Consider the following 115,343-nt stretch of genomic DNA (forward strand, 5'->3'; position numbering starts at 1 on the left):
ACTCTCCACATCAGGGATGGAAAATTGGAACTTTCCCTTGTTGATCCCCATTTCTTGAAGCTGCTTTTCAATTTCATATTGTGTTTGAGGGCTTGCCCCTTTTATGCTTATACCCCAGACCATGTTGGATAAAAGCAGGATCAATACGAAAAATGTAATCCCGCCCAGCAGGAAACCACTGTTTTTCAATGCTCTTTTCCACAGAAAAGGAGACCCTTGTCCTCTTAGAAAAGTGACACGGCAGCCAAACTTCCTGACTGCTCGCCTGAAATTATGTAGATCATTGAGGGATAGGTAAAAGGTGAAGGTCTGTTCGCCCATTCTCTTCACTTGCCAAACCGCTATTTTGGACCGTGTCATTTCGTTGATAAATCTTTCAATGCCTTGCCCTTCAACCTTAACAAGCACTTTGCCTGTAAAAAATGTAATCCACTGGTTCTTCAAGTCAAACCCTCCTGTTCCGTTACTGTTCGAGATAAACGACTTCCACAATTTTCCCTTCCAACAGAATTTCCTCTGGGAGAATCATCTTTATAACAAAAGACTGGCCTTTTATCAGGAGCTGTCCTTGTTTAAGGAGCAGGCGTACTTCATCATCTGTGAAGGTCAAAAGCCCTCTGTGGTTCTCAATATAAATATGAATCTGTCCAATCATGGTGATGCGGGGAAGGTCCATCATGACATCTTCCGGAAGGTCCATTGTTTTGGTCATCCAATGGCGCGCCTTTTGAAACCATTTTTTCGCCATACAAAAAGAACCCCCTTTCATCTCATATTTATGAGATAAAAGGGGGTTTCATCACTGTTATTTTATTTTCAGCCCCGCCAGTTTCGTTTTTTGGCCCTTGGAGGCCCCAGTACTTCTGATAAAACGATCCCTTTAACAAGATCATCGCTTCCCAGGTTCCTGAGATTTACTCTGGCAGCCTTCTTTCCCAGAGAAGATTTACGTGTTTTTACTTTCACACTTTCGGCACGCTGATTATAGACTTGCTCTTGAGACTTCAAGTCTGAAATGCGTTTCCTGGCCTCTTCCTGCTTCTCGAGGAACTTGTTCTTTCCTTGTGTTTGAATCGTTTCGACTCCTTTGTCAAGGGCGTTCTCGAGATCATTCGCGGCTTCTTCCCATACGGGGCCGGTATCAGATTCAGGACGCTGAGGCCGGGGAGACCACGGATCCTGGTCGGAAGGGTCCCGTTTCATCCTGTTGAAAAGCATACTGACGAGCCCGGCTATAACAAGAAATATCAGATTTTCCATAAAAAGATCCCCTTTCTCAGAAGAGAAGATCTATTCATCTTGGCCCTCTTCATTCTTATCACCTGTCAATTTGCCGATAGAGCCTCTCATCTCTGTATCGGCATCGATATTCTTATAATTCATATAATCCATGACACCAATGTTTCCAGATCTAAGAGCTTCTGCCATTGCAAGAGGTACTTCCGCTTCTGCTTCTACTACCTTCGCTCTCATTTCCTGGACTTTCGCAATCATTTCCTGCTCATTCGCTACGGCCATGGCTCTGCGCTCTTCCGCTTTGGCCTGTGCAATATTCTTATCAGCTTCAGCCTGCTCGGTCTGCAGCTCGGCACCGATGTTTTTCCCGATATCCACGTCCGCAATATCGATCGATAGAATTTCAAAGGCAGTTCCAGCATCAAGACCCTTGGTAAGGACCGTTTGAGAGATCATGTCAGGGTTCTCAAGGACTTTTTTATGATTAGTTGAAGAACCAATTGTTGAGACAATTCCTTCCCCTACACGGGCAACAATCGTATCTTCACCAGCACCACCGACAAGGCGGTCGATATTGGCTCTTACGGTAATACGTGCTTTTGCCTTCACTTCAATTCCATCCATAGCCACACCGGCAATGAAAGGAGTCTCGATCACTTTAGGATTTACACTCATTTGGACCGCTTCAAGCACGTCACGGCCGGCAAGGTCGATTGCAGCAGCTCTCTCGAATGTCAACTCAATATTCGCACGGTGAGCAGCAATCAAAGCATTCACAACACGGTCTACATTACCGCCTGCAAGATAATGGCTCTCCAGCTGGTTTATGGTTACCGTAAGCCCGGCTTTATGCGCTTTGATCAGAGGGTTGATAATACGGCTTGGAATAACCCTTCTTAATCTCATCCCCACCAATGTAAAGATGCTAATTCTGACTCCGGCAGCAATTGCTGAAATCCACAGCATCACCGGCACGAATGTAAACAGGACACCCAGTATTATGAGTCCGGCTACGACGGCTACTAAAATTAATATTGTACTTGGATCTAGAACCATTCCTTTTCCTCCTTCGAATTAAACCACTTATGTTTCAATTATTCGATTTCTCTTACTACCGTTCTCGAGCCTTCTACTTTAACGACTCTTACCGGCTTGTTCTGACCGATGAATCCGCCTTCTGAAACAGCGTCGATTCTTTCATCTTCAATTACAATTGTTCCGGAAGGGCGCAGAGCTGTCTTCGTTACCCCTGTTGCCCCGATCAGTTCCAGGCGGTTGACATTAGAGACATATCCACCCTCCGTGCTGGTGGAATCCTTCAAGATTATCTTATTGAACAGCTTCATCTTTTTACCAAACACCTTTACAAACACCACCATTGCTATGATTGCGACAGCCATTGCTATCAAAAGGGATGTACCCATAGCGACAACATCGCCTCCTGCCATCAGAATACTTCCTATAATGGCACCTAAACCCAGTATCCCGGCAATGCCTCCGGGAAGAAAAAATTCAGCGACTATCAAACCGACACCAATGACAAACAGAATCAGTGTTTCATATCCTGCCAGTCCGGCAACCAAGTGTCCATAGAAGAACAGCAGCAGTGACGCAAGACCTATGGAGCCTGCCACACCAAAGCCCGGAGAATAAAGCTCTATTACCAGCCCAAGACTAGCCAGGGAAAGAAGAATAGGAACCACAACCGGATTGGTTATGAACCTGGCGAGTTTCTCAGCAAACGTTTCTTCAACGCTAATAACTTCTGCGTCTTCAAGGCCTATTTCCTTCAGCAGCTCATCCATGTTACTCACAGTGCCCTCAGAGTACTCAATGGACTCTGCTGTTCTCGCATCAAGAGTAAGCAGTTCACCTTTTGCTGCACCAACTTCAGGAAGGTCGACATCTTTGTCAGCCATGGCGAGAGCATATTGCGGATTCCTGCCGCTGGTTTCAGCGGCACTTCTCATGGCTGCAAGCCAATAGCTTTGAGCTTTCTCATCAGCAGAATTACCGGCTTGGTCAATGACGGCAGCTGCCCCCATTGTTCCATTGGGCACCATGTAAATTTCATCAGCATGAAGGGCAATGAATGCTCCTGCTGACAAGGCTCGATTATCGACGAAAGCGACCGTCTCTATTTCTGTACTATCAAGAAGCTTTGCGATATTTCCTGCCGCATCGACCAATCCTCCAGGTGTATCAATCTGGAAAACAATCGTATCGGCACCCGCCTCCCGGGCATCAGCTATTCCCCTGCTCAAGAATGCGTGCAAACCTTTTTCCACTTCTTTTTCAATCGGGATGACAAAAACAATTTCACCTTCCCCTTGAGCTTTAGTATTAAAAGGCATCGATCCTATCAAGGAAACAGCGAGAAGCAGCATCAAACCGCCTATATAAATCTGTCTTAATAATTTCAAGATTTCACCCCTTTCGGCCTATCAAGAAAAAATTATAATTACTTATCCTATATTATGTACGATTGAGATAAAAAAAGGTTTCATTTTTTGTGAAAAAAATCAGCCAGCCGTTATTAAGTGACTCTTCCTCATTCCTCATCTATATACTTACGTATTTCAAGCAGGATATACCACCCTTTAAAAAGGGGATACACAGGTTCGCAAATTCAAAAAGATTTCTGCTACTGCTACTTAGTGCAAAGCATATGAGAGTAATTACAAATTTTCCATACCCCTGTCCCAAAGTCTAATTCCAAAAAAAATGAGAAGCGGAAGACCGCTTCTCATTTTCATGTTTACGATAAATGATTTTGAACAAGTTTATTGACGAGAGCTCCATCAGCTTTCCCTTTAACTTTAGGCATGATAGCCCCCATCACCTTACCCATATCTGCCTTGGACGTTGCATTCGTTTCATCGATGGCTTGCTTGATGATGGACGATACTTCATCTTCAGACAGCTGTTCAGGCATATATATTTCGACGTAAGTCAGTTCCGATTGAATTTTCTCAACGAGATCCTCACGGCCTGCGTTTTGAAATTCCTGGAGGGAGTCTTTGCGTTGCTTGACTTCTCGAGAAAGGACAGTCAACTCTTCATCTTGAGAAAGCTCCTGTTTTCCATGCTTAATAGCCTCATTTTGCAATGCTGCTTTCAACATACGGATAACAGAAAGTTTTTCTTTCTCTTTATTCCTCATAGCTTGTTTCATATCATTATTTAAACGATCGAGAAGACTCATATCTACACCCTCTCTTAGAACTTACGTTTTCTGGCTGCTTCAGATTTCTTCTTACGCTTTACGCTTGGCTTTTCATAGAATTCGCGCTTTCTGTACTCTTGCAAAGTTCCTGTTTTAGAAACTGTACGTTTGAAGCGACGAAGAGCATCTTCAAGCGATTCGTTTTTACGAACAACTGTTTTTGACATCTCTCTTTCCCTCCCTCCGAAACACTGCACTTACATGTAAAGTAAAGACCTTGGCAACGGCAAAGCCGCTGCGGACATCCGACAAACCTGGCTGCCCTTCACTTTTCTGCTGTTAAGTGCAGACTTTTACAGAAAGTAATCTTTCTGTATGGATATTTAAATCCATTCACTTTGCAATTATAATATAAGCCCTTCAGAAGGTCAACAATTTCTGACGAATTGCTTGTATAAATAGACATGTATGCTCTTTATTCCTAATACAGTTAAGAAAGGGGGGACAGGTCATGCTTAGTTTACTTATCTTTTTTCTATTAATTGGAAGCTTTTTGCTTGGTATGTTTTGGCTGAAAAGCGGATTATATAATCTGGCAGGAGAGAGAATGACTAAATTGATTTCAAAGTGGACTGATGCACCTTGGAAGGGATTCCTCATAGGCATTGCGGTTACTGGAGTACTGCAGAGCAGTTCTGCCGTCATGGTTTTGACAATAGGCTTTGTTTCAGCGGGTATTTTGAGTTTCAGGCAGTCCATTGGGATCATCCTGGGTACAAACATAGGAACTACTTTGACACTGGAGATTATTTCATTGGATATCGGCTTTTTGAGTCTCCCTCTGCTTGGATGTTCACTGCTCCTTCTAATCCTTCCCTATCCAAGTACCCGGGCACTTGCTCTTACATTCCTTGGACTTTCGCTAATTTTTGTGAGCATGAATGGATTTGAAGAACTGGCAAGGCCATTATCGAGCCAGGCTTTTATTCACTCACTTATGGAGCGCTCTAATGCGTCAGCACTTTTTTCTGTTTTGCTGGGGACGATTTTAACAGGATTGGTGCAATCGAGCACAGTCATTACAGGCATCGCCATGAGTTTTGTTGATGCGGACATAATAACGATTTTTGCCGGCATTTCCATCATGCTCGGTGCAAATATTGGTACTTGTGTAACTTCCTATATAGCTGGAATCGGGAGCGGAAAAGCGACGAAGCTGACTGTTTATGCACACATATGGCTTAACGTTGCCGGAGTGATGATATTCTTTCCGTTTATTGAGGAGCTGGGTGAAATGGTGAAATGGGCCTCAGCTAATCCTGAATTACAGCTTGCTCATGCAAGCCTTGCCTTCAATGTCATATGTTCCGTTCTTGTCCTTCCTTTCTCAGGTCATTTTGCAAGTCTTATTGAAAAGTTTCATGCTAACGAATTAAGGTGAGTATTGTAGATGAATGCTTGTTATTGTCAAAGTTTCGGCTAATCGTATACAGGAGAGCAGAGGCTTTCTTTCTTATCATGAGCTGCAAGGATATCAGACTAAACTCTTAAGCCTGAGCAGCAAAAAAATACTGCCCGGTAAAGGCGGCCGCTGATTCCGTTCAAGTAGCCAGCTCCACTTGGTTGTGTGCCTGATGGAAGGGGCTTTATAGCGAAAGAAGCGTGTCCTTTCATTAATTGGGTACGCGGCGGTTTAAATAAGGGAACTTTTTCCCTTAATCGCTAATACAAGCTCACTTCGGGGTGAATAGAGGAACTTTTTACCCTTATATGATAAAAGAGCACATTTTTTTATTGTTTTAAGATAAATAAGAGAACTATATTCCCTTATTTTTGCTTTGGTCAGTGTATTTTAGTAAATAAGGGAACTTTTTTCCTCTATTTACTATCTAAAATACTGAACAACATTTGTAAGTGCTATCGGTCAGCGGATTGAATCAGTGTCTTTTCAAACAGCTAAATGAACAAGGACCCTCCCAGCTTCGACAGGCAAACGTTCCTAAAATCATTAAAAATTCTAAAGCTGATGTAGTATAGAGAGCAGCACATACATGGCTTTCAAAGAAAAAAGTCAACTTTTCTTCCTATTTAAGGAAGGATAGTTGACTTTATCTTTGGTAATAACCAAGCAGATTACAAAATTCAATAGATTTTAAGTGCCGTCCGGTTAAGCGGATGGCCTTTTCATCTTAGTAGTCAGAATCACTAGTTAATCCTTGGACAATCTGAACTCCGGAGCTGGCGCCGATTCTGGTAGCTCCCGCTTCAATCATGTTTTTCGCGTCTTCAACACTTCTTACACCGCCGGATGCTTTCACACCGATATCCGGTCCGACCGTTTTTCTCATTAACTTGATATCTTCTATTGTCGCTCCGCCAGTTGAGAACCCTGTGGATGTCTTAACAAAGTCAGTCCCTGCCTCAACCGCAAGCCTGCATGCTCTTTCTTTCTCTTCATCAGTCAGAAGGCTTGTTTCGATGATGACTTTAGTCAGAGCCTTTCCTTTAGCTGCTGCTGTCACTGCCTGGATATCTTGTTTTACCAATTCGTCGTTGCCGTCTTTAAGCGCGCTGATATTGATAACCATATCCACTTCCGTTGCGCCTTTTTCAATTGCATCCTTCGTTTCAAATGCCTTTGTTTCAGATGTAGTCGCCCCCAATGGAAAACCGATTACTGTACATACCTTTACATCCGTCCCTTGTAACAATTGGGCTGCATATTTTACCCAGCCTGGATTTACACATACAGAAGCAAAATGATATTCTCTTGCTTCTTCACAGATTTTTGTTACCTGGTCTTTCGTTGAGTCCGCTTTCAATAATGTATGATCGATCATTTTTGCAATATTTTTTTCCATGAATAACACTCCTCCAACAGGTTGTCCGTACCTCTTTATTCTAACAAAGGTTCGGTGAATATACGAACTTTTTAAGTAAATAATTCATCTAAGGCTGCTTATATTGTGTCCAAAAAAACAAAAGCGCAAGCGCTTAGATCGGGCCCGACAGGCAAATGTTCCAAAGAGAAAAAAAGGCGGTCTTTCCTTAACGGGTTCTGTTTTGAAGTACAAACTTCTAATTGGCTAAAGAAAAGGTTGAGTGATTCGTACCCGGAAACAATGTCTGTTGATTTCCACTCCAGGTGCGTGACTCCGCGGGGCGTGCGGTGAGCCTCCTCGGCTTCATAAAAAGCGGAAGCGGCCGTTCAGCGACGTAAAGATTTTAGGGCTCTCGCATGAGATAAAGGAATCACGAAGAGCGACAGCGATTCGATGATGACTTATCGCAAGGAGAGAGACCGAAATCTGCTAGTCGCTGGCCGCTGAGGCTAGATTCGCCTGTGGGGTCTCACCTGTCATTAAAAGTGGAAGCGCCTTGAACAGCCCCGACAGGCAAATGTTCTCAAGAGAAAAAAAGGCGCTTTTTCCTTTTATTCTCTTGAGGTTATTTGACCCCGAGGGGCTAGGCGCTGCAACTAGACGCACGCTAGCCCCGCAGGAGTTCACGCACCTTCCGTTCCAATCAAATTATTGTTAGATTTTTTTATAATTAACTACTCTCCTATTTATTAGTATTGGGATTTAGAGTGTATAGGAAATTGCGCCTCAAATTTTGTAGAACAAAAAGTTCTGTCATTTGCTATTTAGGGTACATTTTGTATTACCAATTGAACAGAGTTACTAGCAAGATTACCCTTAAATCAACAAAAAGGAGTGCCAAAATCAATGCGGTTTAACATTCCTTTTAATATGCAATTGTTAATTTTGTACTCGAAAACAGAACCCGTAGTTTTCCCTTTTATTCTCTGAGGGTTATTTGACCCCGAGGAGCTAGGCGATGAAGCTGGATGTATCAAAAGCGGAAGCGCCTCGATCAGCTCCGACAGGCAAATGTTCCTCAGAGAAAAAAAGGCGGTTTTCCCTTTTATTCTCTGAGGGTTATTTGACCCCGAGGAGCTAGGCGATGAAGCTGGATGTATCAAAAGCGGAAGCGCCTCGATCAGCTCCGACAGGCAAATGTTCCTCAGAGAAAAAAAGGCGGTTTTCCCTTTTATTCTCTGAGGGTTATTTGACCCCGAGGAGCTAGGCGCTGAAGCTGGATGTGGGTAACATAGTTAAGCGCTTTACACTGAGCCAATTTTTTTCTAAGCAGAAAAAAAGATCAGGAGTGTGCCTGATCTTTTTTAAACGTTCTCTTCTTTTAAGTTGAAGATTATTAAAAGTGTTTGATTTCTTTCCTATGCAGAAGCACATTCCGCAAAGCAGAGCACAATCCTGCAGAGGAATCTCATTAAGCCAGCCGGTAAACTCTTGCTTCATAAGGTTTTAATGCCACTTTTGATATACCGCTGTGCTGTTCTACGGAATAGTTATTTAACATCAATCCTTCTGATCCGACAGTCAAATCTTCCAGAGGAGCTTCAGCGTTCTCAGTAGAGAGATTGGTCAGTACAAGAACTTTTTCATTTTCTAATGTCCTTGTATAGGCATAAATCTGCTCGTGGTTTGGAAGAAGCAAGTCATAGATGCCATAAGTGAAAATATCGTTGTCTTTCTTTACGGCAATCATTTTTTTATAGAAAGAAAGGATAGAGTCTTCGTCTTTTAACTGAGCCTCTACATTGATGCTCTTATAGTTAGGATTCACTTTCATCCAAGGGTTTCCTTTTGAGAAACCTCCGTTTACTTCCTCTGTCCATTGCATCGGTGTACGGCTGTTATCTCTTGAAGACGCCCAGATAATTTCCATAATTTCTTCATGAGAAACACCTTCTTCAAGTTTCAGCTTGTAAAGGTTTTTAACGGCTACATCATCATAGTCATCTATTGAAGGAAACTGGACATTTGTCATGCCGATTTCTTGTCCTTGATAGATAAAAGGTGTTCCCTGCATTAAGAAATACATGGCTGCCATGGCTGTGGCACTTTCTTTCCAGAACTCTTCATCATTGCCCCAAGTGGAGACAACTCGCGGTTTATCATGGTTTTCAATGAATAAAGCGTTCCACCCATCACCTTCCAAACCTTTTTGCCAGCGGGTCAGCACTTTCTTCAATTCAACGATATCAAGATCTGGATTTGTTTCTGCATCCCATAAGCCAAGGTGCTCGAATTGGAATATCATATCCATTTTTCCGTTTTCCTCACCTACCCAAAGTTCAGCTTCATCGGCTGTAACTCCATTTGCCTCCCCGACAGACATAACATCGTAATTGGCGTAGGTTTTATCCTTGAATTCCTGAAGGAACTTATGGATACCCTTTTGATTCATATGCATATCGAATGAAGATACATATTTCTTATTATCAGGATTCGGCATATCCGGCATGCCCTCACGTTTTTTAATATGGCTGATGGCATCAATCCTGAATCCATCGATCCCTTTATCAAGCCACCAGTTTACCGTATCATAGAGAGCTTCGCGAACGTCTTCATTCTCCCAGTTCAGATCAGGCTGCTTAGTAGAGAATACATGCAGGAAATACTGATCTGTTTTCTCGTCATACTCCCATGCAGAACCGCCGAAGATGCTTTCCCAGTTGTTCGGCTCTTTGTCCTTTTTCCCATCACGCCAAATATACCAGTCACGTTTTTCGTTTTCCTTAGAGGAGCGGGATTCAATGAACCATTGATGCTCATCACTTGTATGATTAAGGACCAAATCGATGATCAACTTCATTCCTCTTGCATGTACTTCCTTTAAAAGAAGGTCAAAGTCTTCCATTGAGCCGAAGTCTTCCATGATATCCTGGTAATCAGAGATATCGTAGCCATTATCATCGTTTGGTGACTTATACATAGGGCAGATCCAAATGACATCAACACCCAGATCCTTAACATAATCAAGTCTTTGAATCATTCCCTGCAAGTCACCGATTCCATCTCCATTCGAATCCTGAAAGCTGCGGGGATATATTTGATAGCCAACGGCTTCTTTCCACCAAATTTTTTTCATGTAAAACACCTCATACGAAAAGATTTTTTTAATTTATTATTTAACGCGCAACCGTTTGCACTAATGTGCAAAAAAATATGAAGAATGTTTGCGCTTTCTTATACCTACTTAGTGTACAGCTAAATGGAAAACTAATCAATATGGTTTTTTACAAAATTTAAAACGATTCAAAGATACTTACAGGTTTTACTTGTAATGTTCCAAACGGGAATTTGCAGAAGCCATTTCAAACACACTGTGAATTCAAGTGTGTTTGAAATGGCTTCACATCAAAAGAAAAACCGGCTCAACTATATGAACCGGTTTGTTTTATCAGCTTACTGCTGTTGTCTTTTCTTCTTCCAGGACTCTGACGAACTGTCCTTCATTATACGGATAGCCGGCCTTTGTGATTTTTACTTTCACAAGTTTGCCAACCATTTCCTCGGATGCAGGAAAGACTACTTTGAGGTAATTATCTGTGTAACCAACATAAAGCCCGCTTGCTGGATCTTCTTTATAAACTTCTTCAGGTATAACTTCAAGAACTTCTTCTTCAAAGCGGGATGCATATTCTTTAGCCAGCTGGTTTGACAGTTGTATTAAACGATGGACCCGTTCATTCTTGATGTCTTCATCTATTTGATCTGTCATCCTTGCAGCAGGTGTTCCTGTACGCTTGGAATAGGGGAAAACATGCAATTCAGAGAACTTATGCTCCTTAATGAAATTGTATGTTTCCATAAATTCTTCTTCCGTTTCACCTGGGAATCCTACGATTACATCAGAAGTCACAGCAAGGCCTGGCAGAGCCTTTTTCAGCTTCTCGATTCTTTCAGCAAAGAATTCCATCGTGTATTTCCTTCTCATTCGTTTCAGCACGGTATTTGAACCTGACTGCAGAGGAATATGAAGATGTCTTACAACCATGTTGGAGTTGTCGATGACTTCGATGACTTCATCTGTCAATTGGCTGGCTTCAATGGACGAAATTCTGATACGCTTCAACCCCGTTACCTTTTCTTCAAGATCGCGAAGAAGCATTGCCAGGTTGTAGTCTTTCATATCCTCACCGTATCCTCCTGTATGGATACCGGTCAGGACGATCTCTTTATAGCCTGCATCAACAAGCTGCTGAGCCTGACGTATAACTTCTTCCGGATCACGGGAGCGCATTAACCCTCTTGCCCATGGGATAATGCAGAATGTACAAAAGTTATTACACCCTTCCTGAATCTTCAGGGAGGCACGAGTTCGATCAGTGAAAGCGGGAACTTGAAGTTCTTCATACACGCGATTTTTCATAATGTTCCCTACACCGTTGATCGGCTGTCTTTCATCTTTGAACTGCTCAATGTACTCCAGCATTTTTCTGCGGTCCTGAGTTCCAACCACAATGTCTACTCCGGGAATCGCCATGATTTCCGCTGGGGACGTCTGTGCATAACACCCTGTAACACAAATGACGGCATCAGGATTTTTCCTGATGGCACGGCGGATAACCTGACGGCTTTTCTTATCGCCCGTATTAGTAACGGTACATGTGTTAATCACATATACATCCGATGTGTTTTCATATTCCAGGCGCTCGTAGCCCTGTTCTTTAAATAATTGCCAAATAGCCTCTGTTTCATAGTGATTCACTTTACAACCGAGGGTATGAAAAGCTACTGTTGGCATATTTTTCACCTCATTAATTCAGATTGATAAGACGCGGCAGACAGCAAGTAAAAGGGAGCCGTTTCTGCACGCATGATTCTTGGGCCCAACCCGCAGGAAAGGAATCCATTCTGTTTAAGTGTATCGACTTCCTTTTCAGTCAAACCGCCTTCGGGACCGAAAACAGCCAATATACGGTCACCGGGCCTGGCTGCTTTGAGGACGCCTGCCAAATTACTTTGCTCACCTGTCTTGGCATCCTCTTCAAAAGCCACGATTTTATATTCATAGTCATAAGCCAAGGCTATCAGCTTCTTTAATGAAACAGGGGAATGCACCATTGGGACATAGCGGCGATGGGACTGTTCTGCTGCTTCCTTGGCGATTTTTTCCCAGCGTTCCACTTTCTTCTTCGCTTTCTTCTCATCCCATTTTACAATTGAGCGATCTGCGGTAAAAGGGACAAATTCCACTGCTCCAAGCTCAGTCCCTTTTTGGATGATCAACTCCAACTTATCCCCTTTTGGCAGTCCGCTCGCGATAGTGATCTTCACCGGCATTTCTTTTTCGTCTGATTCCCATTGTACTATCCCTGCTTCGAGCCAGTCATTGGAAATCGTTTCTATTTTTACTTTTGCCGATTCACCGTTGAGAAAGACAATGTAAAACAAACTGTCTTCAGACATTCTCATCACTCGTACAATATGATGAAAGTTCTCTCCATCTATGATAATGGGACTTCCTTCTTTAAACTGCTGGTCTATAAAATACCTTTGCATAGGTGTTCACCCTTTATAAGACGTTTATTGGGGTTTCTTGGCGATGATGGCAACCCAGTCTTCCATCAGCATGACTTCTTCTACTTGGAATCCAGCTTCCAGGACTGCAGATTTAACGAGTTCCTTTTTCTGTCCGATGATTCCAGAAGTGATGAAATATCCGCCAGGCTTCAGTAGTCTTGCAGCCTCATCCGTAAACTTAAGTATGACCTCTGCCAGGATGTTTGCCACGATGACATCTGCTCCTGGAGAAACACCATCAAGCAGGTTATTCTGACTTACTGTGACTCTATCGTGAACTTTATTTAGCTTTGTATTAATCCGGGCAGAATTGACAGCCACTTCATCAAGATCAAAGGCTTCGACTTTTTCAGCCTGAAGCATAGCTGAAGCTATACTCAATACTCCTGAGCCAGTGCCGACATCAATAACATGATTACCAGGTTTCACTGTCCTCTCGAGAGCCTGTATGCACATGACGGTTGTGGGATGGGTTCCTGTACCGAAAGCCATGCCAGGGTCAAGCTCGATGATAAGCTCATCGCTATGGACAGGTTCATATTCCTCCCACGTAGGGACAATCGTGAATTGAGCAGAGATTTTGACCGGATTATAGTATTTCTTCCAAGCCGTGGCCCACTCTTCCTCGTTCACTTCCGATATTTCAACTTGGTTTCTTCCAATATCGATATTATACTTCACTAGATTATCGACGGCTTGCTTAATTTCATCCACTGTTTCTCCCAAAAAGCTGTTTACAGGTAGATAGGCCTTCACAATGACCCCCTCTTCAGGAAAGTCATCAGGGTTGAGTTGGTAGATTTCTCCGAAAATGTCTTCACGCTCTTTCTCTAATTCAAATGGATCTTCAATCACCACTCCGCTGGCTCCTGCTTCATGAAGAATATTTGAAATCGGTTCGATCGCTTCATTTGTTGTGTGTATGCTGATTTCTGACCATTTCATTGAATCTACCAACTCCGTTCCTGTTTATTCGCCCTTAAAGGCCCGTTTTACTTTATCAAAAAAGCTTTCATGCTGTTCATCCGGGACCTGACCAGTGATATCCGCAAATTCACGAAGCAGTTCTTTCTGCTTATCTGTCAGTTTGGTCGGTGTTACCACTTTCACACGAATGTGCTGGTCTCCGGTACCATATCCTCTTACATTTGGAACACCTTTGCCGCGAAGCCTGAATTTTGTACCTGTCTGGGTGCCGGCAGGAACTTTCAGTTTCACCTTGCCATGCAGAGTCGGTACTTCAATCTCATCGCCCAATGCTGATTGGACAAAAGTAATTGGCATTTCACAATAGATGTCATCTCCGTCGCGTTCAAAGAATTCATGAGATCTTACATGGAAAACCACATACAAGTCTCCAGGAGGGCCTCCATTTACTCCCGGCTCGCCTTGTCCGGAAACTCTAAGCTGCTGGCCTTCATCAATACCTGCAGGAATTTTCACATGAATCTTGCGGCGTTTCTGAACTTTTCCATTTCCTCCGCAAGTATTACATTTCTCTTTAATGAACTTACCGGTTCCATGACAGTGGTGGCATACCCGGCGGTTCACGATACGGCCAAACGGAGTGTTTTGCTCCACATTCAACTGACCGGTTCCTTGACAGTGTTTACAAGTTTCCGGCTTGGTACCCGGTTTTGCTCCGGAACCATCGCAGGTATCACACTCTTCTTCTTTCGGTATTTCAATATCCGTCTCTTTCCCAAATACTGCTTCTTCAAAAGTGACGCTCATTGTATATTGCAGGTCAGCTCCAGCTCTTGGGGCATTAGGGTCACGTCTGCGTCCCCCGCCGCCGCCGAAGAAGGTATTGAAAATATCTTCGAACCCTCCGAAGCCGCCGCCGAAGTCACCCCCGCCGCCAAAGCCCTGGTTAGGGTCTGTATGGCCAAAACGATCATATTGTGCGCGTTTTTGTTCGTCGCTCAATACTTCATAGGCTTCACTGATTTCTTTAAACTTTTCATTTGCATCCGCTTCTTTATTAATATCAGGATGATATTTTTTTGAGAGTTTGCGGTATGCTTTTTTGATTTCATCTTTTGAGGCGCCGTTTTCCACGCCGAGAACTTCATAATAGTCCCGTTTACTCATCAATACAACACTCCCGATTCCTTATGCATAAAGGTTATTTTAACATTAAAAGGGGGCCCCTCACAATATTAATTAAAAAATTGAGGGGATGACCCTAATGTTGATTATAATTTTCCATTCCGTTGTAACAATGATCTGGTGATTTCCGTTACGGGTGCGTGACTCCGCGGGGCGGGCGGTGAGCCCCCTCCACTTCAATCAACCATGATTCCAAAGAACACAGAAAAGCATCATGAAAAAAAGCCTTTTAAAAATGTTATTGCTAAATTTCATCACTTATCATTCTAAAGCAGTTATGTTTAGTCATCATCGTTGCTTAAGAAGTTGTAGTTTATATCGCTCTCCCAAACCATTTTTAATGTGTGTCAACTGAAAGTTTAAAAGCAACTCTGTTTAAACTAAACTGCCGTACCAAAGAAAAAGCCAAAGTCAAGATAGACCTGACTTTGACTTTCCCTGGCCATTTATATGAAGTTGAAAATTACTTGTCGTCTTTTACTTCTTCATATTCAGCATCGACAACATCGTCGTCTCCGCCTGCCTGGCCTTCAGCTCCCTGAGCCTGCTCCTGTGCTTTAGCAGCTTCTTCATAGAGCTTCATAGAAAGGCCTTGAAGGATCTCCTGAAGAGCATCTTTCTTCGTACGGATTTCTTCCAGGTCATTCTTTTCAATAGCTTCTTTTAGCTCATCTCTAGCTTCTTCAGCTTTCTTGACTTCAGCTTCTTCTACTTTATCGCCAAGATCTTTGATTGTTTTATCCGTTGTAAAGATCAGCTGGTCTGCTTCATTGCGAAGTTCAACTTCTTCTTTACGCTGTTTATCTGCATCAGCATTTTCTTCTGCTTCTTTAACCATGCGCTCGATTTCGTCTTCAGATAAGCCAGTTGAAGATTTGATTGTGATGTTTTGCTCTTTTCCTGTACCCAGGTCCTTCGCAGAAACATTTACAATTCCGTTTTTATCGATATCAAACTTAACTTCAATTTGCGGTACGCCGCGTGGTGCAGGCGGGATATCGGACAATTGGAAGCGTCCAAGAGTCTTGTTATCCGCTGCCATCGGTCTTTCACCTTGAAGGATATGGATATCAACAGCATTCTGGTTATCTGCGGCAGTAGAGAATACCTGTGATTTCGATGTAGGGATCGTCGTATTACGCTCAATCAGCTTAGTGGATACTCCGCCCATTGTTTCGATACCAAGTGATAATGGAGTTACATCCAGAAGGACAACATCTTTTACATCCCCTGTTAATACTCCGCCTTGGATTGCTGCTCCCATAGCTACTACTTCATCAGGATTAACGCCTTTATGTGGGTCTTTTCCTAATTCTTTCTTGATTGCATCTTGAACAGCAGGGATACGTGTAGATCCGCCGACAAGGATAACTTTGTCGATTTCACTTGCAGAAAGGCCTGCGTCTTTCACTGCTTGACGAGTAGGTCCCATAGTGCGTTCTACAAGGTCAGCTGAAAGCTCGTCGAATTTAGCGCGAGTCATGTTCACTTCCAAGTGAAGAGGTCCGTTTTCACCAGCCGTGATGAACGGAAGTGAAATTTGAGTGGAAGTTACACCAGAAAGATCTTTTTTCGCTTTTTCAGCAGCATCTTTAAGGCGTTGAAGCGCCATTTTATCCTTAGACAAATCAATACCGTTTTCTTTCTTGAATTGCTCTACAAGATAGTCGATGATCACTTGGTCAAAGTCATCTCCGCCAAGTCTGTTGTCACCGGCAGTTGAACGTACTTCGAACACTCCGTCGCCAAGCTCAAGAATGGATACGTCGAATGTTCCGCCGCCAAGATCGTAAACAAGGATCGTCTGATCTTCTTCCATTTTATCAAGACCGTAAGAAAGCGCAGCCGCTGTTGGTTCATTAATGATACGCTCAACTTCAAGTCCTGCAATTTTACCTGCGTCTTTAGTAGCTTGACGCTCTGCATCGTTGAAGTAAGCCGGTACAGTAATGACCGCTTTTTCCACTTTTTCGCCAAGATAATCTTCTGCGTACCCTTTTAAGTGCTGAAGAATCATTGCAGAGATTTCCTGAGGTGTATATTCTTTGTCTTCAATCTTTTCCTTGTAATCTGTTCCCATGTGGCGCTTGATGGAGATGACTGTATTCGGGTTAGTGATTGCCTGGCGTTTTGCCACTTCACCAACCTGCATTTCTCCATTTTTGAACGCTACAACGGAAGGAGTTGTACGGTTGCCTTCCGGATTAGGAATTACTTTTGGTTCTCCGCCTTCAAGGACAGACACACATGAGTTTGTTGTCCCTAAGTCAATACCGATAATTTTGCTCATTGAGAAAAACCTCCTTATAAACTGTATGTAAGATTATTGATTCACTTTTACCATTGAAGGTCGAATAATGCGGTCCTTCAGTTTGTAACCTTTTTGGAACTCTTCAGTCACAATGTTTGAACCGAAGTTTTCGTCTTCTCCCTGCATAACAGCTTGATGCAGATGAGGATCGAATTCCTGCCCGACTGTTTCAATCGGCTCGACACCTTCTTTTTTCAGTGCTTCCACTAAGCTACGATAAACCATTTCCATCCCTTGAAGCAAGGATTTTGTCTGTTCATTATCGGGCTCAACATTTAATGCACGCTCAAAGTTGTCGATTGCCGGAAGCAATTCCGTTACGATGCTTTGAGCTTTATATTTTTCATTCGCCTCACGGTCCAAGTTAACACGGCGGCGGAAATTATCAAAATCGGCACGCAATCTCAAGTAACGGCTTTCGGATTCATCCAACTTTGATTGCAGTTCAATAATTTGTGTTTCCTCCGGAGATTGACCTTTCTCCTCACCTTCCTGTCCTTCCAGGCTTTCAGCGAAGATTTCTTCTTCAGTACCCTCAGAGGTTCTTTCTTCTTGCTGACCATTCAATTCCTGATCAACTTTGTTGTTCGTTTCTTCTGCCATTCCTTTCACCTCCTTAAAAAGCTGAGGGATTGCCCCTCTTTCACCAAGTGTTTCAAGTTCTATATCGGGGGACCATCCCAGCAAACCGCTTTGTTCCGGCCCCGATATCCTTTATCAATATATCCACACGAATCAGCTTTGATACAGCTTCGTCATCGCCTTGGACATATCTTCGCTTAAAAAGTTCAATAAGCTGATCACCCGCGAATATTCCATCCTTGTCGGTCCAAGTATGGCAATCGAGCCCACCTTCTCATTTGCCACAGAATAGGAAGCGGTAATGAGGCTGCAGTCTTCCATCGCTGAAACATTGTTTTCCTTGCCGATTTTCACATGAAGGCCGTTCGGAAGATGCTTGATCATATCATAGATGCCATCCTCCTGTTCGATCATGTTCAACAGCAGGCGGACCTTGTGGATATCATTGAATTCAGGTTGATTGAGCATATTTGTTTTACCGCCGAAGAAGATTTTCTCATTCGCCGGCAAATCCATAGTATTCACCAATGAATGAAGCATCAAATCATAATTATGAATGTGCTGCTTAAGAAGCTGTGCCACCTCTTTGAAAATCTTATCATTAAGCTCTGTCATCGGCACACCGGCTAAGCGGTCATTCAATATGTTGACCAGCTTCTCCAGGTCATTAGAGTCGACCGCCTTCGGTATTGTGAACATGCGATTCTGGACATGCCCAGTATCGGTCACAATAATGGCTACGGCTGTCTCGTCGTTTATAGGGATGATCTGTATTTTCTTAAGTTTGTTTTCCTTAACCCCAGGGCCAAGAACAATGGCCGTATAATTAGTAAGCTCGGAAAGAATCTTGGCTGATCTCTCCACAACCCTTTCCATTTCATAAATTCTTTCAGCAAAAATGGAACGGATTGTTTTGACATCCTTCTTCGCAAGCTGAACAGGGGAAAGCAGATGGTCCACATAATATCTGTAGCCTTTTTCTGATGGAATCCGTCCGGAAGATGTGTGAGGCTTCTCGATAAAACCGAAATCCTCCAAGTCTGCCATCTCATTCCTGATTGTAGCGGAACTGAAGGATATCTCTTCCTTTTTAGACAAGCTTCTCGAACCTACAGGTTGTGCAGACCGGATGAAATCATCAATGATTACTTGAAGTATAAGCAACTGTCGATCTGTTAACAACATTCATCACCTCTGTTAGCACTCTCGTTAAATGAGTGCTAAATCTAATAATAAATTATCAAATCAGCTAAGAGATGTCAATTAGAACAAATCGTTTCGTCGTCAATTTTTTCTGTAATAGTTACCACCAAAAGCGTAAGCGCCCTGACCAGCCCCGACAGGCAAATGTTCCTCATCGAAAAAAAGGCGCCCTTTCCTTTTATTCGATGAGGGTTATTTGACCCCGAGGGGCTAGGCGCTGAAGCTGGACGAATCAAAAGCGTAAGCGCCTTGATCAGCCCCGACAGGCAAATGTTCCTCATCGAAAAAAAGGCGCCCTTTCCTTTTATTCGATGAGGGTTATTTGACCCCGAGGGGCTAGGCGCTGAAGCTGGACGAATCAAAAGCGTAAGCGCCYTGAYCAGCCCCGACAGGCAAATGTTCTCAAGAGAAAAAAAGGCGGGTTTACATTTTTTTGAGTTTAACCGCCTTAGGAAGGAGCAGCGCTGGATCAAGCACCTTTAACTTCAATTAACCGTTTAAATTGCTGTTTTAAAAATAATGGATTTCCGCTCCAGGTGCGCGACTCCGCGGGGCGTGCGGTGAGCCTTTCCTGCTAGTCCCTCAGGAGGTCTCACGCCTTCCGCTCCAATCCTTCTACGTAAGAGGGGGAAATAAATAAGCATTTAATAGCTGCAATTTTTTAGAAAAGCTGTTTTCACAAAGCTGCTCTCTTCTTTCTAGCTTACCAAGATGCTTCCAATGAATGATGACGTCATTTTACGGAATGAACCTCATATCAAATAGCAACAAAGTTTACGAAAAGAGCCTCTAAACAATACCCTTACAATACGCCAGCAGGTTATAGCCTGTTTTTACTCTAATACTTTATATCACTCCCAAAAAGGCCTGGAAGACTTCGTTGCCAAGGAACTTTCCTTTTTGGGTTAAACGGATATATGAATTTTCGACAGTCAGCAATTCCTTCTTCACCATTTCTTCGACCGCTTCCTTGAAGACCGTCATCGGGCTCTCTCCGAACTTTTCTGTAAATCGGGCTACAGATACTCCTTCTGTCTTGCGCAGACCCAGGAACATTTCTTCTTCCATCTTTTCAGCTTTCGTTTGTTCATGGCTCTCAATAATCGGCAGCTTTCCGTCAGCCAGGGGCTCCATATATTTTTTCAAGGGACCGAAATTGCTATACCGGTTTCCCTCGGCATATCCATGAGCACCCGCTCCAAAACCGTAGTATTCTTCATTATCCCAATAAACAAGATTATGCTTGCTCTCATATCCCTTTTTGGCAAAGTTGCTGATTTCATATTGATTGATCCCTGCAGCCTGCATTTCTTCCATCAATATACTGTACATTTCTGCTTCCGTTTCTTGTGGAGGCAAAGACAATTTTCCTTTTCTCATTAAATTATAAAATACCGTTTTCGGTTCGATAATGAGAGAATATCCTGAGTAATGAGGAAGATCGAATTCTAAAGCCGTCCTCAGAGTGTGCTTAAAGTCCTCAACTGTCTGCCCAGGCAAGGCATAAATCAAGTCAATGCTGATATTGTCAAACCCTGCTTTCCTGGCGGCATCGATGGAAGTGTATACATCCTTGCTTCTATGATTCCTGCCGATCCTTTCAAGCAGGTCATCATTAAAGGACTGAACTCCAAAGCTTAAACGATTCACACCATGATCATGCAGCACTTCCAATTTATCGCTGGTCAAATCACCTGGATTAGCTTCGAAAGTAAACTCTACCTCATCCTTTGAGTATGGAAGGGATGCATTGATGCTTTTACAAAAAACCTCGAGCTGCGATGCATTTAAGGCTGTCGGTGTTCCTCCTCCAACAAAAATCGTCGACAATTTCTCTGAAGGGTATTTTTCAATTCCCATTTTCATTTCTTTATCTAACGAAGCCAAATAGTCGTCCACCGGCTGCCCCTTCATAAACACCTTGTTAAAATCACAATAATGGCAGATATGGTGGCAGAAGGGAATATGAATATATGCTGAACGTATCATGTTTTCACTACCTTTATTAAATCCCGATAGAGAAAGGGGGGGCCTGCTCTGAACACAAGCAATCCCCCCCATTTGTCTTATTAATAATCGAGATCTAGAATTTTTAGTTAAAAATCTTACTTAGAGCCGCCGTCGTCATCCATTTTCAGGACGGCCATGAACGCCTCTTGAGGAACTTCAACAGAACCAACCTGCTTCATTCGCTTCTTACCTTCTTTTTGCTTTTCAAGAAGCTTACGTTTACGTGAAATGTCTCCACCGTAACACTTAGCGAGTACGTTCTTACGGATGGCTTTGATCGTGGAGCGAGCCACGATTTTCTGGCCGATTGCTGCTTGAATAGGAACCTCAAACTGCTGTCTCGGGATGAGTTCCTTTAACTTATCAACAATAATCTTTCCTCTATCATACGCAAAGTCTCTATGGACGATGAAGCTTAAAGCATCAACCTGCTCTGCATTCAAAAGAATATCCATTTTCACAAGTTTGGATTCTTTATAGCCTATGAGTTCATAATCAAATGAAGCATATCCTTTAGTACCTGATTTCAACTGATCAAAGAAATCATAGACGATTTCAGCCAAAGGGATTTCATACACAATGTTAACGCGGGTTTCATCCATATACTGCATATCGATGAAATTTCCCCGTTTGCCCTGGCATAATTCCATGACAGCTCCAACATAGTCATTCGGCACCATCATTGTGGCTTTAACATAAGGTTCCTCAACACTCTCGACCTTTTGCGGGTCAGGCATCATGGAAGGATTATCGACCTTAAGCTCTTCGCCATCTGTCAGCAGCACATTGTAAATAACACTTGGGGCAGTTGTAATTAAATCGATCTTGAATTCGCGTTCAATACGTTCCTGGATGATCTCCATATGGAGCAGTCCAAGGAATCCACATCTGAAACCAAATCCAAGTGCCTGAGATGTTTCCGGCTCATACTGAAGGGCTGAGTCATTAAGCTCCAGTCTTTCCAAGGCTTCACGAAGGTCATTGTACTTTGCCGAATCAATCGGATACAATCCGCAATAAACCATCGGATTAAGCCTTCTGTATCCAGGAAGAGCCTTATCTGCAGGGTTCTTCGCGCCTGTAATGGTATCACCGACACGTGTGTCCCCAACATTCTTAATGGCAGCCGTTAAGTATCCTACATCTCCGACAGTCAATTCTTTAGTAGAAGTCGCTTTTGGAGTGAACACTCCCACATCATTGACTTCGAATTCCTTGCCGGTTGCCATCATCTTGATCTTGTCGCCGACCTTCACTGAACCTTCCATAACACGGATATAAGCAACGACTCCCCGATAAGAATCATATAGAGAATCAAAGATCAGAGCCTGCAGAGGCTTATCTGGATCCCCTGTTGGCGCAGGAACCTTTTCAACTACCTGCTCAAGGATATCCTCAATGCCGATTCCCGCTTTTGCTGAAGCAAGGACTGCTTCAGATGCATCCAACCCGATGACATCTTCCACTTCCTGCCTTACGCGTTCCGGGTCTGCTGCTGGAAGGTCAATTTTATTGATGACCGGCAGAATTTCCAGGTTGTTATCTAGTGCCAGGTAAACATTGGCAAGCGTCTGGGCTTCAATTCCTTGGGCCGCATCGACGACAAGAACTGCACCTTCGCATGCTGCCAAGCTTCGGGATACTTCATAGGTAAAATCGACGTGGCCAGGTGTATCAATCAAATGGAAGATATATTCTTCCCCATCTTTTGCCTGATATTTTAGTTGAACAGAATTCAGCTTGATTGTAATTCCACGTTCCCTTTCCAGGTCCATTGAATCAAGCAGCTGCTCTTTCATTTCTCTGGCAGTCAATGCCTTTGTTTTCTCAAGAATTCTATCTGCCAAAGTAGATTTTCCATGATCTATGTGAGCAATGATAGAAAAGTTACGTATTTTCTGTTGTCGTTTTAATTTTTCCTCACGGTTCATTACTTTCAACTCCTGTTAATCGACGCATGTACACTATTTTGAATTATATCAGTACACATAGCAATATTCAATCATAACCATGAGAGTGCTTGGAAATGTGGCAGTCAGGTGGTTTTGTACCCGGCACGGAGTTTTCTCGTATCCTAGTATCACCGCTGGATGCTTTCAGGTTCAGCGGTGGTCTCTAGAGTATTCCCTTGAGATTCTGGTAGAGCCTATTCCATGACTCCCCCGAGGGATACCTGCGGCTCTGTTTTGTCCTTCTGGTTTCTCTCATAACGTGCACTATGTACACCTGCAACACTTTGCGTCTAAGTGCCCTCTAAAGTTCTTCTTGAGAGCCGAACAGATCCCCGCTTTTCTGCACAAGTCAAAAAAATCATTTCTAAACAAGAAAAAAGACGCCGCAGCGCCCTTAATTTCATATCAACGATGAAACAAATTCGACTGTCTTTTCAGTAATGCTTTTCACTGCCCCTGCTACAGATTTCCCTATTTCCGAAAAAAAATTAAAGCTTTTCATTTCCTCGAGCTTCTTTTTTTTCTCGGTAATAGAGGCACTTCCCATTTCCTGCCCTAAGAGGGAGGCCTCGATATTCCCTGTCTCGTCTTCCGATATTGTCAGTGGTGTACCAAACCCATCCTGGTCATACCCCTTCATATCCCTGATCCCGTCATTTGCTTTCTGCATTCCGATTAGAACTCCGACGAATAGTATGGAAACCAGCAGTATGCTTTTCAGTACGAATCCTCTCATTTTGTTCATCCTCTTCTAATATTGATCATTGACTGGACGCAGGAGCTGAAATGACATGTCCGACTTTATCTGCCTGCCAGTAATATTCCGAGAACACATCAGCCAATGCCGCGGACGACCGGTTCAGCTCCTCAAAGGTATTATCAACTCCCCCGAACTCCACCAGCAGAGAATTGCCGGTCAGATCCTGATTGAACTTTCCATTGGTCCCGCTGCCTTTTTTAACGAAAACCCCTCTGGAAATTCCCTTATACTTTGAATCAAGCTGGTTATGAAGTTCAGTTGCAATCTTGAGATTTTTTTCATAGTTCGGATGTTCTGCTCCAACTACAAATGCTAGTTTTGCGTATGGCTGGCCATTGATGCTGGCAGTGGTGATATCCTTTCTTTGTGAATCTCTGTGGATATCAATCAGATAGATCAAATCCTTATTTCCTGCCATCGCTGCTTGTGCGACCGGCCGGGATTCCTGATAGGCATACCAATAATCGAGCCCTTTCTTATCCAGGTTCGCTATAACATCCGTTTTGTCTATCATTGTGCCGATACCCCTGTTTTCCAGTTCTTCTTTTAATTTATCTCCAACTTTCGTGACATTTATTTGCGAATGATGAGCTAAATTGGGATTTGTTACATCTTTTAGGTAAGGAAGATAAGATTCCCTTGTGTGTGTGAAGTAGAGATACACTGTTTTCTTATCGCCAGTTGTCTGGCCCTTGTTATCCGGATTATCACTGGAAGAAGGATTTTCTATTTTTTCCGTGTTCTGCAGCTGCGCATCATTTTCTGAATTAAGCGCTTCAGCCGGCGGGACGGATTCATAAGGCATATTTGTAAAATCAGTACCTTCCCCTGCAACCAGAATTTCTGAGTCGAATATTGAAAAGCCAGGAAGCTCCCTTCCGAGAAAACTACGGGGATCTTCGAAACTGACATTGGTAGCCAGCCTGAAAATCAGATTGGACATGGAAGGCAGCTCTTCTTCCGCCGGGTCTGCCGCCTTGAACGCCCGGTTTTCCATAGTGAAAAGATTATATAACATCGCTCCAGAAACATTTTCAGCTGCATGATTCACAGAACTTGAGCTGATCCTGTATTCAGGCTTGAGCGATGTGAGTATACCCGATAAAGAAAAAATCGAAAGAAGGCCAAAAACAAACGCCAGGATCCCCTTAACTATTGTCGATAGATTCACTGCTACAACATAATTGGACGACTTATACGACTTCATTATTCCACCCTTCCTTCTCGACTCTAGTACAAAATATGATAGAGATAGAAAAAGTAGAACCGGAAAATAGATGCTCGGAGAAAAGCAGATTTTAATGCAGGGAGTATCTTGAAGCCTATAGATCCAGGGCGAAATTGACTAACATATTGATTTTCACCACTAATCAAGGGACATCTTTCCTTATGATATACAATACTGCCGCCGCCAGGGACATCATTTTCTCTTTGAGTTCAACTGGATATAGTTCTCAATTAAAAAGCAACTAAAAAAGCACAAGCCAAAGGGCTTATGCTTATACGTTCAATGAGTTTTAAATCCTGTATCCCCTTGATTCACGGCTTGATGCAGCGCCGCATTCAATCCGCTTGCCACGAGGTTGGCCATGTCTTCTATGAAAACATCCACTTCTTTAGGGGTCACCATCAAGTTGTGTCCGATCGGCGCAAGCACTTCATGGATGAGCTTTCTTTTCTCTTCATCTTCAAGAGTGCCGACTATCCCAAGGAATGTTTTTCTATGGTGTTCTTCAGGCAGGTCTTCCTCTGTCAGTTTTCTTCTTTCGCCGAATGTCATGCCGGCTGGTGAAAGGGCACGGGATGGTTTATCTCCTTCTTTTAACTCTTTGCCAAAATGCTTAAGGAGAAAATCGACGGTGTCGCTTACGATGGTCACAGCATCCACAACGGTTGGAATGCCAATCGCAAAAACCGGGACTCCAAGGGTCTCTTCATCAAGCCCTTTCCGTTTATTTCCGACCCCTGAACCCGGGTGGATGCCTGTATCGGAAATCTGGATAGTAGAGTTGACTCTTTCGATAGAACGGGATGCCAGTGCATCAATCGCAATAACGAAGTCCGGTTTTGATTTTTCAACGACACCAAAAATGATATCGCTCGTCTCGATGCCAGTAAGGCCCATTACCCCTGGTGCAAGTGCTGACACCGGCCGATACCCTTCCCGAACAGATTCAGGCTGAAGCTCAAATAAATGGCGAGTTATAATCAAATTTTCACAAACCAGCGGACCAAGTGCATCTGGTGTTACATTCCAGTTTCCCAGCCCGACAATCAAGCAGCTGGCATCCGGACTAATTCCTTTATTCTTTAAAAAAGAACTGAATTCTTTTGCAAACACCTCTTCAACCTTCTGCTGAAGATCTGCCTGGCTCTGCCTGATACTATGTGCCTCCAGCGTTAAATAGTTCCCGGCTTTTTTTCCGAGTAATTCTTCGCCTTCTTCTGTTATGGTCACATGGGAGACACTGATACCATCAATTTCACGTTCATTGACGATGACACCATTTAACCCGGAAGCCTCCTGTGCTTGATCGGCATCTTTACTCTTCTCTGCAAGCACCATCTCCCTTGCCTCCACAGCAAGGTCGGTTCTAATAGCGTATTTGCTTAGATCGACTGTTTGTTTTTCTTCCATTCTTGACAGCCCCCTTGAATTTTCTTCATATCACTATCTTGCGCCATAGAGGAACTTTCATTCATTCTATTATCTTTTTCAATCGAAGAGTATTGCAATATATACGGCGATTTGATAAAATATCATTTGTTCTGATTAAATTTAGGAATTGTAAAAATCGAGTACAATATAATTCTCGATCGCTTTGTAGGAGGTGACAGGAATGCCAAATATTAAATCTGCTATCAAACGCGTAAAAACGAACGAAGCAAAGAATGCACAAAACGTAACTGTAAAGTCAGCTATGCGTACTGCAGTTAAAAAAGCGGAAGCTGCTGCACAAAACAACGATGATAACGCTAAAGCATTAGTTTCCGAAGCAGTTAAGCATTTAGATAAAGCAGCTCAAAAAGGTCTTATCCACAAAAACGCTGCTGATCGTTCAAAATCACGCTTAATGAAAAAAGTTAACTAATTTCTTTCACTTAAAAAACGATCTCTCATAACTGAGAGATCGTTTTTTATTTGTTGAGTGATTCACACCCAAAAACAATGTCTACTGATTTCCACTCCAGGTGCGTGACTCCGCGGGGCGTGCGGTGAGCCTCCTCGGCTTCATAAAAAGCGGAAGCGGCCGTTCAGCGACGTACAGATTTTAGGGCTCTCGCATGAGATAAAGGAATCACGAAGAGCGTAAGCGATTCGATGATGACTTATCGCAAGGAGAGAGACCGAAATCTGCTAGTCGCTGGCCGCTGAAGCTAGATTCGCCTGTGGGGTCTCACTGTCACCAAAAGTGGAAGCACCTTGGTCAGGCCCGACAGGCAAATAACCTCAAGAGAAAAAAGGTGCTCTTTCCTTTTATTCTCTTGAGGTTATTTGACCCCGAGGGGCTAGGTGCTGGAACTAGACGCCCGCTAGTCCCGCAGGAGGTCACGCACCTTCCGTTCCAATCAAATAATTGCTCGATTTTTTAGAATTAACAACTCTCCTTCATATTAATATGGATTGAAAGTGTATAGGAAATTGTGCGACAAATTTTGAAGAACAAAAAGTTCTGTCATTTGCTATTTAGGGTGCAATGTGTAATTGAACAAATTTACCAGCAAGAATACCGTTAAATCATCAAAAAAGGAGTGGCAAAATCAATGCGATTTGACACTCCTTTTAGTGTATTATTTTTATTTTGCACTCGAAAACAGAACCCGTTACTATTTTTTAGTCTTTTGAGTAAAATAAGGGGAATTTTCCCCTCTATTATTGCTATTTTCGCTGATATTTATTAGTTAAGGGGATTTTTACCCTTTAAGTTCCCTTAACAATGGTTTGGCGGATTTTCCGCCATGCCCAACAGAGTCATAAAGGCAGTGAAAAAAATTCCTTTAACCTTTAAAGTAGCAATATACTGTAAAAGGCATTTCTTTTTGTAAAGAAATATAGCTTTTTTTAAATCTCAACTCCATGTTCAGTGAGGTGATGCTCGAATTCCGACTGCCAAGAGGAACATCCAAGCAATCCCTACCTCGCATTACTCAACGATTGTCCATGGAGTTTAAAGAGGAATAATTCTATGATCATTTCCTTCTTCTGGCGGCCGGTTTTCATTTCGAAATCTCCTTGGGCAAGCAGTTCTATGATCACAGACAACTGCTCATCGGAAAAATGTTTCGCCTGGCCGGCTGCCAATTTTACCCTGAATGGATGGACACGCAGGAAGCCGGCTATCTTTTGCTGCCCGTATCCCCTTCTAGCCAATTCTTTGACTTGATAGATCAGCCTGAACTGTCCGGAAAGGACTGCCAGGATTTTGATGGGTTCTTCATTTTGCTTTAACAAATCATAATAGATCCTTAGAGCCTCTTCCGTCTTACGCTGAACCACTTTTTCGACAAGCGCAAAGATGTTCTGTTCCAGGGAGCGTGCAGTCAAGGCTTCTACGACCGCTTCATCAATCCGATTTGTATCACTCGCATACAGGGAAAGTTTATCGATTTCTTTTGTCAGCATCATTAGATTGGTCCCCGCAAGAGCTACCAGGAGATCGATGGCCACTTCATCAATCTGGACCATGTTTGCTGCACAGCGTTCCCTCACCCAGGTCTTCAATTCTTTTTCGTTCAATTTTTTGGCTTCGAGAACTTCTGCATCTTTCTTTAAAGATTTGGTGATTTTCTTCCGTTCATCGAGCTTTTCATACGGCGCAGAAATGATAAGAATTGTGTAAGGAGCTGGAGAGGAAAGGTACTGTTCAAATTTTTTAATGTTGTGCTCTACCTTTTCTTTTGTTTTCTCTGCCGTCAAAAAAACGGGATTATGTAATACAACAACACGCCGTTCCCCCATGAAAGGAAAGGTCTCTGCATCCTCTATGGCTGTTTCCACAGGAGTTTCTTCCAGATCGTAGGAGGAGAAATTGAAATCCATTTCTTCCTCGGATACAGCATGTCCGACAATTTTTTGCTGCGTTTCATTTATTAAAAATGTTTCTTTGCCGTATAATAAATATATGCTGGCAAATTGTTTATTTTCAATTTTCTTCCAAATATCAATGACCAAGATTGCACTCTCCATTTTTATGTGATAATACTATCGTAAAAAAGGTTTGCAGTTTTGACAAGTGGAAAGGGGACGCCCCAGGATGAGGACACCCCCTAAATCTATATTTAACGCCGATGAAAAAGACCTAGGAACCTTTTTTGACCGGCGGTATCTCCCTTGTAATTATAGTGTCACCCAACAATGTGAACATATATGTGACAACTCTTGTCAGTAAAGGAAAATGTAAAGTGCAAGTATAGATTTTTTTGGGGGAATCATCTATACTTAGATAGAAATAGGAGGGGTACTTATGAACGAATTCGAAAAAAATGTCCAATCGAAAAGAAATGATGCAGTGGATTCTGGCGTTGGTTTCATCGTATCTTTCGGTTTCTTTGCCATATTGTTCGTCATGGCAGTAGTCATTAAGTACATAGGTTCTTAATGAACATGCACGGAGTTCGCTGATTGCGAACTCCTTTTTCGTTTTAAAGCAAATCATAGGCCAGCTCTTAAGGATTAAACTTTCTTTCCATATCCAGCTTCAGAGCACGAACTGAATTAAAGGAAAACGCGCCTTTTTCTGTGCGGGGCGATCCGTTTTTGTTCTTTTCTTTAACTTAATACATCTTATGGGATAACTGTCTTGAACGTTCCTTTGGTGCCCAAATATTTATAATGTACCGCTCCGGAGTCGGCAGTGCTATAAATTATTATTCCTTGGCTTTTAAGTCTGTTGAGGACTTCAGGGTCAGGATGTCCATACCTATTATCCTTTCCTGCTGATATGAGTGCAATATCAGGCTTCAGTGTCTCCAGGAACGAATCGCTCGTCGATGTCTTGCTTCCATGGTGGCCTACTTTGAGGACATCGGCTTCCACCTTCCATTTTTCGATTAACTCACCTTCTCCATTTTCCTCCAAATCCCCAGTGAACAGCCACTTTTTCCCTCCCATTTTTCCAAACAGCACGAGTGAATCATCGTTCCCCACGTAGTGATCATCAAATGGGTAGAGAAAAAGAAAATCAGCGCTATTAGTGCTCCATTCCTCCCCTGCACCTGCAGACCTCACTTTAACTTTCAACTGTTTTGCCTTTTCAGAAAGGTCCTGAATCACGGTACTTTGCTGAGAACCTGGTGTAATGAGAATTTCCCCAACATTTATCGATTCTATCAATTCTCCGGCTGCTCCTGCGTGATCAAAGTCACTATGTGTCAGTATTAACTTATCGATTCTCTGGATGCCTCTGCTCTTCAATAACGGCAAAAGCACGTCTGCACTGATCGAATATTCTTGGCTCCGCTTCTGCCAGGCTTCTTCCCGAAAAATCACCGCTCCCCCTGTATCGATCATATAAACCCCTTCATTGAAAGGCAGGTCGATGATCAGGCAGTCCCCTTGGCCTACATCCACCATGATGACTTCTCCATAGGGATTCATAAAAATAGATAGTTTATGCAAAACCAAAAGAAGGACCAATGGAAGCAATGCGGGTCCCCAGGCAGCTTTTTCAGCCTTAATGAAACAGAATCCGGATGCAAGGATATACAGGAAGGCAAGAAGAATTGGGGGCTTTCCGGATGAAAATGTGATCAGCGGCAGGCTGTTCAAATGATGAGACACTGAATCTGCTATGATGACGGCTCCATTCAAGAAAGGAAATAGAACACTGGCAGCAGGCGAAAATAGTATCATGAAAAGAAAGGACAATAAAGAGAGTGGAAGCAGGATAATCGTGAAATAAGGGACATAAAAAGAGTTCACTACAAATCCAATAAGAGAAAACTCATAGAAGTGCCATAGAAGGACCGGTATCGAACACACCTGACATACAGCTGTCACTAAGAAGATAAGTTTCCATTTTTGTGGGCAGGCTGCCAAGATACGGTTTGAGGAAAGGACGAGGGAGAAGCTGACTAGGAAGGACAATTGAAACCCGATATTTTCCGTAGCGAATGGATCGATGAATAAATACAGCAAAAAGACTAGTGAGACAGCATCCAAAGGTGACAGCTTCCAGCGGAAAAAACCTGAAAGAATCACAGCACACATGATACCTGAAGCTCTTATTACCGGCGGCGCACCTCCCGTCAACAGAACATATAAAGGAAGGATCACAAGCAGAATCAGTTGAACATATTCCCTCGGGATGCCAATCCTTAATAAAATATAATAAAGGGCCGCAAACAGCATCCCTACATGAAGACCTGAAATGGCAAGAAGGTGGATGACTCCAAGACGCTGGTAAGCTTCCAGCGTTTCTTGTTTAATCAAATCTCTTTCACCAAAAACCAGTGCAGCAGATATACCTGCAGCAGCTTCGGGAAACTTTTGATGGATGGATGCTATCCCTTCTTCCCTCCACCTTCCCATTTCTTCAAGAAGGGATGTTTTTGGGTATGAGCATTGATCATCATTAAGGCTGTTAACCTGTAAAATCCAGTGGATCTGTTTTCCGTTCAGGTAATCTTGATAATCAAAACTGTTAAGGTTTCTGGACTGTGCAGGCTCTTTGAGTTCGCCGGAAACCTCACACTTTAATCCTGTGTAGGTCATGTCCTCCAACACATCCTTTTGTCCTTCATCAGGAATCTTATAACGGAGGATAACAGATTCACCATTTTTCACCACAGCCAGTCCCATAAGCCTGTCTCCGTCAATTTCCGGTTTCTCTTTGAAGGTAATCGAGTACTTGGTTTGATAGGGAGAAAGCTCTGTGGCATTCTTTTCTATTTGAATAGACGCGAGAAAATATGAAGCAGGAAGAAGCAGCAAGGTAAACACAAGTGACAGTGTGGGGAGTATACGTATGAGGAGGATCGAGAGGAAAACAGCCAGAAAAAATGCACCCCATTGAAAGTGAAGTGCAAGTGAAGTACCGGCAAGGCAGGATAGTGCTGGATAAATAAGTTGTCCTTTTTTCAAGAAAAATTACTCCTTGAAAACTTTCTCATGGTCAATTTTATATTTGCTTAGTTCTTCCCTGTCTAATCCCAGTTCCTCAAGCTTCTTCAACATGCTCCGGCTCAAGTCCCTCTGCTGTTCATTGTTCCCGTTTCCTTCAAAAGGGACCTGTTCTACATGGACTCCTGCCTGTTCAAAAAGCTCTAAGGCATAGGGATGATTTTTATAACTTTCCGCAAAGAACACCTTTTTTATTCCTGCCTGGATGATGCCTTTGCAGCATTGAAGACATGGAAAATGGGTAACATAAATTTCTGCATTATCTGTCGGCACACCGAATTTGGCACATTGGATGATCGCATTCATTTCTGCATGAACCGTCCTCACACAATGGTTATCGATCACATAGCAGCCTTCATCCACACAGTGGACCCCTCCTGCAATCGAGCCATTATAGCCTCCTGCAATGATTCGTTTGTCGCGGACGATTGTTGCGCCTACTGTCAGACGGGTACAGGTGCTTCGGAGTGCAAGTAAATGGGATTGAGCCATAAAATAATTGTTCCATGAGATACGTGGCATAAATAAACTCCTTTATTCGATTTCTCTTGGGATAAGTGTAAATGAAAATGACAAAATGGGCAAAGGGAAGCCTCTCAATTTACAGTGATATTTTCTTTGAGCTTATCAAAAGTACCCTCTCCAATCCCTGATACCTCCATTAACTCTTCAATTGTTTGAAAAGGACCATTTTCTGAACGGTAATCAACTATCGCTTTGGCTTTAGCAGGCCCTATCCCAGGCAGACTCTCAAACTCCAACGCTTCCGCCTGGTTGATATCCAGCATCTCTTCTCCTTCAGGAATAGCAACAGAGGCTGGGAATGCTCCAGGTTCCCCTTCCTCCGGTACATAGATTACCATTTCATCAGTAACCCGCTGCGCGAGGTTCACGCTCGTGTCTTGTGCAGCTTCAGTAAAACCCCCTGCCCGGATAATAAGATCGTTCACCCTTTCACTTTGAACAGCCTGATAGATCCCGGGCTTATGAACAGCTCCTTTTACATCAACGAAGATCTCTTTATTCAAAGGCTGGGCAGCCTCTTCTTCATGTGCAGAAGGAACCTGATCATCCTCCATCGGCAATGGCTCATTTTGAATATTTCCAGGGGCACTTTGTCCGCCAGATCCATTCAACAAAATGAATAGGACCATTAGAACTGCGATTAAGATAATGACCGGAATTTTATACTTATCCAGAAACGACTGTAACATGGATTATTCTCCTTTAAATTGCATATTCGAGATTTACTGCTCATAGGAATGATAAGGGAAAGCTCTTTTGACAGGGGTATATTTTGCGTTTCAGTAACCTTTTACTGCCTAAGGACACCAGCTTTAAAGGAATTGGGCCTATGAGATAGCTGCTAAACATGCATGAGAATGGATTTTAGAAGGAGGGCAGCACATGAAGGTAGGAATAGTGGGAACAGGCAATATGGGCGGCATATTAATCCAAGCTTTTGTTGAGTCAGGAGCAATTTCTCCTTCTGACCTCAATGTAGTGAATCGAACAAGAAGCAAGGCAGAAATGTTACGGGAAAACTATCGTGATATTTCCATATATAATGAGCCAGCCAAGGTCATTCAAGACTCTGATGTGGTTTTTATTTGTGTCAAACCACTGGATATTTTCGAGGTCCTGAAAAATAATCAACACCATTTCACTAAGGAGAAATGCATTGTATCCATTACAAGCCCTGTGAGCGTCGAGCAGATCGAGTCTCTTGTGGACTGCTCAAGCATGAGGGTCATCCCGAGTATCACCAACCGGGCATTCAGCGGAGTCTCTCTCTTTTCGTTTGGCTCAAAATGTACAGAAGAATGGAAGCAGGCAATATGGGAGCTTCTAAATTCCGTCTCCACCCCTGTCAGTATTGATGAAAGCATCACACGGGTTTCTTCGGATATTGTCAGCTGCGGACCGGCTTTCTTCACTTATTTAACAAGAAAGTTCATCCAAGGGGCTGTCAGCGAAACTGAAATAGACGAAGCGACGGCAACTATCCTTGCTTCTGAAATGCTGATTGGATTAGGAGAATTGCTGAAGAAAGAGGTATATACACTGGATGCCCTGCAGGAGAAGGTATGTGTCAAAGGCGGAGTTACAGGAGAAGGCATAACTGCCATGGAAGGACAAATAGGAAGTCTGTTTCATGAACTGTTTAAAGCCACTCACAGAAAGTTTGATGAAGATATTTCCGAAACGAAGAAGCAATTTGGAATCTGACTATTATCTAATTCTATAACCGGATAGGAAATCCTTTATTTTTCGAAAAGAAAACAGAGTACTTTATGCCTGCAGACAAAAGCGGGCTTTCAAAGCTGGATATATATACTTTCATTACACAAGTGCCCCTTTTGGCTCCGGCAGGAAAATAGCAGCTGGAGAGAAATTGGGCTTTCTTTTTTCTCAAGTATTGACCCTGAGGTGCGCTAAGTCCGTTCCTGTGGATACAGACCGGAGAATGATTGTCCATTCCCCCAGCAGGAGGTAAGATACAACTAACCTTTTAGAGTTTGAATGTCTGTGATTAAGTAACTAGCGGTAAAAATAAGGGAAGTTTTTTCTCTTATTTGCAGGCTTGGCCTCAATTTGTTGGTTAATAGGGGAAGTTTTCTCCCTTATTTGCAGAAAAGCACCTTATTTTAAGTATTTTGAGTTCAATAAGGGAATATTTTTCCTCTAATTAAGCTGTTTTAGGTGCTATTTACTAATTAAGGGAACTTTATTCCTTTATAAAAAAGCGCTATCGCCCTTTTGACCCCGAGAGGCTAAGTCCGCTCCACTTGGTACGGACTTTGGGCTCTGGAGCTGGATTTAGAGACGATGCGAAATTATTTATTAAAGAACTAAACGGCTGTTGATCACCAGGCAGTTAGTTCATGTTTAATTATCAAAAAAAAGAACGAAATCCTATACGATTTCGTCCTGCATACTTACTTATTTTCGTTTACAAGTGAAGAAGATCCTTTCACTGAGATCCCCAGGCGGGACATCCGTGAAATCAGCTGTAATGTCCATCACTTCGAATCCTGATTCCTTCAGCCAGTTTTCCAAAGTCAGAATGGGGAATGTCCGTTGATGGTGGAGTTCCTCCATGCGTTCATACTGACCTGTTTCATCATCTCTAACAAAGAAGGTCAGTTCATGTTCAACACTGTTTGGCTCTTCTCCTGGAAAGCAGTCCCAAATATAAGATACCTCTTCATCGTTATAAGTAAAGGTCTCATTCAAAAATATCTGAGTGATTTTGAAAATGGAGTGTACGTCGAATAAAAATAAGCCATCCTCCCGCAGGTGTTCTCTTACGTGTTTAAATGTACTGATGACTTTTTCTTCTGTTTCCAAGTAGTTTAATGAATCACAAAATATAGAAATGATATCAAAACTGCCCAACCCTTGGAGTTCACTCATATCCTGCTGATATAACGGAAGCTGCAGGCCTTCATTCTCTGCTTTTTCCCTGGCCATGAAGAGCATGTCTTCAGACAGGTCGATACCGGTTACTGAATACCCTTCTTTTAAAAGCCTCAAAGACAGCTCACCCGTCCCGCATCCCAAATCCAAAAGCTCCCTGCCGCTGACTGCGTGTTTATCAGCCTGGGCCTGGACGAATTCGACCCAGGAATCATAAGGGACATCCTTCATCAAGTAATCATAAATGTAGGCGAACTGCTGATAACTCATTGCTCGATCTCGCTGCTTACATCAATAAGCGGTGCATCTCCCCAGAGCCTTTCCAGTTTATAATATCCTCTTTCTTCTTTATGGAAAACATGTGCTACAACATCACCCATATCGACAAGCACCCAGCGAGCCTCATCGAAGCCTTCCATACGCTTCACATCATGTCCATTCTCTTCAGCTTTTTCCTTCAATTCCCTTGCAATTGCCTGAACCTGTTTGTCAGAATTACCATGGCAGATCACAAAGTAATCCGCGATCAGCGAAATGCCCTTCATATCAAGAGCAACAATATCTTCTGCTCTTTTATCATCCGCCGCTATATATGCAACTGTAAGCAAGTCTTTACTGTTCATCATATCAACTCCTATTTTTTAGAACTAATTCATTAAATGTGTAGAAGGTCTCTGGAAAAACAGCCTGGTTCTTCTTCATCAAAAATGTGATTGAGTTTCTGATGGAAAGAATCAATGCCTCTTCAAGATTATCTTTTGCCAATTCCCTCACTTCATCCACTCCAGGAAAACGCCTGCCCGGCTCGATATAATCAGCAAGATATATAATTTTTTCAAGATTTGTCATTCCCGGCCTTCCAGAGGTATGGAAACGAATGGCGTCCAGAATTTCCTCATCCTCTACACCCGCTTCTTTTCTCACGAGATAAGCTCCCACAGGGGCATGCCATAATTCAGCGTTATACTCCAAAAGGCGTTTATCCATTCCTTCTGTTTCAATGATTTTCTTCATTTCTTCTTTCGGACGGAATTTTGCATAATCGTGAAAGATTGCTGCCATTTCAGCTTTATCTCGATCTGCATTGTATCGCTCCGCCAGTTCAATCGCTGTTTCCATAACGCCAAGTGTATGCAGATAACGGTGTTCTGTCAGCTGAGCCCTGACAAGATCTAAAGCCTGATCTCTATCCATATAGTTTCCCCTCTCGTATATAATCTGACACCCCTTCAGGAATAAGGTACTTCACAGTCTTTCCTGCAGCGATTCTGTCTCTGATCATTGTCGAAGAGATTTCTATTTGCGGGACATCAGCCATAATTACATTATAAGGAGAATCCGTCTCATATCCAGTTCGCTGGACTCCAACAAATTGGATAAGCCGGGACAATTCTTCGATCTTATGCCACTTAGGCAGATAGTCAATCATGTCTCCGCCTATGATAAAGTGAAACTCTGAATCGGGTTCTCTCTCAATAAGAAGTTTGATCGTCTCGTAGGTATAAGATGGACCTTCCTTCTCCAGCTCGATTGGTTCAAGCACAAACCGCGCATGATTCTCTATAGCGCAGATGACCATTTCTTTGCGCTGTTCTGAAGAAGTGTCTCCTTTTATTTGTTTATGAGGGGGGCTCCCCGCCGGCATGAACCTGACTTCATCCAGACCAAACTGGTCCAGAACCTCGTTTGCTATGATTAAATGCCCCAAATGCGGGGGGTTGAATGTACCCCCTAACAAACCAACTCGCTTACCCATTTTGGACCTCCTTTATCTAGGAAGTTCGATTTTTTTGTTTTCCTTTGATTCCTTGTACAGCACAATTGTCATGCCAATGATTTGAACGATATTCGCACCCGCCCCAGAAGCCAGTTCATCTGCCACGGTGTCCTTATCTTCATCACAGTTTTGCAGAATGCTTACTTTAATCAGCTCTCTCGCTTCCAGTGCTCCACTGATTTGCTTAATCATATTTTCGTTGACTCCGCCTTTACCGACTTGAAATATCGGATTAAGATGGTGAGCCTCTGAACGTAAAAATCTCTTTTGTTTGCCAGTTAACATATTAACCTCCCAGATGTTGTTGGACAATATTTTTCATTCGCTCGGAATCTGGTTTGACTCCTGTCCAAAGTTCGAAGGCAAGCGCTCCCTGATGAACGAACATGCCGATTCCATTTTCTCCATAACCGCCGAGCTCCCGGAATCTCCGGATGATCTTGGTCAATGGAGGGTTGTAAATTATATCTGATACAAATGCACCCTTTTTGATCTTGTCCACTTTGAGCGGCACGTCATTTACTTCAGGAAACATGCCGACAGAGGTGGTCTGGATGATAATATCATAGTTCTCCAAGGCTTGTTCAGCCTGCGTCAAGGATAAAGAAGAGGCTGTACATACAAATGGACATTCTTCTATGATCACTTCTCCTCTTTCCGGTGTGCGGTTACAAATATCAATATATTCAAGGCCAGAAGCAGCAAGAGAATAAAAGATCGCCCTTGCCGCTCCCCCGGCACCAATAAGCAGCACTCTCTTATTTTCCAGAGGAAAAGGACAGCCCTCCTTCAGTGACCTTAAAAACCCCATGCCATCCGTATTATAACCGACAAAGCGGCCATCTCTTCTCACCACTGTATTGACAGCTCCAATCGCCTTAGCAAGAGGATCCACTTCATCCAGAAACGGAATGATTGCCTGCTTATGGGGAATGGTCACATTAAAGCCTTTGACGCCTAAAATCTTCAAGGCACCTACAGCTTCTTCAAGTTCTTCGCTATCCACCAGAAACGGCTGATAATGTGCATCGATGCCCCTTTCCTGGAAAGCGTCATTGTGCATGATGGGGGACATTGAATGGGCAATAGGATTTCCAATTACACCATATAACATTTTCATCGGGAATCGTCCACCTAAATCAAAGATTTCCTTAAGAAAACACTTACGCCTTTCGGAACATGAGCAGCAATGGTGGCACCCTCGTCATTGATTGTCACCCAGCCTAGTCCTGAAAAGACAACATCGGTCTTTCCTTCTTTTATTTTGAATTCATGCCTTACAAGTTCAGGGAAGCCGTCGACATCATCTTTCCTTGACGGCTGCAGCATCTCTCCCACATGGTTTTGATAAAGCTCATCGGCATTATCTACCTTGGTGCGGTGGATGTTCAGCTCGTTGGAAAGATAACAAACAAATGAACGCCTGCCGCCAGCAAGGTAATCAAACCGAGCCAGTCCGCCGAAAAACAAAGTTTGTCCTTCATTCAACTGAAACACTTTAGGCTTGATTTCTTTCTTTGGCGTAATGTACTTTAAATCCCGCTTATCTACATAATGGGCCATTTGATGATGGTTAATAATACCCGGTGTATCAATAAGAGCTTCGCCGTCATCCAGGGGGATTTCAATCATGTCAAGAGTCGTACCAGGGAAATGGGAAGTTGTGATAATATCCTCTTCACCTGAGACATGATGGATGACACGATTGATGAACGTGGACTTACCAACGTTTGTACATCCCACAACGTAGACACTTCTGCCTTCACGATACTGTTCAATGGCTTCAACCGCTTCTTGAATATACTGCCCTTTCGCAGCACTCATAAGCTTAACATCCACCGGCTTCAATCCAAGCTGTTTCGCCTGGAACTTCATCCAATGAATCAACTTAGCCGGCTTTACAGATTTAGGAAGCAAATCGACCTTGTTTCCAATAAGGAGAACCGGGTTATTTCCTACAAAACGGTGAAGGCCTGGAAGCCAGCTGCCGTTGAAGTCGAAAATATCGACTACTTTTACAATAAGTCCTTCGCCTCTGCCGATTTCATTCAAGATCTTTAAAAAGTCATCATCTGTCAAAGAAACATCCTGTACTTCATTATAGTGTTTCAGTCGAAAACATCTCTGGCAGACAATCTCTTCCTTCTCCAATGAGGATGGAGGAGCATAGCCAAGCTTCTCCTTATCCTCAGTTTGAATGCTGACTCCGCATCCCGTACATACAATTTTGGTCACTTTTCTTCCTCCCATTGAATCATGCCTTTTCGTTTAAAAAAGTTCATGATTCTTCTTTCCACTTTCCGGTTGAATTTTGTAATGAACCCGTCAGTCTGGGCAACTGGCACCACAAGAATGGTATAGAAGCCGCTGCGGTTTCCGCCCAGCACATCTGTCAGCAGCTGGTCGCCTACAACCACAGCTTCTTCTTTCTTGACTCCCATTTCCCTGACTGCCCTTTTAAAGGCACGTCCCATAGGCTTTCTCGCCTGAAATATAAAAGGTATGTTCAAAGGCTCAGCAAATCGCTTCACGCGGTCTTCATTATTATTGGAAACAACCGTTACCTTAATCCCATTGTCCTGCATTAACTTGAACCATTTAATCAGCTTTGGAGTCGCCTGGGCTCTGTCCCATTCAACCAAAGTGTTATCAAGATCAGTGATAATCGCTTTGATTCCCTGCTCCTTAAGCGTTTCCGGTTTTATTTGAAAAACGTCTTTAACTTGCTCATTGGGCAAAAAAGATTTTAACACGTTTTAACACCTCTAACTTTCTGTTTCTACCGATTTAATCATAACCAATTTTCCCTTTAGATTCAAAATTAACCATTTTTATAATTGCCAACGAATTATTCTAACATCATTTAAGATTGAAGGCATTACTTTCAAGAAGATTAATTTAGAAAAAGTATTAATATAAGGTGACATTACAAAGCTCTTTTTGTAAACTTTGTTGCTATTTGATACTAATCATCTTAAAAACCTGATAGTCATGAAAAGAAAAGAGCTGCTTTCCCCGATTAGAGAGAACTCTCTTAGTATCCGGGGGTATCCCAAAGCAGCAATCTATAGGAAACAGCCATTAACACAGAAGGATATTCCAAATATTTATTAAATAATTTTCGACAAAATGAAGCTATATTCAGTCTGTGGATAACTTTATACACATTATCCCCTTAGAACTTATGGAATATAAACCCTTTATAAACAACTTAACCACAGGTTATCCACCTGTAGCTGTGGATAACAAGAACGCTTGTTCTGTTTGTTTGAATTTGGTAGAGTAATGGTACAAAGTTAAAACTTACTATTATATGAGATAAACATTGAAAAAATGATAACTTTTTGGAGGTGAACACTGTGCGCAAACTTTCTGATGATCTATTGATTGAATCGTATTACAAAGCAAGAGATCTCAAACTCAATCCAGAATTTATTCGCCTCATTGAAACTGAAATTCACCGTCGATCCTTATCCTACCGTATCAAGATCTCTTCTTAATCCATATTTTAAAAAACAGGCGCCTATCGTCTGTTTTTTATTTGCCTGTTTTCGCAAAGATTTTGGCTTTCTTAATCATAAGGGATTTCCGCTTCAGGCGGACGACTCCGCGGGCGGGCGGTGAGCCTCCTCGGCTTCGCCTGCGGGGTCTCACCTGTCCCGCTAGTCCCGCAGGAGATCGTACGCCTTCCGCTTCAATCCTCCTACGTAAAGGATGATGATGGTATAAGCGCATTCTATATCAGCAAAGTTAGCAAAGAGACTTTAAATAGACTGTATTCGCTTTTAATTGCTTTCAGCAGTATCTACCTTCGGATACTACGATTTCTCTCTAGACCGGTGAGCCGCTCATTTCTTTTGGCTACAAGAATATAATAGCGTTATCCTTCTCTTGAAGATTGGGAATTTTTGGTTTATAGACCAGTATCCGCTGCTTTTGTCTTTCTCTTAAAGCATATTTTTCAGTTTACCAACCAATAAATGCTGCTCTTCCCCTTCTCATTCACGCATTCTCTGCTTGCAGGTCAATATCCGATTGTATAAAAAGTGTAATTTTCATGCCCTTAGTGAACAAGAAAAAACTCCCCGAATAAGACAAGGGAGCCGTTAGTTCCTCGATATCTTTCCAATGAGTCCGCCCATTTTTACTTTCGCGGGGACCTTTAACTCTTCATTTAGGTGGAATTTTCCTTTTTCAAACAGAAGGATGACGGTTGATCCGAAAGAGAAATATCCGACTTCCTCTCCCTTTTCCCATTTCTCACCCTCATGAGTATACTCGATGGAGTTGACGAACATCGCTCCTACTTTCACAAGGCACATTTTGCCTGTCCCATGGTCAACTTCAGTCATTGACCTGAAGTTCTTTGCCAAGGTGCGGACTCCATATTTGAGGCCGAGTTCATTGACGGGGTAACTGTGGCGCCCCAGATCCCATCTATCGATGACTCTGCCGCTCAGCGGGCTGTGAATGCGGTGGTAATCTGCCGGGCTCAGATACAGGATCATATATTGTCCGCCTTCATACGCTTCAGCCTTCTCCTTGTTTCCGAGCATCTCTTCAATTGAATAGTCTTTTCCTTTCACCCTCATGTTCAGCGACTTGGAAACTGTTCCTGTATCAGCGAGCATGCCATCCACCGGACTGATGACATCATCCTCCGCTCCCTCGATGCTTCTCATTCCCTCTTTTAAATTTCTGATAAAAAAGGAGTGGAGATCAGGATAAGCTGCTGCTTCTTTTTCAACTTCAGCTATATTGATATTATAGGTTTTTATATAAGAAGGGATGAACCTTGCACTCATGCCTGATTGCACAAACCTTCGCAGCAAAAAGGATGTCCACCTTTTATTTGTCAGTTCAATAAAAGAACGATAAAAAAGCTTTCTCACCATTGCAGCTCCTTCAATGTATAGTAGTACTTATTATTATACACTTGTCCCGAAACGTCCACCTTTTTTTAAAAGTTCCCTATGGCAAAGATGACGCCGCTTTGAAAGATATGGATTACCGTCGCTGCTGCACACTTTCGCAGGGCGATGGCAGCAGTTGGAGAGGAAGTAAAGAAACCGGGCTGTCTTTTCACCCGGTTTAATCTCTCAGGAATAGTGATAATATCGCCAGCAGCCGAAAAGGAACAGCAGAATGATCAGGACGACAGCCAGAGCCAAGTAAAAACCACCATAATTTCGCGGCGGATAAACAGGAGCATAGTAGTACGGATAACCGTAGACCATTTTGGAATCCCTCCTATCTTTGGTGTTATATCTATATTATGCAACAGGGGAACTCGTGTATAGGCTGTAACATTCGACTTCTCCCTGCCCCGAAGAATCCTTTCGGAAAACAAACTAAATTGGAAGGACATGCAAGGACACAACAATGTAAACATATGATTCATTATAGGCTAAAGTCCTTTAATGGAGGTGAAAGTATGTCCGCGATCGCTACTGCAATTGGCTATTTTCTGAAAGAGCTTATCTTTCTTGTATCTTACGTGAAAAATAACGCCTTTCCACAACCGCTTTCATCACAAGAAGAAAAAAAATACTTAAGAAAGATGGCTGAAGGCGATGAGGATGCAAGGAATATTCTCATTGAACATAACCTTCGTCTCGTCGCTCATATTGTCAAGAAATTCGAAAACACCGGAGAAGATCCGGAAGACCTCATCTCAATCGGTACAATAGGGTTGATAAAGGCCATTGAAAGCTATTCAGAGGGCAAGGGAACCAAGCTTGCCACCTATGCAGCACGGTGTATAGAAAATGAAATTCTTATGCACCTGAGGGCCTTGAAAAAAACCAAGAAGGATGTTTCTCTTCATGATCCGATAGGACAGGACAAAGAAGGCAACGAAATCAGCTTGATTGATATCCTGAAATCCGATGCCGACGATGTGATTGAAACCATCCAACTAAGCATGGAGTTAGAAAAAGTGAAGAAATATATTTGTGTTCTGGATGATCGTGAAAAAGAAGTGATAATCGGACGCTTCGGCCTTGATATGAAAGAGGAAAAAACACAAAGAGAAATTGCCAAAGAACTTGGCATCTCAAGAAGCTATGTCTCGCGAATCGAGAAGAGAGCACTAATGAAAATGTTTCATGAATTCTATCGTGAAGAAAAAGAGAAAAGACAATCTCCCTGAACATAGTTGACCTGCAACAAACAAAGCGCAAGCGGCCCTTTCTGCCCTGACAGGCAAATGTTCCCTGGAGAAAAAAGGCGGTCTTTCCTTTTATTCTCCAGGGAACATTTGACCCCGAGGGGCTGGCCGCTGGAGCTGGATTCAGAAACGCTGACTAATTATTAATCTAAGAATTCCACCTTTCTTATCTTTTAAATATAGAGCAGGCAGCCAACAAGGCTGCCTGCTTATTTTTTGACGTCTTGTTCACGTATAATCCCGATGACCAGGCCTAATAGATATTAATGCAACTCTCTACCCTGGAACAGCCTTGCGAAAAGAGCGCAAAAAAAAGAGACCATCACGGGGATTATCTCTTCAGCAGGCGGGATTTCCTATTTTGTTAGTCGACGCTTACTTCGGCAGCAATGATGATTCCAATGGCAGTGGTCAGCAATAGACCCATAATCATTGAGAACATGTTCTCCACTCCTTTGTTAGTAATGATTGTATTTCTTCCTTCTATTTTATTACAAGAATCTTCAGTTCAACGGAGAGAAAGTGAACAGTTATTTACTATGCGGTGACAACTTTGTGAAATGGTTCACTACCCTTTTAACAGGTTGTTTAAATTTATTTTGGAAAAAGTACACTTCCCCGCTATGCATCTCAGGGAGATAGTTGAAGAGTGCTAATCATTTAACCAAAAGGGCTGTCGCTGAAGAGTAAATGATTACATAGATAAAAACCACTAAAAAATGCCCGAGTAAGATTGAAATCTTATTCGGGCATTTCTTTATTTGCGCTTTTTTCTTTTTATCATCAAAGTCAAAAGAGTAACATTCAAAAACATACATTTCACCTTCCCAAACTTAGTTGTTTTTTGGTAAGTTTTCTTACTCTCAACAACTGCAACTTCCTTGATTTGGTGAAGAGAAACAAAATCTGCAGCATAGTTATGCAGAATCCTTCTCCACCCAGATTGCATTTAGACGCTTCACCTGATAAAAAACCATATGTTTTTCTCCTCTCCATTTTTACTTCATCTACATTGTTTAGAATAACCAAACGGATTCTTGCTTCAATCTGTTTTCTTCATACTGCTTAGTTACCATCTGATCGTGATCATACTCAACGAACGAGCGCTGGTGCTTTTTAATGGTTATGCTCATGAATAATATATTTAACGTCATACGAACACCTCCCTTTTCTTATTGATTTGCCTGACATCTTTATGTTAGTACAAACGGACCGATTCCTGCTTTAAGCCGTTTTCCTGGTAGTGCCTGGATACGATTTCATCATGATTGTACTCTTCTACAGAACGATTTCGTTTCTTAACTGTTATGCTTATGAACAGAATATTCAGCGTCATATTATCACCCCCTATTTTATTTCTTATAAATTTGCTGCCACCCTTATAACATCTTGAAGGTTTGCTGCTTTAATTTGCACTCCTCGTATTGCTTGAATACTGCCAAGTCATGATTGCATTCTTCAGCGGAACGACTTCGTTTCTTGAAGGTAACGCTCATGAAAAAAATATTTAATGTCATACGGACACCTCTCTCCTTTTTTATAGTTCATACCATTTAAAAAAGCCGCAAAGAGATACCTCCCTGCTGCAGACACAAAAAAGCCGCAGGAATGTACACATTCCCGCGGCTTGGTATGATATTGATTAAAGTTTCATTCCATTACGAAATAATCAATCCACCGGCGATCGAATGTGTATAACAATATTCAGTTGATGAGATTGCTTTTTGTACTGCTTTGATTTTCATCATGTCATTCGACCTCCTTTTCTGAATGTTATTTCCTTATAGAGGTAAGTATATCCAATTCAACAGGAAATGTAAACCATTTTTCTGCTCTTTTTTCCAGAATTTTTCTATCAGACAATTAAAAGGGCTTTGGAATGCTAAACCAGACTAAATAAAAAACTTACCTCCCTTGTCCCGGAAGCAAAGCAGGCTTGAGAGAAACAATGCACCTATTTCACTAGCAAATTAACAAAAAAAAGACCGGAAAAAGGGATTTCCCTTTTCCAGTCTAAATTTACATATTAACCTGCTCATCATCCATTTCTGTCAGCTTCTTCTTCAGCCTTGCCGCCTGGTAGAAAAAGAGTCCGGAGAATCCCAGCATGGTGACCGTTCCTCCCATGAGCATGTAAGTTTTAAATAGTGTTTTCTCTTCCACCGGGAGTACCGCGCCAAGATAAAGAAAAACACTGAGCGATACCAGTACAAACGCAAATCTTTTATAATCTATGATTTTATCATTAATATTCTTTTTGATCGTTTCCAAATAAGATCCCCTCTTCCATTGGGATTTACAAAAAAGGTCTGTTTCCACTGTAACATAGAAAGCAGGACAATTATCCATGTAAATCACACCAAGTATGGAAAAAGGGGAATGCCATTGGGTTATTTTAGTTTAGATACCATTTTCATGACCAGGTTGGCTGAATTCACTGCAGCCGTTTCCAGGTATTGATCAAAAGACACGTGTGATTCTTTTCCAGCAATATCAGAAAGAGATCGAATGATGACAAACGGGACATCAAACTGATGAGAAACCTGGGCAATCGCCGCTGCTTCCATTTCAACCGCCTGCAAATTATCAAACTTATCACGGATCGCTTCTACACGGGCAGGGTCATTCATGAACGAATCTCCTGTAGCAATCAGTCCAGACACTACTTTGACATCAGATGTTTCTTTCGCACTTTGAGCAGCTGTCTCTTTCAATCGTTGGTCTGCTGTGAAAGCTGCTGGCAGCTGTGGAACCTGTCCATACTCATAGCCAAAGGCAGTTACATCAACATCATGATGTCTGACATCTGTGGAAATGACAACATCTCCCACATTCAAGTCCGCATCAAATCCGCCTGCAGAACCGGTATTGATCACCGCATCCGGTTTGAACCTTTCAAGAAGCACGGCAGTACTCATAGCCGCATTCACTTTCCCGATTCCAGAACGAAGCAGGACAACCTCCACATCATGCATTCTTCCTGATGTATATTGACTCCCGCCAATGACCTCTTCTTTCGCATCCTTGATGTTTTCCCTGAGCAGTCTTACTTCTTCTTCCATCGCTCCGATAATAGCAATTTTCATATTGGATACCCTCTTTTCATTCACCTTATTGTATACTCATAATGTGAGTCAATTTTATAACCAGCCTTCTGACAATGTTAATAGCCTAGTTAGTATTATAAAATTATTTAATGTAGCTATTCTAACCCAAGTGATGCTGATTTTCCACATTTCGCTTATGGATTATACACCAGAATCCTGGCTAAAAGAAATGATGATTTGTTTTGAGGCTGATTTCCGGGCGGCGGCTGCTAAAAGAGTTTGTTTCCACTCCAGCTGCTTTGTACAAGAGGCATGAATCTTCATAAAAAATGAAAAAATTATCAACTTTACTAGGAGGCCCATATGAATATTGAATTTGATTTGATTCAGGACAAAATTGAATTTTTTGAAGCAAGAGATCTGCAGACATTAGAGAAAAAAATCAACGAGCAGGTCGGACATAATAAAAGCATCCTGCTTGCTGTCCATTCTGTTTCCCACAATGTAAGTCTCGATGAAAAAGGCCACCGCCTGTATTCTGCTGTGGTTCATTTTAAAGTTAAATAAAAAAAGCGCAAGCGCCTTGATCAGCCCCGACAGGCAAATGTTCCCTGGAGAAAAAAGGCGGGCTTTCCTTTTATTCTCCAGAGGTTATTTGACCCCGAGGGGATTGGAGCGGAAGGCGCACGATCTCCTGCGGGACTAGCGGGACAGGTGAGACCCCCGCAGGCGAAGCCGAGGAGGCTCACCGCCCGCCCCGCGGAGTCGTGCGCCTGCAGTGGAAGTCCCCTACTTTTCAACAGTTAAAATCTATACGGATACAGCTTATAAATAACATCACCATCGACTAACAGAGCCTTAAATAAAAAAATGCCCTGTGCTGAAAATCAGTACAGGGCATTTTTCTATCAGTCTTTATCATTTCTATCAGTCTTTATCATTTCTATCAGTCTTTATCATTCTCAATAAGTTCCTGCATTTTTACAGGTTTCCAGCCTTTTCCGTCTACCCACTGAAGATATACACGGTAAGTCGTCGATTGGTCTTTAGGTGCTACAGTACCAATCGCTTTATCTGGTCCGCCGTTTCTTTCAAGCCACCAAACCGTCATGTTATCTTCAGAAAGACCGGTAGCATAAGAAAGAGCTTGAACTTTTTCCTGCCAATCTGCTGAATTTTCCTCATACTTTGCCACATGTTCTCCTGTTTGTTCAGTACCGATCGGCTTCCAGCTTGGATTTACAATTTCTTTTTTCACATTGGGTTCGTCACTGTTTTTGACGATTTTTTTATCATTATCAGAAGATGTTTCTTTTTCATCTTTTTTCTTTTTGTCTTCTTTCTTGTCTTTCTCTTCTTTATTCTCCTTGCTCTCATCCTCGCTTACTAGATCTTCACCGTCTGCGACTGGTGTCTCTCCATCGGCACTTTGAGAATCAGTATCAGATTCCTCTTCGGTTTCCGGCTCTTCAGAAGAGTTTTCGTCCTCTGATGCTTCCTCATTTTCTTCAGTGTCTTCATCGGTGGAAGCAGGTTCTTCTGTTTCCTCCTCCTCTTCTTCAGAAGCACTGCTGTCTGCTACATCTGTATTGGTGGAGGCTGTGTTGTCTCCCGATGCTTGTTCCGTATCATTTCCTAGAAAAATCGTGGCACCTACCACAACGATCAGCAGCAGGACAACCCCTATCAGGCTATTTAAAATCACATTTGATTTTTTCTTCGCCCTTTTATCTAAACGTGAATTATATTTCGGCATACAAATTACACTCCTCTAAAATTCATAATACCTCTATGAAGGCTCTTTTTCTCTTTTACCCATTCTATCACGCTTATAAATTCATCAAAAGAAATTTGATAAAAATAAGAATGTTTTCCTATTGGTTTTCCGCTTCCTTGGATTGATGAATCATATCTGCAATATCTTTAAACACCGGATAAATACCGCCTTCGTATTCCAGAACATCCATGTTTACAACCGCCAAAGCATATTTTGGATTATCAAACGGAAAGTATCCCGCAAACCATTTATTATATAGTTCCTTATCACCGCTATATTGGCCGGTCTGTGCTGTTCCGGTTTTCCCAGCAATCTCATAGGCAGAAGTTTGCAGAAATGCTGCTGTTCCAGATTCCCCTGCTACAACATTGCGGAGATATTGCTGCATTTTCATGGCTGTGTAGGGAGAAATGGCCTGGCTGTTTTCTTTTTGTACCGGAAAGTCTATCAATTCTGTACCATTTTTATATCTTATTCCACTCACAACCCTCACGCTCTGCTTCCTGCCGCCCCTGGCAATAGTAGACATCATGTTGGCTACCCCGATTGGAGTCACACGGACTTCTCTTTGCCCGATCCCGGTTTGAGCAGCAAAATTGGCATCTTTTCGTTCATCATCATTAATGAAGACTCTTCCTCTATCCAATTGGAGCTGCTGGAAATCTTCATAATGAAAGACACTCCCATTCCAGCCAATATCACCTATTAAGCCAAGTTTTTCCGCATAATCATCAAGTGTGCGTGCATTTTTTTCTGTCAGGTTTTTGGAAATTTCAGCAAAAGTGCGGTTACAGCTGACTGCAAAGCTTTCATTGATATTGATGATTCCATGCGGTTTATCAGCAGGCACACCATAAATATCCTCATCACAATTAAACACTTCGTTTTCATTAACAAGATTAAGATCAATCGCAGCAGAAGCCACAACGGTTTTGAAGACCGAACCAGGTACAATTTCTGAAGCCATCAGGTTCTTAGCCCCATCATCTTGAAAAGGTGTGCCCTTTTGAACGGATGGCCTGGAAACGCTGGCTACTATATCCCCTGTTTCTATATCCAGGAGCACAGCCCCTCCTTTTTTGATAGAGTGCCGGTTTATCAATTCTTCCATTTTTTCTTGTAAATCGGAATCTATCGTTGTCACAATATTTAACGGATAAAAAGGGTTTGCAGGCGCCAAGTATTTTACATCAACACCAAACAACGGCCCCCCTCTCGCATCCACATGATAAATCAGCTTTGATTCCTGCTCGGCTATCAGCCACTCATCAAAGGATCTTTCCAGACCGGAAATCCCAATTTTTTGAGTGGCACCTTTAACTCTATCAGGATATCTGGCATGAAATCGTTCTTCATTTTCGCCAGTCAACCCAATTAACTGCTCTGCAATAATTTCTTCCTTAGGGTATTTGCGCTTTAAGGCAAACACACCTTTCAGCTTTAAGTTATTAATTTCACTCATCTGGTTTTCGTTCAGTATGTATGGGCTTGGGCCTCCATATACAAACGGCGCTTTTGCCTCTTCAATCTGAGTATGCAGTGTTTGTTTTGGAACCCCCAGGATATTTGCGACCTTAGCTGAATCCCAATCCATTTTAGCTAAAAAAGGAAATAATATGAGAACATTCTTGCTTTCATAATTGATAGATTCCCCGTTCTTGTCAAGAAAGTTACCCCTGCCTTCATCTATGGTCAGCTGTTGAGTTCTTTGATTCACACTATTTTCAATTAAATTAATCTGATTTTTGGAGAAAGACTCTGCTTCCAGTAATTGAATCTGAACGAGCCTCAGCAGAAGTCCTGCCATTCCAAGCAGAACCAAACCACTGAAAAAGTATATTCGCTTCTTTTTCATCTAGAACACCTCGTAACCATTGTTGACGATTTGAGGAGAAACATACTTCAGTTGATAAAGAGTACTGCATTTTCGCATGGATCAGCAGCCAGAGTTATTGCTGCTATTCAGCGTGGGAGGATGAAATCTGCACATGGACGACCGGCTGATTCATAAAAGCACGTGAAAAGAAATGCCTTCTTCACAAAACACCTATGTGGTTCTAAGATTAGCCGTATTCTTATCAAAAAGAGCGCCGGCAGGAAGAATCTGAATACAAAAAACGAGCCTTTTACTTTTTGTCTTATAAAGAAATAATTATGAACTTACTGCATATGTTTTGTATGAAGAGAGGTGTTTAAGTTGTACAAAAAAATAAAAAGAAAAGGTGCCGCTCCTCTGCCGCTCAGATATGTATTCCTGATATCTCTCGTTATATTTATTTTTTTAACCTCACAAAGCTTGTTTATCATTAATAAAGGAATCGAACCGGCTTTAATTGAAATTGCCGAAACGCGTACCCGGCAAATAGCAGCTCAAGCCATCAATGATGCTATCTCAAAAAAGATTGCCGAAGGAATAGATATCAATAAGTTGATTGTGAAACATGAAGCCAATGATGGAACTGCCTATAGCTTTGATCCTACTATTTATAACAGGGTCATTGCGGAATCCACCGAAAGAGTTCAGCAATATTTGGATTATGTAGAAAGTGGAGAATTTGAAAAGCTCCAATCCTTTAAATCCGGAATTGATATTGATTATGAGGAGAGCAAGGAGAAAAAAGGAATTGTTTATTATATACCCCTCGGATTAGCAACCAATAATACGTTACTTTCGAATTTGGGCCCGCAAGTTCCAGTTCAATTTGAAATCATCGGGGATGTCCAATCCAGTGTCGCAACCGCCGCAAGAGAATTAGGAATAAATAATACCTATATGGAAGTCTACATTAACATTTCTGTTGAGATGAATGTCATTATTCCAAGACGGACCGAAACCATAGTAATTAAAAACAAAATTAAAGTCGGCGATTTATTTATTCCAGGAAAAGTACCGGAATTTTATAACGGATCAGGTGAGGGCGCTTCACCATCTATTGAATTGTCTCCTTGATGAAGTATATGGGTGACCCAGGTCAGGATTTTTTTATATCTATAGATCCAAAGTAGTAAGGAGATTATCTGGCTGCCAGTGCCAGCTTCATATGGCTATAAGGAGATAAACATGAGTTGAAGGTCACCGACACTCTCTTTTGGCTTATCTGAAGCTAAAGTCCTCAAAGGCTTGGAATTTCGTTTCACGAGCGAGGTACATGATCTTTTGTTATTTTCGTTTTGATGTGCCTCGCTTCCCGAGCGAGGTACATCATCTTTTGTTTTCCCCGGTTTAATGTATCTCGCTTCCCGAGCGAGGTACATCATCTTTTGTTTTCCCCGGTTTGATGTATCTCGCTTCCCGAGCGAGGTACATCAACTTTAATTTTCCTTGGTTTAATGTATCTCGCTTCCCGTGCGAGGTACATCATCTTTTGTTTTTTCCGGTTTGATGTATCTTGCTTCCCGGGCGAGGTACATCTTCTTTCGGTTTTTCCGTGTGATGTACCTCGCTTCACGAGCGAGGTGCATTAACTTTAAATTTCCTTGGTTAAATGTATCTCGCTTCCCGTGCGAGGTACATCATCTTTTGTTTTTCCCTGGTTTGATGTACCTCGCTTCCCGAGCGAGGTACATCATCTTTCGTTTTCCCCGTTTCATTGCCCCTCGCCCATGATCCAGCCCGACAGTTCTTCCTACTGGATCATCCAATACTTATCACTTATTAACAAAAAAAGCGGTGAAGGCAATCAAGCCCTCACCACTTTTACATATTATTAGTTAACCGCTGTAATTTTAACGCTCATATCTCCGCCTGGAGTATTAACGTTTACTTTACTGCCGACCTTATGGCCAAGAAGGCTTTTGGCAATTGGAGAATCATTTGAAATCTTTCCTTCGAATGGATCAGCCTCTGCACTTCCGACAATTGTATATGTCTCTTCGTCACCATCTGGAAGCTCAATGAATGTAACCGTTTTACCGAGTGTTACTGTGTCGGAATTCATTTCGTCTTCTTGGATGATTTTTGCGTTGCGGATCATATTCTCAAGAGTGGAAATCCGGCCTTCAACGAATGCCTGCTCGTCTTTCGCAGCATCGTACTCAGAGTTCTCTGATAAGTCCCCAAAGCTGCGGGCAATCTTGATTCTTTCTACCACTTCTTTACGTTTAACGGACTTCAGCTGCTCTAATTCTTTTTCTAACTTCTCTTTACCTTCTGCTGTCATTGGATATACTTTTTCTGCTGCCAAAATACTTCACTCCTTATAAAAAGTATAAGAACCTCCCACCGGTCCTTTATGTACATAAGCGTGTACCTTGTGCTGGGGAATTCAGCCTCAACTTATTCTTCTATTGCAATTCAGGGAATGGACATGAAAGGCGGATGTCACTCCTCGAACCTTTTGTCCATTCCCTTAAAAGAATATTTTCTTGAGGTTGATCCTTGGGGATAATAAACATTATTGAAATCGCTGTATGTTTTTATCTATGCTATCGTATTACAAAAATGATTTTTGTTCAAGAATTGTTTGAATTTTTGTTACCATTAAATCGATTGCGACGTGATTATGCCCGCCTTCCGGAATGATGACATCCGCATAGCGCTTTGTCGGCTCGATGAACTGATTATGCATAGGGCGTACCACATTGATATATTGGTCAATGACTGAATCAATGGAACGTCCGCGCTCCTTTATGTCCCGAAGCATGCGGCGGATGATTCGCAAGTCAGCATCCGTATCCACATAAAGCTTGATATCCATTAAGTTACGCAATCTTTCATCTTCTAATACCAGTATTCCTTCTAAAATTATGACATCCTTTGGTTCAACCAGTATAGTGTCGTCTGAACGTGTATGCATCTTGTAATCATAAAGCGGCTTTTCAATGCCTTCGTTTTTCAATAACTTCATGAGATGCTTGATCAACAGCTCATTATCGAAAGCCAAAGGATGGTCATAATTCGTTTTCAGTCTTTCCTCGAAAGGCAGGTGGCTTTGATCTTTATAGTAATAGTCCTGCTGGATCATCAGGATGGAATGTTCTTGAAATGATTCATATATAGAGCGGGTTACACTTGTCTTTCCCGACCCCGATCCTCCGGCTACACCGATAACAATTGGCTTGTGTTTCATTGAATAGTGGAACTCCCTTCATCTCCGTGCTGCAGACCCGCATATGTCCAGCGGGCCATTCAATGGCGTAATTTAGTGTCTATTATATTTTCCGGCTGACAGCCAGCCCGTCACCCACGGGGATAATAACCGTATGATAGTCAGGATGATTCATCAGCCAATCGTTATAACTTTTCAGCTTGTTGACCATATTGCGGATTCGCTTATTCTCTACATTTTCCTCTGCCACCATTCCTTTAAACAGAACATTGTCAGAGTAAATGACCCCGCCCTCTGCCAGGTAAGGTGAATAGAGATCAAAGAACTTCTGGTATTGTCCCTTTGCTGCATCGATGAATAGGGCATCAAACGGTCCCTTCGACTCAGCCTCCTGGATAGTTTCCAATGCGTCGCCGAAAATGATATCGAGCTGATCATTCTGTGGAGAACGTTTAATAAAATCCAACGCCTGCTTATAACGGTTCTCATCCCTTTCAATCGACACAATCGCAGCATCCGGAAGGGCTTCAGCCATCCTTAGCCCCGAGTAGCCTATTGCCGTGCCGATTTCAAGGACTCTCGCCGGCCTTTGTATTCTCAAAAGCTGGAGCAGGGTTTCGATACCCGCAAGTTCCATGATCGGTACGCCTTCTGCTTCTGCAAAAGTTTCCATCTCACTTAACAGTTCGCTGCGGTCCTTTATTAAAGACTCAATATAACCATTAACAGCATTATCCAAGATATTCACTCACTTTCCGGCTGTAGGAGGCGATACCGCTGAAAGCCTGACTGCCTCAGCTGGGTGCCTACATAAAAGTAGAAAGCCCGCAAGCTTTCCACCTGATTTATTTATAAAGTTTGTTATGTGTATCTAAAAAACACTTGTACTATTTTATCACATAAAAAAGAGGAAAGCGAATAACTTTCCTCTTTTGCTCTGTTACTCTGAAGTAATATATTCCGCCTTTTTCTCATTATGTTCATCCAGCGTTTCAGAATAATAAACCGTTCCTTCCTGGGAAGCCAGGAAGTAGAGATATTCCGTAGTATCCGGCTGAAGTGCAGCTTCAATAGAGGTTAATCCTGCATTGGCGATAGGTCCAGGCGGAAGTCCTTGATTCTGATAGGTATTATAGGGAGAATCAACTTCAAGGTCCTCATATAGTGTCCTGGATTTGTGTTCACCGAGGGCATAAAGAACGGTTGGATCCGTCTGCAGCGGCATTTCTTTTTCTAAACGATTATAAAACACGCTCGCTATTTTGCCGCGGTCAGCCTTTTCTGTTGCTTCTTCCTCTACCAAAGAAGACAAAGTCAGCAATTGATGGACTGAAAACTCTCTGTCTGCTCTGGATGCTTCGTATTGAGTCAGCACATCCTGTGTCTGGGAAAGCATCTTTTCAATGATGGTTTCCAACGAAGGTTCTTCTTCATAGAAAGGGTAGGTAGAAGGATACAGATATCCCTCAAGCGGATGTTTGACATTTTCATGGAGGATATCCTCTTCATTCAACAGATCCGGATACTTCCCGATAAGTTCTTCAATAAAACTTCTATCATCCAATTTCTTGACGACTTCTTCTGTTTCATATTGAGTTTTTTCGGCAATCTTTTCAGCTATCTGCTCTAATTGGTAACCTTCTGGAACTGTAATGGTGAATTCTGCCTCCATCATGACTTTTCCTGTTTTCAAGCTGTTAATGAGTTCATCTAATGTCATGGCAGGCGTAAGATCATAGTTTCCAGCTTGGAATCCTGACTCATTATTAAATTTGACATAGTATTTAAAAACATGGGCGTTTTTAATGATGCCATTCTCTTCTAATATATTTCCAATGGATGTCACCCCGGAACCGATGGGGATTTCCACGTTAACGGACTTATTACTATCTTCGTCCACCGGCTTTAGCGCTGATTTAATATATAAATAGCCTCCGACAGCTGTTCCTCCAATGATGATAAACAAGGCGAGGACAATGAATCCTACAATTTTCCGTATGACTTTAGCTTCTTCTTTTCGCTCTATTAGTTTGGATAAGAGAATCTCTCTTTTTGATTTTTTATTATCGTTCATTTCATATTTCCCCCTCTCGAGCAAAAAACGGGGTTCCCCCTTAAAATTCGACATACATCTTTTATATTATACTACATTTTCCACCCAAAAAAAGAGGACATTCTGCAAAAAAGGAATCTTCTTCCCTTTTTCAGAATGCCCCCGTTTATGGGTGCTTCTTATTCTTCTTCTTCCTCATCAAGGAACGTTTCAAGCATTTCTTCGATCATGTCCCACTCTTCTTCTGTTTCGATCGGCTTTAATTCTCCTTCTTCGCCTTCATCTCCAGGAGAGAATGCAGAAGCATGGATTTCGATTTCTTCCTCTTCAGTCTCTTCAGCACCTAACGGATAGTAAAGTACATAGGATTTATTGAATTGATCTGATTCAAAAGTGAACAATACCTCACAAAGCTGTTCATTTCCTTCTTCGTCAATAATTGTAATTTGCTTTTCGCCATGTTCCATTTTTATACACCTCTTATTTTTGGCTGTCCAAGTACCCTTGCAGGATAAAGGCGGCAGCCATTTTATCGATTACTTTTTTGCGTTTCTTCCTGCTTACGTCTGCTTCCAGCAATATTCTTTCAGCAGCCATTGTCGTTAAGCGTTCATCCCATAAAATGGTTGCAACACCGAGCTTGTCCTCCAGGAGTTTCGCATACTTTTGTGATGCTTCTCCCCGCGGGCCGACAGTATTGTTCATATTTTTTGGGAAGCCGATAACCACCTTATCAACCTCATACTCCTTGATCAGCTCATCCACCCGTTTCAGGCCGAATTCTGATTGGTTTTCATTGATGGCTATCGTTTCGATGCCCTGGGCAGTCCAGCCCATCGCATCGCTTACTGCTACGCCGACCGTTTTCGAGCCGACGTCAAGTCCCATAACGCGCATGTTTTACCCCTCTTTGTGCTGCTTTAAATAAGATTTCACCAGCACTTCAATGATCTCATCGCGCTCTAAGCGGCGGATGATGTTACGTGCATCCTGATGTCTGGGAATGTACGCAGGATCTCCAGATAACAGATAACCTACAATTTGATTGATTGGATTATATCCTTTTTCCTGCAAAGCATTGTGAACCTGGAGCAAGACCTCATTAACATCCTGTTCAAATGGTTCCTCCGAAAAATTAAATCGCATTGTTTTATCAAAAGAGCTCATATTTCGCACCTCTCTTTAGGCTTGGTGTATTCTGGCAAACCTGTCTTATTACCTTCATTGTACACCACTTTAGTGTCGATTTAAACGGATTTGATCCATTCTTCTACAAACTTCAGGGCTTCATCCAATTTTTCGGGATTCTTGCCGCCTGCCTGAGCCATGTCCGGACGGCCTCCGCCGCCTCCGCCGCAGATTCCTGCAACTTCTTTTACAAGCTTTCCTGCATGATATCCTTTTTCGATCAAATCTTTAGTCACCCCTGCGGTAATGCTGACTTTATCATCCTGTGAGGAGCCCAGGACCACTACAGCCGACCCAAGTTTCTGCTTTAGATCGTCAACCATATTTCTGAGGGTATTCATATCACCGCCAGCGATTCTAGCTGTAAGGACATTCACTCCTTCGATTGTTTTTACCTGGTCTGTCAGACTGCCGGCTTCAATGTTGGATAATTTGCTGGAAAGTGATTCATTTTCGCGCTGCAATTCCTTCATTTCAGCAAGAAGACTGTCGATTCGGGAAACGATATCTTTTGGTTTGGATTTAACCTTATCAGCAGCCTGTTTTAAAATGCCGACTTGTTCATTGAGAAGATTATAGGCACCTTCTCCAGTCACCGCTTCTATCCTGCGTGTACCGGCACCAATGCCGCTTTCTGAAACAATTTTGAACAGGCCGATCGCAGAGGTATTGCTGACATGGCAGCCGCCGCATAACTCAAGACTGAAATCCCCGATAGAGACTACACGGACAGTATCCCCATATTTCTCTCCAAATAAAGCCATTGCGCCCATTTCTTTTGCTTCTTTCAGCGATTTATAGTTCGTGCCTACTGAAATGCTGTTCCACACTTGTTCATTGACGATTGCTTCAATCTTTTCCATTTCCTCAGCGCTTATACTTCCGAAGTGAGAGAAATCGAAGCGGAGGCGGTCCGGTTCCACTAGTGATCCAGCCTGGTTGACATGTCCGCCGAGCACGTCTTTAAGCGCTTGGTGCAATAGGTGAGTAGCTGTATGGTTCTTGATGATTTTACTGCGGGACTCTTCATTCACCACTGCCTTTACTTCCTGGCTCTGCTTCAGTGTACCTTCTTCTACAACAGCACTGTGAAGATTCTGGCCATTAGGAGCTTTCTTGACATCCTTGACAGCAACTTTTACGCCATCAGCCAGAAGCACCCCTTTGTCTCCGATTTGCCCACCGCTCTCAGCATAAAATGGAGTCTTATCCAGGATGAACTGGATTTCAGCACCTTTTTCCGCTTTTTCAACCAGCTCATTGTTAAAGACTATTGCTTCAACTTTGGAAGCCGCTTGAAGTTCATCGTAACCAACAAATTCACTTCCAACTTTGATGTCTCCCAATACTCCGCCTTGAATCTGCATAGAACCGGTATCCTGGCGGGCAGAACGGGCACGGTCGCGCTGAAGCTCCATCTCTTTTTCAAAGCCTTCCTGGTCGATACTCATGCCTTCTTCTTCTGCGTACTCTTCTGTCAGTTCGACAGGGAATCCATATGTGTCATAAAGGCGGAAAACATCTTTTCCGGAAACAACTGTTTTCCCCGCGTCTTTTTCTTTTTTAATTACAGAAGAAAGGATGGTGAGACCTTCATTCAAGGTTTCATGGAAACGTTCTTCCTCGTTTTTGACCACTTTCTGGATGAACTCTGTTTTCTCTTTCACTTCAGGGTAGAAGTCCACCATGATTTCTGCAACAACCGGAACCAGTTCAAACATGAATGGGCGGTTGATATTGATTTGCTTTGCGAACCTTACCGCACGGCGCAGAAGCCTTCTTAGAACATAGCCGCGGCCTTCATTCGATGGAAGTGCACCATCACCCACAGCGAAAGAAACGGTTCTGATATGATCGGCAATCACTTTGAATGCAACATCTTTCTGATCCTCGGTGCGGTATTTTTCTCCGGAAACCTTCTCTACAGCTGAAATGATCGGCATGAAAAGATCTGTATCAAAGTTAGTCGGAACTCCTTGAGCGACACATGCCATCCTTTCAAGGCCCATCCCGGTATCAATATTCTTCTTTGGCAGCGGAGTATACGTGTTATCCGGATTATGGTTAAATTCAGAGAAAACCAGGTTCCAAACTTCCAGGTAACGGTCATTTTCGCCGCCTGGATATAATTCAGGATCCGCCGGGTCATCTCCATACTCAGGTCCGCGGTCATAAAAGATTTCGGTGTTCGGTCCGCTTGGCCCCTCTCCGATATCCCAGAAGTTACCCTCGATCCGGATGATTCTTTCAGCAGGCACGCCGATTTTATCTCTCCAGATTTCAAACGCTTCTTCATCTTCAGGATGGATTGTCACTGACAGCTTCTCGGGATCGAACCCTATCCATTTTTCATCTGTCAGGAATTCCCATGCCCATTCCATCGATTCCACTTTAAAGTAATCGCCAATGGAGAAGTTGCCAAGCATTTCAAAGAAAGTATGGTGGCGGGCCGTTTTCCCGACGTTTTCAATATCATTGGTTCTGATTGATTTTTGAGCGTTTACGATACGCGGGTTTTCAGGAACCACGCGGCCGTCAAAATATTTCTTCAATGTTGCGACACCACTGTTGATCCACAGTAAAGACGGATCTTCATGAGGAACGAGTGATGCACTAGGCTCAACCCTGTGGCCTTTTTCTTTAAAAAAGTCTAAAAACTTTCTTCTGATTTCTGCACCTGTCAATGATTTCAAGTGAATTTCCTCCTTCATTTTTTCAATTTCAACCAAAAAAGCATACAAAAAAGCCCCCATCCCTGGTCAGGGACGAGAGCTTGCTCGCGGTACCACCCTGGTTATGAATTCAACAATTGAATTCATCACTCTGGAGCCTTAACGCGGCGAACGGCAGGTTTGCTGCACTCTGGATTAGCGTTCTGTTATCCTTCATCTGGAATTTCTTTCAGCCGGGGAAATTCCTCTCTTCCGTGCGCGAAGCACTCAGATGGGCTATAACATACTCGATCTTTCGTCGATTTGGTTAATGTTTAATTGTATAAGTCGAATTATAGAAATATCACAGCCATTTGTCAATCTGAACTGCGAGAAAAATAAAAATATATTCATCACGGTGTTTCTTTTACAGAAAAATGGGTGCGGGCATGGATGACAGCCACTCTCAGCATTGCCAAAAGCGGGACGGCTACAATCAGTCCGAGCACCCCGCCTATTTCACCGCCGACAATCAGCGCTCCCATGATGAATAAGGGATGCATATGCAGGCTTTTCCCAACGATGAGCGGCGAAAGAACATTTCCTTCAAGGAACTGCAGGACTAACACAACAACCACCACTTTGAGGATCATGTCAGTCGATATCGTACTGGCTACAATCGCTGCTGGGACTGCCCCAATTATCGGACCGAAGTAGGGGATGACATTTGTGATTCCTACAATAAGCCCCAGCAGCAGCGGATATTTCATGCCGAATAACCAAAAAGAGAGAGTGGCAAGTGCTCCTATCAAAAAGCACACTAACAACTGCCCTCTAATGTATCCCCCCAGTGATTCATCCAGATCTTTCAGGAATTTCCCTGCGCTGTTCCTCCACTTCTGCGGTGTCAGACTGGTCGCAGCGCTCTTCACTTTTGGAAAGTCCTTCAATAAGTAAAAAGAAATGAACGGCACAATCGCAAACAACAGCAGGCTGTTCATGACCTTTAATACTCCTGACAAAAGCAAAGCGACAATCCCATTAAGCCACGCTTCAAACCTTTCTATTCTCGATTCCAATTCATGCTGGATACCGTCCGGCCAAGTGGAAGTCTTGTTTTGTATGTACTCAAGCCAGCGCTGATACTGATCTGTGTAAAGAGGGGCATTTTCAGCCAAGTCCTTTAATTGATGTATGATGACAGGAATCCCTTTGTAAACCGCATAGCCCAGGCCACCAAAAAAGAGAATGTAAATCAGCAGAATGGCAACCCCCCTGTGAATTCCCGCCTTGAACAGCTTTTCAACCACTGGATGCAGCAGATAGGTTATGAAGCCTCCAAGCAAGAAAGGAATCAAGGCAATGACCATTACACTTAAAACAGGCTTCCAAACCGGCTGCAGCAGATAGAAGACATAAAGCGTGATCACGGCCAGAAGGGTGATCGCCAGTCTGTACAGCCATCTGACATAGGGGCGGTTATTCATATGTCCACTCTCCTCCCTTCTTTGTTCTGGGTTTTTTTAGTAAACTTTGCTGCATTTTGATATAAATTTTGAAAACGCTCGCCATGATTTAGCTTAAATAACCTGATAAGCAAGAAAGAAAAGTGCAGTTCTCCCTTTTCAAAAATAAAATTCTACCGAAAGCAACACAATTTATAAGCAATCAGCCACGGTCTTTGATACTCCTTAATGTGGGCAAAAAAATGCAAACCATTCAGGTAATAGGGTGGGATTTATAACGAGGGAAAATACAAGGGAAGATGCTGCACTTCTGGCTGAATTTAGATACTAAAAAAAACAGAGGGAAGAAATCCCCTCTGCTCTTAAAACATCTTTTTCATTTGTTTGCGCATTTTTTTCATATTTCTTCCGTTCATCATGTTTGAACGGCGAGAAGCCACTGTCGCAGCTATTCCCGCTCCGAATCCGATCATAGAGACCATTGTTTTGTTCAATGTGCCCACCTCTTCCTTTAACTTAATTGGCGGTCTTCCTCATCAAACAAATCATCCAATGAACTTAAAGTTCCATCTTCCTCGACCTGATGCGTGTGTATGACACCCTTTGTGATAGAAAGCTCAATAAAGCACTTCCAGCAGTAATACTGGTTAATGCCTATCTTGCCTATATCCTTGCTTTGACAATTTGGACATTTCATCATTCGGCCACCCCTTCAAATCCGTGGCAGAAACTGCTTTTCAGGCTTTTTGACAAACCTTGGATAAAAGTAGTTTTTTGCCCTGTTTTCCAGTAGCCATTATGTCCAAATTGTACAAAGCCTATTCAAATTCTTTCAAACGAGGAAGAACGGCGCCAGTAGATTCTAAAAAGCACCCGGGAGCTGTAATCCCCGGTACTTATATAGTTCGCCTACTTAAAGAAAATCATAAGGTGTAACGTTTTCCATTCCGATCATCGGGTCGGCTTGAAGCATTTCTTCCAGCGGATTTTTCGTCAGTTCATCCTCAGACTCCAAATCCTCGGTCACTTCAGACCCTATCTCCTTAAGCTTTTGGTAAAGAGTAGTCAGTCTTTGTACGTCTTCCTCTCGTTCCACACCCATTTTCAAGGCATGTTCCTCACCGCAGAGGATCAGCGCGTTACGGCTCCTTGTAATGGCTGTGTACAGCAGATTGCGGCGGAGCATCCTGAAGTAGCTTTTCACCACAGGCAGGATGACAATCGGAAATTCGCTTCCTTGTGACTTATGAATGGAACAGCAGTAAGCCAGTGTGATTTGATTTAACTCCTGACGGGTGTAGGTAACCTCATTCCCTTCAAAAGAAACGAGGACCATGTCCTGTTTTTCCGTATTCTCCTTGGCATAGAATATAGAAATCACTTCACCTATATCGCCGTTAAATACATTGCTTTCAGGCTGGTTGACAAGCTGCAGGACTTTGTCGCCAATCCGGTATTTTGTGTCACCGAAAGTAATTTCCTTCCGGGTGCCGTCATTGCTGTTGAAGATTTCCTGAAGCATGACGTTAAGGTTGTCGATTCCCGCAGGACCTCTGTACATCGGGGCGAGCACTTGGATATCCTTCGCACTGTACCCTTTCGTTTTAGCATTGGTGACCACCTTTTCCACCACTTCAGCAATCTGGGCGGTCGTGCATTTGATAAACGAGCGGTCCTTCTGAGGCTGAAGCAGGTTCGTTGGCAGCCTGCCTTCCTTCATTTCATGAGCCATCTCGATGATGGAGGAGCCTTCTTCCTGACGGTAAATATCTTTTAAACGAACTGTCGGAATCACTTCTGATTTAAGGAGATCTTTTAAAACCTGCCCAGGACCGACTGAAGGCAGCTGGTCTTCATCTCCAACAAGAATGACCTGTATATCATCAGGAAGTGCCTTGAACAGCTGATTGGCAAGCCAGGTATCGACCATGGACATTTCATCGACGATCAGCAGCTTGCCTTTAATTGTACGTTCTTCATCATAATCAAAACTGTCGGTGCCATTCCAGCCCAGAAGCCTGTGAATCGTACCAGCGGGAAGGCCGGTTGACTCTGTCATTCGTTTGGCAGCCCTTCCTGTAGGGGCGGCCAGCAGGACAGGAAATGGTTCATCCTTGTATTCTTTGGGATCAAGCGAACAGCCGTGCAGTTCAGCATACAGCTCGACGATTCCTTTAATAACCGTGGTTTTCCCTGTACCGGGACCTCCAGTCAAAAGCATCATCGGGGACATTAGAGCCGTCTCGATTGCTTCTTTTTGAGTTGGTGCATACTGGACGTTCAATCTCTCTTCCAGCCCGCCGAGCGCCATCAGGAACTCAGACTGAGGGAATTGATCCGTATATTGATCTTGAGAGAGCAGCTTATCAATGTTGGTGACCAGCCCTTTTTCAGCAAAATAAAGAGAAGGAAGGTACACCCTTTGTTCTTCGCCTTTAATTTTCCCCTCTTCTTCCAGTTTGATCACTTCAGCAGAGATATCATCAAAATTGATTCGTTCACTTTGGCTCTTTTCGAGCAGAGCTTTGACGTTTTTCAACAGTGTTTCCGCTTCAAGATATACATGTCCATCCTGCAGGCAATTTTGCTCAAGCGTATAGAGGCACCCAGCTTTAATCCGGTCAGGGTGATTTCCTGTGAGACCCAGCTTGCTGCCGAGTTCATCCGCACGCCCAAACCCGATCCCCTCAATATCCTCTACTAATTTATAAGGATTCCTCTGAAGGATTTCGAGAGTCTGTTCTTTGTATGCCTGGTAAATCTTCATGGAAATCTGGGGACCAAATCCATATCCATTCAGGCTGATCAATACTCTTTCCAGCCCCTGATGTTCCACTAAGGAATCATAAAGAGACTTGGCCTTTTCGGGAGGAAGTTTTGGAATATCATCAAGAAGGGATGGACTTTCCAAAATCTTGCTGATGGCATTTTCACCCAGCTGCTCCACAATTTTTTCAGCTGTTTTCTTTCCAATGCCTTTGAATAATTCACCGGACAGGTAGTCAACGATCCCCTGCTTCGTCTGAGGGATCTCTTTCTTGAAACGCTGTGCGAGGAATTGCATGCCAAACTTCGGGTGGTCCTTGAATGCTCCATGAAAGACATAGGTTTCCTGTTCATGAATTTTAGGGAAATGGCCGGTGACTACGGCCTCCTTGTCTTCATATTGGGCATTCGTGGACTCCACCCTGATCCTGATGACAGAATAGAGGTTGCTTTCATTGTGGAAGATGGTGACAAGATGCTTGCCTTTAACATAGATTTCATTTTCATCGAAAAGTTCTAAGGAGTCTTGCCTGCTCATTTAGAAACCCCCTTGTTTCCAAGTTAATTCTTAACTGTTAAGCTGATCGATCATTTTTAAGCCGTACCCTGCCAGCATGTGATCCGGCTGGACTTCAAGAGCTTTCTCAAAACAGCTTCTGGCTTTTTCGGCGTCATCAGAGTAGCCGGCATGTGCAACTCCGAGGTTATAGTAGGCATCTGCATGCTCAGGATCTTGTTCAACGACTGTTTCCAGCTGTTCAATGGCTTCTTTATAGGCTTCCGTTTTCGCCAGGCACAGGCCGTATTGAAAACGTGCTTCCGTATCTTCGCCGTTCAATTCGACACTTCTCATAAGGTAAGGAAGCGCAAGTCTCGGCTGCTCCAGATTCACAAGGCTGAGGCCCAGCATGAAGAAGACATCTTCGTTCTCCAGCCCTTTTTGGACCGCTGTCTCAAAAGCCTCTTTGCTAGCATCAAAATTTTCTCCATTGAAATAAAGGTTGCCAAGAGAGTAATAAGCGGATGCAGCATTCCCATCAAGAGATATCGCTCTCTTTAAGAATTTCTCGGCCTTCTCATTTTCTCCTACTGAAAGCAGGACATTTCCAAAGTTTATGTAGGCTACCGGATCTGTTGGGTTTTCTTCAATTGCCTCTGTAAAAAATGAGACTGCCTCTTCGATTTTTCCTTCTTGAAGCAGTTCGATTCCTTTTAAATTCTTATCCATATGTAAACACCTCTGGTTTGAATTATTTGTTACCTGTTTATGTCCCTAGTATATCATAACCACTTACTTCACTAAGAAAAGCAGCATTCAAAAAAACAAAAGGTTAACCAGAGAAAAATTCTGATTAACCTTTGTATATCATCCTACAAAATCAAGTTTTTTTCCATCCTTGAATATCTCATCAATTGTGCCGCCGCCCAGGCATTCGTCGCCATTGTAGAATACGACTGCTTGTCCAGGGGTTACAGCTCTTACAGGTTCTTTGAAAATCACCTTGGCATTGCCGTCCTGAAGGAGCTGTACTTTGACAGCATGGTCCTCCTGGCGGTAACGGAACTTGGCTGTGCATTCGAAATCTTCCAGCTTCGCAGTATCGGATGTCCAGCTGATATCCACCGCTTGAATGCTGTCCGAATAGAGTGCAGGATGGTCAAATCCTTGCTCAACGAAGAGGATGTTACGATCAAGTTCCTTGCCGATGACAAACCAAGGGTCACCAGCTCCACCGATTCCAAGCCCCTGCCTTTGGCCGATTGTATAGTACATCAGGCCGTCATGCCTGCCTTTTACTTCACCGTCCAGCGTTTCCATATTGCCTGGCTGTGCCGGCAGGTAGTTGCTTAGAAATTCTTTGAAATTTCGTTCGCCGATAAAGCAGATGCCTGTACTGTCTTTTTTGGATGCTGTCGCAAGCTCTGCTTTCTTAGCAATTTCCCTTACTTCTTTTTTATCAATGGAACCAATCGGGAACATTACTTTTTCCAGCTGCTCCTGTCCCAGTTGATTAAGGAAATAGGTTTGGTCTTTATTGGAGTCCTTGCCGCGAAGCATTTTGCACTCTCCATCACGGTATTCGACCTGGGCGTAGTGCCCGGTAGCCAGGTAGTCGGCACCAAGCTTTAGTGCATGTTCCAGGAATGCCTTGAACTTGATTTCTTTATTGCACATGACATCAGGGTTCGGAGTGCGCCCTGCTTTATATTCATCAAGGAAGTAGGTAAACACCTTATCCCAATATTGCTTTTCAAAATTGACGGCATAGTAAGGGATGCCGATCTGGTTGCAGACCCTGATCACATCTTCGTAATCTTCAGTCGCGGTACAGACTCCGTTTTCATCGGTGTCATCCCAGTTCTTCATGAAAATGCCGATAACATCATATCCCTGTTCTTTCAATAAAAGTGCTGCGACGGAGGAATCCACGCCTCCTGACATGCCGACGACCACTCTAGTATCTTTAGGTTCCTTCTTCACAAAAGGCACCTCCTTTATCTATTATAAAGGCAAAATAATCACACGTTTATTGCCTATGTTCTTTTATGCTTTGCTTTCAAAACAATAGAAAGATTTTAATACAAAGAAAGCAGTTAGACAAGAGATTGAACTCTGCCTTATTTTCTCAGACGGTTGACAATCTTACTGACTTCTCTTCCTGCATAGATGATATCTTCCTCGGTATTGCCGATGCCGAAGCTGAAGCGGATGGAATTCCGCAAGCGCTCAGAATCCTTGCCGAACATGGCGAGCAGTACATGAGAAGGTTCAATTGACCCGGCCGTACACGCTGATCCGCTTGATACCGCAATCCCTGCAAGGTCCAGATTCACAAGCATCGATTCGACATCAGTGCCCGGAAAACTCAGGTTGAGCACATGGGGAAGCGATTGTTCCAGGCTTCCATTCAGGTAAAATTCAACATTCTCTTCTTTTAGAATATCAATCAGGATACCCTTAAACGCTATATATTCTTCTGTCTTTTTATCCATCTCTTCCTGTGAAAGCTTGATCGCTTCGGCCATTCCGACTAATGAGGGCAGATTTTCGGTTCCTGCCCGCCTTTTTCTCTCTTGTTCCCCTCCGAATGTCTTGGCCTCAAGGGGTACATTCTTTCTGGCATATAGAAATCCGACACCTTTTGGACCATTGATTTTATGTGCGGAAATGGAAAGCAGGTCGATGTTTTCCTCTTCCACATCAATTTTCTTCATACCAAAAGCCTGTACGGCATCTGTATGCAATAAACTGCCTCTGCTTCGGACCAATTTCCCGATTTCGGAGATCGGCTGTACGGTCCCCACTTCATTATTGCCATACATGATGCTGACCAGGATGGTATCCTCTCTTAAAGCAGACTCGACATCCTTGATAGAAACACGCCCTTGTTCATCCACAGGCAAATAGGTTATTTCGAACCCTTCCTTCTCCAGCTGTGCACAAGTGTGGAGAACGGCATGGTGCTCAATTGAGGAAGTAATGATATGCCTTCCTTTTTCTTTAAGAGCATGGGCCGCACCGGAAAGAGCCAGGTTATCTGCCTCCGTTCCTCCGCTGGTGAAGATGATTTCATTGAAACCGGCACCTATGCTTTTTGCGGCAGCCATGCGTGCGCTGTCAAGCTTTTGTCTGGCATCTCTTCCTGAAGCATGTATGCTGGATGGATTGCCGAACGTCCCTTTCATTGCTTCTGTCATTACATCGATTACACGGGGATCCATTGGGGAGGTTGCCGCATTATCGAGATAAATCGTCTTCATTGTCATTCCCCCCATTAAATATAAAACATATAAGCATCTGACTCGCCTTCGTCCGTATAGCCTGCCAGATCTTCAATTGTTGTATTGTCCAATACTTCTTTTACAGCGTCCCTGATGCGCATCCACAGTTCACGCTTTGCCGGTTCCTCGTCTTCTATTCCTTCAACCGGGGAAATCGGGCCTTCAAGGATCCTTATAATATCTCCGGCTGTAATCTCGGATGGTTCATGACCAAGCACGTACCCTCCATAGGCGCCTCTGATACTTTTGACCAGTCCTGCATTTCTTAATGGTGCCACGAGTTGTTCAAGGTAGTGTTCAGATAAGTTTTGAGCCTTAGCAATCGACTTCAGGGATGTTGGTCCCTCTCCATGGCGCTTTGCCAGCTCTATCATAATTGTCAAACCATAGCGTCCCTTGGTAGAAATCTTCATAGTTTTCGCCCCTCAATCTATCTTTATACAATGCTTTTTACGTAAAATGTTATATGGTTGATTTCAAAAAAAATATTCTTCTAAAGTGGCTATTAAAAACGAGTTGATCCCCTCTCCAATCAACGCCAGAAAACAGATTGGAATAGCGAACAACAACATTCAGTAAAGAACCTAAAAAATATTCCGCCTGCCCATACAACTTATAGCAGAATTTCTGCATTGTGCAAAACATCTATTAAACAAATCAAAGATATAAATAATTCATTTTCTCTTAGTAACTTTTGTCATTATAGCATAATCAACGGTTGCTGTTAAAAATCGTTTTCCTTAAAGGCTCTTTTCAAACTTTGCTGCTATTTCTATTTAGTCTCAAAAATAAGATCATAAAAATCCTGACTAACATGGGTGAAAAGAGCTGCTCACACCATTTAGAGAGAAAAACCTTAGTATTCAGGGTAATCCGAAAGCAACAATCAATTTGAAAACTGCATTTTAAAAGTCTGCTGCTTTTAGATACTATTTTAACCCCTCCCTTTTCGCTTAGAGAGATTGGAGCAAGCGGAAGACGTACGACCTCCTGCGGGACTAGCGGGATAGTTCCAGCACCTAGCCCCGCGGAGTCGTGCGGCTGGAGCGGAAATCGTTTCCTTTCAAGAGCCAAATCTTTGTAAAAACAGTCGCCTTAAAAGAGCCTTCATTTCAAAAAAAGCCGACAGTATGATAAATTAGTACAATAATGAGAACGCCAGTTTGGAGAGATGGAAATGAGTATCAAACCGTTGGCCTACCGGATGAGGCCCCGTACAATCAGCGAAGTCATCGGCCAGCAGCATCTCGTTGGCGAAGGGAAGATCATTGACCGCATGGTGAAGGCCAGGCAGCTTTCTTCCATGATCCTCTATGGTCCGCCCGGCATTGGAAAGACTTCCATTGCCAGTGCCATAGCAGGAAGCACCAATTACGCCTTCAGAACACTCAATGCCGTTACGAATAATAAAAAAGATATAGCCGTAGTTGCGGAAGAAGCCAAAATGTCGGGAAAGGTCATTCTTCTATTAGATGAGGTGCATCGCCTGGATAAAGCGAAACAGGATTTCCTGCTGCCTTATCTGGAAAACGGAATGATTACCCTCATTGGAGCAACAACCAGTAACCCTTATCATGCCATTAACCCGGCAATCCGTTCACGCTGTCAGATTTTCGAATTGAAGCCGCTCTCTGTCGATGACATGAAAACAGCCTTGGTAAATGCGATTGGGGATGAAGAACGCGGACTTGGCAAGAAGAATGTTTCGGTCGGAGAGGAGGCTCTCACGCATCTTGCTCAGGCAAGCAACGGGGATGTAAGAAGTTCATTGAACGCTCTGGAATTGGCTGTCCTTTCAACTCAACCTTCTGAGGATGGCAGAATCGAAGTCACAGTTGGAATTGCAGAAGAGTGCCTTCAGAAAAAGAGCTTTTCTCACGATAAAGATGGAGACGCACACTATGATGTATTAAGTGGTTTCCAGAAATCCATCAGGGGCAGTGATGTGAATGCGGCCCTCCACTATTTAGGCAGGCTCGTTGAAGCAGGAGACCTGCCGAGCATTTCAAGGAGACTCCTGGTCATTGCCTATGAAGATATTGGGCTCGCAAGCCCACAGGCAGGACAGCGGACATTGGCAGCGGTAGAAACCGCTGAAAAAATCGGTTTTCCTGAAGCAAGAATTCCACTTGCCAATGCTGTCATCGAGCTATGCCTGTCCCCGAAATCGAATTCTGCCATCAGTGCCATCGATGCTGCTTTGAAAGACATTCGAAGCGGCCGTAATGGAGAGGTGCCTGCTCACCTTAAAGATGCCCATTACGCTGGTGCAAAAGAACTTGGAAGAGGAATAGAGTATAAGTTTCCGCATGATTATCCATCAGGCTGGGTCAAGCAGCAGTATCTTCCTGATGTTTTGAAAAATGCCCGCTATTACGAGCCAAAAGATACAGGGAAATTCGAATCTGCCATATCGCAGGTGTACAAAAAGATTATGGGACAAAAGTAATTTAGGAGGGCACAGGCAGCCCTCCTCTTTTTTTACTTTGTGGATTATCGGGTAAACCACCAAACGAAAAATAAAATAACTGCTGCAATGAACCAGATAAGTGCGATTACATGTTTTCTTTCCGTTTTTTTCTTTTTAGAAAACCCAGCAGCTGCACCACTCATTAAAGCAATAGCTATTGCTGCCCAAGTCCAAAAAGACATAGAACCTCTCCCTTTCTTAAAATTCATAAGAAATACTTGTTAAGTATCCACCCAAAAACGAGTAAGATTTGAGATAAAAACAAAACGCCCTGCACCAAATCACAGGACGTTTCAAATGTCATTTATAGGTGAGCCACTCCAAAAATGCGTCTAATTGCCTTATGCCGCCACGTCGCGCTTGTTAAAGACGATAAACGCGAGAAGATGGAAAATGACAAAGTAGATGAGCAAGACCGTAATAGAAAATCCTAAGGTCATATCTTCCACTAGTTTCGGCACAGCCCCCGTATACATTCTCAGATCAGTATTCGCAAACAAACTGTATTTTGCCCAATCGTATTTCATAGCCACGAAGTTTGTTGCCGTACTTCCCATGAACAAGAGGAACAAGGAGATACCAATGGCAAGGGAACTGCTTCTGAATACAGCAGAAATCATGAAGGCCATTGTCGCCATCATTGTAATACTTATCGTGCTTAACAGATAGTTTTTAATAGAGTAAAACAGCATACTTTGCTCTTCCACGGTCCCATTTATATAAACAAGATGCGGTTGACTTCCTCCTCCACCAAAAAATATTGCCCCCACAATTGCCGAAAGAACAAACAAGGTGACTAACAGGGCCATTCCAAAGAGCAGGACAGTTAGATATTTGGATAGAAGGATTTTGGTTCTCGATATTGGTCTTATCAGCAAAAGCTTGATCGTTCCCCAGGTAAATTCACCTGCAACAATTCCTGCAGCAATAATAATGGCAAATAGTCCGACAATATCGATAAAGTTGGCATTAAAGTTAACAAATGACCACATATTTTCTCCGCTTACAGGTTCGATTTCATTCTCAAGTCTATATTCATTAATGGCGATTCTTTCTTCCGCCAACTGTTTGTTAAAGGCGGGCATACCTGGATTTTCTTCAAGGATCTGCTTATCACCTTCAATGTTCGCTTGAGCTTCCTGCTTCCAATCTCCTTCAGGTGTATCGGCTGCTCCAATAAATTTCATGGCGGATCCTGCACCAATGACTAACAAAACGAGAAGCCCAATCATGACATACGTTCCAGGGCGGCTGAATATTTTAATCCACTCATTTTTAATCAGGTTAAACATTTAAGGTGTCCCCCTTTTCATTCGTAATTTCCAGGAATCGGTCTTCAAGGGTTTTGCTGACCGCCATCACGGAATAGATATCAATATTATGCTGTACCAGGGTACTGATCAGTTCAGGCACTTGCTCTTTTGCTAAAGCGACTTGCACTTTCCCATCTGTGAGTCCGTGCTGAAGGTCCGGGTAGGCATCGGTGATTACAGCCGCAGCTTTTTCTGCTTCTCCAAGTTCAAGCTGATAAACGAGCTCAGTGCCCTGCACAAAATCCTTCACTTGCTGAACATCGACAAGTTTTCCTTTTTGTATGATCCCAATCCGGTCACACATCATTTCCATTTCAGAGAGCAAGTGGCTTGATACAATGACCGCCATACCGGTCTCCCTTGCCAGCCTGCGGATATAATCGCGGATTTCGCGGATACCGGCTGGATCAAGTCCATTTGTTGGTTCGTCCAGGATCAGCAATTTAGGATTGTGAAGCAGACATTGGGCAATCCCGAGCCTCTGCCTCATCCCCAAAGAATACGTCTTCACTTTATCGTGAATTCGGTCTGAAAGCCCTACGAGTTCCACCACTTCTTTTATTCTCTCGTCAGTAATGCCTTTGTGCATCCGGGCAAAATGTTTCAGGTTTTTATACCCGGACAGAAATTTATACAACTCAGGGTTTTCCACGATTGCTCCAATGTCTTTTATGGCCCCTTCATAGTTGCTCTTTACACTCACGCCATTGACCACGACGTCGCCCTCGGTGATTCCCATAAGGCCCACGATCATTCTGATTGTTGTCGTTTTCCCGGCACCATTCGGCCCTAGAAATCCAAATACTTCGCCTTCCAATACACTAAATGAAAGTGAATCAATGATTTTCTTGCCTCTGATCACCTTGGAAACGTTTTTTAATTCCAATACTGTTTTCAATTTTCTTCCCCCTTCAATTCATTCTTTGTGTTTAACTTCAGCCACTCCATTACCGATATTCCTCTTTCTTCTCTTAACTCCTCGACAATGCAGTGACCTTTTACAATTCCATCCTGAAGGATATAGGCTTCATCCAGAAGAGCCTCAATTTCATTTATTTCATGAGTCGCTATGATGACTGTCTGGGTTTCAAAGTCGATAAAGGATAAAAGACTTCTGACAATCGAATCCCTGACCATGGGGTCCAACCCGGAAAATGGCTCATCAAGCAGCAGAAGGTCCGTTTTCCTCGAGAGAACGAGGACAAGCTTAAGCCTTCCTCTCTTTCCTTTTGAGAGCTGCTTGATTTTCACTCTTGGCTGCAGCTCCATGTATTCCAAAAGTTGGAGCGCTTTTTCTTTATCAAAATCGTGAAATTGGGTTTCATAGAAATCAATCATATTTTCAACAGAGAAGGTATCATAAAACATATCAAGTTCTGTTAAGTATCCAACCTTTACTGCTGCTTTTCTCGTCACTGCCTCGCCATCAATCGTCACTGTGCCCAAAGAAGGATATACAAGGCCGGCCAGGAGCTTAAGCGTGCTGGACTTGCCGCTTCCATTTGGTCCAAGCAAACCGTAAATCTTGCCGGTTTCAAATGACAAATCCACATTTTTTAATGCGAAGCTGTTTCCATATTTCTTGCTTACATCATTTAATTCTGCACTCATGAGCTCTTCCCTCCTTCATCCTTTATATAAGAGGAAAGATCGTCGAGTATTTTTTCCTCCGAAATCCCCAGCTGCCGCATGCTGTCAAGAAAACTGTCCATGATTTCCCGCTGGACTTTATTTTTCAACTCCTGAAAAAGTTCTTCTTGTTCTGTCACAAAGGTCCCCTGCCCCCGCTTTGTTTCCACCACTTCCATCCTCTCCAACTCACTGTAAGTTCTTTGAATTGTGTTCGGGTTGACTCCCGACTTAACAGCCATTTCCCGGACAGACGGCAGTTTCTCACCCGGAGTAAGTTCTCTTCTAACGATGCTGACGATGATTTTATCTGCAATCTGCATATAAATCGGTTTTGCTGCTTTGTATTCTTCTGTCATGACTAAACCTCTACCTTTCGTTCCAGTATCCAGCTGGCTGCCAGAAAGATCACTGCCGCCAGGATGGCATACAGCAGAAAAGGAATCACAGGAAGATGTATAAAGTCACTCCCGGTTGTAAAGTTTTCCGGCCCCACTTCAATGAAGAAGTGCCCCTTGACTTTTACAGTCCAAAGATTGGTGAATTCCCTGAACCAATCCATTGTCAAAGCGAGCGATGCAATGATCTGATATAAAACGAAAATCAGTACAAGGATAAACCAGCGGAATTTCTTCAGCAGAGGTGCTTTTCCCAGACCATAGTACACTGTCCAGTAAAAGAAAACCCAGCAGGAAAAATAAATCGCACTTGAGGTGACCGCGATATTAAAAAAGATACTTTCTCTCCACGGCACAAATAAAATTTCAGCGCTTTGCCAAGACAAGCTGATGACTCCAAGAAGATCGACCACCAGAAGCGATAAAATTGAATAGCTCAGTGCCACGGTCAATTTGGAAAGCAGCAGTTTCCACCCTGGTTGGATTGTATAGAGCCAAAGCTGAGTTCTGCCTTCGACCATCAGCATACTCAAAAGAATCAAAGGCATAAAAATAAGATGTGACAGCCCTTCCAAAAACACAACTAGTATTGAAAATTCCATGACGTTGTAATAACCAGCAAAACTGACTCCCACTATAAAGAAAAAAATAAGCAGAGCTAACCAGCCGAAGAACCAGAACCGGGATATCGAATAATCTTTCTGAAGCAATCCAATAAATGCTTTCATATTTGCCTCCTGTAGTAGTGTTCTAGTTAGATAGTACACCAATACACTATATCAAGTCAACAACAGTTTTTCGTTTTTTAAAGTTCCTTCCTAAAGGCTGCTGGGATAGCTGAATTTATTTTTCACATAATAAAGAGACAGCCGCTTATGTATTGGAGGTGTTCCTATGGATAAGGCTGATGAAAAAAAGAAAAAATGGACAGAAGAGGAAGAAAGAATTCTCTCCGATATCGTCCTATCCTTCACTATTGGAGGAAAGACACAAAGAGAGGCATTTGAAAAGGCTGCTCATACTATTGGACGAACACCGGGAGCTTGCAGTTTCAGGTGGAATAATAAATTGAAAAGTAATTTCAATACCGACGAAGATACCAATGTATTGAAACAACCCACATTGGCAGACTGTATTACTTTCCTGAAAACATTGGAGACGGATGAAGGTTTGATTGCAGAGAATACAAGGTTGAAGGAAGAGCAGGCTGAACTTAAGAAGAGGCTGCACAATGAAGAGGAAACGTTCGTTGAATTGAAAAAACGGCATAAAGTATTGCTGTTTCAGATTGATACTCTGAATACTTCACTTCATTCTTAGAAAAGCTGTTTTCTCATGAATTGTTGCTTTTGGAAAAACAAGTGCCCGGATTTCCCCCGTTGAAATCGAAGTTTTTCTTTCTAAGAAGGAAGATTGGCTGGAGCAGGGTTTTTTCGCTCTAATCACCATGCTAGTTACTTACTCTCTTCTTTCAGCTTACAAGGTTATTTTCGCTCTATTAAGGCGATCATATCAAAATTCATATGAATGTTTAAAAAAAGATTCTAAAAAAAAGCTGCCAATGGCAGCTTTTTTGCATCAATCATTTACTCTTTTAATTTCGATGGAAGAAAGAAGTTCACTGATCACATGGCTTGCAGCAATCAACCCGGCCACTGAAGGAACAAATGCGTTTGAGGACGGCGGAATCTTTGCCTTCCTGATCTTCGCATCTTCTTTACCGACTTCCTGCCTGATTTCCTCTCTGATGACAATCGGGCTCTCATCTGAAAAGATAACCTTAACCCCTTTGTGGATTCCTTCTTTTCTTAACCGGGTACGAATTACTTTGGCAATTGGATCTGTATGTGTTTTGGAAATATCCTTAATCATAAAACGTGTAGGATCCGTCTTATTGGCTGCTCCCATGGAAGAGATCAACGGGATGTCCCTCTGGAGGCATTCTTTTATAAGATGAATCTTATACGAGATAGTGTCAGAGGCATCCACAACAAAATCCAAGCCATAACTGAAGAACTCCTCATAGGTTTCTTCTGTATAGAACATTTTCAAAGAAATCACTTCACACTCTGGATTGATATCCTTTATGCGTTCTTTCATGAGATCTGCTTTAGGCTTGCCGACTGTTGAAAGCAGGGCGTGAAGCTGCCTGTTGATATTCGTTATATCCACATCATCTTTATCTACAAGAACAAGCCGCCCTACTCCAGAACGTGCAAGAGCTTCAGCTGCAAAAGAGCCGACACCGCCGATTCCCAGAACAGCCACAGTGCTGTTCTTCATAATATCCAAGCCTTCCTTACCGATTGCTAATTCATTTCGCGAAAACTGGTGTAACAATTAAATCATCTCCGTTATAAGAAGTTTCAATGTATGATTACTGAAATAAGAATAAACGATGGTCCGCTTTAATGCAACCTATCCTATAGGAATAATGTTTCTAAAGCATTTTTTCAAATGGCTCTGTTAAAGACTATTATTGTAATTAAAGGGTACATTGACTTCCGTTCCAGGCGCACGACTCCGCGGGGCGGGAACCCGGCCTCTTCGGCTTCGGTCAGAACCCACTTAATAATACTCTCTCCTGACCGAAGTGGAACCGACTTCAGACATATCTCAGCCAAAAATTCTATATACTGACCGATGCGGGCCAACTTTCAAGCTTTTCTCCATAATTTCATTCACTCATATATATCCATAAACCTAAACCAGAAAAAATATCATACTTACTGCACTACATCTTCATTTTACCCTCAGAATACACAAAAAAACCCCTTGCCGAAGCAAGAGGCAGTAACATTCAATATAGTAGTTTAACAAAGTCCCGATCGTGCCGTCGCTGAGGATCTATCGTTTTGAACCCGCACTCAGCAGGTGGGTGCCTTGTTCCATAGCTTTATTAGTCCTCCAGCCAGAGGCATTAACGCCGCTTGAAAACGTCAGGCTCCCGTAGATAGAAATGTTCGGTCAAAACTAATAGGTAAAACAACGAACACATCAGGACTTTGTTAAGATGTTATAAAAATAATATCACAATTATCAATTAATATCAATTTTAACCGGTTAGGTCTTATTCACCATTTTTCAGTCTTAACCCAAGTTCGTCCAGCTGGGCTGTATCTACTTCACTTGGAGCGGCTGTCAGCAGATCACTTGCGCTCGCTGTTTTAGGGAAAGCAATTGTGTCCCTTAGATTGCTTCTGCCGGCGAGAAGCATTACCAGCCTGTCTAGTCCAAGTGCAATTCCCCCATGAGGAGGTGTGCCGTATTCAAAAGCTTCCAGCAAGAAGCCGAATTGTTCCTGAGCCTCTTCCTTAGAGAAACCAAGGACTTCAAACATTTTTTCCTGAACGTCACGCTCATAGATACGAAGTGATCCTCCGCCGAGCTCGTAGCCATTCAGAACAAGGTCGTATGCTTGAGCGCGGACTTTGGCCGGCTCTGTCTCAAGCATCTCCACTTCACTTCTTACCGGCATTGTGAATGGATGATGGGCAGCATAGTAGCGTCCATCTTCCTCATCATACTCAAGCAGCGGCCAGTCTGTCACCCATAGGAAGTTGAACTTGCTTTCGTCGATTAGACCCAATTCTTTTCCCAGTTTCATTCTCAAAGCACCCAGTGCGTCTGCAACAACTGATTTTTTGTCAGCCACAAACAGCAGGAGGTCGCCTTGTTGAGCAGATGCATACTCTCTTAAAGAAGATTGTTCTTCAGGAGAGAAGAATTTTGAAATCGGCCCTTTTAATTCTGCTTCTTCAACTTTCATCCAAGCAAGGCCTTTTGCTCCGTAACGGCTTGTGAATTCAGTCAATCCATCTATGTCTTTGCGGGAGTACTTTTCAGCTCCTCCCTTAACATTAATCAATTTAACCTCTCCGCCGTTGGCAACTGTGCTGGCGAATACTTTGAACCCTGAATCTTTAACTGATTCAGAAACATCGACCAGCTCCATAGCGAAACGAGTATCCGGTTTATCTGAACCATACCGGCTCATGGCATCCTGGTAAGTCATCCGAGGAAATGCCTCAGTGATGTTCATTCCTTTTACGTCCTTCATCAGCTTCTGCATCATCTTTTCAACCAGCGCGATGATTTCCTCTTGATCCATGAAACTCATTTCGATATCAATCTGAGTGAATTCCGGCTGGCGGTCAGCACGTAAATCTTCATCGCGGAAGCAGCGGGCAATTTGGTAGTAGCGGTCGAAGCCGGATACCATCAGCAGCTGTTTAAAAATTTGCGGCGACTGAGGCAGTGCGTAAAATTCACCAGGGTGCACTCTGCTTGGAACCAGGTAATCACGGGCGCCTTCCGGAGTGCTCTTAGTCAGGATCGGCGTTTCGACATCTAGGAAATCATTTTCACTTAAGAAGTCACGAAATGACTTGGTTACATCGCTTCTCATCTGGAACGTGTCCAGCATCGCTTTTCTTCTTAGATCCAGGTAGCGGTACTTTAATCGAAGTTCCTCAGAAACCTCTTTTCCATCTCCAATGACAAATGGGGGTGTCTTGGCTTCATTGATGATTTCCACTTCTTCCACATGGATTTCAATTTTGCCGGTCTTAAGATTTTCATTCACTGTTCCTTCTTCCCTTGCTGAAACAATGCCGGTTACAGAAAGAACGAATTCGTTCCTGATTTTTTCAGCAGAAGCCAATGCCTCGCTTGATGTTTCCGGGTTGAAAACTATTTGAACGATGCCTTTCCGGTCCCTCAAATCGATGAAAATCAAGCCGCCAAGATCTCTCCGTTTTTGCACCCATCCCTTTAGTGTCACTTTTTCACCGATGAATTTCTCAGTCACTTCTCCGCAATATACTGTTCTTCTCATATGCTACTCCTCCTTAACCGCGATGGTTTTTAACCTCTTCAACAAATACATCTAAATCTACCAGCTTTTGTTCACCTGTGCTCATGTCCTTCAGATTGATTTTGTTTTCTTTCAACTCATCTTCACCCAGCACAGCTACAAGCTTGGCATTCATTCTGTCGGCAGATTTGAACTGTGCCTTTACTTTGCGGTCAAGATAATCCTTCTCTGCCGATAGTCCGGCCTGGCGAAGCTTATGCAGCAGTTTCACTGAATAATCCTTCGCTTCTTCTCCCATCGTGACGATGTAGCAGTCCATTTCAGGCTCGACCGGCAATTCCACTCCCTCTGCTTCCAGAGCGGACAACAGCCGTTCGATGCTGAAAGCGAATCCGATACCAGGCGTTTCAGGTCCGCCAATCATTTCAACAAGGCCATTGTAACGGCCGCCGCCGCATAAAGTGGTGATGGCACCAAAACCTTCAGCCTTGCTCATGATTTCAAATGCGGTATGATTATAATAATCCAGCCCCCTCACGAGTGTTGGATCCACTTCAAAAGGAATTTCCATTGCTTTCAAGTATTTTTGTACTTTTTCAAAATATTGTTTCGATTCTTCATTCAGAAAATCTAAAATAGAAGGTGCAGTTTTCATCAATTCGTGATCACAGTCTTTCTTACAGTCCAAAATTCTTAATGGATTCTTCGCGAGCCGGTTCTGGCAGTCGCTGCAGAACTCGCCGATCCGCGGCTGGAAGTGAGCCATCAGTGCTTCACGATGCGCGTTACGGCTTTCATTATCTCCCAGTGTATTGATCACAAGTTTTAGCTCTTTCAAACCAAGCTTACTGTAAATTTCCATTGCAACCGAAATGACTTCTGCGTCAATAGAAGGATCTTCACTACCCAACGCTTCAATCCCGAATTGTACAAACTGGCGGTAGCGTCCTGCCTGTGGTCTCTCATAACGGAACATCGGTCCAGTGTAGAACAGTTTGACAGGCTGGCCGGCATAGCCAAACATTTTATTCTGTACATAAGAGCGCACAACTGAAGCTGTTCCTTCAGGCCTTAAAGCAAGGCTTCTTCCACCCTGATCTTCAAAAACATACATCTCTTTCTGGACGATGTCTGTCGTATCGCCCACACCTCTCAAGAATAATTCGCTTAATTCAAAGATTGGTGTGCGGATTTCTTCATATTGATAGTTTGAACAGATATCGGCTGCTGTTTTTTCAACATACTGCCATTTGACTGAATCTGACGGCAGTATATCCTGCGTACCGCGAGGAATTTGAATAGACATAAAATGGAACCCCTTCCCTGATTAACAAATAATTTTCCCACACTTTGGAAAAAACCAATAAAAAAAGCCCTCCATCCCTTGTAAAATATACAAGGGACGAGAGCTTTGGATTCCCGTGGTGCCACCCTAATTGAAGCAATGAATTGCTTCCACTTAGCCAGTTAACGCCTGGTACGTTCCCGCCTTGGATATAAATCGTTCAGCAGGAATCCTCCGGAGTGTTCATTCACTGAACCAGTATGCAGAAATGCTTTCAGCCGAGGCATTTCCTCTCTTTACACCTGTTATTTCAGTTACTATGCTCCATCAACAGTATAGTTCGTATAGTTATTTTATTTCTATAATAATACGGATGGCTCACTGAGTTGTCAAGGGATTCTACAAATATTTACGACCGTTCCATTTTCTTTTTTAATTGACGGACCCCTGCCAAGGTTAACCCGAATTCTGAAGCCAATTCATAGCTGTCGGCATTCTTCTCTTTTTCCAAGAAACTATGGAAGTTGACGCCAAACAGCTGATTCTCCCCGTTGAAACTGCTCAAGCCTTTTTCACTCGCTCTCATCTGGTACCCACCCTTTCCTCTTATCTTGTTACATATCATTTCCAAACCAGAGAAATTTCTTTCATCTAAAAGGATTTTTCTTATTTACGAAGAATTATTTCATAGACTATACTGGATAAATATCCCGCAAATCAGGTGGTGTTTTTAATCAAAAAATTACTTTACTCATTCATCGTTTCTTTTTTGCTGATGAACTCGATGCCTGCGCTAAATGCTGAAAAAGCTATTGCACAGGAAAAGGCCATCATCATCAATACTGAATCGCTGAATGTCAGGAACGGTCCGGGCCTGAGTTTTTCAGTAGCCAAACAAGTACATAAGGGAGATGAGTTCCAAGTCGTTTCCAGTGAGAACGACTGGTACGAAATCAAGTTGAATTCCTCCAAAACAGGATGGGTCGCCAACTGGCTGGTTACGCTTAAGGCTGGCTCAAGTGCCAAGAAAGGGACTGTCACCGAAGATGGACTTAGAGTCAGAGATGGTGCCGGTACAAACTACTCAGTCGTTGCGGCCCTGAATAATGGAGAAGAAGTCAGTATCACAGAGGAACAAGGGAACTGGTATAAGATTTCTGCAGGCTCAATTGCAGGATGGGTCCACAAAGATTACATAGCAGGGGATGCTCCCGAAACAGAGGATTCTGAGACAGTGAGTAACGTGCAGCCTGATAATTGGACTGGCATATCAACCGACAATTCGTTAAATGTCCGAAATTCACCGGGACTCCATGGCAGCATCATCGGAAAATTGAACAAAGGAGATAAAGTTTCGGTCACCGGAAGTGTATCAGGATGGTTCCGCATTGAATTCGGCGGTATTGAAGGATGGGTAAGCAGCCAGTACATAGAAAAACCATCGTCAGCCAGCAAACCGCCCGCTAATCAGGTTTCTTACGGAAAAGTTATAATTAACTCCTTAAACATCAGGGAAAATGCCAATCTAAATGGGAAAGTAGTCGGTTCAGTCAAACAAGGCGAGGTATATGAAATCCTTGAAGAAAAAAATAATTGGTACAAGCTTTCGCTCAAGGGTGGGAAAACAGGATGGGCTGCTGGTTGGTATATGGAAAAAACAGTTGCAGAAAAACCTCAAAAACAACAGAGCACCCGCAAAGCGGAAGAGGTTCAAATTCTTTATAACGGAACGAATTTAAGAAGCTCAGCGTTTACTAATTCAGCAATCGTTGCCAGGGCTTCTTCAGGAGAAACTTTTCCTATCAAGAAAAAGACAGGAGAATGGTATGAAGTTTCGTTAAAAAATGGACAAACGGGATTTGTAGCAAGCTGGATTGTTTCTGTGTCTGGATCTTCGGATTCAGCGCCTGTAAACAAGCCGAAAAGTGGAGGCCTTAAAGGAAAGACCATCCTGATCGACCCGGGTCATGGCGGCCGTGACAGCGGGACCATCGGCTATAGAGGCACATTTGAGAAAGATCTTACGCTGTCCACCTCTCAAATACTCTATGATCTGCTGAAGAAGGCTGGTGCCGATGTAATTCTAACAAGAAATGACGATTCATACTCCTCTCTTAACACCAGGGTTGCCCTGGCACATTACCACGATAGCGATGCTTTCATCAGCATACACTATGACAGTATTAGTGATTCATCCGTTAAAGGATATACCGCCTATTATTATCATCAATATCAAAAGGAACTATCTCAAACAGTTCTAGGCAGCCTGGTCAAAAGTCTCTCATCAAGAAACAGAGGGCTGAAGCAAGGGGATTATTTTGTAATAAGGGAAAACAAACAGCCTGCTGTACTATTGGAATTGGGATACCTCAGCAATCCATCAGAGGAAGCATTGACGAGGACACACAGTTTTCAGGATATGGCTGCAAGAAGTATCTATAATGGATTGGATGAGTATTTTTCTGAATAAAAAAACGCAAGCTCTAAGGTAACATACTCAGCCCGGTACGCTGAAAGTTTGAAGGGGCTTATCTTTTTATAAACAGTAAATCAAAACCACCAGTGCGCGCATTGGTGGTTTTTTCTGCGGCTGGAGGCATCTGAATATATCGTCTCTAGCAATTTATTCTCTATGAAGTTTTTCAAGAAATAAGGGGAGAAATTCCACTTATTTAAGAAATTGCACGAGAAACAGTTAAATTAAGCGGAGGAATTCCCCTTATTCTCCTAAAACATGCGAAAATGGTTCATGTCACTGTGCTTAAGGGGAAACATTCCGCTTATATACCCCAAAATCAATTATAATCCCCAGCTTAAGCGGAAAAATTCCGCTTATTTTTATAGGCTTATTCATATCCTTCACAGACATACTTTCTGCTGAAATGAATCCCCAGGGAAACCTGCTTTAATACCTCGCTGTAAGCTATCTAGAACCCCCTGCATAGCTAGAAAGTTTTCAGGGCCATAAAAAGGGATGAAGAGTATTAATCTTCATCCCTTTTTATATCATATCATGGACTCTCAATAATCAAGGTTACAGGGCCGTCATTCGTCAGCTTCACATCCATCATGCTGCCGAAGACACCTGTTTCCACCTTGACCCCTTTTCTTGTTAATTGTTCATTGAAGTAGTCATAAATCTCTTCTGCCTGCTGCGGCTTAGCCGCACCCATGAAGTTAGGACGCCTGCCTTTTCTGCAATCACCATACAATGTGAATTGAGAAACAGAAAGGATCTCTCCTCCCGCATCAAGAAGAGATCGATTCATTTTTCCTTCTTCATCTTCAAACACTCGGAGGTTTACAATTTTATCAGCCAGCCAGTCTGCATCTTTTTTGTCGTCTTCATGAGTGACACCAACCAGCAGCACAAAACCCGATTTGATTTCACCGCTCAATTTTCCTTCTGCAGTCACAGAGGCTTCACGGCTTCGTTGAAGTACTACTTTCATTTCATTTAAAACTCCTTAGTTCATGATCCTTCTAACAGCATAGATATCTGAAATCTGCTTGATTCTTTCTACCACTCTATGCAAGTGGGAAATATTTTGAATAGAGATTGACATATTAATCGTTGCCATTTTGTTTCGGTCAGATTTCCCGCTCACTGCAGAGATATTGGTCTTCGTTTCATTGACTGCCTGAAGCACTTCATTCAGTAAGCCTCTGCGGTCAAATCCGGAGATTTCAATATCCACGTTATATTCCTTGCGGTTTGGAAAGTCACTTTCCCATTCAACAGGTATCAATCGCTGCTCTGCATTATCGGCTGATACATTTGTACAGTCTGATCGATGAACAGAGACGCCGCGGCCCTTGGTTATGAATCCAATGATCTCATCTCCGGGAACTGGATTACAGCATCGGGAAAGCCTGATCAAGAGATTATCAATCCCTTTTACTTGAACTCCTGCATCCCGCTTGCGCTTAGCAGGCTGTGCTTTCAGCTCGGTAATAGTATCCTCAAGGGACTCTTCCTGATCGCGTTTCTTTCTCAGCTTTTCTGTCAGCCTGTTCGCTATCTGAGCAGCCGTAATACCACTGTAGCCAACCGCGGCGTACATATCCTCTTCATTTGAAAAGTTGAATTTTTCCGATACACGGGAAACATTTTCCGGAGTCAGGACTTCTTTAAGGTCGAATTCAAGATTCTTGATTTCTTTTTCAACAAGCTCCCTGCCCTTTTCAATGTTTTCTTCACGCTGCTGTTTTTTGAAAAATGTTTTGATTTTGTTCTTCGCTTGTGATGTCTGCGCCAGCTTCAGCCAGTCTTTGCTCGGACCATAGGAATGCTTGGAAGTAAGAATTTCAATAATATCCCCGGTGTGAAGCTTATAATCAAGGGTCACCATTTTTCCGTTCACTTTTGCCCCGATCGTCTTGTTCCCGATTTCCGAGTGGATACGGTAAGCAAAGTCTATCGGCACTGAGCCAGCAGGCAGTTCAATCACATCGCCTTTAGGGGTGAAAATAAAGACCATATCAGAAAATAAGTCGATTTTCAGTGACTCCATGAATTCTTCAGCATTGGCGGATTCATTTTGAAATTCAAGAATTTCCCTGAACCACGTTAGTTTCTTCTCCAGCGTCGCTTTCTCATCGACATTCTGTCCTTCTTTATACGCCCAGTGAGCAGCAACACCGTATTCTGCAATCTGATGCATCTCGGATGTTCTGATCTGGACTTCAAGAGGATCGCCTTTCGGGCCAATGACCGTTGTATGCAGGGATTGATACATATTTGGTTTTGGCATGGCGATATAATCTTTGAAACGGCCAGGCATCGGCTTCCAGCAGGTATGGATGATTCCCAGGACTGCATAACAATCCTTAATACTGTCAACAACGATACGCACCGCGAGCAAATCATAGATCTCATTGAACTGCTTATTCTGAAGAGCCATCTTTCTGTATATGCTGTATATATGCTTAGGCCTTCCTGATATATCAGCTTCGATATTCACTTCGCTCATACTTGTTTTCACTTCATCGATGACTTCTTCCAAATACTGTTCCCGCTCCGCTCTTTTCTTTTTCATCAGATTGACGATGCGGTAGTATTGCTGTGGATTCAAGTAACGAAGTGCCGTATCTTCCAATTCCCACTTGATTTTTGAAATCCCGAGCCTGTGGGCCAGCGGAGCAAAGATTTCCAGCGTCTCATTGGATATCCTCCTCTGTTTTTCGCTGGGAAGATGCTTCAGTGTCCTCATATTATGGAGGCGGTCTGCAAGCTTGATCAAGATGACACGGATGTCCTGGGCCATAGCCACAAACATTTTCCTATGGTTTTCTGCCTGCTGCTCTTCCTGGGATTTATACTTGATCTTCCCAAGCTTTGTGACACCGTCGACGAGCATGGCAACTTCTTTTCCAAAGTTGCTTTCCATCTCTTCAAGCGTAATGCCGGTATCTTCGACAACATCATGCAAAAATCCCGCGGCTACCGTAGAAGGATCCATCTCAAGATCTGCAAGGATTCCCGCTACCTGGATCGGATGGATGATATATGGCTCGCCGGACTTGCGGAATTGCTCTTTATGGGCTTCCTTAGCAAACTCATATGCCTTTCTTACAAGCTTGACATCTTCTTCTGTCAAATATTCACTTGTGCGTTTTACGACCTCTTCAGGGGTCAATATCTGATCTTTTGCCATCAGCAAAATCACCTTTGCAATATATTAAATTCAATCTTTCAGCCCGGTTTTTATCTATTATAAATGGCCCGGCACGAAAAATGAACTCAGGTTCATAATAAAAAAGCGTATTGTATACTATTATCAAAAAAAATAGAAGATATGTAAAGCCCTCACCCCTAAAAAAGGCTGTTTTTGTCGAAAAATATTTACCATTTAAAAATAAAGCGCTTTCTTTCGTAAAAAGTGAAAGCGGCCCGAACAGCTCCGACAGGCAAATGTTCCGAAGAGAAAAAAAGGCGGGCTTTCCTTTTATTCTCTTCGGGTTATTTGACCCCGAGGAGCTGGCCGCTGAAACTGGATTGATTAAAAAGTGGAAGCGCCTTGTTCAGCCCCGACAGGCAAATGTTCTCAAGAGAAGAAAAGGAGGTTTTCCCTTTTATTCTCTTCGGGTTATTTGACCCCGAGGAGCTGGCCGCTGGAACTGGATTGATTATAAAGTGGAAGCGCCTTGATCAGCCCCGACAGGCAAATGTTCTCAAGAGAAGAAAAGGCGGTTTTCCCTTTTCTTCTCTTGAGGTTATTTGACCCCGAGGGCTAGGCGCTGAAACTGGATTGATTATAAAGTGGAAGCGGCCCGAACAGCTCCGACAGGCAAATGTTCTCAAGAGTAAAAAAGGCGGGCTTTCCTTTTATTCTCTTCGGGTTACTTGACCCCGAGAAGCTAGGCGCTGGATTGATTATAAAGAGGAAGCGCCTTGATCAGCTCCGACAGGCAAATGTCCTTGAATTTAATTTCGATAGTAACAAACTTATTCCTGCAATCCGGAAAGTATATTAGCTCCGCTGACTAAGAAGTTTTTCTAAAAGTAGTGTTTGTAATCGAATAACGCTTTTATCAATGGCTCCCTTTATTACGAGATATGTAAAATTTGATTTTTAACAGCAAGGAAAAGGGGAATCAGCTGAGGGTTGATGCCGGTGAGCAGACGGGAGAACCAGATTGCATTCATCCAGCTAAGAGGTGTCTATATTAAACAATAAAAGGACTGGGCATGCCGAGTCCTTTTATATGTGCGATTCAGTTAGAAAACTTAGTATTGCATAAGTGTCATGATATCATAGCCGTCCAGCTTATCGCGGCCATCCAGGTATGTCAGTTCGATAAGGAATGCAGTACCCGCAACAATCCCGCCTAATTCTTCAACCAGCTTGATAGTGGCTTCAATTGTTCCGCCGGTAGCCAGCAGGTCATCAGTGATGAGGACGCGCTGACCTGGCTTGATGGCATCCTTATGAATTGTCAGAGCGTCTTTGCCATATTCAAGGCCGTACTCGACTTTGACCGTTTCACGCGGCAGTTTGCCTGGCTTACGGACAGGTGCAAATCCTACCCCAAGTGAATAAGCAACCGGGCAGCCGATGATGAAGCCTCTTGCCTCAGGCCCGACAATTAGATCGATTTCTTTTTCTTTTGCATATTCAACGATTTTATCAGTAGCATATCTATACGCATCGCCGTTATCCATCAACGTAGTGATATCTTTGAATCTAATGCCCTCTTTCGGCCAATCCTCGACGATTGTTACGTATTGTTTTAAGTCCATGCTTAAAAGTCCTCCTCATATGTTGCAGACCATTTCAGTCTTCTTATCAAACCAGTTTTTGAGTTCCTGATAAGATGAATACAACAATTCATTCTCTAGATTATATTGGTCCTGCTTTTGCCGGTAAGTAATCGATTCTTCCAAATCTCTCTTAACTTTTACAGGATTGACGGAAATTAATCCATTGTTTATTGTAACAAAATCCAGTTCAAAAAACACCTTTGACATGAATTCGATTGTTTCTTTTGACCAGCCTTTATGTTGAGCGAGCTGGCCGCCATGTTTTTTGAGATCGAAAGTCTCCCTCTTTAAGAGAAAGCCGTAGTACCATTTAAAGTGCTCACGCTTCGGCACAGTGCTGAAAAAGTGGTCTTCCTCGTGATCAAAGTGGGCATAAACTCTTTCAGGTTCAGCCTTTCTCATCACTGTCTCCAGCCATTCTGCAGCAGGCGGCAGATCCAGCAGTACAATACTCTTTGTTGACTGAAGATTAGCTTCTGCTTCTTCGCTGGAAGAAATCAATAGCAGGTCATCGCGGTAATCCCCAACCGGAAGGCGGTCAATCGTTCCCTGATTAAAAGCGATGATTCTTCTGTCCTGGGAAGGTACTTTTTCAAACCATCTTTTGAACGGCTTGATCCCCCTCATGTCAAAGAGCTGCCAATGAGCCACAGTAAGATCTTTTAGAAACAACTGCGGCTTCCTGATATTATTCCATTCATTTATGGAAAGCTCACCAATAACCGATAATTCTGCAAGGGGTGAAATGTGATCGGCAAATTCACCCATGCCGAAACCAATACTGTCCAAGGTGTGGACGTCTTTCTGAAGGGAAAGCTTTAAATGGTCCTGATTGCCGCCAATCTTTCTCATTCCACCTATCGAAACCCCTTCAATAAGCAGTCTAGGCTTGGGATTCCCCATGCCGAATGGAGCAAGCATCTGCAGAGACTCAATCGTCTCAATATCCACATCTTCAAGACGGATAGAAGCATCCAGCTCTGTGAGAGGAATGAAGTCTTCCTCGGTCAGCTGTTCATTGGCATACCCATTCAATCGGTTTCTCAATTCTGCTACATTCCCGAGCTCCAATGTCATTCCGGCCGCCATTGGATGGCCTCCGAAATGGGGAAGAAGCTCGCGGCATTGTGAAAGATTTTTAAATAGGTCAAACCCGGCAATACTGCGGGCAGAGCCCTTTGCCATTCCTTTTTCACTGTCAAAGCTCAGCACGATGACCGGCCTGTAAAATTTCTCAACAAGCCTGGAAGCAACAATACCGACTACTCCAGAGTTCCAGCCTTCTTTTCCAATAACCAGTACAGAATTGCTGGAAAGAGGAAACTCGGTTTCAACCATTTCAACGGCCTCTTGTGTCATCTCATTAACGATGTTCTGCCTTTCTTTGTTGATGCCGTCGATTTCCTGGGCTATAGCCATGGACTCTTCCATATCCTGAGACAGCATCAAATCCACTGCAGGGTCCGCATCTCCCAGTCTGCCGATAGCATTGATTCTCGGTGCAATAGCAAAGCCGACCGTTTCTTCCGTAATCTCGTTCATCTGGGCATTGGCCGCTTTACAAAGGGCTGCAATTCCAGGACGCTTGCTTGTCCGGAGCTTTGCCAGGCCTTGTTTGGCGATAGCCCTGTTTTCCCCTTTTAACGGAACAAGATCTGCTATGGTCCCAATAGCTGCGAGATCAAGCAGATGCTCTGGGAATTCTCCGTACAGAGCATGAGCGAATTTAAACGCTACCCCTACACCAGCAAGGTCGGCAAAAGGATATGTACTGCCTTCCCTTTTCGGGTGAAGGATCGCTAATGCTTCAGGAAGCTGGGGTCCCGGCTCATGGTGATCAGTGATGATCAGGTCCATCCCCAGTTCCTTGGCAAGTCCAGCTTCTTTCACTGCAGCTATTCCGGTATCCACTGTGATAATTAAAGAGAATCCTTCCTCGGCTGCCCAGCGGAAAGCATTTTCATTAGGACCGTAGCCCTCTGTGAAGCGGTTTGGTATATAAAAATGGGCTTCTGCACCTAAATCAAGAAGCGTTTGCATCATCGTGGAAGTTGAACTGACGCCGTCTGCATCATAATCCCCGAAAATTAAAATCGCTTCTCCATATTCAATGGCTCTTTTTACCCGTTCTACCGCTTTGTCCATATCCAGCATTAAATAGGGATCATGGAAAGGCTGCTCCCCGCCATGTAAAAAGTCCTTCGCTTCTTCTATATCATGTATCCCCCTGTTCGCCAGAAGCTTACTGACGATAGGAGGCAGATTCAACTTTTGCTGCATTTCAATACTATGCGCTTCACTATGGTCTTTAACTAACCAACGTGATTTTGATTTTAACATACGTTCACCCCTCAGCCTTTCCTATTATACAAAATGGGGGTATGCCTTTCAATCAGAGAAACATGGAAAGTGCTAAATGAAGACTCATTATTTTCTATTCGCAAAAGTTTTTTCAACTGCAATAATATCAGTTGCGGGAGGGAACATTTTCAATATTTCTTCGGTTGTTGTATCTCGCTTCAGATGCGAGGTACGTCTTCTTCTGTTTTTCTTTGTTTAGTATACCTCGCTTCTACTCCACTTAAATTAGGTTTAACCGCTACATAGCCAGAGGTTCCATACCAATCCACTGTAATGTCCTTAGTGGAGAATACAGCTGTAAACCTAAAAATTAAATATATCAATCTGCCTTAGCCTTTCTTTGAACGAAACCTTTTATTTCAGCCAAAAAAGAGGACAAAATCATAAACGATTTCATCCTCTTTTTTCTGCATATTTTGTTTTTTCTGGAGACAACTTACATTCTTGTTTCTTTATCTTCATGAATGTTTCCGTTATCTTGTATTCCGTCTTGCGCTGTGACACTGTCGGCAGGCTGTTCTCTATCTCCTGCCATTTCTTTTAATCGGTCATTCTCTTTCTGCAGTGCCTTAAGCTTTCTTTGGATCACAAACAGGCGAAACAACCCGACGGAGCCGACAATCAACCCTCCCATAAGAACTGATCCGATGATGACCAAAATCAGCGGCCATTGAGCTTCACCAAAAAGATAGTTCACTCTTACGGGATCAACGTTAATGACGGCAAAAATAGCGACGATTAAAGCGAATATAAGTCCTAAGATTAAATTCCATTGAATTTTCACAGCTTTCTCCCCTTACGACAAGTCTACTTTTTCATCTGCCTCTTCCGCATTGTATGGATTGATGTGTATGAAAACATCTTGGACATCAGGGTCCTCCAACAATCTTTTCTTTACTTTTTTTCCTACCCGATGGCCTTCTTCGACAGTAATATGCGGATCCACACTAATCTTCAAATCCACTATGAGGTAGTGTCCGTGCTCCCTGGCGTGCAGTTCATTTATGGCCAGCACTCCTTCTACTTCACTTACTGATTGTCTCAATTCCTGTGTATCTTCATCGTGCAGGACATGATCGAGAGTATTATGGATTGACTCAGCACCTAATTTCCACGCCATTCTCAAAACGAGGAGTGAAACAAACACTCCTGCAACCGGATCACCGTATTCCAGCCAACCAATGCCAAAAATTCCTCCCAGCATGGCAGCGCCGATACCCACGAGAGCTGCGATAGAAGAATAAACATCGGATCGATGCTCGTAAGCATTGACAATCAGGGCGTCACTTTTTAGTTTTTTACCCAATCTATACTTATACTGAAACATTATTTCCTTGACCACTATCGAGAAGATGACAGCATAGATCGCAATGGATGTCGGCGGTTGGATTGGTTGAAAAAACGATTCAATAGATGATTTCCCAATCTCAATTCCTACTAAGAATAAAAGAACAGCCACAATGATGGCGGCGATGGATTCAGCCTTTCCATGCCCGTATGGATGATCCTCGTCCGGCGGCTGTTTGGCTGCACGAAGACCTATGTAAACAGCGAAAGAGCCTGCGACATCAGAGGCTGAATGGACGGCATCGGCAATGAGTGCTTTACTGTTTCCCGCAACCCCTGCCCACCATTTTATGCCTGCCAGCAGGATGTTCCCTACAACGCCTACCAAGGCGGCAAATTCAGCTTTTTTAAAACGATCATCAGTACTCATAGTTGTCCCCCCTTATTCCACTTTATTGTAACCCATTTACCGCTAAACTATCTCCTGAAACGCTTAAAAGGACGAGCACTCCAGGCACATCCGCCTGGCATACTCGTCCTTTAGCAATCGAATCAGACTTGTGGTTCGTCAGAAATTTTCTTTTTCTCTTTGAAGGTAATGATTGTCCCTTTTTTCTTCAATTCCCTCTTCTTCAGCACAAGCCAAATTTGAGAAGCAATGAATACGGAAGAATAGGTACCAGAAATCAAACCGACAAGCAAGGCGATCGAGAAGTTCGTGATAGACTCACTTCCGAAGATCATCAAAGCGATGACCGTAAACACTACTGTTATTACAGTGCTGACAGAACGGGTAAGCGTCTGGCGTAAACTTTTGTTCACGACTTCTTCTATATCTTCGACGGTTTTCAGTCTGCGCTTCTTCTGGAGATTTTCCCTCATCCTGTCAAATGTAACAATCGTATCATTGATTGAGTAACCAACAATTGTCAGGACGGCTGCAATGAATGTCAAATCAACTTCAAGGCGCGTCAAGCTGAAGAACGCAATGATGAAGAAAGCGTCATGCAGAAGGGCTGCAATCGCCCCGATGGCCATAGATAGCTCAAATCGAAGGGTTACATAAATAATAATCCCTACCGATGCGATAGCTACAGCAAGCATTGCGTTTCGCGCAAGCTGCTCGCCGATAATCGGCGACACAGTGCTGATATTTGGTTCTGCATCATACGCCTCTGTGAAGTAATCCTTCAGTTCAGCAATTTCATCTTTATTCAAGACGTCACTGTAGCGGACAACCCCGATTTCGTTATTGTCACCTGAAATAACAATTTCATCGGATGGGTATCCTGCCTCTTCAAGCTCTTCAGTCAAGCTGTCAGCAGTCAATCCGGATTCAGACAGGATTTCCATTCTGGTTCCTGCAGCGAAGTCAATGCCCAGGTTCAATCTGAAAATAGCCAGAATGACGAGACCAGCAGTTATCAATACTCCTGATATCGCAAAGAATTTTTTTCGTTGTTTCGCAAAATCGAATTTATCATAAGCAGTAGGTAAATCTAATGTATCATAGTTTTCTGCGATATCTTTAATATCTTTAGGGTTCACTCCAAGCCAGGACGGCTTCTTGTTGAATGCACCGCTGTTGACCCATAACCCAAGCAGCAGGCGTGATCCCCATACCGCTGTCAGGAAGCTGGTCAGGATACTGACAATCAGCATTGTCGCGAACCCTTTAACAGAACTTGTCCCGAAATAGAACAGGACAGCACCGGCAAGAATGGTCGTCACGTTTGCGTCCAGGATGGTCATGAAGGAAGATTTGTTCCCGGCCTGGAAGGCTGCACGAACACTTTTTCCGACCTTCATTTCTTCTTTGATTCGCTCATACGTGATGATGTTGGCATCAACAGCCATACCGACCCCGAGAATCAATGCGGCAATACCCGGCAGTGTCAGAACCCCGTTCATCATGTCAAATACCCACAGGATGACGAATATGTACACTGAGAGAGTGATCATGGCTATGAATCCTGGGAAACGGTAGAAAATCAGCATGAATAAGAATACAATCGCAATACCGATGATTCCGGCCGTCACGGTTTTATCCATTGCCTGTTCACCGAATTGGGCTCCTACTGATGTAGAATAGACTTCTTCCAGTTTTACAGGAAGAGCACCAGCATCGAGAAGCGCCGCCAGATCTTGGGCTTCTTCTATCGTAAAGCTTCCAGTAATTTGGACTTCATTGGAGTTAATAGGTTCTGAAACTTGAGGATCTGATAAAAATTTAGGATTCTCTTTTTTCATTTCCTCTTGATAGGAGTCTACTCCCTCTTCAAAGTCAAGCCATATGACCAGCCTGTTTTCAGGAGAAGGCAGCTGGGAAAGCTCAGTTGTTAGATCATAAAATTTACTGCGGTCTTTCAGTTCTAAAGAAACTAATGGATCATTATTTTGGCCGAATGCCTGCTGTGCACCGCCTGTGACCAGGTCGGAACCATCAAGCCTCACTTCATCATTAATATCCCGGAAAGTCAGATTAGCCTGAGTCGAAAGAATCTCCCTGGCCTGATTCTGATCTTCCACGCCTGCAAGCTGCACACGGATTCTGTTGCCGTCTTCAATCTGGATGTTCGGTTCACTTACCCCGAGAACATTGATCCGTTTATCCAGTGCATCAGCCGTGTTGGCAACTGTTTCACTAGTGATTTCTTCATCATCACCATTCAGTGATTGAACATCATAGAGAACTTCAAAGCCCCCCTGCAAATCCAACCCAAGCTTAATGTCTTTCAAGATGTCGTTTGTTGTGCCCCCTATTAATCCACCCAATAAAAGAACGATTATAAAAAAGGCGACAATCCTACTGCGTTTTACCATTATGTATAAGTCCTCCTTGCATATGTACAGGGCAGTGCCCCTCGATATTAAATTTTCAAGTCGAAATGCCTAAAAGTTATACCAATATTCCCATTATGAATTAGCAGCAATTTACTGTCAATTCAATATTATACCAATAAATCTCAGGATTTCTTGTTCGGCTTCAGCAATTCTTTCAGTTCATCCTCATTCAAATCGCTGAACCAATTGGGAGAACGATAGGCTTCCACCGTTTCAAAGCTCATGTATTCCCCTGCTTTGACGCTCATAATGTCACTTACTAATTCAAACATCCTGATTTCCTCTTTCGGTTTCTTCCATTTCTTCTTTAACAGGTATGTCCACAAGCTTTCAACAGTTGCTTTGCCATAGCCAAGTACTTCAAATTCCTCAACCTTGCTGATCAGTGCAGGCTCTACATCATCATAAAAGTGACTGTACGGATGTTTCAAAACGTTCATATATTTCCCCCGCTCCATTTCTAATTGCCAACAACTTGTCATGCTTTGTCCATCCTGCTGCATATAGATAATTGTATACGATATTACGATTTTTGAGAAGGCAGGGAATGAAATGTCCAAATTTTTGAAAGGCACGATGATTTTAATGGGTGCTGCCTTGATAACCAGGATTCTCGGATTCATCAATAGGATAGTAGTGGCGAGGTTCATCGGTGAGGAAGGCGTCGGTCTCTTCATGATGGCATTCCCTACCTTGATTCTCGTTATTACCATTACACAAATGGGACTGCCTGTTGCCATTTCAAAGAGTGTAGCTGAAGCTGAAGTTCAAGGAGACCTCAAAAAGGTAAAAAAGATTCTTGCCGTTTCGCTGGCCATCACCGTCTCCCTGTCTATGATCTTTACTCCTGCATTGATCTTGCTCGCCCCATACTTATCGGAGACACTTTTTACAGATCCAAGGACCTACTACCCATTAGTCGCGATAGCACCAATTATTCCGATCGTTGCAATTTCATCTGTTATCCGGGGCTATTTCCAGGGAAGGCAGAACATGAAACCTGCCGCTATCTCCCAAGTTATCGAGCAGGTCGTCCGGATATCCCTGATTGCTGTCATGACGAAGACTTTTCTTCCATATGGGATTGAATACGCGGCAGCCGCAGCGATGGTTGCTTCCGTATTGGGCGAATTGGCTTCTCTACTCTATATGTTTACAGCTTTTAAGTTAAAGAAAAAATTTAAAGTCCGCCGCAATTTTTTCGGTGCAGTCAAATCGGGACGTTCCACTTTTAATGAGTTAATGAGTGTTGCCTTGCCAACCACAGGCAGCCGCATGATCGGGTCCATCTCCTGGTTTTTCGAGCCGATTGTAGTAGCACACAGCCTTGCTTTAGCGGGTGTTGCCACTTCTCTCGCAACCAAGCAGTATGGATCATTGACAGGTTTCGCTCTTCCATTACTATTTCTGCCGTCCTTCATCACAGTTTCTCTTTCAACTTCGCTGGTGCCCGCCGTCAGTGAGGCAAATAAGCAAAAGAACTTTGTCCTGATTGAGCACCGGCTGACACAGGCACTGAGGTTCTGCCTGATCACCGGCGGCATTGCGGTCGTTTTATTATTTATCTTCGCGGAGCCGCTGATGACCGTCATGTATGGCAGCAGCAGCGGAGCAGGGTTCATTATGATCATGGCACCCTTTTTCCTTTTCTATTACTATCAAGGACCTCTTCAAGCGGTGCTTCAAGCATTGGATTTGGCAAGGGCAGCGATGATTAACAGCCTTATCGGTGCGATTGTGAAGACAGCCATCATCTTTGTCCTGGCCTCCCAGCCCGCCTTCGGAATCAACGGAGCGGCGTTGGGCATTGTAACTGGAATGATGCTTGTGACTCTCTTGCATTTTGCAACCATCTTAAAAACCATCCCAATGACCATTTATGTAAGAGATTATGCAAAGTTTGTGGTTGTAATGGCTTTTACAGGTTTGGGCGGCCATTATCTTTATACCAATATAATGCAAGGCATGCCGCTTGGACTCCGCCTTCTCGCAGGAGTCATTTTGACAACAATTTTGTATATCTTTCTTTCCATTCTCTTAAAACTCATCCGGAGAGACGACATTAAAAGGATACCCTTTATTGGGAAGCTGGTCTTAAATTAAAGCTCTTTTCGTAAAGAGTGTGGCTGGTTTATACAAAAAGGGGCGGTGAAGGAAAACTTACTTTAACTCTAAATCAGCAATTAATTAGAAAAAGTCTATTAAATAGACTGGTTTCGCATTCATTTTGCTTTTGGCAGTATCACCCACCAGACACTAAGAGTTCTTTCTAAACTGGGAAAAGTACATTTCCTTTGGCTTAGCAGAATAAAGCCGTTATCTAACGAAGTTAATATAAGCTTGTAACAAAGTTTACAAAAAGAGCCTAAATTAATGATCAAAGCCATCACCTGCTTGGACAGGTAATGGCTTCTTTTGTCATGATTTTATTTATCTCGAAGATCTACATAAAATTGGCCATTTTGAAAGCTGCAAAAAGAAATCTCCTCCAGGTTGTGGTATTCCTTCTCCCTCAGCCTCTTTCGCAGCCAAAATTCATTTTTGCCGATCATCTCCAGATGGTTCTGCTGAATAATGCCATCAAGAATCAAAGGAAGTGTTAAGGATCCTTCTCCCTTATTTTCAGATTTCTTGATAACAGACAGCGTGCCTGAAGGCTCCAGGATGGCAAATTCCACATCAGCTACATTGCTGACATCCTTCTCTCTCAGCTGCAGAAGCAGATCATCAAAATTGTATCTCTGCTGCCTCATTGCCTTCTCATCAATTTTCCCATGACTGATCAGGACGGTCGGCTTCCCATCGACCAGTTCCCTGAACTTTTTGCTTTTTATCGATAAGAAAGCAGTGGTAATCTGAATGAGCATCAGGACACCCATCGGAAGAAGCGTATTCACTAATTCACTTTTCGGCTCTTCAATAGCCAAAACAGCCATTTCCGCTATCATGATGAAAACAACGAGATCGAGGAGACTCAATTCACCGATTTCCCTTTTGCCCATCACCCGAAAAATGAATAAAATGACTGCATATAAAAAGATCGTCCTTACTATGATGATCAAGTACTCCTCCACGTCCCTCTCCTCCTTCAGGTACGTACGTTTTGCACACTTTAGTATGCACCTGGCGAAAGGAAAGATAAGAGGTAAGTTTTTCTATGGATGTTTAAGGGTGGCTGAGGTTAGTGAGGACAGCATAGGTTTTTGATTTTGGGGATTTTGATGATGGCTGTCAGGCTTTCTGGCTGCATCGTTGTTTGTTTGTGGGATTCGGCGATGGTTACACTTCGCTTAACTGCATTTCCTCTTATTTTTATTGAGTTCATGCTGTTCAAACCATTTTTGTACTGCATCATTTTCAGCTTTCTATGTAATATATGCTGTTTAAACCGCCTTTTAACTACATCATCTTCCTCTTACGGGGGATTTCGTGCTGTTTAAACCACCTTTTTACTCATCATCTTCCGCTTTCCGAGTATTTCATGCTGTTTAAACCCACTCTTTAACTGCATCTTATTCCACTTGCGATAATTCCATGTTGTATAAACACAGTTAATCCGCTCTTTAAAGCACCAGCCTCTTATCTTGCTGATGCTACGCTGCCTGCCATTAAAGGATGGCCATCAGAAAACTCTCTTAATGCCCCACAAACGGAATTATATATTTAAAATAAATATAAACCGTACAGACCGCCAAAGATATCAGGGTGATCGGGATCCCAATCAATAAGTAATGATGAAACTTTATTTGTACGCTTTCCTTTGAAGCAAGGCCGACAATCACAAGGTTGGAGGATGAGCCAAGAAGCGTCCCATTACCGCCAAGACAAGCTCCCAGTGCGAGCGACCACCATAGAGGGTCCATATCAACCATACCGAATTCCTGAAACTCCTCGATAACCGGGATCATCGCTGCCACAAATGGGATGTTGTCGACGACTGCGGAGAGCAAACCAGTGCCCCATAAGATGACAAATGCAGTTGTCTTCATATCTCCTTCCGTCAATTTCATGATTTCCCGAGCAATCTCGTCAATGAATCCCGCCTCTTCTATCCCCCCCACTAGTAAAAAGAGACCTATGAAGAAAAAGAGTGTTCCCCACTCCACTTCTCTTAAGATTTCTTCAGGGTCATAAATTTTCTCCAGCAGAAGCATGATCAGCACGGCTCCTGCCAAGGCGACGGAAGTGACATCGAGGTGAAGGACCGGGTGTAAAGAAAATCCAGCCAGCACCAGGCCGAGCACACTGATAGCCGCTGTCAGTCCCTTATTTCTTTTTAAATATGACTTGGCCTCTATACCTCGCAATAATAGTTTCTTATCTTCCCTTACAATCAAAATGTCTTTATAGATCAGACAGATGATGATGATGGTTATCAGCAGGATCAATGCAGCAACAGGCAGAAGATTTTGCAAGAAAGCATTGAATGTAAAATGTTTTACAGCCTGGCCGATCATCATATTCGGGGGGTCTCCGATCAGTGTTGCAGTCCCGCCGATATTGCAGGCCAGAATCATCATCACTAAGTAAGGCAGCGGCGGCAGGTCCAGAACTTTTGTTAACGTAAACAATATCGGCACCAAAAGCATGGCGATTGTCACATTGGCTAAAAAGGCGGATCCTACCGCTGAAAGGAGCGAGAACACAACGAGGAGGGCCAGTCCATTGCCATTGACCGCCTGAGCCAGCCTGATAGCCAGAAACTCGAAAAAACCAGTCTTGCTCGTCACAGTGACGATCAGCATCATGGAAAACAGCAGGGTGATCGTCTTCCAGTCAATATAGGTGAATAATGCTTTTTCGATGGAAAAAGCCCCGACCAAAAGCATGGCCACTCCTCCGGCTAAGCTGGCGAGTATCCTGTTCCACTTTTCGGTAATCAATAAAATATAAACGGCAATGAATACCGCCAATATAATAAAGGGTGACATACATCCCTCTCCTTTAGGTTCTATGTATATTAAAACTGCAAAAAATAAATCGAACAGACTGCTTGTATCATTGTATGAAGCTTGGCCGCCAAAAATTATAGTCTATTTTTTTCTTTCACGAATATGCTTGTACTAGGAAAAGCTTGCAATTTTCATGTTGGAAAGGAAAGGAGAGGGAGACCATAGAAGCCAAGAAAATGGGAAGCGCGATTTTATTTGGAACTGGGACCATCTTAGTCATTGCTGTCGCAGCAAGTCTGATTTTTGCTTTGATGCTTCGTTTTACCAGCTTGGAAGAAAGTTCAATCAGCTTAGCGGTCACTATTATTTCATTTCTAGCTTTATTCGTCGGTGGATTTATGTCAGGCGGGAAGGGCAAAGAAAAAGGATTGGTGCTAGGAGGTCTTACTGGACTGTTATTTTCCGTTGGGGTCTTGTTATTTCAATATCTGGGATATGACTCCTTGTTTTCAGTTAAACAATTTGTTTATCATGGCTGCTTCATCGTCACCTGTATGATGGGCGGTATATTAGGAGTAAATATCAGCGGGGGCAAGTCATGATCAGCGCTGCATCTAATGGATGCAGTGCTTCAATTTGTTTTTATAAGGCTCTTCCCGTAAACTTTATTGCTATTCCATACTATTTCCTAAAAAAACCATAGTGCGAAGAAATAACTTAGTAAAACCGAAATAAGAACTGCTCTTCCCCGATTAAAGAGAAAACTCTTAATACCAAGGGAAAAATCCGGCTCTTGGGACTTTTCCGAAAGCTGCAATATAGGCAAAAACAGTCTTTTATAAAGGGATGACTAAGGCTGCTGATCTTTCTTGATATAGATTACTGCTTTCGTCCTTCCCCTGGATGCGCCATATTGTTTATTGGAAATCTCATTCTCATTATTTAAATTTAAGAAAATAGCCATAGAAAAAGAGCTGCATTTTTCATTGCAGCTCTTTCCATTATGCTTTGATGACTTCACGTACAGCGTTCCTGTCGTATGTAAGACGGCTTCCATCTCCACATTTCACGACGATGGCACCTTCTTCGATTGCATCGATGATTCCGTGCAAACCGCCGATCGTGATGATCTTATCGCCTTTTTGCAGTTCATTCTGCATATTCTGTACCGCTTTCTGGCGCTTTTGCTGCGGACGGATCAACAAGAAGTAGAACAGTACGAACATAAGCAGTAAAGGTATTAAAGTAGCAAACGTATCCATTTTTCAACCTCCTTTCGAGTGAGGATGTTTTATTCTTATGAAAGACATCCCAAAATCAGAAGTTTTTTGCATCAGGACGATTATATCCATACGCTTCAAAAAATTCTTCTCTAAAGTCCCCCAGACGATCTTCTCGGATCGCTTGTCTGACTTGCTCCATTAATTTTAACAGAAAATGAAGGTTATGATAAGTCGTAAGCCTAATCCCAAATGATTCGTCGGATTTAATCAAGTGGCGGATGTAAGCCCTGCTGTAATTACGGCATGTGTAACAGTCACAATTTTCATCAATAGGGTTAAAATCACGGGCAAATTTCGCATTCTTTACGACCAGGCGGCCCTTGCTCGTCATCAATGTCCCGTTTCTGGCAATACGCGTTGGAAGAACACAGTCGAACATGTCGATCCCTCTGATGGCTCCATCAATCAAGGCATCCGGTGAACCTACTCCCATTAAATATCTTGGTTTGTTATCCGGAAGCAGCGGAGTCGTGAATTCAAGGACTTTGTTCATGACATCCTTCGGCTCCCCAACAGAGAGACCGCCGACTGCATAACCCGGGAAGTCCAGTGAAACAAGGTCCTTGGCGCTTTGACGGCGAAGATCCTCATATTCCCCTCCCTGTACAATCCCGAACAATCCTTGATCCTCTGGACGCTGATGGGCTTCAAGACAGCGCTCCGCCCATCTGGAAGTCCGCTCCACAGAGCGCTTCATGTATTCATGTTCCGCAGGGTATGGAGGACATTCATCAAAGGCCATCATAATATCTGAACCAAGGGCATTTTGAATTTCCATCGCTTTTTCCGGGCTGAGGAACAATTTGTCGCCGTTCAAATGGTTTCTGAAGTGGACTCCTTCTTCTTCAATTTTGCGGAACTCGCTTAGACTGAAGACTTGAAAACCGCCTGAATCTGTGAGGATAGCACGGTCCCAATTCATGAACTTATGCAGTCCGCCCGCTTCCCTGATGATTTCATGGCCGGGTCTCAGCCAAAGGTGATAGGTGTTGCTGAGAATGATCCCGGCTTCCATGGCTTTTAAATCTTCCGGGGACATCGTCTTAACCGTAGCCAGTGTACCGACAGGCATGAATACCGGTGTGTCAAAAGAGCCGTGCGGAGTATGCACTCTGCCTAAACGGGCTCCAGTTTGTTTACATGTTTTAAAATGTTCGTAACGAATTGCAGTCAAATCGTCTAACTCCTTCCAATTTTACAGAATCAGCATGCTGCCGCCAAAGCTGAAAAATCTGTACTTTTCCTCTACAGCTGTATTATAAGCGTTCAAAATGATTTCCCTGCTTGTAAAGGCGCTGACAAGCATGATCAACGTTGATTTCGGCAAATGAAAGTTGGTGATCAGGCCGTCAATTGCCTTGAATTCATATCCAGGATAAATGAAAATATCTGTCCAGCCGCTTTCTTCCACGAACTTTCCATGCTTAGAAGCAATGGTCTCCAATGTTCTGGTAGAAGTTGTACCGACTGTGATGATCCGGCCGCCGCTTTCTTTGACATCATTAAGAAGGCGTGCGGTTCCTTCGGTAACTTGGTAAAACTCCGAATGCATGTCATGTTCATCAATACTGTCAACTGATACTGGGCGGAATGTCCCCAGACCGACATGCAGAGTGATAAATGCGACATGCACTCCTTTTGCTCTGATGCTGTCAAGCAGCTCTTCAGTAAAATGAAGGCCGGCAGTCGGTGCAGCCGCAGATCCTCTTTCACGGGCAAAAACCGTTTGATAGCGGTCCTGGTCGTCGAGTTTCTCGCTGATATATGGAGGAAGCGGCATTTCCCCGAGTTCATCAAGGACTTCATAGAAAATCCCTTCGTAATGGAACTCCAGAATCCGTCCTCCTTGTTCCTTCTCTTCCGTACATACGGCACTCAATTTACCCTCACCAAAAGAAATCCTGGTTCCGACTTTTACTCTTTTAGCCGGTTTGATAAGGGTTTCCCAAGAATCTCCTTCCTCTTGTTTCAGGAGAAGCACCTCGATTTTGGCTCCGGTTTCTTCTTTGATTCCGAATAATCGGGCAGGAAGGACACGAGTGTCATTCAATACCAGACAGTCTCCTTCTTTCAGGAAGTCTGTCACATCTTTAAATGTTTTATGCTGCAGATCTCCACTCTTGCGGTCGATAGCCATCAGTCTGCTCTCTGAACGTTTCTCAAGAGGAGTCTGGGCAATCAGTTCTTCCGGCAGATGGAAATCAAAATCTTCAACCTTCAAAGTTCTCACCTTACTTTTTATAATAATAATTCTTTCAATAATAACTAATCTCTCTGCTCTAGCTGGAAAACAATGATATCCAGGCTGCAAAGCAGTGAATTTTAGAGGATAAACATGGTGGATAATGTTCTCCGCTTCCTTGGCAGAGAACTTTCACCTTCTATGTCTCCTATCTAAACCTGCCGATAATGTAAAAAATCAATGATAATACTATACTGGCGATAATGGAAGTCATCACTGGAAAATAAAATGTTGAATTTTCTTTCTTAATAATGATATCGCCTGGCAGCCTTCCAAGTTTCGTAAATGCCATTAAGAAACCAAGAATAAGCAGCACTGCACCAGCTATCATCATGAACTTAGGAAGCCCTGTCATGCGTTGGGAACCTCCAGTCCAAAATGGTCGTAAACAAGAGCGGTGACCGTTCTCCCTCTTGGTGTCCGCTGAAGGAACCCGATTTGCAGCAGATACGGTTCATAAACATCTTCAATAGTATGAGATTCTTCACCGATACTTGCCGCTATTGTATCGAGCCCGACCGGTCCGCCTTTGAATCTTTCGATGATGCCCTTCAGTAATTTATGGTCTATATGATCAAGTCCCAGTTTATCTACCTGCAGCAGTTCCAGGGCATGATTTGCCATGTCGGCAGTGATTTCTCCATTGCCCCGTACCTGGGCGAAATCCCTGACCCTTCGCAGGAGTCGGTTGGCGATCCGGGGAGTCCCCCTTGACCTTTTTGCGAGCTCCACCGAGGCCAAGCCGTCAATTACTGTATCCAGGATTTCGGACGTCCGGATGACAATTTCCCGGAGCTGTTCCTCATTATAATACTCCAGCCTGCACAATACTCCAAAACGGTCTCGGAGCGGAGCGGAAAGGGCGCCGGCTCTTGTCGTTGCCCCCACCAATGTAAAAGGAGGCAGATCAAGGCGGACAGAACGGGCACTAGGACCGTTCCCAATCACAATATCAAGGCAGAAATCCTCCATTGCAGGATACAGGACTTCTTCTATTGACCGCGGCAGCCTGTGAATTTCGTCTATGAAGAGTACATCCCCGGGTTCCAAAGAAGTCAGGATTGCCGCCAAATCCCCAGGACGTTCGATTGCAGGCCCTGAAGTGGTCCGTAAATTGACGCCCATTTCGTTTGCGATGACAGCCGCAAGGGTCGTTTTCCCAAGACCCGGAGGCCCATAAAGGAGAACGTGATCCAGTGTTTCCTGCCTCATCCTTGCTGCTTCAATGAAGATACCGAGGTTATTCTTTACTTTATCTTGTCCAATATATTGATTTAATGTCTGCGGTCTTAAGGAAAGTTCAAAGGAATGATCGCTTGTTTCTGCTTCTGAAGATACAACTCTCTCTTCCAACAGCTCCGCCTCCTTTCTTGATCACTATTTCAATAATAATTTCAAGGCATCCTTGATGAGCTCATCAGTCGTTTTCCCCTGAGAAGTCAGCTTCGGTGTGACCTTTTTGATTTCTCTTTCTGAATAGCCGAGTGCCTTCAACGCAAGAGCCGCTTCCTCGATCAATTCATCATTATTTGAGACAGCCTCATGCTTCCCTTCATTAAACAAGTTTGGAAAGTAATCCGGGACAACATCCTGCAGCTTGCCTTTTAAATCAAGGATCATCTGCCTCGCTGTTTTCTTTCCTACACCAGGAAATTTTGTCAAGAACCCCTCGTCTTCCCCTTCAATTGCCGAGATGACTTGTTCAGGGGCACCGCTGGCAAGAATGGCGAGAGCCCCCTTCGGACCAATCCCCGACACATTCAGCAGCTTGATGAACAACAGCTTTTCTTCCATCGTCAGAAAACCGTACAGCGCCAAAATATCTTCTCTCACGTGCTGATATGTATATATCGTTTTCTCTTGATTCTCATATTTTGAAAACAGGAATGGATTACTTGTGAAAATCTGATAACCGATACCGGCATTTTCAAGGACCACATATTCCGGTCCCACTCTTTTTACAGTTCCATTTATATATTCATACATTTGATATCTTCTCTCCCTTAATCACTTCATTGTACCATAAGAATGACGGTTTTCGGGCTTTCTGATAATTCCTATATCACCACCCAAAACATCTGTTCTTATTCTACCAAAAAAACAGGAGAAAGACATAACTTGCCCTAAATTATCTTCTATCAACAAGGCTGTTTTCGTAAACTTTTTTGCTATTTTATTATTAACTTTGTAAGATACCTGCTTTATATTCTGATAAGCCAAAAGAAATGAACTGCTCGCCGTTTAGAGAGAAATCTTAGTACCTGAAGGGGATGCTGATTAAAAATGCGATTTTAACATCAGTTCCTTTTACGTAGAGGATTGAAGCGGAAGGCGTACGTTCTCCTGAGGGAGCAGCGGTCGTCTAGTTCACGCGCCCGCCCCGCGGAGTCGTGCGCCTGCAGCGGAAATCCATTTCATCTAAAGCAGCCACAATCTTTGCGAAGACAGCTTTCAACAAAAAATAACCGGCTCAGGTATTCAGCCGGTTTTACTCAAAAGAAGCATCTTCTTTCAATGAATAAGGTTGAAAGCTTTGAATGACTTGTTCATAACTTTGCTTTGATTTCACTGGTATTCCTTTCACCAGTTCATCACGCTTTCCGCTTTCAAGCTTTTGTATATCGAGTTGAAAAAAAGATTGGATGATTTCAGACTGGCCTGGCCTTCCATTAAAGATAGAAAGCACTCCGTCATCTGAAATGCCAAAGTAGCCGTTTGATTTCAACAAGGGAGATATATCATCAACATCCTGGCGGAAAACGACTTGTTCTTCGGTCATATCAACGAGTTCCCAGGCGGCATAGCCTGCCCAGAAGTCCTCCATGGACCAAATGGTTTCAGACTTGATTTCTTCACTAACCTCACCATCAAGGTAAACGCGCTCCAAGATTACATCTACCTGATGGGGATCGGGTGCTGTATCAACCTCTTCAGCCGCCTGCGGATTCTCTGCGGCTTCTTTCTCGATCTTTCCGTCATCATGAAAGAAAGTGAAATAAAACGCGCCGATCAGCAACATTACCATAAACACGACTCGAATTTTAACCGTCATCGTGATCACCTCAAACTTGTTAGTTTATTGTCCGTGAATCAAACGGACAATGATACATTTCTTTAATCACTGATAATAGTCTGACCATTTTTTAACAAAAATATCCCCCTTAGAGGGATATTTTTCTATAATTTCTCTGCATGTACGAATTCCAAAAACTGTCGCAGGATTCAACAGGAATAACTCGATAAGATGAAAGAATCCTTAGGATAGAAAAGCCCATATGTACAGGTATGACCACACGTAACTATCAACCCGCTAAAAAATCCCTTCATTAAATTTCAATTCCAGCTGCAGCACAAAAAAGCGGGGAACTCCCCGCCTTATCCTTCGCCTCTTATCGACCTTAATATATCGTGTATGTCCATCTGAATAGCTTCCCGGGGACCGCCATCCCGCAAATCGTTGTCGATGTTGCGGATACGGCTGAAAGTTCCTTCGTCGGACGCCACAGTGACTGTCCTGCCTTTTAAATATGGCTGTACGGCCCTCTCGATTTTTTTCTCTGTCTCTTCAAACCTGTTATCATCTTCAAGGTCAACCGCTATCAAGACATTGGTTCCGTAGGTGACCGAGCGGACATCATTGACATTCTCGATGGAAGCAGTAATATCTCCTATTTTTTCGGCAAGATCGCCTTCATAAGCCGTGTAGTAGGAACGCCGTGCTTGCCTTGTATTATCATCCAAATGGCCGTGATAATTGGCATCTCCATGGCTCGCTCTTTCATCCTGCAGGAAAAAGTTGCGATCATCTTCCGCAAGAGGTTTGGAAGGGTTTTGCGGATTCCCATCCGTATCTCTCACATGAAGGTACCGCCTTTTTCCTTCTCTGATTGCCTGCCCTTCCTGCCCGATTGAATGATCATACCATTCTGTTATCGGGCCGTCCCGGTCTTCATTTTTGTCATTCCCATGCCCTTCATTGGAATAAAAACCCATCGGTTCGTAAGAGTCTGCACTCTGTCCGCCTGCAGCATCCTCGGCTCCGTTACAAGCTCCGAGAAGGATCGCAGATAAAGGAATCAGCAAAAGCTTTTTATGCATTGAAGCCACCCTCTTCCGCAAACTTTGAGCATAATCGCTCCTTGTTAGCTTGCGGAAACCTTTTGAGGATAATTCTGTTTTGCGGGGACAAAAAGCTGGACACGTCTCCTGAATTTGGATGAATCCTTCCGCAGAATTTTGCTGAAAAACAAGAACTAACGTTGCATGAAAAAGGGAGATTTCGGCTTGGCAAAACTATTATCTTATCCACTTTAAATCGTACTTATACTGTGAGGGTGACTATAATAGCTTTTTTTAAGATAGATGGTGGCGGAGTTGCCTTCTTGGGAGTTTTTCTAAAAGATTTTTGATTTCAAATGATTTTTCCCTCCTTCCCTTTTACGTAGGATGATTGGAGCGGAAGGCGTGCGACCTCTTGCGGGACTAGCGGGAGTCTAGTTCCAGCGCCTAGCCCCTCGGGGTCAAATAACCCGCATCGAATAAAAGGAAAGACCACCTGTTTTTCGATGCATAACATTTGCCTGTCGGGGCTGACAGGGCGCTTCCACTTTATATGCAGGCGAAGCCGAGGAGGCTCAACGCCCGCCCCTCGGGGTCGTGCGCCTGGAGCGGAAATCCCTTCGATTAGAAAAGCCACAATCTTTGCAAAAAGAGCCTTTTATTTAATCTGTTTCCCACAGTCCAGCTTTCTTTAAGTGGAGTTCATCTCCTTTCCACTAGCTGCCTTCACAAATTCTTTTGTATTTCCCTGCAGCACGCCATTCTTGACTGAAACTGATACAGCGTCAGGTCAATCAAGTAATACCAGACACTTTTCTGGTAGCTTCGGCTTTCACGAAAGAACCGATTCCATTCCCTGAAGATGTCCGATGAATAAAGAATACTGTGTAAAAAAGTACTGCTTTCTTTATATTTGGAAAGCTGCCCATGTTTCCATAACAAATCCAGCGACCAGTTTATATGCGGAAAAATTCTGTTGGCAAATTGAATATAATCCACTTCGGGAGGACCTGAGGATATTAAATCCAGATCTATGATGAGCAGCTCCTGATTTGTATCGCGGAGAAAATTGTGATGCGCCAAATCTCCATGAAGAATGCAAGGTTCTTCGCTGAATCCGGATTTCACCATGCCTGCCAGAGCTTGTTCCCCCAGCAATATATAAGTATCAATGACTTCAAGCGGAACCAAAACACTAAGCTTTTGTCTGTTTCCAACGAATTCATCCAGTCTTGCCCTCCATTTTTCCAGCAGTCTCTGGTCCTTCAATGAATTAAATTCCTTCCTCATCAAAGCAGCGCGTGAGATGCGATGAAATTTTTCAAGTACAGCAAGTGCTTCCTGTCTTTCGGAATATGTGTGGTATGTGAAATTGCCTACTGTATTGATCCATTTCGTTAGACCAGCGGCTTTTCCATCTATTACAATACTGTCAGTCTGATGAATGGGATGAAAAGAAGGGATTTTTATAAAACCTTCTTTGCTGAGCTCTTCCATCACTTCTTTTTGAAGCTCCAATCTTCGAGAAGAAGAATAAAGCTTTAAAAACCAATTCCCATAATCTGTTTGGACTTTCCATTTTCCTTCTTTAATCTTTCTCAGAGTGAGGGTTTGGCTTCCAAGTTTGCTTTTTAATAAAAAAAGGAGACGATTTTGAAATCCGTCTCCACTTGTCATATCAATCTTCGAAGTCATCTTCAAAACGCGGCATCCCGAATGCTCCCTGACCGTACATTCCCGGATTACCGGCTCCCTGTTGCATCATTCCCGGGCCGTATGGAGACATCATGCCCTGCCCGTGAGGCATTCCTTGCATCACCCCAGGCGAGGGTCCATATTGACCGGTAAGCTGTGGACTACCGCAGCCGCAGCCTCCCTGCTGCATAGGCATACCTTGCATTGGCATACCATACATAGGCATACCCTGCATTCCAGGTGATTCTTCCATCATGGCACCCTGTACTTGCGGCATCTGCCCATAAGGGTTTCCGTAGCCTCCGCCAGGATTACCGTATCCCTCAGGCGAAACCATTCCTGGATTGCCAAAGCCGCCTGGACCTCCGAATCCCGGATTGCCAAAGCCCGGTCCCGGCATTACAGGAGATACAGGATAACAATCATCCGGCCCCATCATTCCTGGATATGGACCCATTCCCTGCGGCATTCCGCCCATTGGCATCTGCCCGGACGGGAATCCACCGTCATCTTGTACTCCGGCCACAGCTGAAGGTGAACCCATCGGCCCCATCATTCCGCCGCCCATCGGAGCACCCATCTGCTGGGGCATATAAGGCATGAAGGAAGATGATTCTTCATCATAACCCATTGGCATTTGCTGCATTCCCGGCAGGCCTTGAGGCATCATTGAAGCACCTTGCACTTGCCCCATTGGACCCATTGGGTAGCCGCCTCCCTGCATTGGATATCCTCCATGCATCGGCTGTCCGCCGTGCATCGGTCCCAATCCGCTTCCAGGCATAATAGGGGATGCAGGTACACAATACTCCTCCATTGGCTGTGAATAAGGCATTGGCTGTCCGTATGGCATCTGCATTTGCGGGCTTTCCGGACTTTCTTCATCCTGCACTCCTCCAACAGCTCCCGGCATATCTTTAGGTTTAGGCAGGGTCGGTGCTTTGGATGCTTGTGGCAAAGTTTGTGGAGCTTTAGGAACTTGCGGTGCTTTCGGCGCTTGCGGTGCTTTTTGAGCCTGCGGTGCTTTCGGCATCTTTTGTGGAGCTTTTGGTGCCTGCTGCATCGGCTGAGTCTGCATTTGCATATTCGCCATGTTCATCATGTAATAATTATTGATGTCGATTTCCGGAATGACCGGCTGCGGCATTTTTGGCGTATATGGTTTTTTCGGCATTTCTTTGATCGGCATCTCTTTCTTAGGCGCTGGCTGTATTGCTTCTTTCGGAGATTCCACCGGCATAGCATTCGGCTTTTGCTGGGCAAAAGGGTGCTGTGCTTTCGGCATCTCTTTCATTGGCATTTCTTTCTTTGCCATTTCTTTTTTTACCATCCCGCCCGATGTTGGAACTTTTATCTTCATACCAGGCATAATCATATCGGGGTTAGACAGCTGGGCATTCATCTTTTTTAACTCTTCGAAATTCACGCCGTATTTTTTGCTGATATTCCAAAGAGTATCTCCTTTTTGTACGATATGGATTTTCACTATTTATTCCCTCCTCAGGCATAAGTCTATATATCCTATGTCGCTAAATAGGCAAAGTGCTAACAATCTACATAAATACTTATGAATTTCCGAAAATAAATATACCTCTCCAGAGCTTACCTGCCGCTGTGTCTCCATGACGCAGCTGGGTGTATTGAGGGGGGAATATTTTTTTTCTAACAAGAGAAAATATGCGGGTTGAATTACTCTTTCTATTTAAGTGAGTCAACAGATGACGCACGTGAGGACATGAGTTGGACTTTTCGGGCATAGACGTGTACCCAGACGGCGCGGGTGAGGACATGAGTCGGCGTTTCCGGCCAAGACGTGTACCCAGACGACGCGGGTGAGGACATGAGTTGGCGTTTCCGGCCAAGACGTGTACCCAGACGACGCGGGTGAGGACATGAGTCGGCAGTTTCAGACAGAGATATGTATCCAGAAAACGCATGTGATGACATGAGTTGGACTTTTCGGRCATAGASGTGTACCCAGACGRCGCGGGTGARGACATGAGTCGGCGGTTTCAGACAGAGATATGTATCCAGAAGGTCCCTGTGAGGACATGAGTCGGCGATTTCCGGCATAGACGTGTACCCAGACGACGCGGGTGAAGACATGAGTYGGCGTTTCCGGCCAAGACGTGTACCCAGACGGCGCGGGTGAGGACATGAGTCGGCAGTTTCTAGCAAAGATATGTACCCAGAAGGACCCTATGAGGACATGAGTTGCAGGTTTAAGTCAGAGATATGTATCCAGAAGACACATGTGAGGACATAAGTTGGAGGTTTCAGACCAAGACGTGTATCCAGAAGGACAGCATGAGGACATGAGTTGSAGGTTTTAGACAAAGATATGTACCCAGAAGGACCCTATGAGGACATAAGTTGCAGGTTTTAGTCAGAGATATGTATCCAGAAGGGCCCTATGAGGACATAAGTTGCAGGTTTTAGTCAGAGATATGTATCCAGAAGGGCCACGTGAAGACATGAGTCGGCGGTTTCCGGCCAAGCCATGTACCCAGAAGGACCCCATTAGGACATGAGTTAGACTTTTCGGAAAAAGATATACCCAGAGAAGAGCCTGCTTCCACTCTCACACGTAAAATATTCTTTTGAGAGTATAACATTTAGCCGGGCATCAGCGCTTATACTTTTTCTGTTTAGAAGTGACAGAACTTTTGCTAAAATAAACGCACTACTCTTAAAATTACAGAAACGATTGGAGGCAGCCTTATGCTTAATGAGGCAATAACCAAATTAGAAAATAGGGAATACGAAGAGGCAAAAGTGATGCTCGAAAAATGTGTCCAGCAGACACCGGAAGATCCTCAAGTTAATTTTTATCTTGCATCGGCGAATGATTCAATGGGATTGGAGACCAATGCCATACCGCATTACCGCCGGGCAATCGAAAATGGAATCCAGGGGGAAAAGCTTGAAGCAGCTTTTATCCAGCTTGGCAGCAGCTACAGATGCCTCGGGGAATATCAATATGCAAAGGATGTATTAAGCGCAGGCCTAGAACAATTCCCTGAAAATCCTGCTTTAAAACTATTTTACGCGATGACACTCTATAACTTGGGAGAACATAAAGAATCCGTTACGCTTCTGTTAAATACCCTCATTACTTCCGCTGATAATGAGTGGCTGAAGAGGTATGAAAAGGCTTTGAAGTTTTATAGTGAAGATATTGATGGAGTGTGGAATTGAGAAGTGTGACATGAAGAGGGTTAGCCCTCCTTCAAGAGAAAAGACTCTTTTTATAAGGCTCTGTTCGTAAACTTTGTTGCTATTTTATATTATTCCCGAAAAAATAACCATATTAACATGGTAAAAATCGGTAACATAACATCAAAAAGAAAACAGCTACTCTTCCTCGATAAGAGATAAAACTCTTAGTATCCGGGGATATCCGAAAGCAGCAATCTATGCGAAAACAGCCTTTTGTAAACTTGTTGCTTTTTTCAATGAACTTTGTAAGGTAACTCCATTATTCACAGGAAATATCCTGGTAAGGAAGAAGGAAAGAGCTGTTCCTCCGTTTATTGTTTTTTTAGAATGTAGCTTCACCTTCCTCCCTCTTTGCTTATGAGGATTGCACCTGAAGGCGTAAGACCTCCTGCGGGATTAGCGGGCGTCTAGTTCCGGCGTCTAGACCCTCTCGCTCAAATAACTGGAGAATAAAAGGAAAAAACGCCTTTTTTCTCTCGTTTTTTACTTGTGAGGACCTGTCATAAAGAACGTATTTACCCTTTAAATATTCAAAAAAACACACTGAATTTAAACTCAGTGCGTTTCTATAATAATTTTTCTATTAAGCCCTTGCCAGCATCCTGTCCAGTGAAAGGATGGCGTTTTGAGCTGTTTCTTCGTCAACTTTAATAATATTTTCCGGTTGGTTGTCCACGATGTTCTCCAATGACCACAGTAAATGCGGCAGGTCGATTCGGTTCATCGTCAAGCAGGGACACATATGGGGGTTCAATGAAATGATATGTTTGTCAGTGTGTTCATTGATCAGCCTCTTGACCAGGTTCATTTCTGTGCCAATTGCCCAGGCGGTTCCCGGTGCTGCCTTTTTAATGGTATCGATAATATACTTTGTCGATCCGTTATCATCCGAAGCTTCAACCACTTCTCTGCGGCACTCCGGATGGACGATAATATTCATTTCCGGATACTGTTCCCTCACATCCGCTATGTTTTTCAGGGTGAAATTCTCATGGACGGAACAATGGCCTTTCCAGAGGATCACTTTAATGCGCTCGGCATCTCCTTCATGAATCAATTCATTTCTGATTGGATCCCAGACAGCCATGTCATTTAAGTCGATTCCAAGGTCAGCGGCTGTATTTCTTCCCAAGTGCTGGTCAGGAAGGAATAAGATTCTTTCCTTTTGAGAGAGTGCCCATTCCACCATTTTATGAGCATTGGAGGAAGTGACAGTCGCTCCGCCATTTTTGCCGACAAAAGATTTTATGGCTGCTGTTGAATTCACATAAGTCAGCGGCAGGATGGTATCCCCGAATTGGTTCTGAAGCATTTCCCATGCTCTTTCTGTTTGATGGATGTCCGCCATATCGGCCATCGAACATCCCGCTCTCATATCAGGCAGGATGACTTTCTGGTTTTCATTTGTAAGGATGTCCGCTGTCTCTGCCATGAAATGCACACCGCAGAAAACAATGTATTCCGCTTCACTGTTCGCAGCGGATACCTGCGCCAATTGAAGCGAGTCTCCTGTTGTATCCGCGAATTGGACAACCTCATCCTTTTGATAATGGTGTCCTGGTATGAAAAGCTTCGTGCCGAGCTGTGCTTTGATTTCCCTGACTCTTGCTTCCATTTCCCCAATGGACAAATTCTTATATTTTTCCGGCAGTTCATATGTGTTCTGCTTTAATGTCTGTAAAATACCCATATTCGATTACCCCTTTCCTCTTCCCGCTGCTTATTTCAATTGAGCACTTTTGCGCTAATATCAAGTCCTTTTATGCTATGTGTCAAAAATCCCAGCGATATATAGTGAACACCAGATTTAGCATAGTCGGCTACATTCTCAATCCCGATTCCGCCGGACGCCTCTGTGATAACATGCGGCGGAACATCCCCAATCCACTCTGCAATTTCCTCTGGTGTGCGGTTATCAAACATGATGATATCCGCACCGCTGTCTACAGCTTCCCGGAGACCATCGCGGGTTTCGATTTCAACCTCCACTTTCACTGTATGTCCAAGCTTGCTCTTTACCTCTTTTACAGCAGAAGAAATTGAGCCTTTGAATGAGATGTGATTATCCTTAAGCATGACTGCATCGTAAAGACCGCTGCGGTGATTGAACCCTCCCCCGCATCTTACGGCGTATTTTTCAAGCATGCGCAGTCCCGGAGTCGTCTTTCGTGTGTCGCATATACGTACAGGATAATCCTTCACCAGTTCCACGACTTTTCCCGTCTGTGTCGCGATCCCGCTCATCCGCTGGACCAGGTTTAAGATCACGCGTTCAGCCTGGAGCAGGTCTGCTGCAGGTCCGAAAGCTTTCGCTATCACAGTTCCGGCTTCTACTTTTTCACCGTCTTCCCTGTAAATATTTACTAATATTTCCGGGTTCATGACTTTAAAGCCTGCCATGATTACTTCACGCCCGCAAAATATACCGGCTTCTTTCGCGATAAAATGAAATGTACTTTGGTTTTCATGTGTAAATAATGCTTGAGAACTGAGGTCTCCGTCCCCCAGATCCTCAAGGTAAAATTGCTCAAGCATAGATTTTAGTTTTAACTTGTTCATCGATCCACGTCCTCATTTCTCCGTCTTCTAATGCGTGTATGATCCGCCTCTTCAGCCAAAAGGTATCGTCTTCTTCCTGAAAGTCACTTCTGATATGCCCTCCCCGGCTTTCTGTCCGTAAAAGAGCAGCTCTTGTTACAATCAGGCTGTTGATCCACATGAAATACTTTCCGATGTCCTTTGGTTGAAGTGCATCCAGGTTGTCGTCCAGTTGGAAATCGATGCCGTGAAGCCAGTTCAAATGTGCTTCAAGCTTCACGCTATCCCTGATAATTCCTGCAGAATCCATCATCCGATCTTGAAATTCCTTCACATCAAAGAGAGCAGCTGATTTTCTCTCAGGCTCTCTCGCTTGAGTGTCCTTCTCTTCTTCAGGGTTGAAAAGAAGCGGTCTTTTTTGAGCATTGATCCCGTGTGCGAGTCTCTTTCCATATACAAGCCCTTCCAGCAGAGAGTTGCTGGCAAGCCTATTGGCGCCGTGGACTCCGCTGCAGGCCGCTTCCCCTACTGCATAAAGCCCTTCTACATTCGTTTTTCCAGCTGAGTCTATCACGATTCCGCCCATCATAAAGTGGCAGCCCGGTGAAACCGGGATCCTGCCAAGGGACAGATCGATTCCGTTCTCTTTGCACATAGCACTGACGGAAGGAAACTTCGCTTCAAACTGATTTATTAGTTTGATAGATAAATAGACATCTCTGCCCATTTGCCTCTGTTCAAAAATCCGCTGTGCCACCACATGCCTTGGAGCAAGCTCTTTAAGCGGGTGAACCCCCTCCATGATTCTTTCGCCGGCATCGTTAAAAAGGTGTGCACCTTCTCCCCTGACAGCTTCGGAAATCAGCCCCTTCGTTTTCCCGTCCACATAGAGGAGCGTCGGATGAAATTGAATGAATTCCGCATCCGCGATATAAGCTCCCGCTCTAAACGCCGCCGCCATTCCATCACCAGTCACGGTAGGATGGTTGGAGGTAGATGAATATAGTCCTCCGGCTCCACCGGCAGCCATCACAACGATTGGTGCATAATACGCATGAATGGCACCCTTCCGATTCATGGTTTTCACTCCGATACAAGCACCCTCGCTGTTCTGCAGTAATTCAAAAACCATCTCTTCTTCCACCCAGCTGATATTTTCTGAAAGGGTTTTCAAAAAATGCTCGATCAGAAATCTGCCTGTCTCATCTCCCCCACAATGAAGGATACGCTTCCTGCTGTGAGCCCCTTCCATTCCTAAGCTCAGTGTGCCATCATTGTTCCTGTCGAATGGAGCACCTTCATCGACAAGCTCCTGAACAATCCGCTGTCCTTCTGTCACGAGCGAATGAACTTCCTCCTCGATCTGATGCCCGCGCCCAGCTTCCAGTGTATCTTCAAAATGCCTGGCTATATTATCATCTTTTGCCACAACAGCTGCGATGCCGCCCTGTGCCATATACGAATTACTTCCTCTTCTTGTTCCCTTTGTGATAATCATCACATTCAATTCCGGATTTAACTCACGTGCGGTCTGCAAGGCTGCAAGTCCGCTTCCGACTATAATTACATCTGCTTTTTTCACATTGACCCCTCCACAATATTTACAGGTGTCTTGACACATATATTTACACATATTTAAACTAATGACAAGAGTTTTTTCTTCTCTGAAATTATTTAGAAAATTCAAAAAAGGAGTTTCTGCTATTGAGATACTTTGACTATGCTGCAACGACACCCATGGATCCAGAGGCCCTGCAAGTTTACATAGAGGCTGCCACCCATTTTTACGGGAATACTTCAAGTCTCCATGACACCGGCGACAAAGCCGCTCAGCTTCTGCAGGAATGCAGAAATACATTGGCGGGATTACTGGGGGTCGCTTCTGAGGGGATTTATTTTACATCAGGAGGAACAGAAGCCAACCACCTGGGGATTCTTTCACTTGCGCTGGAGAATAGACACCGCGGAAGGCATATCATTACGGGGATTGCTGAACATTCGTCTGTCCATTCAGCCATGGGATTTTTAAAAGAACAAGGATTTGAAATCACCAGCCTGCCTTTCAACAGTGACGGCATGATTTCTCTGGAAGACTTGGAAAAATCAATCAGGCATGATACGATTCTAGTTTCGATTGCGCATGCCAACGGGGAAATAGGTTCTATACAAAATATTAAAAACATCGCAAGGACCTGTAAAAATGAAGGAATTCTCCTTCATACCGACATGGTCCAGTCTTTCGGCAAAAAAGATATTTCAGAGCTGGCGCCATTGGTCGACAGTCTGGCCGTCTCTTCTCATAAAATTTATGGTCCAAAGGGAGTCGGAGCAGTTTATATCCATCCCAGGCATACAGCCAGATCAATTTTTCCAAACCAGACACATGAAGGAGGCCTGAGAGGCGGCACAGTCAACACACCGGGAATCGCCGCTTTTATCAGTGCCGCTGAGAGCGCCTGCAGCGGCTTTCAGACAGCGGAATACCAAGAGCTCAGGGATTTGCTCATCAATGGCATAAAAGCTCACCTGCAGGATTCTGTGATGATATTGGAAGCTCCTCAGGAGAACCAGATGCCCCATGTTATTGGATTATGCATAAAAGGGCTCCAAGGCCAATGGGCCATGTTAGAATGTAATAGAAGAGGATTCGCCATTTCAACCGGAAGCGCCTGCCAGACTGGCAAACAAGCCCTTTCCAAAACAGTAAGTGCACTCGGCCTCCCGGAAGAAGCAGGAAAAGAATTCATCAGGAT

110 protein-coding genes, 1 other RNA gene and 1 other annotated feature (2 of these 112 cut by a window edge) are annotated in these 115,343 nt (G+C 43.4%); of the genes, 16 read left to right on the forward strand and 95 right to left on the reverse strand.

Annotated elements, in window-relative coordinates:
• From yqfD to rpsU, 7 genes are all read right to left on the reverse strand, one after another.
• Positions 1-444, reverse strand: the 5' portion of a protein-coding gene (yqfD, locus tag FZC78_RS00280) for a sporulation protein YqfD (protein WP_148937714.1). Its footprint begins 750 nt before the window's first position; only the first 444 of its 1,194 coding nucleotides appear in the window; it begins with the start codon at positions 442-444; its stop codon lies off the left edge, out of view.
• A 19-nt stretch (positions 445-463) separates the two neighbouring features.
• Positions 464-748: a sporulation protein YqfC gene (gene yqfC / locus FZC78_RS00285; RefSeq protein WP_113927508.1), complete on the reverse strand. Its 285-nt coding sequence runs from the start codon at positions 746-748 to the stop codon at positions 464-466.
• A gap of 68 nt (positions 749-816) precedes the next feature.
• The gene (locus FZC78_RS00290) at positions 817-1,260 is read right to left on the reverse strand and encodes a hypothetical protein (protein ID WP_148937715.1); all 444 of its coding nucleotides are present in this window, start codon (positions 1,258-1,260) and stop codon (positions 817-819) included.
• 30 nt (positions 1,261-1,290) lie between these two features.
• Positions 1,291-2,292, reverse strand: a complete 1,002-nt coding sequence (gene floA / locus FZC78_RS00295) for a flotillin-like protein FloA (RefSeq protein WP_148937716.1) — start codon at positions 2,290-2,292, stop codon at positions 1,291-1,293.
• A gap of 38 nt (positions 2,293-2,330) precedes the next feature.
• Positions 2,331-3,623 (reverse strand): NfeD family protein, encoded by a 1,293-nt coding sequence (locus FZC78_RS00300; protein ID WP_148938117.1) that lies wholly within the window; start codon positions 3,621-3,623, stop codon positions 2,331-2,333.
• 371 nt (positions 3,624-3,994) lie between these two features.
• Positions 3,995-4,441 carry a GatB/YqeY domain-containing protein gene (locus FZC78_RS00305; RefSeq protein WP_148937717.1) on the reverse strand — a complete coding sequence of 149 codons (447 nt, stop codon included), beginning with the start codon at positions 4,439-4,441 and terminating at the stop codon, positions 3,995-3,997.
• Positions 4,442-4,455: 14 nt separating this feature from the next.
• On the reverse strand, positions 4,456-4,629 hold the full coding sequence (gene rpsU / locus FZC78_RS00310; RefSeq protein WP_039238310.1) for a 30S ribosomal protein S21: 174 nt from the start codon (positions 4,627-4,629) through the stop codon (positions 4,456-4,458).
• Between the two features lie 284 nt (positions 4,630-4,913).
• Here rpsU and FZC78_RS00315 point away from each other — a divergent pair, with 284 nt between their 5' ends.
• Positions 4,914-5,843, forward strand: coding sequence for a Na/Pi symporter (locus FZC78_RS00315; RefSeq protein ID WP_148937718.1), 930 nt, complete (start codon positions 4,914-4,916; stop codon positions 5,841-5,843).
• Between the two features lie 748 nt (positions 5,844-6,591).
• Here FZC78_RS00315 and deoC read toward each other — a convergent pair.
• From deoC to gpr, 14 genes are all read right to left on the reverse strand, one after another.
• Positions 6,592-7,263, reverse strand: coding sequence for a deoxyribose-phosphate aldolase (gene deoC / locus FZC78_RS00320; protein WP_148937719.1), 672 nt, complete (start codon positions 7,261-7,263; stop codon positions 6,592-6,594).
• A 1,432-nt stretch (positions 7,264-8,695) separates the two neighbouring features.
• The gene (locus tag FZC78_RS00340) at positions 8,696-10,360 is read right to left on the reverse strand and encodes a glycoside hydrolase family 13 protein (protein ID WP_148937720.1); all 1,665 of its coding nucleotides are present in this window, start codon (positions 10,358-10,360) and stop codon (positions 8,696-8,698) included.
• A gap of 312 nt (positions 10,361-10,672) precedes the next feature.
• Positions 10,673-12,019 (reverse strand): tRNA (N(6)-L-threonylcarbamoyladenosine(37)-C(2))-methylthiotransferase MtaB, encoded by a 1,347-nt coding sequence (gene mtaB, locus FZC78_RS00345; RefSeq protein WP_148937721.1) that lies wholly within the window; start codon positions 12,017-12,019, stop codon positions 10,673-10,675.
• 5 nt (positions 12,020-12,024) lie between these two features.
• Positions 12,025-12,777 (reverse strand): 16S rRNA (uracil(1498)-N(3))-methyltransferase, encoded by a 753-nt coding sequence (locus tag FZC78_RS00350; protein ID WP_148937722.1) that lies wholly within the window; start codon positions 12,775-12,777, stop codon positions 12,025-12,027.
• Between the two features lie 24 nt (positions 12,778-12,801).
• On the reverse strand, positions 12,802-13,743 hold the full coding sequence (gene prmA, locus FZC78_RS00355) for a 50S ribosomal protein L11 methyltransferase (protein ID WP_148937723.1): 942 nt from the start codon (positions 13,741-13,743) through the stop codon (positions 12,802-12,804).
• 24 nt (positions 13,744-13,767) lie between these two features.
• Positions 13,768-14,892, reverse strand: a complete 1,125-nt coding sequence (gene dnaJ / locus FZC78_RS00360; protein ID WP_148937724.1) for a molecular chaperone DnaJ — start codon at positions 14,890-14,892, stop codon at positions 13,768-13,770.
• Positions 14,893-15,373: 481 nt separating this feature from the next.
• Positions 15,374-17,200 (reverse strand): molecular chaperone DnaK, encoded by a 1,827-nt coding sequence (gene dnaK / locus FZC78_RS00365; protein ID WP_148937725.1) that lies wholly within the window; start codon positions 17,198-17,200, stop codon positions 15,374-15,376.
• Positions 17,201-17,233: 33 nt separating this feature from the next.
• Entirely contained in the window at positions 17,234-17,824 is a 591-nt protein-coding gene (gene grpE, locus FZC78_RS00370; RefSeq protein WP_148937726.1) for a nucleotide exchange factor GrpE, read from the reverse strand.
• A gap of 132 nt (positions 17,825-17,956) precedes the next feature.
• The gene (gene hrcA, locus FZC78_RS00375) at positions 17,957-18,985 is read right to left on the reverse strand and encodes a heat-inducible transcriptional repressor HrcA (RefSeq protein WP_148938118.1); all 1,029 of its coding nucleotides are present in this window, start codon (positions 18,983-18,985) and stop codon (positions 17,957-17,959) included.
• An 867-nt stretch (positions 18,986-19,852) separates the two neighbouring features.
• Positions 19,853-20,995: a radical SAM family heme chaperone HemW gene (gene hemW, locus FZC78_RS00380; RefSeq protein WP_148937727.1), complete on the reverse strand. Its 1,143-nt coding sequence runs from the start codon at positions 20,993-20,995 to the stop codon at positions 19,853-19,855.
• Positions 20,996-21,111: 116 nt separating this feature from the next.
• Positions 21,112-22,947, reverse strand: coding sequence for a translation elongation factor 4 (gene lepA / locus FZC78_RS00385; protein ID WP_148937728.1), 1,836 nt, complete (start codon positions 22,945-22,947; stop codon positions 21,112-21,114).
• A 421-nt stretch (positions 22,948-23,368) separates the two neighbouring features.
• Entirely contained in the window at positions 23,369-23,704 is a 336-nt protein-coding gene (locus FZC78_RS00395; protein ID WP_252183458.1) for a YqxA family protein, read from the reverse strand.
• 25 nt (positions 23,705-23,729) lie between these two features.
• Complete coding sequence (gene spoIIP / locus FZC78_RS00400) at positions 23,730-24,935, reverse strand: stage II sporulation protein P (protein ID WP_148937731.1); 1,206 nt, start codon at positions 24,933-24,935, stop codon at positions 23,730-23,732.
• 300 nt (positions 24,936-25,235) lie between these two features.
• On the reverse strand, positions 25,236-26,366 hold the full coding sequence (gpr, locus tag FZC78_RS00405) for a GPR endopeptidase (protein ID WP_148937732.1): 1,131 nt from the start codon (positions 26,364-26,366) through the stop codon (positions 25,236-25,238).
• A 202-nt stretch (positions 26,367-26,568) separates the two neighbouring features.
• Between gpr and rpsT the strand changes: the two genes are divergently transcribed.
• Positions 26,569-26,820 (forward strand): 30S ribosomal protein S20, encoded by a 252-nt coding sequence (rpsT, locus tag FZC78_RS00410; RefSeq protein WP_148937733.1) that lies wholly within the window; start codon positions 26,569-26,571, stop codon positions 26,818-26,820.
• A 1,043-nt stretch (positions 26,821-27,863) separates the two neighbouring features.
• Here the strand turns inward: rpsT and holA are convergent.
• Entirely contained in the window at positions 27,864-28,901 is a 1,038-nt protein-coding gene (gene holA / locus FZC78_RS00420) for a DNA polymerase III subunit delta (RefSeq protein WP_148937734.1), read from the reverse strand.
• Positions 28,902-29,193: 292 nt separating this feature from the next.
• Between holA and FZC78_RS00425 the strand changes: the two genes are divergently transcribed.
• Positions 29,194-29,328 (forward strand): YqzM family protein, encoded by a 135-nt coding sequence (locus tag FZC78_RS00425; protein WP_148937735.1) that lies wholly within the window; start codon positions 29,194-29,196, stop codon positions 29,326-29,328.
• A 185-nt stretch (positions 29,329-29,513) separates the two neighbouring features.
• Here the strand turns inward: FZC78_RS00425 and FZC78_RS00430 are convergent, their stop codons facing one another.
• The 3 genes from FZC78_RS00430 to FZC78_RS00440 all read right to left on the reverse strand — a co-directional run bounded on the left by FZC78_RS00430 (position 29,514) and on the right by FZC78_RS00440 (position 33,064).
• Complete coding sequence (locus FZC78_RS00430) at positions 29,514-31,811, reverse strand: DNA internalization-related competence protein ComEC/Rec2 (RefSeq protein ID WP_148937736.1); 2,298 nt, start codon at positions 31,809-31,811, stop codon at positions 29,514-29,516.
• Positions 31,812-31,817: 6 nt separating this feature from the next.
• Entirely contained in the window at positions 31,818-32,372 is a 555-nt protein-coding gene (locus FZC78_RS00435) for a ComE operon protein 2 (protein WP_148937737.1), read from the reverse strand.
• A gap of 74 nt (positions 32,373-32,446) precedes the next feature.
• The gene (locus FZC78_RS00440; RefSeq protein ID WP_148937738.1) at positions 32,447-33,064 is read right to left on the reverse strand and encodes a helix-hairpin-helix domain-containing protein; all 618 of its coding nucleotides are present in this window, start codon (positions 33,062-33,064) and stop codon (positions 32,447-32,449) included.
• Between the two features lie 193 nt (positions 33,065-33,257).
• On the opposite strand from FZC78_RS00440, the gene comER reads away from it, so the two are divergent.
• Positions 33,258-34,079, forward strand: a complete 822-nt coding sequence (gene comER / locus FZC78_RS00445; protein ID WP_148937739.1) for a late competence protein ComER — start codon at positions 33,258-33,260, stop codon at positions 34,077-34,079.
• Between the two features lie 714 nt (positions 34,080-34,793).
• On the opposite strand, the gene FZC78_RS00450 is transcribed toward comER, so the two are convergent.
• From FZC78_RS00450 to FZC78_RS00485, 8 genes are read right to left on the reverse strand one after another with little or no spacing between them, the layout of a single operon-like run.
• Positions 34,794-35,540, reverse strand: a complete 747-nt coding sequence (locus tag FZC78_RS00450; protein ID WP_148937740.1) for a class I SAM-dependent DNA methyltransferase — start codon at positions 35,538-35,540, stop codon at positions 34,794-34,796.
• Positions 35,537-35,893 carry a ribosome silencing factor gene (rsfS, locus tag FZC78_RS00455; RefSeq protein WP_148938119.1) on the reverse strand — a complete coding sequence of 119 codons (357 nt, stop codon included), beginning with the start codon at positions 35,891-35,893 and terminating at the stop codon, positions 35,537-35,539. Before rsfS ends, FZC78_RS00450 begins: the two co-directional genes overlap by 4 nt.
• 4 nt (positions 35,894-35,897) lie before the next feature.
• On the reverse strand, positions 35,898-36,464 hold the full coding sequence (gene yqeK, locus FZC78_RS00460) for a bis(5'-nucleosyl)-tetraphosphatase (symmetrical) YqeK (protein ID WP_148937741.1): 567 nt from the start codon (positions 36,462-36,464) through the stop codon (positions 35,898-35,900).
• Positions 36,457-37,026, reverse strand: coding sequence for a nicotinate-nucleotide adenylyltransferase (locus tag FZC78_RS00465; RefSeq protein WP_148937742.1), 570 nt, complete (start codon positions 37,024-37,026; stop codon positions 36,457-36,459). Before FZC78_RS00465 ends, yqeK begins: the two co-directional genes overlap by 8 nt.
• A gap of 12 nt (positions 37,027-37,038) precedes the next feature.
• Positions 37,039-37,332: a ribosome assembly RNA-binding protein YhbY gene (gene yhbY / locus FZC78_RS00470; protein ID WP_148937743.1), complete on the reverse strand. Its 294-nt coding sequence runs from the start codon at positions 37,330-37,332 to the stop codon at positions 37,039-37,041.
• 1 nt (position 37,333) lies between these two features.
• Complete coding sequence (gene aroE / locus FZC78_RS00475) at positions 37,334-38,167, reverse strand: shikimate dehydrogenase (RefSeq protein ID WP_148937744.1); 834 nt, start codon at positions 38,165-38,167, stop codon at positions 37,334-37,336.
• A gap of 14 nt (positions 38,168-38,181) precedes the next feature.
• A complete protein-coding gene (gene yqeH, locus FZC78_RS00480) occupies positions 38,182-39,297 on the reverse strand; it encodes a ribosome biogenesis GTPase YqeH (RefSeq protein WP_148937745.1) in 1,116 nt (371 codons plus the stop codon).
• Positions 39,279-39,800 (reverse strand): YqeG family HAD IIIA-type phosphatase, encoded by a 522-nt coding sequence (locus tag FZC78_RS00485; protein ID WP_148937746.1) that lies wholly within the window; start codon positions 39,798-39,800, stop codon positions 39,279-39,281. Before FZC78_RS00485 ends, yqeH begins: the two co-directional genes overlap by 19 nt.
• A 606-nt stretch (positions 39,801-40,406) precedes the next feature.
• Here FZC78_RS00485 and FZC78_RS00490 point away from each other — a divergent pair.
• Positions 40,407-40,547: a sporulation histidine kinase inhibitor Sda gene (locus FZC78_RS00490; RefSeq protein ID WP_113927472.1), complete on the forward strand. Its 141-nt coding sequence runs from the start codon at positions 40,407-40,409 to the stop codon at positions 40,545-40,547.
• A gap of 606 nt (positions 40,548-41,153) precedes the next feature.
• Here FZC78_RS00490 and FZC78_RS00495 read toward each other — a convergent pair.
• The 3 genes from FZC78_RS00495 to FZC78_RS23395 form a co-directional block, all read right to left on the reverse strand.
• The gene (locus FZC78_RS00495; RefSeq protein WP_148938120.1) at positions 41,154-41,939 is read right to left on the reverse strand and encodes a phosphatidylserine decarboxylase; all 786 of its coding nucleotides are present in this window, start codon (positions 41,937-41,939) and stop codon (positions 41,154-41,156) included.
• Between the two features lie 68 nt (positions 41,940-42,007).
• A complete protein-coding gene (locus FZC78_RS24455) occupies positions 42,008-42,133 on the reverse strand; it encodes a hypothetical protein (protein WP_286365461.1) in 126 nt (41 codons plus the stop codon).
• Positions 42,134-42,146: 13 nt separating this feature from the next.
• Positions 42,147-42,284 (reverse strand): hypothetical protein, encoded by a 138-nt coding sequence (locus tag FZC78_RS23395; RefSeq protein WP_187444750.1) that lies wholly within the window; start codon positions 42,282-42,284, stop codon positions 42,147-42,149.
• Positions 42,285-42,481: 197 nt separating this feature from the next.
• Here FZC78_RS23395 and sigK point away from each other — a divergent pair, with 197 nt between their 5' ends.
• Positions 42,482-43,198, forward strand: coding sequence for an RNA polymerase sporulation sigma factor SigK (gene sigK, locus FZC78_RS00500; protein WP_148937747.1), 717 nt, complete (start codon positions 42,482-42,484; stop codon positions 43,196-43,198).
• A gap of 1,034 nt (positions 43,199-44,232) precedes the next feature.
• Here sigK and FZC78_RS00505 read toward each other — a convergent pair.
• From FZC78_RS00505 to mtnN, 5 genes are all read right to left on the reverse strand, one after another.
• The gene (locus FZC78_RS00505; RefSeq protein WP_148937748.1) at positions 44,233-44,370 is read right to left on the reverse strand and encodes a YrzI family small protein; all 138 of its coding nucleotides are present in this window, start codon (positions 44,368-44,370) and stop codon (positions 44,233-44,235) included.
• A gap of 44 nt (positions 44,371-44,414) precedes the next feature.
• Entirely contained in the window at positions 44,415-44,552 is a 138-nt protein-coding gene (locus tag FZC78_RS00510) for a YrzI family small protein (RefSeq protein WP_148937749.1), read from the reverse strand.
• Between the two features lie 43 nt (positions 44,553-44,595).
• Positions 44,596-44,733: a YrzI family small protein gene (locus FZC78_RS00515; protein ID WP_148937750.1), complete on the reverse strand. Its 138-nt coding sequence runs from the start codon at positions 44,731-44,733 to the stop codon at positions 44,596-44,598.
• 502 nt (positions 44,734-45,235) lie between these two features.
• A complete protein-coding gene (locus FZC78_RS00520) occupies positions 45,236-45,487 on the reverse strand; it encodes a YrhC family protein (protein ID WP_148990431.1) in 252 nt (83 codons plus the stop codon).
• Positions 45,488-45,606: 119 nt separating this feature from the next.
• Complete coding sequence (gene mtnN / locus FZC78_RS00525; RefSeq protein WP_148937752.1) at positions 45,607-46,302, reverse strand: 5'-methylthioadenosine/S-adenosylhomocysteine nucleosidase; 696 nt, start codon at positions 46,300-46,302, stop codon at positions 45,607-45,609.
• 324 nt (positions 46,303-46,626) lie between these two features.
• Here mtnN and FZC78_RS00530 point away from each other — a divergent pair, with 324 nt between their 5' ends.
• Positions 46,627-46,830: a DUF2536 family protein gene (locus FZC78_RS00530; protein ID WP_148937753.1), complete on the forward strand. Its 204-nt coding sequence runs from the start codon at positions 46,627-46,629 to the stop codon at positions 46,828-46,830.
• Between the two features lie 379 nt (positions 46,831-47,209).
• Here the strand turns inward: FZC78_RS00530 and FZC78_RS00540 are convergent, their stop codons facing one another.
• Positions 47,210-48,019 carry a YrrS family protein gene (locus FZC78_RS00540; protein WP_148937754.1) on the reverse strand — a complete coding sequence of 270 codons (810 nt, stop codon included), beginning with the start codon at positions 48,017-48,019 and terminating at the stop codon, positions 47,210-47,212.
• Between the two features lie 118 nt (positions 48,020-48,137).
• Entirely contained in the window at positions 48,138-49,895 is a 1,758-nt protein-coding gene (locus tag FZC78_RS00545; RefSeq protein ID WP_148937755.1) for a peptidoglycan D,D-transpeptidase FtsI family protein, read from the reverse strand.
• Positions 49,896-50,237: 342 nt separating this feature from the next.
• Here FZC78_RS00545 and yunB point away from each other — a divergent pair, with 342 nt between their 5' ends.
• Positions 50,238-50,990 (forward strand): sporulation protein YunB, encoded by a 753-nt coding sequence (gene yunB / locus FZC78_RS00550; protein WP_148937756.1) that lies wholly within the window; start codon positions 50,238-50,240, stop codon positions 50,988-50,990.
• Between the two features lie 757 nt (positions 50,991-51,747).
• Here yunB and greA read toward each other — a convergent pair.
• From greA to cymR, 16 genes are all read right to left on the reverse strand, one after another.
• A complete protein-coding gene (gene greA, locus FZC78_RS00555) occupies positions 51,748-52,224 on the reverse strand; it encodes a transcription elongation factor GreA (RefSeq protein ID WP_148937757.1) in 477 nt (158 codons plus the stop codon).
• A gap of 249 nt (positions 52,225-52,473) precedes the next feature.
• The gene (gene udk / locus FZC78_RS00560; RefSeq protein WP_148937758.1) at positions 52,474-53,109 is read right to left on the reverse strand and encodes a uridine kinase; all 636 of its coding nucleotides are present in this window, start codon (positions 53,107-53,109) and stop codon (positions 52,474-52,476) included.
• Between the two features lie 82 nt (positions 53,110-53,191).
• Positions 53,192-53,827 carry an O-methyltransferase gene (locus tag FZC78_RS00565; RefSeq protein ID WP_148938121.1) on the reverse strand — a complete coding sequence of 212 codons (636 nt, stop codon included), beginning with the start codon at positions 53,825-53,827 and terminating at the stop codon, positions 53,192-53,194.
• Between the two features lie 201 nt (positions 53,828-54,028).
• The gene (gene mltG, locus FZC78_RS00570; protein ID WP_148937759.1) at positions 54,029-55,162 is read right to left on the reverse strand and encodes an endolytic transglycosylase MltG; all 1,134 of its coding nucleotides are present in this window, start codon (positions 55,160-55,162) and stop codon (positions 54,029-54,031) included.
• Positions 55,163-55,320: 158 nt separating this feature from the next.
• On the reverse strand, positions 55,321-55,608 hold the full coding sequence (locus FZC78_RS00575; RefSeq protein ID WP_113927456.1) for a DUF1292 domain-containing protein: 288 nt from the start codon (positions 55,606-55,608) through the stop codon (positions 55,321-55,323).
• A gap of 13 nt (positions 55,609-55,621) precedes the next feature.
• A complete protein-coding gene (ruvX, locus tag FZC78_RS00580; RefSeq protein ID WP_148937760.1) occupies positions 55,622-56,038 on the reverse strand; it encodes a Holliday junction resolvase RuvX in 417 nt (138 codons plus the stop codon).
• Positions 56,039-56,041: 3 nt separating this feature from the next.
• The gene (locus FZC78_RS00585) at positions 56,042-56,308 is read right to left on the reverse strand and encodes an IreB family regulatory phosphoprotein (protein ID WP_113927454.1); all 267 of its coding nucleotides are present in this window, start codon (positions 56,306-56,308) and stop codon (positions 56,042-56,044) included.
• A gap of 80 nt (positions 56,309-56,388) precedes the next feature.
• Positions 56,389-59,022, reverse strand: coding sequence for an alanine--tRNA ligase (alaS, locus tag FZC78_RS00590; protein WP_148937761.1), 2,634 nt, complete (start codon positions 59,020-59,022; stop codon positions 56,389-56,391).
• Positions 59,023-59,393: 371 nt separating this feature from the next.
• On the reverse strand, positions 59,394-60,467 hold the full coding sequence (locus FZC78_RS00595) for an AI-2E family transporter (RefSeq protein ID WP_148937762.1): 1,074 nt from the start codon (positions 60,465-60,467) through the stop codon (positions 59,394-59,396).
• Positions 60,468-60,808: 341 nt separating this feature from the next.
• The gene (locus FZC78_RS00600; RefSeq protein WP_148937763.1) at positions 60,809-60,949 is read right to left on the reverse strand and encodes a DUF3918 family protein; all 141 of its coding nucleotides are present in this window, start codon (positions 60,947-60,949) and stop codon (positions 60,809-60,811) included.
• Between the two features lie 8 nt (positions 60,950-60,957).
• The gene (locus FZC78_RS00605; protein ID WP_148937764.1) at positions 60,958-61,146 is read right to left on the reverse strand and encodes a hypothetical protein; all 189 of its coding nucleotides are present in this window, start codon (positions 61,144-61,146) and stop codon (positions 60,958-60,960) included.
• Between the two features lie 213 nt (positions 61,147-61,359).
• A complete protein-coding gene (recD2, locus tag FZC78_RS00610) occupies positions 61,360-63,750 on the reverse strand; it encodes an SF1B family DNA helicase RecD2 (protein ID WP_148937765.1) in 2,391 nt (796 codons plus the stop codon).
• Between the two features lie 30 nt (positions 63,751-63,780).
• Positions 63,781-64,440, reverse strand: coding sequence for a tetratricopeptide repeat protein (locus FZC78_RS00615; protein WP_148937766.1), 660 nt, complete (start codon positions 64,438-64,440; stop codon positions 63,781-63,783).
• A 138-nt stretch (positions 64,441-64,578) separates the two neighbouring features.
• Entirely contained in the window at positions 64,579-65,694 is a 1,116-nt protein-coding gene (gene mnmA / locus FZC78_RS00620; protein WP_148937767.1) for a tRNA 2-thiouridine(34) synthase MnmA, read from the reverse strand.
• 137 nt (positions 65,695-65,831) lie between these two features.
• Positions 65,832-66,974 (reverse strand): cysteine desulfurase family protein, encoded by a 1,143-nt coding sequence (locus tag FZC78_RS00625; protein ID WP_148937768.1) that lies wholly within the window; start codon positions 66,972-66,974, stop codon positions 65,832-65,834.
• Positions 66,975-66,988: 14 nt separating this feature from the next.
• Positions 66,989-67,408 carry a cysteine metabolism transcriptional regulator CymR gene (gene cymR, locus FZC78_RS00630; protein WP_113927447.1) on the reverse strand — a complete coding sequence of 140 codons (420 nt, stop codon included), beginning with the start codon at positions 67,406-67,408 and terminating at the stop codon, positions 66,989-66,991.
• Positions 67,409-68,172: 764 nt separating this feature from the next.
• On the opposite strand from cymR, the gene FZC78_RS00635 reads away from it, so the two are divergent.
• Positions 68,173-69,444 carry a replication-associated recombination protein A gene (locus FZC78_RS00635; protein ID WP_148937769.1) on the forward strand — a complete coding sequence of 424 codons (1,272 nt, stop codon included), beginning with the start codon at positions 68,173-68,175 and terminating at the stop codon, positions 69,442-69,444.
• Positions 69,445-69,488: 44 nt separating this feature from the next.
• Here the strand turns inward: FZC78_RS00635 and FZC78_RS23400 are convergent, their stop codons facing one another.
• From FZC78_RS23400 to FZC78_RS00660, 6 genes are all read right to left on the reverse strand, one after another.
• Positions 69,489-69,647 carry a hypothetical protein gene (locus tag FZC78_RS23400; RefSeq protein WP_187444751.1) on the reverse strand — a complete coding sequence of 53 codons (159 nt, stop codon included), beginning with the start codon at positions 69,645-69,647 and terminating at the stop codon, positions 69,489-69,491.
• Between the two features lie 159 nt (positions 69,648-69,806).
• The gene (locus FZC78_RS00640) at positions 69,807-70,757 is read right to left on the reverse strand and encodes an ABC transporter permease (RefSeq protein ID WP_148937770.1); all 951 of its coding nucleotides are present in this window, start codon (positions 70,755-70,757) and stop codon (positions 69,807-69,809) included.
• Entirely contained in the window at positions 70,750-71,676 is a 927-nt protein-coding gene (locus FZC78_RS00645) for an ABC transporter ATP-binding protein (protein ID WP_148937771.1), read from the reverse strand. Before FZC78_RS00645 ends, FZC78_RS00640 begins: the two co-directional genes overlap by 8 nt.
• On the reverse strand, positions 71,673-72,389 hold the full coding sequence (locus FZC78_RS00650) for an ABC transporter ATP-binding protein (protein ID WP_148937772.1): 717 nt from the start codon (positions 72,387-72,389) through the stop codon (positions 71,673-71,675). Before FZC78_RS00650 ends, FZC78_RS00645 begins: the two co-directional genes overlap by 4 nt.
• Positions 72,386-72,766: a GntR family transcriptional regulator gene (locus tag FZC78_RS00655; protein WP_148937773.1), complete on the reverse strand. Its 381-nt coding sequence runs from the start codon at positions 72,764-72,766 to the stop codon at positions 72,386-72,388. The genes FZC78_RS00650 and FZC78_RS00655 overlap by 4 nt, the downstream gene beginning before the upstream one ends.
• A 2-nt stretch (positions 72,767-72,768) precedes the next feature.
• Positions 72,769-73,533 (reverse strand): hypothetical protein, encoded by a 765-nt coding sequence (locus FZC78_RS00660; protein WP_148937774.1) that lies wholly within the window; start codon positions 73,531-73,533, stop codon positions 72,769-72,771.
• A gap of 166 nt (positions 73,534-73,699) precedes the next feature.
• On the opposite strand from FZC78_RS00660, the gene FZC78_RS00665 reads away from it, so the two are divergent.
• Complete coding sequence (locus FZC78_RS00665) at positions 73,700-74,125, forward strand: hypothetical protein (RefSeq protein WP_148937775.1); 426 nt, start codon at positions 73,700-73,702, stop codon at positions 74,123-74,125.
• A gap of 258 nt (positions 74,126-74,383) precedes the next feature.
• Here the strand turns inward: FZC78_RS00665 and FZC78_RS00670 are convergent, their stop codons facing one another.
• The 5 genes from FZC78_RS00670 to FZC78_RS00690 form a co-directional block, all read right to left on the reverse strand.
• On the reverse strand, positions 74,384-75,145 hold the full coding sequence (locus tag FZC78_RS00670) for a tRNA threonylcarbamoyladenosine dehydratase (protein WP_148937776.1): 762 nt from the start codon (positions 75,143-75,145) through the stop codon (positions 74,384-74,386).
• Positions 75,146-75,622: 477 nt separating this feature from the next.
• Positions 75,623-75,812: non-coding RNA, 6S RNA (gene ssrS, locus FZC78_RS00675), on the reverse strand.
• A 63-nt stretch (positions 75,813-75,875) separates the two neighbouring features.
• Positions 75,876-77,642 carry an aspartate--tRNA ligase gene (gene aspS / locus FZC78_RS00680; RefSeq protein ID WP_148937777.1) on the reverse strand — a complete coding sequence of 589 codons (1,767 nt, stop codon included), beginning with the start codon at positions 77,640-77,642 and terminating at the stop codon, positions 75,876-75,878.
• A 13-nt stretch (positions 77,643-77,655) separates the two neighbouring features.
• A complete protein-coding gene (gene hisS / locus FZC78_RS00685; protein WP_148937778.1) occupies positions 77,656-78,927 on the reverse strand; it encodes a histidine--tRNA ligase in 1,272 nt (423 codons plus the stop codon).
• Between the two features lie 89 nt (positions 78,928-79,016).
• Positions 79,017-79,246: a binding site (T-box leader), on the reverse strand.
• A gap of 69 nt (positions 79,247-79,315) precedes the next feature.
• Positions 79,316-79,492, reverse strand: coding sequence for an RNA polymerase subunit sigma-70 (locus FZC78_RS00690; protein WP_148937779.1), 177 nt, complete (start codon positions 79,490-79,492; stop codon positions 79,316-79,318).
• A 198-nt stretch (positions 79,493-79,690) separates the two neighbouring features.
• Between FZC78_RS00690 and FZC78_RS00695 the strand changes: the two genes are divergently transcribed.
• A complete protein-coding gene (locus FZC78_RS00695) occupies positions 79,691-81,376 on the forward strand; it encodes an SH3 domain-containing protein (RefSeq protein WP_187444752.1) in 1,686 nt (561 codons plus the stop codon).
• Between the two features lie 541 nt (positions 81,377-81,917).
• Here the strand turns inward: FZC78_RS00695 and dtd are convergent.
• Both dtd and FZC78_RS00705 read right to left on the reverse strand, forming a co-directional pair.
• The gene (gene dtd / locus FZC78_RS00700) at positions 81,918-82,358 is read right to left on the reverse strand and encodes a D-aminoacyl-tRNA deacylase (protein WP_148937781.1); all 441 of its coding nucleotides are present in this window, start codon (positions 82,356-82,358) and stop codon (positions 81,918-81,920) included.
• A gap of 15 nt (positions 82,359-82,373) precedes the next feature.
• Entirely contained in the window at positions 82,374-84,563 is a 2,190-nt protein-coding gene (locus FZC78_RS00705; protein ID WP_148937782.1) for a RelA/SpoT family protein, read from the reverse strand.
• A gap of 363 nt (positions 84,564-84,926) precedes the next feature.
• On the opposite strand from FZC78_RS00705, the gene FZC78_RS00710 reads away from it, so the two are divergent.
• Positions 84,927-85,130, forward strand: a complete 204-nt coding sequence (locus FZC78_RS00710) for a hypothetical protein (protein WP_148937783.1) — start codon at positions 84,927-84,929, stop codon at positions 85,128-85,130.
• A 506-nt stretch (positions 85,131-85,636) separates the two neighbouring features.
• Here the strand turns inward: FZC78_RS00710 and FZC78_RS00720 are convergent.
• The 6 genes from FZC78_RS00720 to FZC78_RS00745 all read right to left on the reverse strand — a co-directional run bounded on the left by FZC78_RS00720 (position 85,637) and on the right by FZC78_RS00745 (position 93,144).
• Positions 85,637-86,149 carry an adenine phosphoribosyltransferase gene (locus tag FZC78_RS00720; protein WP_148937784.1) on the reverse strand — a complete coding sequence of 171 codons (513 nt, stop codon included), beginning with the start codon at positions 86,147-86,149 and terminating at the stop codon, positions 85,637-85,639.
• Positions 86,150-86,164: 15 nt separating this feature from the next.
• Positions 86,165-88,510: a single-stranded-DNA-specific exonuclease RecJ gene (gene recJ / locus FZC78_RS00725; protein WP_148937785.1), complete on the reverse strand. Its 2,346-nt coding sequence runs from the start codon at positions 88,508-88,510 to the stop codon at positions 86,165-86,167.
• A 457-nt stretch (positions 88,511-88,967) separates the two neighbouring features.
• A complete protein-coding gene (locus FZC78_RS00730) occupies positions 88,968-89,315 on the reverse strand; it encodes a LapA family protein (RefSeq protein WP_252183459.1) in 348 nt (115 codons plus the stop codon).
• Between the two features lie 12 nt (positions 89,316-89,327).
• Positions 89,328-90,248, reverse strand: a complete 921-nt coding sequence (locus tag FZC78_RS00735) for a cation diffusion facilitator family transporter (RefSeq protein ID WP_148937786.1) — start codon at positions 90,246-90,248, stop codon at positions 89,328-89,330.
• Between the two features lie 122 nt (positions 90,249-90,370).
• On the reverse strand, positions 90,371-92,641 hold the full coding sequence (gene secDF / locus FZC78_RS00740) for a protein translocase subunit SecDF (RefSeq protein ID WP_148937787.1): 2,271 nt from the start codon (positions 92,639-92,641) through the stop codon (positions 90,371-90,373).
• A gap of 143 nt (positions 92,642-92,784) precedes the next feature.
• Positions 92,785-93,144: a post-transcriptional regulator gene (locus tag FZC78_RS00745; protein WP_252183460.1), complete on the reverse strand. Its 360-nt coding sequence runs from the start codon at positions 93,142-93,144 to the stop codon at positions 92,785-92,787.
• A gap of 70 nt (positions 93,145-93,214) precedes the next feature.
• On the opposite strand from FZC78_RS00745, the gene spoVB reads away from it, so the two are divergent.
• Entirely contained in the window at positions 93,215-94,765 is a 1,551-nt protein-coding gene (gene spoVB / locus FZC78_RS00750; RefSeq protein WP_148937788.1) for a stage V sporulation protein B, read from the forward strand.
• Positions 94,766-95,088: 323 nt separating this feature from the next.
• On the opposite strand, the gene FZC78_RS00755 is transcribed toward spoVB, so the two are convergent.
• The 3 genes from FZC78_RS00755 to FZC78_RS00760 all read right to left on the reverse strand — a co-directional run bounded on the left by FZC78_RS00755 (position 95,089) and on the right by FZC78_RS00760 (position 97,593).
• A complete protein-coding gene (locus tag FZC78_RS00755; protein ID WP_148937789.1) occupies positions 95,089-95,736 on the reverse strand; it encodes a DUF421 domain-containing protein in 648 nt (215 codons plus the stop codon).
• A 107-nt stretch (positions 95,737-95,843) separates the two neighbouring features.
• Positions 95,844-96,017 (reverse strand): hypothetical protein, encoded by a 174-nt coding sequence (locus FZC78_RS23405; protein WP_187444753.1) that lies wholly within the window; start codon positions 96,015-96,017, stop codon positions 95,844-95,846.
• A gap of 280 nt (positions 96,018-96,297) precedes the next feature.
• Positions 96,298-97,593: an ArsB/NhaD family transporter gene (locus tag FZC78_RS00760; protein WP_148937790.1), complete on the reverse strand. Its 1,296-nt coding sequence runs from the start codon at positions 97,591-97,593 to the stop codon at positions 96,298-96,300.
• Between the two features lie 197 nt (positions 97,594-97,790).
• Between FZC78_RS00760 and FZC78_RS00765 the strand changes: the two genes are divergently transcribed.
• Positions 97,791-98,156 (forward strand): TIGR04086 family membrane protein, encoded by a 366-nt coding sequence (locus tag FZC78_RS00765; RefSeq protein WP_148937791.1) that lies wholly within the window; start codon positions 97,791-97,793, stop codon positions 98,154-98,156.
• Between the two features lie 399 nt (positions 98,157-98,555).
• Here FZC78_RS00765 and yajC read toward each other — a convergent pair whose 3' ends face one another.
• The 11 genes from yajC to safA form a co-directional block, all read right to left on the reverse strand.
• Positions 98,556-98,816, reverse strand: coding sequence for a preprotein translocase subunit YajC (gene yajC, locus FZC78_RS00770; protein WP_148937792.1), 261 nt, complete (start codon positions 98,814-98,816; stop codon positions 98,556-98,558).
• A 55-nt stretch (positions 98,817-98,871) separates the two neighbouring features.
• Positions 98,872-100,011 carry a tRNA guanosine(34) transglycosylase Tgt gene (gene tgt / locus FZC78_RS00775; RefSeq protein WP_148937793.1) on the reverse strand — a complete coding sequence of 380 codons (1,140 nt, stop codon included), beginning with the start codon at positions 100,009-100,011 and terminating at the stop codon, positions 98,872-98,874.
• 21 nt (positions 100,012-100,032) lie between these two features.
• Positions 100,033-101,058 (reverse strand): tRNA preQ1(34) S-adenosylmethionine ribosyltransferase-isomerase QueA, encoded by a 1,026-nt coding sequence (gene queA / locus FZC78_RS00780; RefSeq protein WP_148937794.1) that lies wholly within the window; start codon positions 101,056-101,058, stop codon positions 100,033-100,035.
• Positions 101,059-101,227: 169 nt separating this feature from the next.
• Positions 101,228-101,434 carry a DUF2905 domain-containing protein gene (locus FZC78_RS00785; protein ID WP_148937795.1) on the reverse strand — a complete coding sequence of 69 codons (207 nt, stop codon included), beginning with the start codon at positions 101,432-101,434 and terminating at the stop codon, positions 101,228-101,230.
• Positions 101,431-102,432, reverse strand: a complete 1,002-nt coding sequence (gene ruvB / locus FZC78_RS00790; protein ID WP_148937796.1) for a Holliday junction branch migration DNA helicase RuvB — start codon at positions 102,430-102,432, stop codon at positions 101,431-101,433. Before ruvB ends, FZC78_RS00785 begins: the two co-directional genes overlap by 4 nt.
• Positions 102,433-102,456: 24 nt before the next feature.
• Positions 102,457-103,065: a Holliday junction branch migration protein RuvA gene (ruvA, locus tag FZC78_RS00795; protein ID WP_148937797.1), complete on the reverse strand. Its 609-nt coding sequence runs from the start codon at positions 103,063-103,065 to the stop codon at positions 102,457-102,459.
• Between the two features lie 21 nt (positions 103,066-103,086).
• Positions 103,087-103,299, reverse strand: coding sequence for a hypothetical protein (locus FZC78_RS00800; protein WP_148937798.1), 213 nt, complete (start codon positions 103,297-103,299; stop codon positions 103,087-103,089).
• 268 nt (positions 103,300-103,567) lie between these two features.
• Positions 103,568-104,131 carry an intercompartmental signaling factor BofC gene (locus FZC78_RS00805; protein WP_148937799.1) on the reverse strand — a complete coding sequence of 188 codons (564 nt, stop codon included), beginning with the start codon at positions 104,129-104,131 and terminating at the stop codon, positions 103,568-103,570.
• 323 nt (positions 104,132-104,454) lie between these two features.
• The gene (locus tag FZC78_RS00810) at positions 104,455-105,177 is read right to left on the reverse strand and encodes a YhcN/YlaJ family sporulation lipoprotein (RefSeq protein WP_148937800.1); all 723 of its coding nucleotides are present in this window, start codon (positions 105,175-105,177) and stop codon (positions 104,455-104,457) included.
• A gap of 687 nt (positions 105,178-105,864) precedes the next feature.
• Complete coding sequence (locus FZC78_RS00815; protein WP_252183474.1) at positions 105,865-106,833, reverse strand: aminoglycoside phosphotransferase family protein; 969 nt, start codon at positions 106,831-106,833, stop codon at positions 105,865-105,867.
• Positions 106,817-108,319 carry a SafA/ExsA family spore coat assembly protein gene (safA, locus tag FZC78_RS24460; protein WP_148937802.1) on the reverse strand — a complete coding sequence of 501 codons (1,503 nt, stop codon included), beginning with the start codon at positions 108,317-108,319 and terminating at the stop codon, positions 106,817-106,819. The genes FZC78_RS00815 and safA overlap by 17 nt, the downstream gene beginning before the upstream one ends.
• Before the next feature lie 1,235 nt (positions 108,320-109,554).
• On the opposite strand from safA, the gene FZC78_RS00825 reads away from it, so the two are divergent.
• Entirely contained in the window at positions 109,555-110,031 is a 477-nt protein-coding gene (locus FZC78_RS00825; protein WP_148937803.1) for a tetratricopeptide repeat protein, read from the forward strand.
• A 604-nt stretch (positions 110,032-110,635) separates the two neighbouring features.
• Here the strand turns inward: FZC78_RS00825 and nadA are convergent.
• Genes nadA through nadB form a run of 3 tightly spaced genes read right to left on the reverse strand, consistent with a single transcriptional unit; the run spans position 110,636 to position 114,172 of the window.
• The gene (gene nadA / locus FZC78_RS00830) at positions 110,636-111,742 is read right to left on the reverse strand and encodes a quinolinate synthase NadA (protein WP_148937804.1); all 1,107 of its coding nucleotides are present in this window, start codon (positions 111,740-111,742) and stop codon (positions 110,636-110,638) included.
• Positions 111,743-111,777: 35 nt separating this feature from the next.
• Complete coding sequence (gene nadC / locus FZC78_RS00835) at positions 111,778-112,611, reverse strand: carboxylating nicotinate-nucleotide diphosphorylase (RefSeq protein WP_148937805.1); 834 nt, start codon at positions 112,609-112,611, stop codon at positions 111,778-111,780.
• Positions 112,580-114,172, reverse strand: a complete 1,593-nt coding sequence (gene nadB, locus FZC78_RS00840) for an L-aspartate oxidase (protein WP_252183461.1) — start codon at positions 114,170-114,172, stop codon at positions 112,580-112,582. Before nadB ends, nadC begins: the two co-directional genes overlap by 32 nt.
• 122 nt (positions 114,173-114,294) lie before the next feature.
• Here nadB and FZC78_RS00845 point away from each other — a divergent pair, with 122 nt between their 5' ends.
• Positions 114,295-115,343 carry the 5' portion of an IscS subfamily cysteine desulfurase gene (locus FZC78_RS00845; RefSeq protein WP_148937807.1) on the forward strand. 88 nt of this gene lie beyond the right edge of the window, so the window shows 1,049 of its 1,137 coding nt (coding positions 1-1,049); its start codon is at positions 114,295-114,297; its stop codon lies beyond the right edge, outside the window.

It is taken from the genome of Rossellomorea vietnamensis (assembly GCF_008180415.1).
In the GTDB taxonomy this organism is placed as follows: Bacteria; Bacillota; Bacilli; order Bacillales; family Bacillaceae_B; genus Rossellomorea; species Rossellomorea vietnamensis_C.

Coding starts and splice junctions, on each gene's coding strand:
- FZC78_RS00575 (WP_113927456.1), bottom strand. CDS start 55,608: ATGGAACATGGCGAAAAGCAAATTACAATTATTGACGAAGAAGGAAAT.
- FZC78_RS00505 (WP_148937748.1), bottom strand. CDS start 44,370: ATGACGTTAAATATATTATTCATGAGCATAACCATTAAAAAGCACCAG.
- recD2 (WP_148937765.1), bottom strand. CDS start 63,750: ATGAGCAGGCAAGACTCCTTAGAACTTTTCGATGAAAATGAAATCTAT.
- FZC78_RS23395 (WP_187444750.1), bottom strand. CDS start 42,284: ATGGTCTACGGTTATCCGTACTACTATGCTCCTGTTTATCCGCCGCGA.
- FZC78_RS00650 (WP_148937772.1), bottom strand. CDS start 72,389: ATGAGTGCAGAATTAAATGATGTAAGCAAGAAATATGGAAACAGCTTC.
- FZC78_RS00720 (WP_148937784.1), bottom strand. CDS start 86,149: ATGGACTTAAAACAATACGTAACAATCGTCGAGGATTGGCCGAAAGAG.
- FZC78_RS00465 (WP_148937742.1), bottom strand. CDS start 37,026: ATGGGTAAGCGAGTTGGTTTGTTAGGGGGTACATTCAACCCCCCGCAT.
- yqeK (WP_148937741.1), bottom strand. CDS start 36,464: ATGGATAGAGATCAGGCTTTAGATCTTGTCAGGGCTCAGCTGACAGAA.
- FZC78_RS00530 (WP_148937753.1), top strand. CDS start 46,627: ATGAATATTGAATTTGATTTGATTCAGGACAAAATTGAATTTTTTGAA.
- udk (WP_148937758.1), bottom strand. CDS start 53,109: ATGAAACACAAGCCAATTGTTATCGGTGTAGCCGGAGGATCGGGGTCG.
- hemW (WP_148937727.1), bottom strand. CDS start 20,995: ATGATACGTTCAGCATATATTCATATTCCCTTCTGCCACCATATCTGC.
- FZC78_RS23405 (WP_187444753.1), bottom strand. CDS start 96,017: ATGATGCAGTACAAAAATGGTTTGAACAGCATGAACTCAATAAAAATA.
- FZC78_RS00825 (WP_148937803.1), top strand. CDS start 109,555: ATGCTTAATGAGGCAATAACCAAATTAGAAAATAGGGAATACGAAGAG.
- FZC78_RS00815 (WP_252183474.1), bottom strand. CDS start 106,833: ATGACTTCGAAGATTGATATGACAAGTGGAGACGGATTTCAAAATCGT.
- FZC78_RS00695 (WP_187444752.1), top strand. CDS start 79,691: ATGCCTGCGCTAAATGCTGAAAAAGCTATTGCACAGGAAAAGGCCATC.
- sigK (WP_148937747.1), top strand. CDS start 42,482: ATGTCCGCGATCGCTACTGCAATTGGCTATTTTCTGAAAGAGCTTATC.
- FZC78_RS00515 (WP_148937750.1), bottom strand. CDS start 44,733: ATGACATTAAATATTTTTTTCATGAGCGTTACCTTCAAGAAACGAAGT.
- FZC78_RS00745 (WP_252183460.1), bottom strand. CDS start 93,144: ATGACAAGTTGTTGGCAATTAGAAATGGAGCGGGGGAAATATATGAAC.
- FZC78_RS00435 (WP_148937737.1), bottom strand. CDS start 32,372: ATGCCACGTATCTCATGGAACAATTATTTTATGGCTCAATCCCATTTA.
- FZC78_RS00300 (WP_148938117.1), bottom strand. CDS start 3,623: ATGCTGCTTCTCGCTGTTTCCTTGATAGGATCGATGCCTTTTAATACT.
- FZC78_RS00315 (WP_148937718.1), top strand. CDS start 4,914: ATGCTTAGTTTACTTATCTTTTTTCTATTAATTGGAAGCTTTTTGCTT.
- FZC78_RS00690 (WP_148937779.1), bottom strand. CDS start 79,492: ATGAGAGCGAGTGAAAAAGGCTTGAGCAGTTTCAACGGGGAGAATCAG.
- FZC78_RS23400 (WP_187444751.1), bottom strand. CDS start 69,647: ATGTCTTTTTGGACTTGGGCAGCAATAGCTATTGCTTTAATGAGTGGT.
- mtnN (WP_148937752.1), bottom strand. CDS start 46,302: ATGAAAATTGCTATTATCGGAGCGATGGAAGAAGAAGTAAGACTGCTC.
- FZC78_RS00290 (WP_148937715.1), bottom strand. CDS start 1,260: ATGGAAAATCTGATATTTCTTGTTATAGCCGGGCTCGTCAGTATGCTT.
- FZC78_RS00350 (WP_148937722.1), bottom strand. CDS start 12,777: ATGCAAAGGTATTTTATAGACCAGCAGTTTAAAGAAGGAAGTCCCATT.
- FZC78_RS00425 (WP_148937735.1), top strand. CDS start 29,194: ATGAACGAATTCGAAAAAAATGTCCAATCGAAAAGAAATGATGCAGTG.
- nadA (WP_148937804.1), bottom strand. CDS start 111,742: ATGGGTATTTTACAGACATTAAAGCAGAACACATATGAACTGCCGGAA.
- grpE (WP_148937726.1), bottom strand. CDS start 17,824: ATGGCAGAAGAAACGAACAACAAAGTTGATCAGGAATTGAATGGTCAG.
- FZC78_RS00635 (WP_148937769.1), top strand. CDS start 68,173: ATGAGTATCAAACCGTTGGCCTACCGGATGAGGCCCCGTACAATCAGC.
- FZC78_RS00810 (WP_148937800.1), bottom strand. CDS start 105,177: ATGCATAAAAAGCTTTTGCTGATTCCTTTATCTGCGATCCTTCTCGGA.
- dnaK (WP_148937725.1), bottom strand. CDS start 17,200: ATGAGCAAAATTATCGGTATTGACTTAGGGACAACAAACTCATGTGTG.
- FZC78_RS00595 (WP_148937762.1), bottom strand. CDS start 60,467: ATGAATAACCGCCCCTATGTCAGATGGCTGTACAGACTGGCGATCACC.
- lepA (WP_148937728.1), bottom strand. CDS start 22,947: ATGAACCGTGAGGAAAAATTAAAACGACAACAGAAAATACGTAACTTT.
- FZC78_RS00615 (WP_148937766.1), bottom strand. CDS start 64,440: ATGGATAAGAATTTAAAAGGAATCGAACTGCTTCAAGAAGGAAAAATC.
- mltG (WP_148937759.1), bottom strand. CDS start 55,162: ATGAACGATAATAAAAAATCAAAAAGAGAGATTCTCTTATCCAAACTA.
- FZC78_RS00305 (WP_148937717.1), bottom strand. CDS start 4,441: ATGAGTCTTCTCGATCGTTTAAATAATGATATGAAACAAGCTATGAGG.
- FZC78_RS00705 (WP_148937782.1), bottom strand. CDS start 84,563: ATGGCAAAAGATCAGATATTGACCCCTGAAGAGGTCGTAAAACGCACA.
- rsfS (WP_148938119.1), bottom strand. CDS start 35,893: ATGAACAGTAAAGACTTGCTTACAGTTGCATATATAGCGGCGGATGAT.
- yqeH (WP_148937745.1), bottom strand. CDS start 39,297: ATGGGAGGAAGAAAAGTGACCAAAATTGTATGTACGGGATGCGGAGTC.
- FZC78_RS00340 (WP_148937720.1), bottom strand. CDS start 10,360: ATGAAAAAAATTTGGTGGAAAGAAGCCGTTGGCTATCAAATATATCCC.
- comER (WP_148937739.1), top strand. CDS start 33,258: ATGAAGGTAGGAATAGTGGGAACAGGCAATATGGGCGGCATATTAATC.
- FZC78_RS00765 (WP_148937791.1), top strand. CDS start 97,791: ATGGGAAGCGCGATTTTATTTGGAACTGGGACCATCTTAGTCATTGCT.
- aspS (WP_148937777.1), bottom strand. CDS start 77,642: ATGAGAAGAACAGTATATTGCGGAGAAGTGACTGAGAAATTCATCGGT.
- gpr (WP_148937732.1), bottom strand. CDS start 26,366: ATGGAAGAAAAACAAACAGTCGATCTAAGCAAATACGCTATTAGAACC.
- dtd (WP_148937781.1), bottom strand. CDS start 82,358: ATGAAAGTAGTACTTCAACGAAGCCGTGAAGCCTCTGTGACTGCAGAA.
- FZC78_RS00785 (WP_148937795.1), bottom strand. CDS start 101,434: ATGACAGGGCTTCCTAAGTTCATGATGATAGCTGGTGCAGTGCTGCTT.
- prmA (WP_148937723.1), bottom strand. CDS start 13,743: ATGAAATGGTCAGAAATCAGCATACACACAACAAATGAAGCGATCGAA.
- FZC78_RS00760 (WP_148937790.1), bottom strand. CDS start 97,593: ATGTCACCCTTTATTATATTGGCGGTATTCATTGCCGTTTATATTTTA.
- FZC78_RS00605 (WP_148937764.1), bottom strand. CDS start 61,146: ATGATGAAATGTCCAAATTGTCAAAGCAAGGATATAGGCAAGATAGGC.
- FZC78_RS00665 (WP_148937775.1), top strand. CDS start 73,700: ATGGATAAGGCTGATGAAAAAAAGAAAAAATGGACAGAAGAGGAAGAA.
- nadC (WP_148937805.1), bottom strand. CDS start 112,611: ATGAACAAGTTAAAACTAAAATCTATGCTTGAGCAATTTTACCTTGAG.
- FZC78_RS00655 (WP_148937773.1), bottom strand. CDS start 72,766: ATGACAGAAGAATACAAAGCAGCAAAACCGATTTATATGCAGATTGCA.
- FZC78_RS00735 (WP_148937786.1), bottom strand. CDS start 90,248: ATGAGTACTGATGATCGTTTTAAAAAAGCTGAATTTGCCGCCTTGGTA.
- spoVB (WP_148937788.1), top strand. CDS start 93,215: ATGTCCAAATTTTTGAAAGGCACGATGATTTTAATGGGTGCTGCCTTG.
- FZC78_RS00625 (WP_148937768.1), bottom strand. CDS start 66,974: ATGAAGACGATTTATCTCGATAATGCGGCAACCTCCCCAATGGATCCC.
- secDF (WP_148937787.1), bottom strand. CDS start 92,641: ATGGTAAAACGCAGTAGGATTGTCGCCTTTTTTATAATCGTTCTTTTA.
- yhbY (WP_148937743.1), bottom strand. CDS start 37,332: ATGTTAACTGGCAAACAAAAGAGATTTTTACGTTCAGAGGCTCACCAT.
- yqfC (WP_113927508.1), bottom strand. CDS start 748: ATGGCGAAAAAATGGTTTCAAAAGGCGCGCCATTGGATGACCAAAACA.
- dnaJ (WP_148937724.1), bottom strand. CDS start 14,892: ATGAGTAAACGGGACTATTATGAAGTTCTCGGCGTGGAAAACGGCGCC.
- cymR (WP_113927447.1), bottom strand. CDS start 67,408: ATGAAGATTTCTACCAAGGGACGCTATGGTTTGACAATTATGATAGAG.
- rpsT (WP_148937733.1), top strand. CDS start 26,569: ATGCCAAATATTAAATCTGCTATCAAACGCGTAAAAACGAACGAAGCA.
- recJ (WP_148937785.1), bottom strand. CDS start 88,510: ATGTTAAAATCAAAATCACGTTGGTTAGTTAAAGACCATAGTGAAGCG.
- ruvX (WP_148937760.1), bottom strand. CDS start 56,038: ATGCGCGTTATGGGACTTGACGTCGGCTCGAAAACGGTCGGCGTAGCA.
- aroE (WP_148937744.1), bottom strand. CDS start 38,167: ATGAAAATGTTATATGGTGTAATTGGAAATCCTATTGCCCATTCAATG.
- FZC78_RS00640 (WP_148937770.1), bottom strand. CDS start 70,757: ATGTTTAACCTGATTAAAAATGAGTGGATTAAAATATTCAGCCGCCCT.
- FZC78_RS00585 (WP_113927454.1), bottom strand. CDS start 56,308: ATGAGCTCTTTTGATAAAACAATGCGATTTAATTTTTCGGAGGAACCA.
- FZC78_RS00450 (WP_148937740.1), bottom strand. CDS start 35,540: ATGAGTTATCAGCAGTTCGCCTACATTTATGATTACTTGATGAAGGAT.
- mtaB (WP_148937721.1), bottom strand. CDS start 12,019: ATGCCAACAGTAGCTTTTCATACCCTCGGTTGTAAAGTGAATCACTAT.
- deoC (WP_148937719.1), bottom strand. CDS start 7,263: ATGGAAAAAAATATTGCAAAAATGATCGATCATACATTATTGAAAGCG.
- yajC (WP_148937792.1), bottom strand. CDS start 98,816: ATGGATACGTTTGCTACTTTAATACCTTTACTGCTTATGTTCGTACTG.
- FZC78_RS00440 (WP_148937738.1), bottom strand. CDS start 33,064: ATGTTACAGTCGTTTCTGGATAAGTATAAAATTCCGGTCATTATCTTA.
- rpsU (WP_039238310.1), bottom strand. CDS start 4,629: ATGTCAAAAACAGTTGTTCGTAAAAACGAATCGCTTGAAGATGCTCTT.
- hisS (WP_148937778.1), bottom strand. CDS start 78,927: ATGTCTATTCAAATTCCTCGCGGTACGCAGGATATACTGCCGTCAGAT.
- FZC78_RS00545 (WP_148937755.1), bottom strand. CDS start 49,895: ATGAAAAAGAAGCGAATATACTTTTTCAGTGGTTTGGTTCTGCTTGGA.
- spoIIP (WP_148937731.1), bottom strand. CDS start 24,935: ATGAAGTCGTATAAGTCGTCCAATTATGTTGTAGCAGTGAATCTATCG.
- floA (WP_148937716.1), bottom strand. CDS start 2,292: ATGGTTCTAGATCCAAGTACAATATTAATTTTAGTAGCCGTCGTAGCC.
- ruvA (WP_148937797.1), bottom strand. CDS start 103,065: ATGTATGAATATATAAATGGAACTGTAAAAAGAGTGGGACCGGAATAT.
- FZC78_RS00510 (WP_148937749.1), bottom strand. CDS start 44,552: ATGACGCTGAATATTCTGTTCATAAGCATAACAGTTAAGAAACGAAAT.
- FZC78_RS00395 (WP_252183458.1), bottom strand. CDS start 23,704: ATGAGAGGATTCGTACTGAAAAGCATACTGCTGGTTTCCATACTATTC.
- FZC78_RS00540 (WP_148937754.1), bottom strand. CDS start 48,019: ATGCCGAAATATAATTCACGTTTAGATAAAAGGGCGAAGAAAAAATCA.
- FZC78_RS00805 (WP_148937799.1), bottom strand. CDS start 104,131: ATGACGGTTAAAATTCGAGTCGTGTTTATGGTAATGTTGCTGATCGGC.
- FZC78_RS00660 (WP_148937774.1), bottom strand. CDS start 73,533: ATGAAAGCATTTATTGGATTGCTTCAGAAAGATTATTCGATATCCCGG.